At 33.6% G+C, this 115,343-nt stretch carries 106 protein-coding genes and 5 tRNA genes (1 of these 111 running past the window's edge); 73 read left to right on the forward strand and 38 right to left on the reverse strand.

Annotated features, from left to right (window positions below; translation table 11 throughout):
* Positions 1-584: IS3 family transposase (locus H3T96_RS01195; RefSeq protein ID WP_144091800.1), on the forward strand; the 584-nt coding region annotated here is incomplete at its 5' end.
* Positions 585-724: 140 nt separating this feature from the next.
* Here the strand turns inward: H3T96_RS01195 and H3T96_RS01200 are convergent.
* The 3 genes from H3T96_RS01200 to secG all read right to left on the reverse strand — a co-directional run bounded on the left by H3T96_RS01200 (position 725) and on the right by secG (position 2,626).
* Entirely contained in the window at positions 725-1,975 is a 1,251-nt protein-coding gene (locus tag H3T96_RS01200; RefSeq protein WP_144091801.1) for an integrase domain-containing protein, read from the reverse strand.
* 183 nt (positions 1,976-2,158) lie between these two features.
* Positions 2,159-2,244 (reverse strand) — tRNA-Leu (locus H3T96_RS01205).
* A 7-nt stretch (positions 2,245-2,251) separates the two neighbouring features.
* On the reverse strand, positions 2,252-2,626 hold the full coding sequence (secG, locus tag H3T96_RS01210) for a preprotein translocase subunit SecG (RefSeq protein WP_144091802.1): 375 nt from the start codon (positions 2,624-2,626) through the stop codon (positions 2,252-2,254).
* Between the two features lie 424 nt (positions 2,627-3,050).
* Between secG and thiI the strand changes: the two genes are divergently transcribed.
* The 4 genes from thiI (at position 3,051) to trmL (ending at position 7,276) form a co-directional block, all read left to right on the forward strand.
* On the forward strand, positions 3,051-4,502 hold the full coding sequence (gene thiI, locus H3T96_RS01215; RefSeq protein ID WP_086326977.1) for a tRNA uracil 4-sulfurtransferase ThiI: 1,452 nt from the start codon (positions 3,051-3,053) through the stop codon (positions 4,500-4,502).
* 131 nt (positions 4,503-4,633) lie between these two features.
* Entirely contained in the window at positions 4,634-5,347 is a 714-nt protein-coding gene (locus H3T96_RS01220) for a response regulator (protein WP_086326978.1), read from the forward strand.
* Positions 5,348-5,388: 41 nt separating this feature from the next.
* Positions 5,389-6,768, forward strand: a complete 1,380-nt coding sequence (cpxA, locus tag H3T96_RS01225) for an envelope stress sensor histidine kinase CpxA (protein ID WP_086326979.1) — start codon at positions 5,389-5,391, stop codon at positions 6,766-6,768.
* Between the two features lie 22 nt (positions 6,769-6,790).
* Positions 6,791-7,276: a tRNA (uridine(34)/cytosine(34)/5-carboxymethylaminomethyluridine(34)-2'-O)-methyltransferase TrmL gene (gene trmL / locus H3T96_RS01230; RefSeq protein ID WP_086326980.1), complete on the forward strand. Its 486-nt coding sequence runs from the start codon at positions 6,791-6,793 to the stop codon at positions 7,274-7,276.
* Positions 7,277-7,434: 158 nt separating this feature from the next.
* Here the strand turns inward: trmL and efp are convergent, their stop codons facing one another.
* The gene (efp, locus tag H3T96_RS01235; protein WP_034882790.1) at positions 7,435-8,001 is read right to left on the reverse strand and encodes an elongation factor P; all 567 of its coding nucleotides are present in this window, start codon (positions 7,999-8,001) and stop codon (positions 7,435-7,437) included.
* Between the two features lie 32 nt (positions 8,002-8,033).
* On the opposite strand from efp, the gene epmB reads away from it, so the two are divergent.
* From epmB to nudC, 6 genes are all read left to right on the forward strand, one after another.
* The gene (gene epmB, locus H3T96_RS01240) at positions 8,034-9,062 is read left to right on the forward strand and encodes an EF-P beta-lysylation protein EpmB (RefSeq protein ID WP_144091803.1); all 1,029 of its coding nucleotides are present in this window, start codon (positions 8,034-8,036) and stop codon (positions 9,060-9,062) included.
* 331 nt (positions 9,063-9,393) lie between these two features.
* Complete coding sequence (gene rpmH, locus H3T96_RS01245) at positions 9,394-9,534, forward strand: 50S ribosomal protein L34 (protein WP_025314679.1); 141 nt, start codon at positions 9,394-9,396, stop codon at positions 9,532-9,534.
* An 11-nt stretch (positions 9,535-9,545) separates the two neighbouring features.
* Positions 9,546-9,902, forward strand: coding sequence for a ribonuclease P protein component (gene rnpA, locus H3T96_RS01250; protein WP_086327145.1), 357 nt, complete (start codon positions 9,546-9,548; stop codon positions 9,900-9,902).
* A gap of 47 nt (positions 9,903-9,949) precedes the next feature.
* The gene (yidD, locus tag H3T96_RS01255; RefSeq protein WP_232356405.1) at positions 9,950-10,192 is read left to right on the forward strand and encodes a membrane protein insertion efficiency factor YidD; all 243 of its coding nucleotides are present in this window, start codon (positions 9,950-9,952) and stop codon (positions 10,190-10,192) included.
* Positions 10,192-11,808, forward strand: a complete 1,617-nt coding sequence (yidC, locus tag H3T96_RS01260; RefSeq protein ID WP_144091804.1) for a membrane protein insertase YidC — start codon at positions 10,192-10,194, stop codon at positions 11,806-11,808. The genes yidD and yidC overlap by 1 nt, the downstream gene beginning before the upstream one ends.
* 58 nt (positions 11,809-11,866) lie before the next feature.
* Positions 11,867-12,670 carry an NAD(+) diphosphatase gene (gene nudC / locus H3T96_RS01265; RefSeq protein WP_144091805.1) on the forward strand — a complete coding sequence of 268 codons (804 nt, stop codon included), beginning with the start codon at positions 11,867-11,869 and terminating at the stop codon, positions 12,668-12,670.
* A 32-nt stretch (positions 12,671-12,702) separates the two neighbouring features.
* Here nudC and H3T96_RS01270 read toward each other — a convergent pair whose 3' ends face one another.
* The 3 genes from H3T96_RS01270 to hemB all read right to left on the reverse strand — a co-directional run bounded on the left by H3T96_RS01270 (position 12,703) and on the right by hemB (position 15,758).
* Positions 12,703-13,503: a hypothetical protein gene (locus tag H3T96_RS01270; RefSeq protein WP_144091806.1), complete on the reverse strand. Its 801-nt coding sequence runs from the start codon at positions 13,501-13,503 to the stop codon at positions 12,703-12,705.
* 87 nt (positions 13,504-13,590) lie between these two features.
* Positions 13,591-14,361 (reverse strand): IS1 family transposase, encoded by a 771-nt coding sequence (locus H3T96_RS01275; protein WP_144091807.1) that lies wholly within the window; start codon positions 14,359-14,361, stop codon positions 13,591-13,593.
* Positions 14,362-14,744: 383 nt separating this feature from the next.
* Positions 14,745-15,758 carry a porphobilinogen synthase gene (gene hemB, locus H3T96_RS01280; protein ID WP_086327644.1) on the reverse strand — a complete coding sequence of 338 codons (1,014 nt, stop codon included), beginning with the start codon at positions 15,756-15,758 and terminating at the stop codon, positions 14,745-14,747.
* Between the two features lie 184 nt (positions 15,759-15,942).
* Here hemB and rpsU point away from each other — a divergent pair, with 184 nt between their 5' ends.
* From rpsU to H3T96_RS01350, 14 genes are all read left to right on the forward strand, one after another.
* Entirely contained in the window at positions 15,943-16,158 is a 216-nt protein-coding gene (gene rpsU / locus H3T96_RS01285; RefSeq protein WP_034882800.1) for a 30S ribosomal protein S21, read from the forward strand.
* A gap of 129 nt (positions 16,159-16,287) precedes the next feature.
* Entirely contained in the window at positions 16,288-18,069 is a 1,782-nt protein-coding gene (gene dnaG, locus H3T96_RS01290; RefSeq protein ID WP_086326792.1) for a DNA primase, read from the forward strand.
* Between the two features lie 84 nt (positions 18,070-18,153).
* Positions 18,154-19,995 carry an RNA polymerase sigma factor RpoD gene (gene rpoD / locus H3T96_RS01295; protein WP_065737728.1) on the forward strand — a complete coding sequence of 614 codons (1,842 nt, stop codon included), beginning with the start codon at positions 18,154-18,156 and terminating at the stop codon, positions 19,993-19,995.
* Between the two features lie 67 nt (positions 19,996-20,062).
* On the forward strand, positions 20,063-21,034 hold the full coding sequence (locus H3T96_RS01300; RefSeq protein ID WP_086326793.1) for a bile acid:sodium symporter family protein: 972 nt from the start codon (positions 20,063-20,065) through the stop codon (positions 21,032-21,034).
* 69 nt (positions 21,035-21,103) lie between these two features.
* Entirely contained in the window at positions 21,104-22,618 is a 1,515-nt protein-coding gene (gene pitA / locus H3T96_RS01305) for an inorganic phosphate transporter PitA (RefSeq protein ID WP_086326794.1), read from the forward strand.
* 65 nt (positions 22,619-22,683) lie between these two features.
* Positions 22,684-23,136 carry a universal stress protein UspA gene (uspA, locus tag H3T96_RS01310; RefSeq protein ID WP_039129723.1) on the forward strand — a complete coding sequence of 151 codons (453 nt, stop codon included), beginning with the start codon at positions 22,684-22,686 and terminating at the stop codon, positions 23,134-23,136.
* 190 nt (positions 23,137-23,326) lie between these two features.
* Positions 23,327-24,079 carry an SDR family oxidoreductase gene (locus H3T96_RS01315; RefSeq protein WP_065737725.1) on the forward strand — a complete coding sequence of 251 codons (753 nt, stop codon included), beginning with the start codon at positions 23,327-23,329 and terminating at the stop codon, positions 24,077-24,079.
* 139 nt (positions 24,080-24,218) lie between these two features.
* A complete protein-coding gene (locus H3T96_RS01320) occupies positions 24,219-24,548 on the forward strand; it encodes a hypothetical protein (RefSeq protein WP_025314694.1) in 330 nt (109 codons plus the stop codon).
* A gap of 359 nt (positions 24,549-24,907) precedes the next feature.
* Positions 24,908-27,364 (forward strand): bifunctional aspartate kinase/homoserine dehydrogenase I, encoded by a 2,457-nt coding sequence (thrA, locus tag H3T96_RS01325; protein WP_039128552.1) that lies wholly within the window; start codon positions 24,908-24,910, stop codon positions 27,362-27,364.
* The gene (thrB, locus tag H3T96_RS01330) at positions 27,365-28,303 is read left to right on the forward strand and encodes a homoserine kinase (protein ID WP_086326973.1); all 939 of its coding nucleotides are present in this window, start codon (positions 27,365-27,367) and stop codon (positions 28,301-28,303) included.
* Between the two features lie 109 nt (positions 28,304-28,412).
* Positions 28,413-29,702: a threonine synthase gene (thrC, locus tag H3T96_RS01335; RefSeq protein WP_144091808.1), complete on the forward strand. Its 1,290-nt coding sequence runs from the start codon at positions 28,413-28,415 to the stop codon at positions 29,700-29,702.
* Positions 29,703-30,318: 616 nt separating this feature from the next.
* Positions 30,319-30,771 (forward strand): transcriptional regulator NrdR, encoded by a 453-nt coding sequence (gene nrdR, locus H3T96_RS01340; RefSeq protein ID WP_039129891.1) that lies wholly within the window; start codon positions 30,319-30,321, stop codon positions 30,769-30,771.
* 9 nt (positions 30,772-30,780) lie between these two features.
* Positions 30,781-31,890 carry a bifunctional diaminohydroxyphosphoribosylaminopyrimidine deaminase/5-amino-6-(5-phosphoribosylamino)uracil reductase RibD gene (gene ribD / locus H3T96_RS01345; RefSeq protein WP_144091809.1) on the forward strand — a complete coding sequence of 370 codons (1,110 nt, stop codon included), beginning with the start codon at positions 30,781-30,783 and terminating at the stop codon, positions 31,888-31,890.
* A 105-nt stretch (positions 31,891-31,995) separates the two neighbouring features.
* Positions 31,996-32,451 (forward strand): hypothetical protein, encoded by a 456-nt coding sequence (locus H3T96_RS01350; RefSeq protein ID WP_144091810.1) that lies wholly within the window; start codon positions 31,996-31,998, stop codon positions 32,449-32,451.
* 33 nt (positions 32,452-32,484) lie between these two features.
* Here the strand turns inward: H3T96_RS01350 and H3T96_RS01355 are convergent, their stop codons facing one another.
* From H3T96_RS01355 to H3T96_RS01370, 4 genes are read right to left on the reverse strand one after another with little or no spacing between them, the layout of a single operon-like run.
* Positions 32,485-32,922, reverse strand: coding sequence for a PTS sugar transporter subunit IIA (locus tag H3T96_RS01355; RefSeq protein ID WP_086326905.1), 438 nt, complete (start codon positions 32,920-32,922; stop codon positions 32,485-32,487).
* A 57-nt stretch (positions 32,923-32,979) separates the two neighbouring features.
* Positions 32,980-34,395 carry a PTS fructose transporter subunit IIC gene (locus H3T96_RS01360; protein WP_144091811.1) on the reverse strand — a complete coding sequence of 472 codons (1,416 nt, stop codon included), beginning with the start codon at positions 34,393-34,395 and terminating at the stop codon, positions 32,980-32,982.
* Positions 34,396-34,407: 12 nt separating this feature from the next.
* Complete coding sequence (gene pfkB, locus H3T96_RS01365; protein ID WP_144091812.1) at positions 34,408-35,328, reverse strand: 1-phosphofructokinase; 921 nt, start codon at positions 35,326-35,328, stop codon at positions 34,408-34,410.
* Between the two features lie 11 nt (positions 35,329-35,339).
* Positions 35,340-36,194 carry a tagatose bisphosphate family class II aldolase gene (locus tag H3T96_RS01370; RefSeq protein WP_086326902.1) on the reverse strand — a complete coding sequence of 285 codons (855 nt, stop codon included), beginning with the start codon at positions 36,192-36,194 and terminating at the stop codon, positions 35,340-35,342.
* Between the two features lie 342 nt (positions 36,195-36,536).
* Between H3T96_RS01370 and H3T96_RS01375 the strand changes: the two genes are divergently transcribed.
* Both H3T96_RS01375 and H3T96_RS01380 read left to right on the forward strand, forming a co-directional pair.
* Positions 36,537-37,364: a DeoR/GlpR family DNA-binding transcription regulator gene (locus tag H3T96_RS01375; protein WP_086326901.1), complete on the forward strand. Its 828-nt coding sequence runs from the start codon at positions 36,537-36,539 to the stop codon at positions 37,362-37,364.
* Position 37,365: 1 nt separating this feature from the next.
* A complete protein-coding gene (locus tag H3T96_RS01380; RefSeq protein ID WP_065737714.1) occupies positions 37,366-38,331 on the forward strand; it encodes a sugar kinase in 966 nt (321 codons plus the stop codon).
* Between the two features lie 250 nt (positions 38,332-38,581).
* On the opposite strand, the gene hemW is transcribed toward H3T96_RS01380, so the two are convergent.
* The gene (gene hemW, locus H3T96_RS01385; RefSeq protein WP_144091813.1) at positions 38,582-39,715 is read right to left on the reverse strand and encodes a radical SAM family heme chaperone HemW; all 1,134 of its coding nucleotides are present in this window, start codon (positions 39,713-39,715) and stop codon (positions 38,582-38,584) included.
* Between the two features lie 196 nt (positions 39,716-39,911).
* Here hemW and H3T96_RS01390 point away from each other — a divergent pair, with 196 nt between their 5' ends.
* From H3T96_RS01390 to yfbR, 21 genes are all read left to right on the forward strand, one after another.
* Complete coding sequence (locus H3T96_RS01390) at positions 39,912-40,784, forward strand: D-hexose-6-phosphate mutarotase (protein ID WP_144091814.1); 873 nt, start codon at positions 39,912-39,914, stop codon at positions 40,782-40,784.
* A 181-nt stretch (positions 40,785-40,965) separates the two neighbouring features.
* Positions 40,966-41,250: a 50S ribosomal protein L25 gene (gene rplY / locus H3T96_RS01395; RefSeq protein ID WP_039128225.1), complete on the forward strand. Its 285-nt coding sequence runs from the start codon at positions 40,966-40,968 to the stop codon at positions 41,248-41,250.
* Between the two features lie 182 nt (positions 41,251-41,432).
* Entirely contained in the window at positions 41,433-42,893 is a 1,461-nt protein-coding gene (gene zwf / locus H3T96_RS01400) for a glucose-6-phosphate dehydrogenase (RefSeq protein ID WP_144091815.1), read from the forward strand.
* Positions 42,894-42,906: 13 nt separating this feature from the next.
* Positions 42,907-43,605 carry a 6-phosphogluconolactonase gene (gene pgl, locus H3T96_RS01405; RefSeq protein WP_144091816.1) on the forward strand — a complete coding sequence of 233 codons (699 nt, stop codon included), beginning with the start codon at positions 42,907-42,909 and terminating at the stop codon, positions 43,603-43,605.
* Positions 43,606-44,016: 411 nt separating this feature from the next.
* Positions 44,017-44,463, forward strand: coding sequence for a division/cell wall cluster transcriptional repressor MraZ (gene mraZ, locus H3T96_RS01410; protein ID WP_065737710.1), 447 nt, complete (start codon positions 44,017-44,019; stop codon positions 44,461-44,463).
* Between the two features lie 18 nt (positions 44,464-44,481).
* A complete protein-coding gene (gene rsmH / locus H3T96_RS01415) occupies positions 44,482-45,420 on the forward strand; it encodes a 16S rRNA (cytosine(1402)-N(4))-methyltransferase RsmH (RefSeq protein ID WP_144091817.1) in 939 nt (312 codons plus the stop codon).
* Positions 45,410-45,787 (forward strand): cell division protein FtsL, encoded by a 378-nt coding sequence (gene ftsL, locus H3T96_RS01420; protein ID WP_144091818.1) that lies wholly within the window; start codon positions 45,410-45,412, stop codon positions 45,785-45,787. Before rsmH ends, ftsL begins: the two co-directional genes overlap by 11 nt.
* Positions 45,787-47,565, forward strand: a complete 1,779-nt coding sequence (ftsI, locus tag H3T96_RS01425) for a peptidoglycan glycosyltransferase FtsI (RefSeq protein ID WP_144091819.1) — start codon at positions 45,787-45,789, stop codon at positions 47,563-47,565. Before ftsL ends, ftsI begins: the two co-directional genes overlap by 1 nt.
* 13 nt (positions 47,566-47,578) lie before the next feature.
* Positions 47,579-49,129 carry a UDP-N-acetylmuramoyl-L-alanyl-D-glutamate--2,6-diaminopimelate ligase gene (murE, locus tag H3T96_RS01430; RefSeq protein WP_198248569.1) on the forward strand — a complete coding sequence of 517 codons (1,551 nt, stop codon included), beginning with the start codon at positions 47,579-47,581 and terminating at the stop codon, positions 49,127-49,129.
* Positions 49,126-50,481, forward strand: a complete 1,356-nt coding sequence (gene murF, locus H3T96_RS01435; RefSeq protein WP_086327653.1) for a UDP-N-acetylmuramoyl-tripeptide--D-alanyl-D-alanine ligase — start codon at positions 49,126-49,128, stop codon at positions 50,479-50,481. Before murE ends, murF begins: the two co-directional genes overlap by 4 nt.
* A gap of 18 nt (positions 50,482-50,499) precedes the next feature.
* On the forward strand, positions 50,500-51,582 hold the full coding sequence (gene mraY / locus H3T96_RS01440) for a phospho-N-acetylmuramoyl-pentapeptide-transferase (protein WP_065737704.1): 1,083 nt from the start codon (positions 50,500-50,502) through the stop codon (positions 51,580-51,582).
* A gap of 21 nt (positions 51,583-51,603) precedes the next feature.
* Complete coding sequence (gene murD, locus H3T96_RS01445; RefSeq protein ID WP_086326483.1) at positions 51,604-52,938, forward strand: UDP-N-acetylmuramoyl-L-alanine--D-glutamate ligase; 1,335 nt, start codon at positions 51,604-51,606, stop codon at positions 52,936-52,938.
* Positions 52,935-54,086, forward strand: a complete 1,152-nt coding sequence (gene ftsW / locus H3T96_RS01450; RefSeq protein WP_086326482.1) for a cell division protein FtsW — start codon at positions 52,935-52,937, stop codon at positions 54,084-54,086. Before murD ends, ftsW begins: the two co-directional genes overlap by 4 nt.
* The gene (murG, locus tag H3T96_RS01455) at positions 54,086-55,138 is read left to right on the forward strand and encodes an undecaprenyldiphospho-muramoylpentapeptide beta-N-acetylglucosaminyltransferase (RefSeq protein ID WP_144091820.1); all 1,053 of its coding nucleotides are present in this window, start codon (positions 54,086-54,088) and stop codon (positions 55,136-55,138) included. Before ftsW ends, murG begins: the two co-directional genes overlap by 1 nt.
* Before the next feature lie 148 nt (positions 55,139-55,286).
* Positions 55,287-56,735: a UDP-N-acetylmuramate--L-alanine ligase gene (gene murC / locus H3T96_RS01460; protein WP_144091821.1), complete on the forward strand. Its 1,449-nt coding sequence runs from the start codon at positions 55,287-55,289 to the stop codon at positions 56,733-56,735.
* Complete coding sequence (locus tag H3T96_RS01465) at positions 56,736-57,644, forward strand: D-alanine--D-alanine ligase (protein ID WP_065737699.1); 909 nt, start codon at positions 56,736-56,738, stop codon at positions 57,642-57,644.
* A gap of 12 nt (positions 57,645-57,656) precedes the next feature.
* Positions 57,657-58,487, forward strand: coding sequence for an FtsQ-type POTRA domain-containing protein (locus H3T96_RS01470; protein ID WP_144091822.1), 831 nt, complete (start codon positions 57,657-57,659; stop codon positions 58,485-58,487).
* Positions 58,488-58,508: 21 nt separating this feature from the next.
* Positions 58,509-59,762 (forward strand): cell division protein FtsA, encoded by a 1,254-nt coding sequence (gene ftsA / locus H3T96_RS01475; RefSeq protein WP_065737697.1) that lies wholly within the window; start codon positions 58,509-58,511, stop codon positions 59,760-59,762.
* A gap of 81 nt (positions 59,763-59,843) precedes the next feature.
* The gene (gene ftsZ, locus H3T96_RS01480; RefSeq protein ID WP_065737696.1) at positions 59,844-60,983 is read left to right on the forward strand and encodes a cell division protein FtsZ; all 1,140 of its coding nucleotides are present in this window, start codon (positions 59,844-59,846) and stop codon (positions 60,981-60,983) included.
* Positions 60,984-61,050: 67 nt separating this feature from the next.
* Positions 61,051-61,965 (forward strand): UDP-3-O-acyl-N-acetylglucosamine deacetylase, encoded by a 915-nt coding sequence (lpxC, locus tag H3T96_RS01485; RefSeq protein WP_065737695.1) that lies wholly within the window; start codon positions 61,051-61,053, stop codon positions 61,963-61,965.
* An 83-nt stretch (positions 61,966-62,048) separates the two neighbouring features.
* Entirely contained in the window at positions 62,049-62,642 is a 594-nt protein-coding gene (yfbR, locus tag H3T96_RS01490) for a 5'-deoxynucleotidase (protein ID WP_144091823.1), read from the forward strand.
* Positions 62,643-62,732: 90 nt separating this feature from the next.
* On the opposite strand, the gene H3T96_RS01495 is transcribed toward yfbR, so the two are convergent.
* The 11 genes from H3T96_RS01495 to H3T96_RS01545 all read right to left on the reverse strand — a co-directional run bounded on the left by H3T96_RS01495 (position 62,733) and on the right by H3T96_RS01545 (position 74,477).
* A complete protein-coding gene (locus H3T96_RS01495; RefSeq protein WP_144091824.1) occupies positions 62,733-65,180 on the reverse strand; it encodes an autotransporter outer membrane beta-barrel domain-containing protein in 2,448 nt (815 codons plus the stop codon).
* 123 nt (positions 65,181-65,303) lie between these two features.
* The gene (locus H3T96_RS01500; RefSeq protein WP_086327349.1) at positions 65,304-65,975 is read right to left on the reverse strand and encodes a response regulator; all 672 of its coding nucleotides are present in this window, start codon (positions 65,973-65,975) and stop codon (positions 65,304-65,306) included.
* Positions 65,953-67,596, reverse strand: a complete 1,644-nt coding sequence (dcuS, locus tag H3T96_RS01505; protein WP_144091825.1) for a DcuS/MalK family sensor histidine kinase — start codon at positions 67,594-67,596, stop codon at positions 65,953-65,955. The genes H3T96_RS01500 and dcuS overlap by 23 nt, the downstream gene beginning before the upstream one ends.
* A gap of 112 nt (positions 67,597-67,708) precedes the next feature.
* Positions 67,709-68,866, reverse strand: coding sequence for an NADP-dependent malic enzyme (locus tag H3T96_RS01510; RefSeq protein WP_039126996.1), 1,158 nt, complete (start codon positions 68,864-68,866; stop codon positions 67,709-67,711).
* Positions 68,867-68,987: 121 nt separating this feature from the next.
* Positions 68,988-70,283, reverse strand: a complete 1,296-nt coding sequence (locus tag H3T96_RS01515; protein ID WP_086327477.1) for a 2-hydroxycarboxylate transporter family protein — start codon at positions 70,281-70,283, stop codon at positions 68,988-68,990.
* 159 nt (positions 70,284-70,442) lie between these two features.
* Entirely contained in the window at positions 70,443-70,670 is a 228-nt protein-coding gene (locus H3T96_RS14940) for a substrate-binding domain-containing protein (protein WP_143423827.1), read from the reverse strand.
* Between the two features lie 109 nt (positions 70,671-70,779).
* Positions 70,780-71,445: a DUF799 domain-containing protein gene (locus H3T96_RS01525; protein ID WP_086307996.1), complete on the reverse strand. Its 666-nt coding sequence runs from the start codon at positions 71,443-71,445 to the stop codon at positions 70,780-70,782.
* Between the two features lie 3 nt (positions 71,446-71,448).
* Positions 71,449-71,808, reverse strand: coding sequence for a DUF4810 domain-containing protein (locus H3T96_RS01530; RefSeq protein ID WP_039126998.1), 360 nt, complete (start codon positions 71,806-71,808; stop codon positions 71,449-71,451).
* A 34-nt stretch (positions 71,809-71,842) separates the two neighbouring features.
* Positions 71,843-72,514 (reverse strand): CsgG/HfaB family protein, encoded by a 672-nt coding sequence (locus H3T96_RS01535; protein WP_039127001.1) that lies wholly within the window; start codon positions 72,512-72,514, stop codon positions 71,843-71,845.
* A 486-nt stretch (positions 72,515-73,000) separates the two neighbouring features.
* Positions 73,001-73,588 carry a hypothetical protein gene (locus H3T96_RS01540; RefSeq protein WP_086327326.1) on the reverse strand — a complete coding sequence of 196 codons (588 nt, stop codon included), beginning with the start codon at positions 73,586-73,588 and terminating at the stop codon, positions 73,001-73,003.
* A gap of 184 nt (positions 73,589-73,772) precedes the next feature.
* Positions 73,773-74,477: a lipopolysaccharide core heptose(II) kinase RfaY gene (locus H3T96_RS01545; RefSeq protein ID WP_144091826.1), complete on the reverse strand. Its 705-nt coding sequence runs from the start codon at positions 74,475-74,477 to the stop codon at positions 73,773-73,775.
* Between the two features lie 565 nt (positions 74,478-75,042).
* On the opposite strand from H3T96_RS01545, the gene H3T96_RS01550 reads away from it, so the two are divergent.
* From H3T96_RS01550 to H3T96_RS01590, 9 genes are all read left to right on the forward strand, one after another.
* The gene (locus tag H3T96_RS01550) at positions 75,043-75,777 is read left to right on the forward strand and encodes a GntR family transcriptional regulator (protein ID WP_039127009.1); all 735 of its coding nucleotides are present in this window, start codon (positions 75,043-75,045) and stop codon (positions 75,775-75,777) included.
* Between the two features lie 9 nt (positions 75,778-75,786).
* Positions 75,787-76,635, forward strand: a complete 849-nt coding sequence (locus H3T96_RS01555; protein ID WP_025314740.1) for a class II aldolase — start codon at positions 75,787-75,789, stop codon at positions 76,633-76,635.
* A gap of 20 nt (positions 76,636-76,655) precedes the next feature.
* The gene (locus H3T96_RS01560) at positions 76,656-77,114 is read left to right on the forward strand and encodes a PTS sugar transporter subunit IIA (RefSeq protein ID WP_144091827.1); all 459 of its coding nucleotides are present in this window, start codon (positions 76,656-76,658) and stop codon (positions 77,112-77,114) included.
* An 11-nt stretch (positions 77,115-77,125) separates the two neighbouring features.
* The gene (locus H3T96_RS01565) at positions 77,126-77,413 is read left to right on the forward strand and encodes a PTS sugar transporter subunit IIB (protein WP_144091828.1); all 288 of its coding nucleotides are present in this window, start codon (positions 77,126-77,128) and stop codon (positions 77,411-77,413) included.
* A 2-nt stretch (positions 77,414-77,415) separates the two neighbouring features.
* Complete coding sequence (locus tag H3T96_RS01570; protein ID WP_144091829.1) at positions 77,416-78,762, forward strand: PTS galactitol transporter subunit IIC; 1,347 nt, start codon at positions 77,416-77,418, stop codon at positions 78,760-78,762.
* A 190-nt stretch (positions 78,763-78,952) separates the two neighbouring features.
* On the forward strand, positions 78,953-80,461 hold the full coding sequence (locus tag H3T96_RS01575; RefSeq protein ID WP_144091830.1) for an L-fuculokinase: 1,509 nt from the start codon (positions 78,953-78,955) through the stop codon (positions 80,459-80,461).
* A 1-nt stretch (position 80,462) separates the two neighbouring features.
* Complete coding sequence (locus H3T96_RS01580; RefSeq protein ID WP_144091831.1) at positions 80,463-81,497, forward strand: zinc-dependent dehydrogenase; 1,035 nt, start codon at positions 80,463-80,465, stop codon at positions 81,495-81,497.
* A 74-nt stretch (positions 81,498-81,571) separates the two neighbouring features.
* Positions 81,572-81,943 (forward strand): hypothetical protein, encoded by a 372-nt coding sequence (locus H3T96_RS01585; protein WP_025314746.1) that lies wholly within the window; start codon positions 81,572-81,574, stop codon positions 81,941-81,943.
* A 222-nt stretch (positions 81,944-82,165) separates the two neighbouring features.
* Positions 82,166-82,462, forward strand: a complete 297-nt coding sequence (locus H3T96_RS01590; protein WP_025314747.1) for a GIY-YIG nuclease family protein — start codon at positions 82,166-82,168, stop codon at positions 82,460-82,462.
* Between the two features lie 81 nt (positions 82,463-82,543).
* Here the strand turns inward: H3T96_RS01590 and H3T96_RS01595 are convergent, their stop codons facing one another.
* The 3 genes from H3T96_RS01595 to H3T96_RS01605 all read right to left on the reverse strand — a co-directional run bounded on the left by H3T96_RS01595 (position 82,544) and on the right by H3T96_RS01605 (position 85,440).
* The gene (locus H3T96_RS01595; protein ID WP_144091832.1) at positions 82,544-83,533 is read right to left on the reverse strand and encodes a serine/threonine protein kinase; all 990 of its coding nucleotides are present in this window, start codon (positions 83,531-83,533) and stop codon (positions 82,544-82,546) included.
* A gap of 16 nt (positions 83,534-83,549) precedes the next feature.
* Positions 83,550-84,161, reverse strand: coding sequence for a ribosome biogenesis GTP-binding protein YihA/YsxC (gene yihA / locus H3T96_RS01600; RefSeq protein ID WP_039127030.1), 612 nt, complete (start codon positions 84,159-84,161; stop codon positions 83,550-83,552).
* 67 nt (positions 84,162-84,228) lie between these two features.
* Entirely contained in the window at positions 84,229-85,440 is a 1,212-nt protein-coding gene (locus tag H3T96_RS01605; RefSeq protein WP_144091833.1) for an aspartate aminotransferase family protein, read from the reverse strand.
* A gap of 216 nt (positions 85,441-85,656) precedes the next feature.
* On the opposite strand from H3T96_RS01605, the gene H3T96_RS01610 reads away from it, so the two are divergent.
* The 5 genes from H3T96_RS01610 to pflA all read left to right on the forward strand — a co-directional run bounded on the left by H3T96_RS01610 (position 85,657) and on the right by pflA (position 91,437).
* Complete coding sequence (locus H3T96_RS01610) at positions 85,657-85,926, forward strand: oxidative damage protection protein (protein WP_039127035.1); 270 nt, start codon at positions 85,657-85,659, stop codon at positions 85,924-85,926.
* An 8-nt stretch (positions 85,927-85,934) separates the two neighbouring features.
* Positions 85,935-87,005 (forward strand): membrane-bound lytic murein transglycosylase MltC, encoded by a 1,071-nt coding sequence (gene mltC, locus H3T96_RS01615; protein WP_039127038.1) that lies wholly within the window; start codon positions 85,935-85,937, stop codon positions 87,003-87,005.
* Between the two features lie 198 nt (positions 87,006-87,203).
* Positions 87,204-88,052 (forward strand): formate transporter FocA, encoded by an 849-nt coding sequence (gene focA, locus H3T96_RS01620; protein WP_039127041.1) that lies wholly within the window; start codon positions 87,204-87,206, stop codon positions 88,050-88,052.
* Between the two features lie 68 nt (positions 88,053-88,120).
* Positions 88,121-90,403, forward strand: a complete 2,283-nt coding sequence (gene pflB / locus H3T96_RS01625; RefSeq protein ID WP_039127042.1) for a formate C-acetyltransferase — start codon at positions 88,121-88,123, stop codon at positions 90,401-90,403.
* A gap of 275 nt (positions 90,404-90,678) precedes the next feature.
* Positions 90,679-91,437, forward strand: coding sequence for a pyruvate formate lyase 1-activating protein (gene pflA, locus H3T96_RS01630; protein ID WP_039127059.1), 759 nt, complete (start codon positions 90,679-90,681; stop codon positions 91,435-91,437).
* A gap of 48 nt (positions 91,438-91,485) precedes the next feature.
* On the opposite strand, the gene rarD is transcribed toward pflA, so the two are convergent.
* The 10 genes from rarD to recA all read right to left on the reverse strand — a co-directional run bounded on the left by rarD (position 91,486) and on the right by recA (position 99,161).
* On the reverse strand, positions 91,486-92,382 hold the full coding sequence (rarD, locus tag H3T96_RS01635) for an EamA family transporter RarD (protein ID WP_144091834.1): 897 nt from the start codon (positions 92,380-92,382) through the stop codon (positions 91,486-91,488).
* A 79-nt stretch (positions 92,383-92,461) separates the two neighbouring features.
* Positions 92,462-93,754, reverse strand: coding sequence for a serine--tRNA ligase (serS, locus tag H3T96_RS01640; RefSeq protein ID WP_039127048.1), 1,293 nt, complete (start codon positions 93,752-93,754; stop codon positions 92,462-92,464).
* Between the two features lie 156 nt (positions 93,755-93,910).
* A tRNA-Arg gene (locus H3T96_RS01645) sits at positions 93,911-93,987 on the reverse strand.
* Between the two features lie 19 nt (positions 93,988-94,006).
* Positions 94,007-94,083: transfer RNA gene (locus tag H3T96_RS01650), tRNA-Arg, on the reverse strand.
* A gap of 18 nt (positions 94,084-94,101) precedes the next feature.
* Positions 94,102-94,178: transfer RNA gene (locus H3T96_RS01655), tRNA-Arg, on the reverse strand.
* 19 nt (positions 94,179-94,197) lie between these two features.
* Positions 94,198-94,290: transfer RNA gene (locus tag H3T96_RS01660), tRNA-Ser, on the reverse strand.
* A gap of 125 nt (positions 94,291-94,415) precedes the next feature.
* Positions 94,416-94,616, reverse strand: coding sequence for a carbon storage regulator CsrA (gene csrA / locus H3T96_RS01665; RefSeq protein WP_025314757.1), 201 nt, complete (start codon positions 94,614-94,616; stop codon positions 94,416-94,418).
* A gap of 152 nt (positions 94,617-94,768) precedes the next feature.
* Positions 94,769-97,402 carry an alanine--tRNA ligase gene (gene alaS / locus H3T96_RS01670; protein ID WP_039127051.1) on the reverse strand — a complete coding sequence of 878 codons (2,634 nt, stop codon included), beginning with the start codon at positions 97,400-97,402 and terminating at the stop codon, positions 94,769-94,771.
* Between the two features lie 212 nt (positions 97,403-97,614).
* Positions 97,615-98,115, reverse strand: coding sequence for a regulatory protein RecX (locus H3T96_RS01675; RefSeq protein ID WP_039127053.1), 501 nt, complete (start codon positions 98,113-98,115; stop codon positions 97,615-97,617).
* Entirely contained in the window at positions 98,115-99,161 is a 1,047-nt protein-coding gene (gene recA / locus H3T96_RS01680; RefSeq protein WP_025314760.1) for a recombinase RecA, read from the reverse strand. The genes H3T96_RS01675 and recA overlap by 1 nt, the downstream gene beginning before the upstream one ends.
* Positions 99,162-99,710: 549 nt before the next feature.
* Between recA and H3T96_RS01685 the strand changes: the two genes are divergently transcribed.
* From H3T96_RS01685 to H3T96_RS01695, 3 genes are read left to right on the forward strand one after another with little or no spacing between them, the layout of a single operon-like run.
* On the forward strand, positions 99,711-100,964 hold the full coding sequence (locus tag H3T96_RS01685) for a PqiA/YebS family transporter subunit (protein WP_144091835.1): 1,254 nt from the start codon (positions 99,711-99,713) through the stop codon (positions 100,962-100,964).
* Between the two features lie 7 nt (positions 100,965-100,971).
* A complete protein-coding gene (gene pqiB / locus H3T96_RS01690) occupies positions 100,972-102,609 on the forward strand; it encodes an intermembrane transport protein PqiB (RefSeq protein ID WP_144091836.1) in 1,638 nt (545 codons plus the stop codon).
* Positions 102,609-103,193 carry an ABC-type transport auxiliary lipoprotein family protein gene (locus H3T96_RS01695; RefSeq protein WP_144091837.1) on the forward strand — a complete coding sequence of 195 codons (585 nt, stop codon included), beginning with the start codon at positions 102,609-102,611 and terminating at the stop codon, positions 103,191-103,193. The genes pqiB and H3T96_RS01695 overlap by 1 nt, the downstream gene beginning before the upstream one ends.
* Positions 103,194-103,245: 52 nt before the next feature.
* Here H3T96_RS01695 and pabB read toward each other — a convergent pair whose 3' ends face one another.
* Complete coding sequence (pabB, locus tag H3T96_RS01700) at positions 103,246-104,985, reverse strand: aminodeoxychorismate synthase component I (RefSeq protein WP_186279240.1); 1,740 nt, start codon at positions 104,983-104,985, stop codon at positions 103,246-103,248.
* A 7-nt stretch (positions 104,986-104,992) separates the two neighbouring features.
* Positions 104,993-105,562, reverse strand: coding sequence for an aminodeoxychorismate/anthranilate synthase component II (locus H3T96_RS01705; RefSeq protein WP_144091839.1), 570 nt, complete (start codon positions 105,560-105,562; stop codon positions 104,993-104,995).
* A 495-nt stretch (positions 105,563-106,057) separates the two neighbouring features.
* Here H3T96_RS01705 and yiaK point away from each other — a divergent pair, with 495 nt between their 5' ends.
* From yiaK to yccX, 8 genes are all read left to right on the forward strand, one after another.
* Entirely contained in the window at positions 106,058-107,071 is a 1,014-nt protein-coding gene (gene yiaK, locus H3T96_RS01710; RefSeq protein ID WP_086326381.1) for a 3-dehydro-L-gulonate 2-dehydrogenase, read from the forward strand.
* A gap of 86 nt (positions 107,072-107,157) precedes the next feature.
* Positions 107,158-108,666: an MFS transporter gene (locus H3T96_RS01715; protein ID WP_144091840.1), complete on the forward strand. Its 1,509-nt coding sequence runs from the start codon at positions 107,158-107,160 to the stop codon at positions 108,664-108,666.
* 377 nt (positions 108,667-109,043) lie between these two features.
* Positions 109,044-110,258: a D-mannonate dehydratase ManD gene (gene manD / locus H3T96_RS01720; protein ID WP_144091841.1), complete on the forward strand. Its 1,215-nt coding sequence runs from the start codon at positions 109,044-109,046 to the stop codon at positions 110,256-110,258.
* A 15-nt stretch (positions 110,259-110,273) separates the two neighbouring features.
* Complete coding sequence (locus H3T96_RS01725) at positions 110,274-111,290, forward strand: Zn-dependent oxidoreductase (protein ID WP_144091842.1); 1,017 nt, start codon at positions 110,274-110,276, stop codon at positions 111,288-111,290.
* 52 nt (positions 111,291-111,342) lie between these two features.
* The gene (locus H3T96_RS01730) at positions 111,343-112,683 is read left to right on the forward strand and encodes an MFS transporter (protein WP_370528776.1); all 1,341 of its coding nucleotides are present in this window, start codon (positions 111,343-111,345) and stop codon (positions 112,681-112,683) included.
* Between the two features lie 16 nt (positions 112,684-112,699).
* Positions 112,700-114,181, forward strand: coding sequence for a mannitol dehydrogenase family protein (locus H3T96_RS01735; protein ID WP_144091843.1), 1,482 nt, complete (start codon positions 112,700-112,702; stop codon positions 114,179-114,181).
* A gap of 184 nt (positions 114,182-114,365) precedes the next feature.
* A complete protein-coding gene (locus tag H3T96_RS01740; protein WP_086327507.1) occupies positions 114,366-115,049 on the forward strand; it encodes a GntR family transcriptional regulator in 684 nt (227 codons plus the stop codon).
* Positions 115,050-115,211: 162 nt separating this feature from the next.
* On the forward strand, positions 115,212-115,343 hold the 5' end (the start) of the coding sequence (yccX, locus tag H3T96_RS01745; protein ID WP_086327708.1) for an acylphosphatase. The gene runs 147 nt beyond the window's last position; only the first 132 of its 279 coding nucleotides appear in the window; the start codon lies at positions 115,212-115,214; the stop codon falls past the right edge of the window.

Genomic DNA, 115,343 nt, shown 5'->3' on the forward strand with positions numbered 1-115,343 from the left:
AATCGACAGTAAGACCTAAAAAATATCGTTCTTATCGTGGAGAGACAGGTAAAACAGCCGATAATTATCTTAAAAGAGATTTTGAATCATCGAGACCGAATGAAAAATGGGTAACGGATGTCACAGAATTTAAGGTAAATGAACAGAAAATTTACCTATCGCCCATTATCGATTTATATAATCAAGAAGTAATCGCTTATAAAGTGGCTAAAAATGCACGTTTGACCTTGGTGACAGATATGCTTCAAAAAGGGATATCACGATTAAAACAGTATGAAAAACCGTTACTACATAGTGACCAAGGCTGGCAATATAGAAATCATCATTATCAGAAGCTACTAGCTAATAATGGCATCAAACAAAGTATGTCCAGAAAAGGAAATTGTTTAGATAATGCGGTAGCTGAAAACTTTTTTGGTCTATTAAAATCAGAAATGTATCATGGACAATGCTTTCAAGATGCAGATGAATTGATTGAAAAAATAGAAGAATATATAGAATACTACAACACCAAACGGATTAAAGCCAAATTAAAAGGCCTGACTCCGGTTGAATATCGAAATCAGGCCTTACAAGCCGCTTAATAAAAGTGTCCAACTTTATGGGGTCACTTCTGATATATGAGGAGGGTTTAATATGAAGTTATTGAAGTGAATAACTCAAATTTGAGTGATGGTTTTATCGTAACCCAAATATGGGGCACGGTATGAATAGCGTGATATGGTTAATGATTAACTAGCTTTAAATTGCGGTTACCTGATAGTGAGACATTTCCTTGGCTTGCTTGCTCGACAAAGTCACCCCACCAGTCAAGCATAATACGCTTTTGATGTTCATATTCTGCTTTGTTGTAGGCTCGCCTTACTGCGTTTTTATCTACATGCGATAATGCGCTTTCAATGACATCATAATTAAAGCCTTGTTCGTTTAAAGCGGTACTAGCTAAAGCTCTTAATCCATGCGCAACTAACTTATCTTTGTATCCCATGCGCTTTATTGCCATGTTAGCGGTTTGGCTACTCATTGGCTTGTTATAAGGCGGTCTTGCTGTTGGGAAAACAAACTCACTTTTATGATTAATAGATTTCATTATCTCAAGTATTTTTATTGCTTGCGGTGATAAGGGTATATTGTGTGGTCTATCCATTTTCATGCGTTCGGCAGGAATACTCCATAATTTTTTATCTAAATTAATTTCTTCCCACTTAGCCCCTACGGCTTCACTAGGTCGCGTTAATGTTAATAACTGCCATTCAATCACGCATCGAGTTTGTAGTTCAATATTTGCCATAGCCAGTGCTTGCATAAATTCGGGTAATTCAGTAGGGGGGATAGTTGGCTGATTTTTAACTTTTGGGCTATTAAAAACATCGGTAATTCTAGCGAGAGGGTTATTATCGATAATTCCCATATTGACAGCATAATACATTATTTCATTAATTCGCCGACAAACTCGCTTAACTGTTTCGTATTTATTGTTGTTATTTAATGGCTGTAGTGCATTAATTGCTTTAATAGCTGTTACTTGGTTAATGGGAATGTCTTTTATATATGGGAAAACATGATTCTCTAATGAGCGCCAAGCTTTTCTTAAGGTTTGTTCTTCTAATCCTTGTTCAGTTTTGAATTTAAACCATTTTTGAGCCATAGCATAAAAAGTATTATTGCTAGCTTCTTGTTGTAGTTGCTCTTGTTCTGCCTTATGTTCTTGAGGATCTATGCCTTGTTTAATTAATTCGCGTGCTTCGTCCCGTTGTTTTCGCGCTTGTTGTAGCGAAACTTCTGGATAACTTCCGAAGCTTATTAATGCCCCTTTTTTGGTATACGGGCGCGTATACTTAAAACGCCAAATCTTAGAGTTATTCGCTTTGATTAAAAGATACATACCGCCACCATCAAATAAAGAATAATCCTTATCTCTTGGTTTGGCTGCTTTTATTTGTGTGTCGGTTAATGGTAGAGTTTTTCTTGCCATAATGATTTTAGGTATACGGGTTTTAGGTATATTGTGTTCGTATACCTAAGCATATACCTAAAAATTCTGGCTGTAAATGTATCTTACTGGCGCTTAATGAATAACAAAATAGGTTTTAAGCCTTGTATTTGTTGGTTTTGATGTGTTTTAAAGGATTTAAAAGAATGTTAATGAATATTGAATTGGTGCCGTGGGCGGGACTTGAACCCGCATGCTCTTAGAGCACTACCCCCTCAAGATAGCGTGTCTACCAATTTCACCACCACGGCGCCGTTTTTATTCAGGAATATCTGATGTTGGATTTACTTGTCCAGGTTGAACAACGGGATCTGCTGTCGGAGTAATGCCACTTTCGCTTTGCTGAGTTGTTACCGGAGCAGTATCTTCGAGATTATCAAATTCACCAGTTGAGGTGATGTGAGCGCGACTACCTAAATTAGATAAAACAATACTTATCACAAAAAATAATATACCTAATAAAGTTGTTGTGCGAGTCAAAAAGTTCCCACTTCCGGATGAGCCAAATAAAGTTGCTGACGCACCCGCACCAAAAGAAGATCCCATATCGGCGCCTTTTCCTCGCTGAATTAAAACTAATACGATTATTGCTAGTGCAATGATCAAATAACTTATAATTAAAAGTCCGTACATTTCAACCTGTCAATTTTATGTTTTATACAACAGAATTTATTGAAGCGAAATATTAACGAAAGACAGAGCAACAAGCAAGTAAAATTTAAAGTATTGTTGGTATAATTTGAGTTTCGACGTTTTAAAACTATTATCAATATTAATTTTTATACAAAAAATTATATTCGTTTACTGTTTTTAATCGGTAGAGTAGTTGATTTATAGAAATTCTTTATTTTTAGATACAAAATAAAACTTTATTACACCAATTATGATCAAGTTACAGTAATAAATATCTTTTTAAATTAATATGTTCAAATGATTTGATTTAACAAATTGTTTTTCTAATCCATTTTAGATTCAATATTTGTTGGATTAAATTGTATGTTTTTTTAGAAAAACAGTATAATGACCGCTATTTTTATTTAGATCACACCTTAGTTTTATGAAATTTATTGTTAAACTCTTTCCTGAAATCACGATTAAAAGTGATTCCGTTCGTTTACGTTTTATCAAAATATTAACTAGTAATATTCGTAATATATTAAAACATCATATAGAAGATGTTGCTGTTATTCGTCATTGGGATTTTATTGAAGTTCGTCCAAAAATAGCAAATAGTGAAACCTTGATTCTAGAACTGCTAACCCGAATCCCTGGTATTCATCACATTCTAGCTGTCGATGAACTAACTTATGTCGATATGCATGATATTTTCGAAAAAGCTTTAAATTACTATGCCCCATTAATTGAAAATAAAACTTTTTGTGTAAGGGTTAAACGCAGAGGAAAGCATGATTTTACTTCAATTGATGTTGAACGTTACGTTGGTGGTGGACTTAATAAATATGTGCCTTCAGCTAAGGTAAAGCTAACACGCCCTGAGGTTACGGTTAATTTAGAAATTGACAATGATAAGTTATTACTTGTTAAAGGCCGACATGATGGTATTGGTGGTTTCCCGACAGGTACTCAAGAAGATGTTATCTCACTGATTTCTGGTGGATTTGACTCAGGGGTATCAAGTTATATGTTAATGCGACGAGGTAGCCGAGTTCATTATTGCTTTTTTAATCTTGGCGGAAAAACTCACGAAATTGGTGTAAAACAGATGGCTCACTATTTATGGGAACGTTTTGGAAGTTCACATAAAGTACGTTTTATTGCTATCAATTTTTCAGATGTCGTTGGTGAGATTTTGGAAAAAATTGATGATGGACAAATGGGTGTAGTCTTAAAAAGAATGATGATCCGTGCCGCATCTAAAATAGCTCAGCGTTATAATGTGCAAGCACTTGTGACAGGTGAAGCTCTTGGTCAAGTATCAAGTCAAACATTAACTAATTTACGCTTAATTGATAATGTTAGTGATACATTGATTTTACGCCCACTAATTACTCATGATAAAGAAACCATTATCAATCTTGCTCGACAAATCGGCACTGAAGATATTGCTAAAACCATGCCTGAATTTTGTGGTGTAATATCTAAAAGTCCTACTGTTAAAGCCATTAAAGAAAAAATTGAAGCAGAAGAGTTGAATTTTGATTTTTCAATACTTAATAAAGCTATAGAAGATGCAGAAAACATTGATATTCGTGAGATAGCTAAACAATCAGACACAACAATTCAACAGGTTGAGACTGTATCTATTCTTAATAACGATCATATTATTATTGATATTCGCCCTTCAGATGAACAAGAGGATGATCCTTTACTATTAGACGATAATGTTGAAATTAAATTAATTCCTTTTTATAAATTAGCTTCCCAGTTTGGTGATTTGGATCAAAGCAAGCAGTATTTGCTTTATTGCAACCGCGGAGTGATGAGTAAATTACAAGCTCTTTATCTTATTGATCAAGGATTTTCTAATGTTAAAGTATTAAAATTGTAGAACTTAACAATTATTTACTATATTGTTAGTATTGATAGTATTTTTTGCATATATAATAACTTGGTAAAGTGTGAAATCTTGATGTAATTCGATAAAAATAAATATGATAAATGAGTAAACAGAGGATTGTAATGAATAAATTACTTGTAGTGGATGATGATCCAGAAATTGCCTCGTTGTTATCCGAACTTCTTGAGCTAGAGGGATTTGAAGTTGAAACGGCGAATAATGGCGTGCAAGCTTTAGAAAAGTTTGATATGTCATTTGATTTGATTCTGCTCGATATAATGATGCCAGAAATGAATGGGTTAAATGTATTATCTCAACTTAGAAGCAAATTTACAGTCCCTGTTATTTTTTTGACGGCTAAAGATAATGAATATGATAAAATTATTGGGCTTGAACTTGGTGCTGATGATTATATTTTAAAGCCTTTCAATGATAGAGAACTCATAGCTAGAATCAACGCACTATTACGTAGAACCCGTTGGGATAATTTAGTTAACGAAACAGATGATCTTCCCCAACAGTATACAGTTGATAAGTTGGTATTAAATCGAAAACAGCAGTCAGTTTATTATGATAATAAATATATAGAATTAACGGGTACGGAATTTCAAGTATTACTTAAATTTCTCGAAAATGGTGGTAAAATCATATCTAGAGATACGTTGAGCGAAACAGTTTTAGGTAAGGAATTTATTCCACTTGCTCGTTCAATTGATGTACATGTATCTAATTTAAGAAAAAAACTACCTCCTCGTAGTGATGGTTTACCGTGGATTAAAACATTACGTTCTAAGGGTTATTTATTTGTTATTGATAGTAGTAATGATGATGTATAACAACATCAATATAGTTTTAAACTAGGTGTGATGATATGTGGATTTTTGATCGTTTAACTGTTCGAATTTTCACTATCTTCCTTCTAACGATAGCTTTTTTTTTGGCATTAATCATTTTATTACCAAATTTAGATTCTAGAAACTTAACTTACATTGCAAATAAAGAGCGCGAAACAGGCAATGAATTAGCTGAACAAATAGAAAAAGATCTATCTAATGTGCCTAAAGATAGCTTTAGGTGGTGGATGCGTTTTATTGTTGTAATGGATACTTACCAAAAATCGGGTCAATTTTTATTTATTGTAACTCCAAGTGGGCAATACATTACTGCCGATACCAAGAATATTGATTTAGTTAAAAACTTTAGCGAAATATCACATAACATTTCCGATCCTGCTAAAAAGATTTATGATTTTCAAGAGATTATAGGTCCATTCTTGGTTCATTATGCTGATGAACCGTATCAATTATATGTTTTACAACCAGCATCCGATGTTCAATCTCAATTTGTTAATTTACTTTTTGATCATCCTCTATTGTTATTAACATTAATGATGTTAATCAGTTCCCCTTTTTTATTATGGTTGTCATGGAGTATTGCTAAACCTGCGCGAAGATTAAAAAAAGCAGCAGATCAAGTTGCTAAAGGTAATTTACAAGAGTGGCCAGAGCTAGAAAAAATAGGTTCTACTGAATATAAAGCAACAGGCGCTAGCTTTAACCATATGTTAAGAGAACTTAAACGGATGCAAGAAGTACAACAACGCCTATTTTCCGATATTTCTCATGAATTACGTACTCCTTTAACACGTTTACAACTTGCTACTTCTTTATTACGACATAAACAAGGCGAAAGTAATGAAGTTATAAGGATCAATAATGAAGCATTAAAGCTTGATTCTATGATTGGTGATTTATTATCATTAGCAAGACAACAATATGATAATAATGAAATTCGTCAATTTAAGAAAATTAGTTCACTATTCAAACAAGTACTTGATAATGCGACATTTGAGGCAGAACAAATAGGGAAAAAGTTTTTAGTGACTAACCCTCCAACTAGTCATACTATTTTATGTTATCCTATGGCTTTATGTAGTGCTCTTGAAAATGTTATACGTAATGCATTCCGCTATTCTAATCATGAAATCGTTGTTAACTTTATTGCGCAGCAAAATCAGATAATAATCAGTATTGACGATGATGGAATTGGTGTCGCTGACAAGGAGCTTGAGCAAATTTTTAGACCATTTTATCGTACTAGTGAAGCGCGAGATCGTCAATCAGGAGGAACTGGTTTAGGGCTAGCTATTGTTGCTAATGCTATCATGCGAGATCATGGTAATGTTAAAGCAGAGAAAAGTCATCTTGGAGGACTTAGAATTGTGATAGTATTACCAATTCAAAAATATAAACAATAGAAGAGAAAGTATTGTGTCAAACATTGCGTTAAATATCGTTTTATTTGAGCCAGAAATTCCAGCTAATACAGGTAACATCATCCGTCTTTGTGCTAATACAGGTTTTAATTTGCATATTATAGAACCAATGGGGTTCTTTTGGGATGACAAAAAGCTGAGAAGAGCAGGTCTTGATTATCAAGAATTTGTCAACGTAACGCGTTATAAAAATCTTACTCATTTTTTAGAGGTAAACCAACTTGACCTAATTACGCAAGTTTATGCATTAACGACTAAAGGTCAAAAATCTCATAGTGAAGTGAATTTTAAATATAATGATTTTTTGATGTTTGGTCCCGAAACTAGAGGTTTACCAGCTTCAGTTCTTGATGCATTACCGCAAGATAAAAAGATTCGTATTCCTATGGTAGCTAATAGTCGAAGTATGAATTTATCTAACTCTGTTGCGGTTGTGGTTTATGAATCATGGCGCCAATTAAATTATTTTGGTGCAAAACAATTTAATTAATTCATTATTAACAATGAAGTGATCATAATTAATATAAATGATAAATTTGTTGTCATTGAATTAAATATAAGCCATTTGAAAACTAGTTTAAACAAAAAAAGAGGTTAATGTAACCTCTTTTTTTTGTTTAAAAATATAGCGGTATAAAACAACCATAATTATTTAACACGTGATACGTATTCACCTGAACGAGTATCCACTTTAAGCACTTCACCAATTTGCACGAATAATGGTACACGAACAACCGCACCAGTTGATAAAGTTGCTGGTTTTCCGCCTGTTCCTGCTGTATCACCTTTTAAGCCCGGATCGGTTTCAATAACTTCTAGTTCAACAAAATTTGGAGGTGTAACAGCGATAGGTTGACCATTCCACAATGTTAAGATACATTCAGCTTGATCAACTAACCATTTTGCATTATCACCAACGGCTTTAGCATCGGCAGATAGTTGTTCAAAAGTATCATTATTCATAAAATGCCAGAATTCACCATCTGTGTATAAATATGTTAAATTCATATCAACTACATCAGCGGCTTCAACTGATTCACCTGACTTAAAAGTTTTATCAACTGTTTTGCCTGAAAGTAGTTTTTTAATTTTTACTCGGTTAATTGCTTGTCCTTTACCAGGCTTATAAAATTCATTTTCAACAATTACACAAGGCTCGCCATCTTGCATTATTTTAAGACCAGCTTTAAACTCATTTGTACTATAAGATGCCATAAAAGCTCCAACTATCATTCTGAATTACAAAAATGAGTCATATTATACAGCAAAAAATTGAACTACCAAATAATAAAGATGAATGGATATTAGATCTAAACAATGTCGTGACAGATATCAAGGAACTTTATTCTTATTTAGAATTAGATCCTAATTCCATTTCAATCCCTATGTTACAAGCGAAAAAACAATTTCCGCTTCGTGTTCCTATGGCTTTTATAAATCGAATGAAAAAGGGCGATTATAAAGATCCATTGTTATTACAAGTTCTTTGCGATGATCATGAAATGATTCATGTAGATGGATACAGTAATGATCCTTTGGAGGAACAACAAAATACTATTCCAGGATTACTACATAAATATCATAATCGTGCTTTATTAATTACTAAAACGGCTTGTGCGATAAATTGTCGTTATTGTTTTAGACGACATTTTCCTTACCATGAAAACCAAGGAAATAAAAAGAATCTTAGTATTGCGCTTGATTATATCGCCAATCATCCAGAACTTGATGAAATTATCCTTTCTGGAGGAGATCCCTTAATGGCTAAAGATCATGAGATTGAATTTTTGATAAGAGAATTAGAAAAGATATCTTACATCAAACGGTTACGAATTCATACTCGTTTAGCTGTTGTTATACCATCAAGAATTACATCAGCAATTTGTCAGCTATTTGCTAAAAGCCGATTACAAATTATCATGGTTACTCATATCAATCATCCAAATGAAATTGATGAAAATGTAGCTAAAGCTATTTCACTATTAAAACATCAGGGTGTAACTGTGTTTAATCAAAGTGTTTTATTAAAAAATGTTAACGATAAAGCCGAAATATTAGCGCAACTAAGTAATAAGCTATTTGATATTGGCATTTTGCCTTATTATATCCATTTACTTGATAAGGTGCAGGGAGCTGCTCACTTTATGGTAAATGATGAAAAAGCCAAACAAATAATGAAACAACTAGCAGCTCAAGTTTCAGGATATTTAGTGCCTAAATTAGCTCGTGAAATAGGTGGTGAAAAAAGTAAGCGTGTCATTGCGTTTAGTGATTAAGAAATTTAATTTTCGTATCTCTTTTTTTGGAATTGTTTTTGATACACTATATCAATCTATAAAGAAGATAAATTAATCTAATAAACTATTATTTTGCCGATTATTTATCGATAATAAAGATTAAAATATACGCTTAAATTAATAGGGTATGTATCAGTTTTTTCTATAAATGTATCTTAATCAGATGTTAATGGATTTCTTAAAAATTTATCTGTTAAAATCTCATTGACGACAAAAGAAATAAACACTATAATTCCGACCTCTTTAATTAATGCTGTGGAGTTTACACTCTACAACCTTGTTGATAAATTAGATTTGGATATAAATCGTCATGAAACGCACATTTCAACCATCAGTATTAAAACGCAATAGAACTCACGGTTTCCGTGCTCGTATGGCAACAAAAAACGGTCGTCAAGTTCTTGCTCGCCGTCGTGCTAAAGGCCGTGTTCGTTTAACTGTTGCTAGCTGATTTAAAGTTGAGTGATTAAATTCACTTATCCTCGGGAGTTGCGATTGTTAACTCCCTTTGATTTCAGTTATGTTTTCCAAGAATCCATCAGAGCTGGATCTCCTTTTCTCACGCTTGTTTCACGTAGAAATAATTTAACGCATGCTCGTTTGGGATTTGCCATAGCTAAAAAGCAGGTAAAACGTGCCCATGAACGTAACCGTATCAAACGGCTTGTGAAAGAATATTTTCGTTATCATCAACATCAATTCCCTAATATTGATTTTATTCTGATGGCTAAATCTCCTGTTATTGACTTAAATAATCAACAAATAGTCGAGATATTCGATAAACTATGCCAACGAATCATAGCCAAACAAAAAATTTAAATAAAATAAAATTAATGATAAAAAGGCATGTTTGTGCATTTAATTTATTGATAATTAATATTTTTATTTTTTTTATTCGTATATATCAACGTATCCTTAGTCCTTTATTTGGTCCAAAGTGCCGTTTTACGCCGTCATGTTCACAATATGCTGTAATTGCATTAAGACGCTTTGGATTAATAAAAGGTGGTTGGCTAATGGTTAAACGTGTATTAAAATGTCACCCTTTACATGAAGGAGGAGAAGATTTTGTTCCTCCAAAAATTAAAACCAATAGAGAAAAACACTAATGGGATCTCAACGTAATATTTTAGTCATTGCTTTACTTTTTGTATCTTTTTTTATTTGGAAAGCATGGGAAGAAGATCATGCTCCTAAGCCGCCTGTGATTAACCAGTTAACACAACAGCTAGGTGAAGATAATACCGAGGTTGGTAAAACAATCACTGTAAAATCAGATGTATTATCACTTACTATCAATACTTATGGTGGCGATGTGCAATCTGCTCAATTATTAAAATATGATCAGACGCTTCATTCAGGTACGCCTTTCCAATTATTAACATCAACTCCTGATTTTGTTTATATTGCTGAAAGCGGTCTAACTGGTAAAGATGGCCCTGACAATGCAATTCAAGGATCAAAACGACCAGTATATCAAACAGAACAAACCGAATACGTATTAGCTGATGGACAAGATGAATTGCGTGTTCCATTGACTTATCAGGTTAATGGTGTTAGCTATACTAAATATTATATATTGCATCGCGGTAATTATGCTATTGATGTTCAATATGACATAAATAACCAAAGTGGAAGTCCTATTGATGTTTCGATGTATGGTCAATTAAAACAAACTATAGAGTTACCTAAAGGTACTGTGACTGAAGGTGGCGGAGGATTAGGCCTAAATGTTTTTCGTGGTGCAGCTTATTCTAGTTCTAAAACTAACTATAGCAAATATAGTTTTGATGATATAAAAGATAAAGCTTTAGATGTGAGTACCCAAACAGGTTGGGTTGCAATGCTACAACACTATTTTGTAACAGCATGGGTGCCAGCTCAGGATCAAAATAATTTATTTTATTCTCGAGCTACAGCTAATAAATCTCAAGCAACGATTGGTTTCAAAGGTGAATCAACTATTATTCAACCAGGTAATAGTCAAACTATTAGTGCAAAATTATGGTTGGGACCAGAAATTCAAAACCAATTGAAAGAGACTGCCAATCATCTTGATTTAACCGTAGATTATGGTTGGTTATGGTTCTTATCACAACCTCTATTTTATTTATTAAAATTTATTCATAGTTTTGTTGGTAACTGGGGCTTTGCAATTATTATTATTACTTTTATTGTCCGTGGTATTTTATTCCCATTAACACGTGCACAATATCGTTCAATGGCAAAAATGAAGCTATTACAACCTCGTATAGAAGCATTGAAAGAACGTTATGGTGATGATAAACAAAAAATGAGTGTGGAAACCATGGCGATTTATAAACAAGAAAAAGTAAATCCAATCGGTGGTTGTTTGCCAATATTTATCCAAATGCCAATTTTCTTATCATTATTCTATATGTTAAGTAATGCAGTTGAGTTACGTCATGCCCCATTTGCGTTTTGGATTTATGACTTATCCGCACAAGACCCTTATTATATTTTTCCTTTATTAATGGGTGGCACCATGTTCTTAATTCAGAAGATGTCTCCAACACCAGCAGTTGACCCATTACAGAAAAAATTAATGATTTATATGCCATTAATCTTTACAGTATTCTTCTTATGGTTTCCATCAGGTTTAGTTTTATACTATATCGTAAGTAACTTATTTACAATTGCCCAACAATACATCATTTATTGGGAACTTGAGAAAAAAGGACTTCACGAGAAGAAAAAGAAATAATATTGATAATAAAGGAGGTTAAGACCCTCCTTTTTCGTTGCTTTTGGTGTAAATTGATATGAATATACAACAACAAATAAATTTGAATGGTAATGAAACAGGTTATTGGTTTGTCAGTAAAAATGGACGACTATGGTTACCAAATGGTGAAGTTCCTGTTGGCGATGCCAGCCAATTAGGTTTTAAAAATCTAATTGCCCAACCTATTGGTGAGTGGAATGGGCAAACAGCTTGGCTTATTTGCCAAGAAATGAAAACAGCAATGAGTTCAATTCGCTCTTTGCTTGATAATAATGAACAATCATTATTTTATTTGGCTGGGCGAGCTGTTCAATTATCAGAGTTCTATCGTTCTCATAAATATTGTGGTTATTGTGGTCACGAAATGCATAATAGTACAACGGAATGGTGTTGTATGTGTCACAACTGTAATGAACGCTATTATCCACAAATTTCGCCATCTATTATTGTCGCTATCCGCAAACAAAATAAAATATTATTGGCAAAACATGTTAGACATAATCAAGATAGCTTATACACTGTTTTAGCTGGTTTTACTGAAATTGGTGAAACAATGGAAATGGCTGTTAAGAGAGAAGTATTTGAAGAAGCGAAAATAAAAATTAAAAATATTCGTTATATAGGATCGCAGCCTTGGCCGTTTCCTAATTCATTGATGATGGCTTATTTGGCAGATTATGAAAGTGGTGAAATTCAAGTAGATACTAGCGAATTAGTTGAAGCAAACTGGTACCATTATTCTCAGTTACCTAAGATTCCCGAATATGGGACCATTGCTCGGCGCTTAATTGAAGATACCATTATACTTTGCCGAGAATATGATGAATATGGTAATGATTAATCATATTCTCTTTAGTATTAAAAAAAATAAATCTATTGATATTCAATGGTTCTTATTAAATTAACGGTTTTTGACTCATTACCAGTCGTTACACAGATTGCTTTTGTCCAATCTCGGTTTTCATTATAATCAGAATAAGTACAAATTTCAGTTATTTCAATTTCTTGTTCGTTTTTGTTATTAATTATGATGTCACCATTCGATGATAGTTTAAATGATTTAGTGATAGTTTTTTCTAATTGATTATTATCATTGTAAATAATATCTTTTTCTTGTACTAACACAGGAAATTTGGTTTTTTCATTAACTGGAATATAAGCATTATATAAAATCATCTCAACTCGATCTTGTTCATAAATTATTTTGCTATTAAAAATAATATTATTTTCTGCAAAGTGAGATAAAGTTGTTTCTACTAAATGGCCTTGCTCATCAAATTCAGAAATAGCAACGATATCTCCATTACTATTTTTCATGCCAAGAATGTTTTTTGCATTGTCAAAGGTAATTCCATATTCATTTCTAGTTTCTTTCATCCCGTAAATGTATTTGGCTTTATCATAATTGATTTCACCATATAATCCATCTAAATTATAATTATCTACATAGCCTAGATTATTATAGTTAATTAATTTATTCGATGAACCTTCAATTTTTTGCTGTTTAAATAATTTGTTATCTGGTAATAATTCTGGTTCTGTATGAAAAAGATAACTGTTAATAACCGCAATTTGAGTTGGGTTTCTATTAGTTGTTTTTTTGTCATCACAACCACTAATTAATAATATACTGCTACATAAACTTATATTTAAAAGAGAAATATATTTTTTCATAACATTATCTTCCATTATTAGTATTATTGTTTAAAAATATTTAGAGTAGAACATCAAACTATAACTCATCATACTATGTTTACTGTTTTAATGACCTTTACACCAAATAGATAGTGCTTCACAATTCCAATTTATCATCATTTCACGCCATACAGCTCGCCATCGCCTTACGGTATTGTTCGTCAATTTTAGTTTTTTTTCTATTTGTGTATTGTCTTGCCCATCTATAAGTAAATCAATAAAGCTCAACCATAATTCAGATTTGGGTAAACGGTTTAGTTTAGTATTGCTTAAAAGATTAAAACTATGTCGACATCGTTTACACCGGTAACATGTTCGTTTGCCTATTTTGACCGTTTCTGTTGAGTTACAGTGTAAACAAGGGGGTGTTTGCGTATTAAGTAAAGTATTTATTTTTGATTTGATATAATTATGTTGTTCAATTAAGATTGGATTTAAGGTTGTCTGTTGTTTATTGATATACCATTTATATAATGATAAATAATGTAACTTTAAGTAATTAATTATAGCATGGTCACGGCGCATTATTTTCTCAGTTGAACAGTCAAATATATTTGCTATTGCCTGATAACTGTAATTTTTTATACGGCTAACAAAAATGGTTTCTAACCAATTAAAAGGCGTTAGACGGTTAAAAGGTGTATTCGTTGCTGCCGTAAAATATTTATAGCAAGCTTTACAACGGTAAGTGGTAGTTGGTTTTGAACGGATTAAATAAAATTCCTTTTTATCACAAAAAGGGCAAAACTCAACATGTTGTGAAGCTATTCTCTCTAAATCATTAAGAAAATCATTAAGCTCTTTATGTAATTCATTCGGTATGAGTTCATAAATCATTTTTCATTCCTTTGTTACTAATCTGATGAAATATTACCAAATTTTTACATAAACATATAGTTTTCCTGAAACTTTTTTACATGCTTTATGAAACACAGGTTGTTAATTTTATATTGGCATTAAATTATTTTAATTATTAATATTTCACAATTGATAGACAAAATAATTATGAAAAGAGTGATGCTATAAAATTCAAATCATGATAATAAAATTGAACTACCATTAGTCACTTGTGGAAACTTGAAAAAATTTTTATATTTAATAGCTAATTTTGTAAAAAAATAGAATGAATAAATCCAATAAAATAAATGAGGTCTTTTACTTTTTTAATAAATATCCCCACTATATAAATATGGGGATTTTTATTGTGAGTTCATTAAATCTTATTGTTTTTGAACTAACCATTCGGCTACTTGTTTAGCGAAATAAGTTAATATTCCATCTGCACCAGCACGTTTAAAGCAAAGTAAGGATTCCATGATTACGGATTGTTTATCTAACCAACCATTTTCAATTGCTGCGCACAGCATGGCATATTCGCCAGAAACTTGATAAGCAAATGTTGGAACGGCGAAGCTTTCTTTTACTCTTCTAACCATATCAAGATAAGGCATACCTGGTTTTACCATGACCATATCAGCCCCTTCGCTAAGATCTTGATAAATTTCTTGCAAAGCTTCATTACTGTTGGCGGGATCAAGTTGGTAAGTTTTTTTATTACCGCCTTTTATATTGGGAGCGGATCCAACGGCATCACGAAAAGGACCATAAAAACTTGAAGCATATTTAGCTGAATACGCCATGATTTGAGTGTTAACAAAATTATGCTTTTCTAACTCATCGCGAATTGCGCCGATGCGTCCATCCATCATATCACTTGGCGCGATAATATCTGCACCAGCTTGGGCTTGAATTAACGCTTGTTTAACAAGAATTTCGACAGATATATCATTTTGCACATAACCATGTTCATCAATAATACCATCTTGTCCGTGCGTTGTGTAAGGGTCAAGGGCTACGTCAGTTAGAATACCTAACTCAGGAATTTCTTTTTTTAATGCTCGAATCGCTTTGGGTACTAATCCATTTTCATTATAAGCTTCCTGTGCGAGTAATGATTTTTTTGCAGGTTCAATGGCTGGAAATAATGAAAGAACAGGGATACCTAGTTTAGCCACATATTCAGCTTCTTTTAATAGTATATCAATACTCATTCGATTAACGTTTGGCATGGATGAAACAGGTTCAGTGATATTGTTTCCTTCAACGATAAAAACAGGATAAATTAGATCATTAATCGTTAGCTGATTTTCTGCAACTAAACGGCGACTAAAATCATAAACACGATTGCGGCGTAAGCGGCGCTTGGGGTACTGACCGGTAATAAACGATGACATAAAAATACCTATCTATATTAATAAAAATGGTTTTATTATCTAATTGAGTAGGGAGATTAGCAAATTAATTTGTTATGATACAATAATTGGATATTTTACTTTACAACATATATCCATTAGAGGTAAAATTGCGCACTAATTTTTAGTCCTTTGTGATATTAAACAAATTTGAGGTGAGAGGCACATGCCAGTAATTAAAGTACGTGAAAATGAACCTTTCGATGTAGCATTACGTCGTTTTAAACGTTCTTGCGAAAAAGCAGGAGTTTTAGCTGAAGTTCGTAATCGTGAATTTTACGAAAAACCAACTACTATTCGTAAACGCGCAAAAGCAGCTGCTGTTAAACGTCATGCTAAAAAATTAGAAAGAGAAAACGCTCGTCGCACTCGTCTATATTAATATTTATACTAAAAGTTTAAATTGATATAAAATTCAATTTTATCTATTTTTATAAAAAATTTTTACAAGCCGTACATATATATACGGCTTGTTGTCTTTGCGTATAGTGCCAATATCGGTTGAATTATCATGAAAGGTCTTATTCCTCGCGATTTTATTTTAGACTTGATTGCTCGCACAAGTATACTTGATGTGATCAGCAAACGTGTCAAAATGAAAAAAAAGGGGAATAATTACTTTGGTTGTTGTCCTTTCCATGATGAGAAAACTGCCTCTTTTTCATTGAATGAAAAAAAACAGATCTATTATTGTTTTGGTTGTGGGGCATCTGGTTCGGTTGTAAATTTTTTAATGCAATATGAACGTTTGTCTTTTCCCGAAGCTATTGAAGAATTAGCTAGTATGCAAGGAATTCGAGTTCCTTATACGGATAATGAGAATAACCAAATAGATCAATCAAAACAGATTGAATCTCGAAATATTCGCCGTGATCTGTATACGTTAATGGCCAAAATAACCAATTTTTACCAACAGCAATTAGCATTATCAACCTCGATTGATGCACATAAATATCTAGAACAACGTGGGCTAAATACGGAAATTATAGCTAGGTATAAAATTGGTTACGCCCCTAATTCAAGCCAATTAGCTTTTCAAACTATTGTAAAGACAAAAAACGAAGCAGAGTTATATGATAAAGCAGGGATGTCAGTTAATAATGATAGAGGTAATCGATTCGATCGCTTTCGCGGGCGAATCATGTTCCCAATTCGTGATAGACAAGGTAATGTGATCGCCTTTGGGGGAAGAACTATCATTAATGACTCGGCAAAATATTTAAACTCACCAGAAACGCCTATTTTTCATAAAGGTTTTCAGTTATATGGACTTTATGAAGCTTTAGAAGCCAATCGTAATCCGAAACAATTAATAATTGTAGAGGGTTATATGGATGTTGTATCTCTGGCCCAATATGGTATTGATTATGCGGTAGCAGCTCTAGGGACAGCAACATCAGAAGAACATATTAAACTTCTATTTAGAGCTACAGATTCTGTTATCTTTTGTTATGATGGAGATAATGCAGGAAGGAATGCTGCTTGGCGAGCACTAAATGTTTTATTACCCTGCTTGATTGATGGTAAAGAGATAAGCTTTGCTTTTTTACCTCAAGATGAAGACCCAGATAGTTTTGTACGTAAAGTCGGTAAAACAGGTTTTGAAGATTACCTGAAAACCGCACCAAACCTGTCTAAATTTTTATTTGATGAATTATTAAAACAAGTTGATTTGAAAACACCGGAAGGGAAAGCTAAATTAAGTTCATTGGCGCTTCCTTTACTTGATCAAATAAAAGCAAAGGCTTTCCGATTAAATTTATTACAACAACTTGGGCGTTATTTAGGATTACTTGATTTGTCTCAAATAGAGCAATTGATGCAATCTAATCGCCAAAAATATGAAAGTAAGGTCCCAGAAACTGCACCAATAGCACAAATGAAGTTAACAACAATGCGTATTTTGATCGGTTTATTGCTTCAATGTCCTAATCTTGCGCAGCTTGTTTCCGATATTAATGCTATTGGTCAAGTGAAAATGGCTGGTATTGATATTTTTATTGAACTACTTGAATTATGCCAGCGCTATCCTAATATAACTACTGCACAAATATTAACTGAGTGTTTAGAAAGGCCGTTTTATAAGCAAATTAGTCGTTTATCAACCTGGGAGTTTCATTACCAAGATGATGATATAGAATCTATTTTTAAACATACTTTAAAAGAGTTATATGATAATATACTCGCCCAAAGACAAGATGAACTAATCGCAAAAGAGAGAGTCTCCGGCTTAAGTACCGCAGAGAAAAAAGAATTAGCGACATTAATACTTGTTTTATCAAAAAAAGACTAAATATATAGGGTATACGTAGATAACAGCTAATGTTCTACATATATAATATACACATGACCAAATAACTAAAAGTGGATACCTTTTATGGAGCAAAATTCTCAATCACAGCTAAAACTCCTAATTATTCGTGGTAAGGAGCTAGGATACCTAACCTATGCTGATGTCAACGATCACTTGCCTGAAGAGATTATTGATTCAGATCAGATTGAAGATATTATCCAAATGATTAATGATATGGGGATTCAAGTTCTTGAAGAAGCCCCTGATTCTGATGAGTTATTACTTTCAGATAATGTCCCTGATGAAGAAGCCGTTGAAGCAGCAACAGCATTAGTATTATCTAATGTTGAGTCAGAAATAGGTCGAACAACCGATCCTGTTCGTATGTATATGCGAGAAATGGGAGCGGTAGAACTTTTAACTCGTGAAGGTGAAATTGATATTGCCAAACGTATTGAAGATGGCATTAATCAGGTTCAAACTTCAGTGTCTGAATACCCAGAGGCGATTACTTATCTACTTGAGCAATATAACTTAGTCGAAAGTGGAGAAGTTCGTTTATCTGATTTAATTACCGGTTTTGTTGATCCAAATGCGGAAGAAGTAACAGAAGAATTACCTGAAGATTTGGAAGATAGTGAAACCGAGATCGAAATCGACGATAGTGACGATGAAAATGAAGATGAGGATGGTGATTCATCTGCAGATGAAGATGTTTCGATTGATCCTGAAGTAGCTAGAGCAAAATTTGCTGAATTACAAGAACAGCATAATAAAACTTCTGAAGCTATTAAAAAATATGGAAGAGGTCACAAAAAAGCACAAAAAGAGATCGAAAATTTATCAGAGATTTTCAAACAATTTCGTTTAGTTGCTAAACAGTTCGATATACTTGTCAACAATATGAGAAGTATGATGGATCGCGTAAGAGCACACGAACGTGTAATTATGAAGATCTGTGTTGAACAATGCAAAATGCCGAAAAAACAATTTATGAATTATTTCACTGGAAATGAAAATAACATGGATTGGTATAATAAAGCATTAACTTCGAAAAGTGCTTTTGCGGCTAATTTAAAAGATTTCGAGGAGCAAATTGCTGCACAAGTTAACTTGTTGCAACAAATTGAAACGGAAACTAATCTTTCTATTGAGCAAATTAAAGATATTAATCGTCGTATGTCTATTGGTGAAGCAAAAGCACGACGCGCTAAGAAAGAAATGGTTGAAGCAAACTTACGTTTAGTTATTTCTATAGCAAAAAAATACACTAACCGTGGATTACAGTTCTTAGATCTGATTCAAGAAGGCAATATAGGTCTAATGAAAGCTGTAGATAAGTTTGAATACCGTCGAGGTTATAAATTCTCAACTTATGCAACTTGGTGGATTAGACAAGCTATCACACGTTCAATTGCCGACCAAGCAAGAACAATTCGTATTCCAGTACATATGATTGAGACGATTAATAAGTTAAATCGTATTTCACGTCAAATGTTACAAGAAATTGGTCGCGAACCGACACCAGAAGAGTTATCCGAACGTATGCAAATGCCAGAAGATAAAATTCGTAAAGTGTTGAAGATTGCTAAAGAACCAATTTCAATGGAAACACCAGTTGGTGATGATGAAGATTCACATTTAGGTGACTTTATTGAAGATACCGCACTAGAGCAACCATTAGATGCAGCAACATCTGAAAGCTTGCGCAGTGCAACACGTGATATCTTATCTGGTTTAACACCACGCGAAGCAAAAGTATTACGTATGCGATTTGGTATTGATATGAATACCGATCATACGCTTGAAGAAGTTGGTAAACAATTTGATGTAACACGTGAACGTATTCGTCAAATTGAAGCTAAAGCGTTACGTAAATTACGTCATCCAAGTCGTTCGGATGTTCTTCGTAGCTTCTTAGAATAAGTATTCTTACACGTAAACTATATCGCCACTATTGTGGCGATTTTTTTAGCAAAAAAGATTGGTAACTATGAATATACTCCAACGTTTGAAGATTGATCCATTCTTATTGACTTTAATTTGTGTTGTTATTACTGCAAGTATTTTGCCTTGTAAGGGACAAACTAAAATATACTTTGAGCACCTTACAACTTTTGCCATTGGATTGTTATTTTTTATGCATGGCGCTAAACTTTCTTTTCAATCTATTATTATTGGCATAAAAAATTGGCGATTACATTTGTTAATATTTGCAACGACCTTTGTGGTTTTTCCTATCTTAGGCGTTATGATGCAATTTTTAGTGCCAACTTTTTTATCGCAAGAATTTTATTTAGGCTTTGTGTACCTTTGTGTTTTACCTGCAACAGTACAATCAGCAATAGCATTTACTTCGATAGCAAGAGGTAATGTAGCTGCTGCAATTTGTAGTGCCTCAGCATCAACATTATTGGGTGTTTTTATTACTCCTATTTTAGTTGGGTTACTAATGAATACTCAAGCTGTTGCTTCAATGGATATAGTCGATGCAATTACCTCAATAATGTTAAAATTGATGTTACCTTTTATTATTGGTCATTTATCGCGTCGCTTTATAATAAAATGGATAGAAAAATACAAAAATATCATTTCTAAAACTGATCGTTTATCAATTTTATTAGTGGTTTATGTTGCTTTTAGTGATGCAGTTATTAATGGCATTTGGGCACAAGTTGGCCTTTTATCGTTATTAAACATAATATTTTTCTCAATTGTATTATTAGTTATTGTTTTATTGATCACGACCTATAGTGCAAGACTATTTGGTTTTAGCAAAGAAGATGAAATTACAATCGTATTTTGTGGTTCAAAAAAAAGTTTAGCTAGTGGTATTCCCATGGCCGGTGTTATTTTTCCAATGTCAATTATGGGGATTATGATTTTACCTTTAATGATCTTTCATCAGATTCAATTAATGATCTGTGCTTTTTTAGCTGCCCGCTATGCTAAACGAAAAATGTAAAATTTGTTTTGCTCATTATCCTATTCTAAAGGATAATAGTATCGTTAATTAACAACAGAAAGATCTATTATGTTTCATCTATTTTCTGATTTAGAATTTTCAACTATTGTATTATTAGTCTTTGCATTGTTATTTGTACTTTTTTACGAGGCTATAAATGGATTTCATGATACAGCCAATGCTGTTGCAACGGTTATTTATACCAGAGCATTGAAAGAGCAACTTGCCGTTTTTATGGCAGGAGTGTTTAATTTCTTCGGTGTGTTGCTTGGTGGTCTTAGTGTTGCTTATGCGATTGTGCACTTATTACCAACCGATTTATTACTCAATGTAAGTTCTACACATGGGCTTGCAATGGTATTTTCTATTTTATTCGCAGCAATTATTTGGAATTTAGGAACTTGGTATGTTGGCATCCCTGCATCAAGTTCTCATACCTTAATTGGTTCCATTATTGGTGTAGCACTTGCTAATGCATTTATTATGGATACATCAATTATTGATGCGCTTAATATTCCAAAGATGATTCAAATCTTTTTATCATTAATTATTTCACCAGTAATTGGTCTTGTTGTTGCTGGTTTAATGATTTTTTTACTACGTAAATATTGGACACGTAAAAGTCAAAGCAAAAAAAGTAGTAAAAAAAGAGAACGTATTTTCATGACACCAGAGCAGCGTGAAAAACTCTATGGTAAGAAAAAACCTCCATTTTGGATTCGCATAATGCTTATTATATCAGCAGCCGGTGTTAGCTTTTCACATGGCGCTAACGATGGGCAAAAAGGAATTGGTTTATTAATGTTAGTGCTAATGGGCATTGCTCCCGCAGGTTTTATTGTTAATATGAGTGCTTCAACTTATGATATTACCAATACTCGCAATGCTATCCACAATATTGAAGACTATTTTGTTACTCATAATCAAGATTTAACGACTGTAATTGGCTCTCAATCTACAGTTGACTCTAACGTGTCTATCAGCGATTTAAATCAATATCATTGTGATTATTCGCGTTCTTTTATTACATTAAATATTGCTAATAATCTATTTAATAAAATGAATGATTATGAATCTCTTACTGTTGAGCAACGCTCACAAGCTAGGCGTATTCTACTTTGCTTGTCCGATACTGTTTCACATGTTGCTAAACAACCAAATGTTTCGTCAGAAGATAAACAATATTTAAATTCGGTCAATAAGGACTTACTTAAAACAATTGAATATGCACCTATTTGGATCATCATCTCAGTGGCTTCAGCGCTTGCTATTGGTACTATGATTGGATGGCGTCGAGTTGCTGTTACCATTGGTGAAAAAATTGGTAAAAAAGGGATGACTTATGCTCAAGGTGTTTCGGCGCAAATTACCACAGCACTTTCAATTGGTATTGCTAGCTATACGGGTATGCCAGTATCAACTACTCAAGTCCTTTCATCATCGGTGGCTGGAACAATGATTGTTGATGGTGGTGGTGTACAAAGCAAAACAATTAAAAATATTGCATTAACATGGATTTTGACATTGCCGATTTCAATTTTGTTATCTGGGTCACTTTTTTGGCTTGCTCAAAAATTAATTTAGTAGTAAAAAGAGAGTATAAATTCAAAATTTAACCTGAGCGTCAAAATAGGAAGGAGTAAAATATCATGGCTTATAAACATATATTAGTCGCAGTGGATTTATCACCTGAAAGTGAAGTTCTTGTCGAGAAAGCGGTCTCTATGGCAAGGCCATATAATGCTCAAATCTCTTTGATTCATGTTGGTATTAACTATTCTGATCTATATACAGGGTTGGTTGACATTAATATGAATGATATGAAAGACAAAATCACAGAAGATGCACACATTGCTTTGAATAAACTGGCTGATGATGCAGGATATCCTATTGCACACACACTTTCAGGAAATGGTGAATTTGGTCAAGTATTAATTGAAGCAATTCACGAATATGGCGCAGATCTTGTTGTATGTGGTCATCATCAGGATTTTTGGAGCAAGTTAATGTCTTCTGCTCGTCAATTAATCAATAATACTCATATTGATACACTGATTGTTCCATTAAAAGACGAAGAACCATCAGAAGAATCTGCTAAATGAAATTTAAATATTAGCCCGCTTTTTTAGCGGGTTTTTTATAAAAGTTATTTTGCATTATTGTCAAGAAGTTTCAGGTTAACTATACGTTTAAGTAAAATTATTTATTTACCACTTTTTGCATATTTATCATATTGATTATGAGAATATACTCGTATCTATATTGTCTTTAAGCCTATAAGGAGTTTTTACTATGAATATTGCTTTAGTTACTGGCGCTTCCTCTGGATTTGGACAAGCTATTTGCTGCAAGCTAATAGCAGATGGCTATAAAGTTATTGGTGTCGCTAGGCGAACCGATAAACTACAAAAGATAGCTGATGAATTAGGTTCAAACTTCTTACCATTGTCTTTAGATGTAACAAAAAAAGATGCGGTGGAATCAATTTTGTTACAACTTCCTAAAGAGTTCCAACCAATTGATATTTTAATTAATAATGCTGGATTAGCTTTAGGATTAGAGCCAGCATACCAAGCAGACTATAATGATTGGGAAACCATGATTGAAACCAATATAATAGGCTTAGTACATTTAACTCACCAAATTTTGCCAGGAATGGTCGAACGTAATTTTGGATATATTATTAACCTTGGTTCAGTAGCTGGTAGTTATGCTTATAAAGGTGGTAATGTTTATGGTGCATCGAAAGCATTTGTTAAGCAGTTTAGTGCAAATTTACGAACAGATCTTTTAGGAAAAAAAATTAGAGTTACCAATATTGAGCCAGGTTTGTGTGGTGGTACAGAATTTTCAAATGTACGGTTTCATGGAAATGATGAACAAGCGGCGGAAGTATATAAAGGTGTAGATTATATCACGCCCGAAGATATAGCAAATACCGTATCTTGGTTAGTTAATACACCAACGCACTTTAATGTTAACTCAATTGAGATAATGCCTGTTGCACAAGCTTCAGCCGGATTATCTGTTTGCAAGGATTTATAATAATAAACTTATTAGCTATTAATTGGTATATGCTGTTTATTAAAAGTAAAAAACTATGTTTAATAAACAAAATACACTTGCACTTCTGCTGACGGGTTGCTATTCTTTCATCTTGTGATTTTGATTGGGGTTTATTGCAATGACATTTTCTGAAGTAACGAAAACATTTGCGACAAGTTTGCCGGGTACGGATAGTTATGTAAAACTACGCAAGGCAATGAGAGCATTAATTCAAGAAGATCCGAAAAATGCATCGGTCTATTTTTTGATCTTTGGGTTTGCCCGTACTTATGTCATGTTATATGAAGATCAGGAAGTATCACCGCAGTTTGCCGAAGACAATCAAAAATTAATGTTGTCGTACCTCAATATTCTTGATGAAGCGTTAAATAAACAAGATGCGCAAAGTATATATCAAGCTTTGAATAAAGTTGTTAATGAGTACGAAAACAGCAAAAAAGTTTTTTAGAATTACAGCCTGACATGAAAATGTCGGGCTGTTTTGTTTAGAGTTTAAGTGAAAAAGTTTTAGGAAAAATAATGATTATTTCAATCCGTATGACAGGCATTATTGGCACCTTAGGTACTATTACGCGATCTAGGGCGGGTTGATTTTTCCCAAAAAATATAAAAAACCCGCCCCTAAAAGGCGGGTTTTTTTATTGTGTAATAAATATTTTTATTAAAATTTAACTATAGTTTGAAAATAAAATTATAACTAATGTTATAACACTAAAGGGTTTTCATAATACCTATCGATGTAAAAAAGTCGAATAATTGTATTTTGAATCGTAATGGCATAAATAAAAAAGATAAGTAAGGTGTGATATGAAAGTTTTAAAATTTGGAGGAACATCTGTTGCTAACGCAGAACGTTTTTTGCGAGTAGCGGAGATAATTGAAAATAATGCTAAACAAGAACAAACAGCGACTGTTTTATCAGCACCTGCTAAAATCACTAATCATTTAGTTGCAATGGTTGAAAAAACAGTTGCCGGACAAGAAATCAAAAACAATATTTATGATGCGGAAAAAATTTTTGCTGATTTATTAGCGGGGCTTGCAAAAGTACAACCTAATTTTGCTTATGAAGAAATGAAACGTTTTGCGTTAAATGAATTAAATCATATTAAGCAATTGCTGGAAGGAATTCGCTTATTAGGTCAATGCCCAGATAGTATTAATGCATCAATTATTTGTCGTGGTGAAAAACTGTCAATTACTATTATGCAAGAGCTGCTTAAGGCGAAAGGTCACACCATTACCGTAATCGATCCTGTTGCAATGCTTATTGCTGAAGGTGGCTACTTAGAATCTACGGTTGATATTCCCGAATCAAGTCATCGAATTGCACAGATGTGCATTCCACAGCAAAATATTATTTTAATGCCTGGATTTACAGCGGGTAATGACAAAGGGGAGTTGGTTGTACTTGGTCGTAATGGTTCTGATTATTCGGCTGCAGTTCTTGCAGCTTGTTTAAGAGCAAATAGCTGTGAAATTTGGACCGATGTTGATGGTGTTTACACTTGTGATCCTCGCACTGTTCCTGATGCCAAATTACTAAAAACTATGTCATATCAAGAAGCGATGGAACTTTCTTATTTTGGCGCTAAAGTTCTTCATCCTAGAACCATTTTACCTATTGCACAGTTCCAAATTCCATGTTTAATAAAAAATACCAATAACCCTGATGCACCAGGTACACTTATTGGCGCCAATGTTGTTGATTCAACCACTCCTGTAAAAGGGATTACTAATTTAAATAATATGGCGATGATTAACGTTTCTGGTCCTGGTCTAAAAGGCATGGTTGGTATGTCGGCTCGGGTTTTTTCGGCGATGTCTTACGCAGGTATATCTGTTGTTCTTATTACACAATCATCATCTGAATACAGTATCAGTTTTTGTGTACCACAATCTGAACTTTATCGTGCAGAAGAAGCTTTAAGTGATGAATTCTTCTTAGAATTAAAAGATGGATTACTTGAACCAATTGAAATTATTGAAAGACTGGCTATTATCTCAGTTGTGGGCGATGGTATGCGCACATTACGTGGATTATCAGCCAATTTCTTTACTGCATTAGCTAGAGCAAATATTAACATTGTCGCTATTGCACAAGGATCATCTGAACGTTCAATTTCAGTTGTGGTTGATAATGATGTTGCGGTAATGGGCGTACGAGTTGCTCATCAAATGCTATTTGGAACAGATAAAATGCTTGATGTTTTTGTAATTGGTGTTGGTGGTGTGGGTGGCGCACTTGTCGATCAAATTGGTCGCCAACAAAAATGGCTTAAAAACAAACAGATTGATTTACGGGTATGCGGTTTATTTAATTCAAAACATAGCGTGCTTAATCGAGATGGTATTATTCTTGATAATTGGCGTGAACAAATCAAACAGAGTGAAATGAAATACACATTAGATAGTATTATTGAATTTGCCAAAAATAACCGACTGCTTAACCCAATTCTAGTCGATTGTACTTCAAGTAGCGAAGTATCCGACAAATATGCTGACTTTTTAGCTAATGGTTTCCATGTGGTTACTCCAAATAAAAAAGCAAATACCAGCTCTATGGCCTATTATTTACGCTTACGCCAAGAAGCTGCAAAAAGTAAACGCAAATTCCTATATGATACCAATGTAGGTGCAGGCTTACCGGTAATTGAAAACTTACAAAATTTACTAAATGCGGGTGATGAGCTTATTAAATTTTCAGGGATATTATCAGGTTCGCTTTCTTTCATTTTCGGTAAGCTTGATGAAGGAATGTCATTGTCTGAAGCAACTAAACTAGCTAAAGAGAAAGGTTTTACTGAGCCAGATCCTCGGGATGATTTATCTGGAACAGATGTTGCTAGAAAATTACTTATTTTAGCGCGAGAAGCTGGATTACAACTTGAGCTCGATCAAATTAATGTTGAATCTGTTTTACCCGCTGAATATTCCCAAGGCAATATTGATGAGTTTATGACCAAATTACCGCAATTAGATGCTGAATTTAAAGCAAAATCTGAACAAGCAGCCAAAAACGGAAAAGTATTACGATATGTTGGTAGTATCGAAAATAATCAATGTAGTGTTAAAATTGAAGCAGTTGATAGTGAAGACCCTCTTTATAAAGTTAAGAATGGCGAAAATGCTTTAGCATTTTATACTCGTTATTATCAACCAATTCCATTAGTACTACGTGGTTATGGGGCGGGTAATGACGTGACTGCAGCGGGTGTTTTTGCTGATATTTTACGCACTACATCAGGTAAAATCGGAGGTTAAATGAGTCATAAATCTTTAACAGTATATGCGCCAGCATCAATGGCGAATATCAGTGTTGGTTTTGATATTTTAGGTGCTGCCATTAATCCGATTAGTGGTGTGATGTTGGGTGATCTGATCACAGTTGAAACCGCAACAGAATTCTCTCTTACTTGTAAAGGAATATTTGTTCAAAAGTTACCACGCGATCCTAAATACAATATTGTATATCAATGCTGGCAGCGTTTTTGTGAAGCGATGGGTAAAACGCTCCCAGTTAGTATGACACTTGAAAAAAATATGCCTATTGGTTCAGGATTAGGATCCAGTGCATGTTCAGTAGTAGGGGCATTGGTTGCTTTAAATGAATTTTTTGATAAGCCATTTAGTGAGTTTGAAATGCTTTCTATGATGGGAGAACTTGAAGGTCGGATTTCTGGAAGCGTTCATTACGATAATGTTGCACCCTGTTATTTGGGAGGAATGCAACTTATCCTTGATGAAATGGGGATTATTAGTGAATCCATTCCACATTTTGACAATTGGTATTGGGTGATGGCCTATCCAGGTATAAAGGTATCGACAGCTCAAGCACGAGCTATTTTGCCTGCACAATATCAAAAAGCGGATTGCGTCGCTCATGGTCGATATGTTGGTGGTTTTATTCACGCTTGTTACACAAATCAACCAAAACTTGCTGCAACAATGCTGCGCGATAATATTGCAGAACCTTATCGTAAACAACTATTACCTAACTTTGATGAAACGCAAAATCGGGTAAAACAACTTGGTGCTTTAGCATCGGGTATTTCTGGATCAGGACCGACCATGTTTGTCATTGCTGACAAACTTGAAACAGCGCAGCAAATTGAATTGCTACTGAAAAATTGCTACTTACAAAATGAGGAAGGTTTTACGCATATTTGTAAGATAGATAACCAAGGCGCAAGAGTTATATAACTCTATCTACGATATAAAGCATGAAAGTTTCCAGAGCGTTATCGATAGGTCAATAAATGACTAACAGATAAAGTAAACAATATAAGCATAAAGATAATCGGAAAATATTATGAAATTGTACAACTTAAAAGATCACACACAGCAAGTTAGCTTTGCACAAGCAGTACAACAAGGATTAGGAAGAGGACAAGGTCTATTTTTTCCTCAAGATTTACCAAAATTTTCGCTAAATGAAATTGATGCATTATTAAAACTAGATTTTGTAAGTCGTAGTGCCAAGATTTTATCCGCTTTTATTGGTGATGAAATTGGTGATACTGATATGCATAGATTGGTAAAAAATGCATTTCAGTTTCCTGCTCCAGTCAAATCAGTAGAAAAAGATATAGGTTCATTAGAGTTATACCATGGCCCAACATTAGCCTTTAAAGATTTTGGTGGTCGCTTTATGGCCCAGGCTTTGGTGCAAGTTGCGGCTGATAAAAAAATTACGATTCTAACTGCGACATCCGGCGATACTGGAGCAGCGGTTGCTCATGCATTTTATCATTTACCGAATATTCGAGTAGTGATTTTATATCCAGAAGGAAAAATTAGTCCATTACAAGAAAAGCTATTTTGTACGCTTGGCGATAATATTCATACTATTGCGATACAAAGTGATTTTGATGCTTGCCAAGCGTTAGTTAAAAAAGCATTTGATGATGAAGATTTAAAAACAGCCATTGGCTTAAATTCAGCTAATTCTATTAATATAAGTCGATTATTAGCACAAATTTGTTACTATTTTGAAGCTTTCGCTCAGTTAACCCCAGCACAACGTGAGCAATTAGTGATTTCGGTACCAAGTGGCAATTTTGGTGACTTAACAGCAGGTCTACTTGCTAAGACAATGGGATTACCAATTAAACGTTTCATTGCTGCAACCAACGCCAATGATACTGTGCCACGCTATTTGGAAACAGGTAAGTGGGAACCTCATGCAACGGTAGCAACGCTATCCAATGCTATGGATGTTAGCCAACCTAATAATTGGCCTCGTATTGAGGAGATTTATAAAAGAGAAGGGTGGGCGCTTAAATCACTTGGTCATGCTGCAGTCTCTGATGAAGTATCCAAACAGACGGTACAGGAACTTGACAAAAAAGGTTACCTTTCTGAACCTCATGGTGCAATTGCTTATCGTGCACTGCGTGATCAGTTACAAGAAGGGGAATATGGACTATTTTTAGGTACTGCACATCCAGCTAAATTTAAAGAAGTGGTAGAAGACATTCTTGGTAAATCAATTCCTTTACCGAAAGCACTCGCAGAACGTGCAGATATGACATTGCTTTCCCATTATATGCCAGATGATTTTGCTAAATTGCGTGATTTTTTAATCAAATTAGATTGGTAAATCTTTATTTCCGTCGTTAATTTGGCGACGGAATTTTTGTTTTATTATTTTTTTATTAACTTAATCTATTGGATTATTGTTTAGTTTTCTTATAATTGGTGAGTCCTTAATACCTTTCTAATATTAATATTGAAGCTAAAAATTTTTCCTTAATAGTTTAGATTAGGTAATGCCAATTTCGACTTACCACGAGTTTTTTATTTTAAGAAAATTATGATTTAATGTGTCTGCGTATTTTTTGTTTCTGTTGATGTGTTTACCGTCAATTATTATTGTTGATCTAGATTATAATTATTTGATTTCTTATTCTTTCTAGCTTTTCTTGTTATGCGACCTTAAAACTATAACTAAAAAACGTTAGAATTTTTAAACATTTATCAATGTTATAGCATAGTGGCAATAAATGTAATGAAATGATAAGAATAATAATGTATATATTCATTAATTTAATAGTTTTTTTTATAAATTAATGAGGATTATTTCTTAATTTTAGTTATGTTTAAAATGAATAGAATCATAAATTTATTAATGTAACAACCATTCATTATTGAAACCTTGTTTTAATTGATATTTTCAGCTATTGTAGTGTTAGTTGTGACATTATTAGGATAATTTTATGCACTGTCCGTTTTGTAATGCTGATGATACCAAGGTGATTGATTCACGTCTTGTTGGTGAGGGTTTTCAAGTTCGTCGCCGTCGACAATGTGTAGAATGCAATGAACGTTTTACTACATTTGAAGTTGCTGAATTAATTATGCCTAATGTTATCAAAAGTAATAAAGTTCGTGAGCCGTTCAATGAAGATAAATTACGCAATGGTATAAAACGCGCATTAGAAAAGCGCCCAGTTGGTCTTGATGCAATTGAAGACGCAATTACGCGTATAAAATCAAAAATTAGAGCAACCGGTGAACGTGAAATACCAGCTAAACTTATCGGTAATTATGTTATTGAAGAACTAAAAGATCTAGATAAAGTTGCCTATATCCGTTTTGCTTCAGTCTATTTTAGTTTTCATGATATTGAGCAGTTTAGTAATGAAATTGCTAAACTACAACAAAAATAATTACGTGATATGATTAGCGATAAAGATCAATTTTATATGCAGCAAGCAATTGAGCTTGCTAAACTCGGACGCTTTACTACCCCTCCCAATCCTAATGTCGGTTGTGTTATTGTTAGAGATGATCAGATAATCGGCAAAGGTTATCATCAAAAAGCTGGTGAATCTCATGCAGAGGTTTATGCGCTAAAAATGGCTGGCAATAAGGCACAAGGAGCAACCGCTTATGTGACATTAGAACCATGTAGTCATTTTGGTCGAACTCCTCCCTGTGCTGATGCATTGATAAAAGCAGGTATAACTCGTGTTGTTGTTGCTATGCAAGACCCTAATCCCAATGTTGCGGGTAACGGTATTAAACGATTAAAAGATGCTGGAATTGAAGTTGTTGTTGGTGTTTTATATGAACAAGCTGAAGCCATTAATAAAGGTTTTTTAAAATGTATGCGTACAGGCATACCTTATGTCCAACTTAAACTCGCTTCTTCGTTAGATGGTAAAATTGCTATGGCATCAGGCGAAAGTAAATGGATCACTTCAAGTACAGCAAGACAAGATGTACAACAATATCGAGCTCAAGCCAGTTGTATTTTAAGTACTCGAGCAACGGTTCAGGCTGATAAGGCAAGTTTAACGGTTAGATATGACGAATTACCTAATGAGATTAGAAAAATCTATCCAGCAGAAAATATTCGACAACCGATTCGCATTATCATAGACAGTCAAAATCGATTAACAGGGGATGAAAATATTTTCAGACAATCAGGTGAGACATGGATCGTGCGCAAACAAAATATCCCAATTATTAAACCCAATACCAAGTTAATTATTGAATCTTCACCTCAAAATTACATAGATCTAGTCCAATTATTAAAGGAATTAGGTAAAAATCAGATTAATTCTGTTTGGGTTGAAGCGGGGGCACATCTTGCTGGTGCGTTGATTGAACAAGATTTAGTTGATGAACTCATTATTTATTATGCGCCTAAATTGCTAGGTCATAATGCAAAAGATTTATGTGTATTACCTAATCTTAAAAAATTATCCTTAGCACCCCAATTTCAATTTGAATCCGTAAAAGCAATAGGTGATGATTTAAGGATTATTTTAAAAAGAAAGTAAACTGCTTTGGTCATGATTCAATAAGTTAAATAAGTTAAATAAGTTAAATAAGTTAAATAAGTTAAATAAGATGAAAACTGGAAATAGAAAAGCGATTTAATTGATATGTATGATAAAACAAAATTTAGTATGCTCAATATTGATGATTTTTTTTGTTCAAATCAATATCAAACTTTTGAAGATTTTAGTTACGCTGATGTCCAAGGCATAGGAAAAGGTGGTTATCAAATTCTATTTTTTTATATTTTAGATCGTGTTGAGGCATTATCAATTGAAGAAGTTACAGATAACGCTTTTTTAATTGATAAAGCTAATCAAATTTTAAGTTACCTTGGTTTTGATTTTAAGATTGGTCACCCGTTTGAGTTAACTGATGAATTTAATCATAACTATAGATTTAAAGATAGTATTATTGAAGATCAGATACGTTATTATTATGATTTTGAAGGAATGTTAATTGTTCTAGGTATTACTTGGGAAGGCATTTTGGACTCATTTGAAATGGTTAACAATGAAACAATTATCAATAATCGTCAATCAGATGGAGATAACCTCCCATGAGTTCACATCATTTCTTCTCATGGGATGATTATATTAGTTTCCTTGAAGGATTGTTAATAGTTCTTCTGGTTTTTTAACTGATTGAATTCGCTCTATTGTATTTTCAGCAATAACCGCTCGCGTTAATTGCCGTAAAATATCTAAATGTTCATTATTTTTAGCTGCTATACCGACTACCACATAAGCAATATTGTTATCTTCATCCCATTTTATGCCTTGCGGATAATATATTACTTTCAAACCAGTTTCAATGACACTACTTCGTTTATCTGTAGTGCCATGTGGAATGGCAATACCGTTACCCAAAAATGTGGAAATTTGTGCATCACGGTCAAACATGGCTTGAGTATAGTCATCTTTGACTAAACCAGATTTAATCATGTTTTCTGCTACAGCTTGAATTGCCTCTGATTTAGAATAATATCCATTAATGATTGAAATATCATCGGCTGTTAATTTTAAATTGCTCATTTTATTTCCTTGTTGATTTAGATAAATAGAATATTAAATGATATATCAAAGGGTTAATTATTTAATTGTTTTAGTCGCTATTTGTCGGTTTTGATGAATACGCAATAAACCTAACAATATTGCTCCAACTAATGCCCCAGTAAAAATACAACCGACCCATAAAAATGGTTTATTGACTAACGGAAGTACTAAGAAACCACCATGAGGTGCAGGTACTTGTATTTGACTAATAAATGTTAATACTGATGCGATAGCTGAAGATAACATCATAATAGGAATTACGCGTAGTGGATCTTTTGCTGCGAATGGAATGGCTCCTTCGGTGATATGGGTTGCTCCTAAAATATAATTTACTAAACCTGCGGCACGTTCTTCTTCAGTAAAAGCCTTACCTCGAAAAATAGTAGTGGAAAAAGAGATAACAAAAGGAGGAACAATACAAGCAGCTGAAACACCCGCCATAAAGTAGAAGTTGCCCTCACCTAATAACATCGTACCTGTTACATAGGCAGCTTTATTAACAGGCCCACCAAAGTCGAATGAACACATTGCTCCAATAACCATACCAAGTAAAACAGGATTAGCAGATTGTAATGACTCGAGGAATGATTTCATTGCATTGTTAATATCTGCTATTGGACCACCCAGTAAGAACATCCCTGCGCCGATTACAAATACACCAATTAATGGCATAATAAATATGGATTTAAGGCCTTCAAATGAACGAGGTAGTCCATCAAGTAATTTTTTGACAAAAAGCATCAAGTAACCAGCAGCAAAGCCAGCTATAATGCCCCCTAAGAATCCTGCACCAGTGACATTGGCTATTAATCCGCCAACAAACCCAGCAACCATCGCAGGCCTTCCGCCTATTGAGTAAGCAATAAAACCAGTAAAGATTGGTACCATTATGCCAAATGCTTGTCCTCCTATTTTCATTAATAACGCTGCAAACTCATTGTATTGAGCATTATTGGGATCGGCAGAATAGATTCCCCATAAAAATGATAAAGCAATCAAGACTCCACCAGCTACCACAAAAGGCAACATGTTTGATACACCACTCATTAAATGTTTATAGATTTGACGTCCAATCGACTCTTTTACTACCACTTGATTTGATGATGTCGTGTTAGTAGTACTATTTTGCGTCCCTTTACGAATAGGAATCGTTCCAGAAGTAATTTGTTCAATTAATGTTGCGGCTTTATGAATACCATCTTTAACGGGAACTTCAATAACAGGTAATCCATTAAATCGATCGGGATTGACGTCTTTATCTGCTGCGATAATTACGCCAATGGCATTTGCAATATCAGCATCAGTAATAGCATTATCAACACCTCCAGCACCATTTGTTTCAACTTTTATTTCTATTCCTGCTTTTTGGGCTGCAGTTTTCAACGCTTCTTCTGCCATATAAGTATGGGCAATGCCTGTTGGGCATCCTGTAACGGCTAATATTTTCTTCATAACATTCCCCTTTTATTTAATTTTGGTTACTGCTAGTTTGTCCATATAGACGTTGATTTTATCAAGTAAACCTAAGCCATCTGATTCGGCAACATTAGCGCCCGTTGCGGAAGCCTTTTTCATTGCATTCTCAATATTTCCTTGTTCTGGTAACCACTCGCTTAAAAAAGCTGCCAGTGATGCATCACCCGCACAAGCAGAGCTAACCAATTTGATTGTAACGGCATTGCAAAACCAAATGTGTTGCCTATTTGAAAAATAGAGACCTTTAGATCCCATCGTTAATAAAATATTTTGAGCACCGAATGAGTGCACTGTTTCTATAGCTGTAATGACTTGTTCAATTGTTTGGGTTTTTAATCCAAAAATATCATTTAATTCATCATCATTTGGTTTAATTAACAAAGGATGATAAGTGAGTAATTGTTTTAATTTTGGATGGCTGATGTCTAAAATAACTTGTATATTCTGTTTATGACATAACTCTATGATAGATTGGTAATAATCAGATTCAATATTATTTGGTAAACTACCACTAATGACCAAATAACTATTTTTTTCAAGATTACAGATAATATTTAGCATTTCTGCCTTTTTGTTATCTGGAACAAAGGGGCCTTTACCAACTAATTTATATTCTTTCTGTCCATCATTAATAAAAACATTAATACGTGTGATATCGTCAATAAAGCAAGGCATTGTTTGAATTTGCATCTTAGTTAATTCTTCAACGATATATTTACCGGTAAATCCTCCAAAAAATCCTAATGCACACGTTGGTTTGTTAAATTTATGCAACACTATTGAAACATTGACTGCTTTGCCATTTGGACTGTATTCAGTATGTGATGTACGATTGACAGAATATGGAATTAATCCTTGGCAATGTATATTCATATCAATCGCAGTATTAAGTGTTAATGTATAGATCATTATATTGGCCTCTACAATTTACCTGCACATCCACAAGTAGTGATAATTTTTTTAACAATCTCTTTCATTGCCGCTTTTGCGGGTTTCATATAATGACGAGGATCATTAGCATCTGGATGCTCAATAAAATATTCTTTTAATGCATCAGAAAAAGCTATTTTCAATTCTGTTGCTACATTGACTTTACATATACCCCGTTTAATACATTCACGAACATCTTTATCAGGAACACCTGAAGCGCCATGTAGTACCAGTGGAATATCTACCATAGAACGGATCTCTGATAAACGCTCAAAGTCAAGTTTTGGTTCAGATTTATAAAGCCCATGAGCTGTGCCTATTGCAATTGCAAGTGAATCAATACCTGTCTTTTCAATAAAATCTACCGCTTGTTTGGGATTTGTATATAAGGCATCTTTAGCATCGACCATGAGATCATCTTCTATTCCGCCAAGGCGTCCTAGTTCTGCTTCAACACTGACATCATAACGGTGAGCATATTCAACAACTTGTTTTACGATGGCAATATTCTCTTCATATGGAAAATGTGAACCATCGATCATTACCGATCTTATGCCAGCGTTAATTTTGTAAGCGATATCGTTATATTCTTCATGGTGATCTAGATGCACAGCTAAAGGAATGTTGTGTTTTTTCGATAACTCTTCAGCAATGGCGATGATATTTTCCGTACCAGCATAACTATAGGTACCGGGTGTTCCAGCTAAGATAACTGGAGACTGTAATTCAGAAACTGTTTCAACAACAACTTGTATCGTTTCTAAATTATGGATATTAAAGGCAGGAACAGCATAATGTTCTTTTTGTGCTTTTTTTAACATGTTATGACTGGAAATGATAGACATGTGTTTTCTCCTTAAATTTCTAAAAATTGTAAAAAATTATAACTTTCAATTCGAAACTTATAATTTAAAATTATGCTTACAAAACGAAAGTTGTGCTAGTGTTAATCGCGTGAGGAAGATCACAAAAATGGATTTTAATATTCAAAAAATAATAAATTTGTTGCCAAAATTTAGTTTTGGCGGTTAACTATTTATTACCTAGATTAGGTTGTAAGAACAATATAATTATTCTTGATTTTTTTAAAGAATTAAGTAATTATTCGATCAATTGATATTGACCACTAGTATGATAAATTTTATTATCTTTGTTTTAATAATTATCAGTTATATAGGAAGTAAAATTTGGCTAGAGCGTCTTCAGCCCTACTAAAACGACGATTAGATATTGCCGAAATCGTACGCAAACAAGGTGAAGTAAAAGTGGATAAGTTATCTGACATGCTTCGAGTCTCGAATGTTACGATTCGACAAGATTTAACTTATTTGGAACAACAAGGATATCTAAAACGTTCTTTTGGGGGAGCGATTTATATTTCACCTGAGAATTTGATTAATCATACAACTATTGAACCACTAAATTACACTAATATAGGTATGGAAAGAGGTGAAATAGATTTAGTAAAAAATTGTTTAAACTATATTAATGATGGCGATACTCTTTTTTTAAGTCATGGCAATTTGATTCGAAAACTTATTCCTTTTTTGCATAACAAAAAGTCATTAAGATTGATTATGAATGACATTAATAATGCTCAATTAGTTAAAGAATTTTCTGATGCAGAAGTTATTCTTGTTGGAGGTGTTTTACAAGATGGAAATACTCTTCAAAATAGTAATACATTAACTCCTATCCTTAATCAATTTCATATTTCGCATTTCATTTTTGAACTAGCAGCTATTAATGATAATAATCATTTGATTATAGAAAATAGTGAACAACAAAATACGTATCAACAGATATTTAAAAATGCTGATCACACCATCGGTGTTTTGCCTCAACGATTTTTATTACCTGATAACTATAGTATTGGAAAATTGAAACATATGGATGTCGTAATATTATCAAAAGCAGCTGTTACTGAATATCATCAACAATTAATAGATTCAGATTTTAAGCAACGTGCTATAAACAAATACTGCATAACTTATCACAATTCAAAGGTAACTTAATATGCAATTTAAAATTTGTACTATTGGAGAATTACTTGTTGAGTTTTTAGCAAAAAAGCAAAATCAACGTTTTGATCAAACTGGTGAATTTATTGGACCTTTCCCAAGTGGCGCACCTGCAATATTTGCCGATCAAGTAGCAAAATTAGGTTTTCCTGTCATTTTTTTTAGCTGTATAGGTAAAGATCCCTTTGGCAATATGTGTATTAAGCGACTTAAGCAAGATGGGGTTATTATTGATGGTATTACTACTCATAATAAGGCGAATACCGGTAGTGCTTTTGTAACTTATAAAGGTTCAAATGATAGAGACTTTATTTTCAATATTCCTAATAGTGCGTGCGGCTTACTTTCGTTCAATCATATCAATGAGAACTTATTAAAAGACTGTAATCATTTACATGTTATGGGCTCATCACTATATTCTTTTCGGGCAATTGATGCGATGCGTAAGGCACTTGACATCATTAAAAGTAAGGGTGGTACAATTTCATTCGATCCTAATTTACGCAAGGAGATGTTTAATATTCAAGAGATGGAGCAATCTTTTGACTATATTATGGAATATACTGATATATTTTTACCAAGTGAGAGTGAAGTCAGTTATTTCGCTAGTAGTAACGATGAAAGTGAAGATCAAACAATGTTTGCATTGCTCAATAAGGGTATTAAACACATTGTGGTAAAAAAAGGTAGTAAAGGTGCTAATTATTATGGTCGAGACGATAACAATAATTTATTAACATTGCATGTTGACGGCTTTATTACAACACCGGTTGATCCAACTGGAGCGGGGGATTGTTTTGGTGCGACATTTATCAGTCTGATGTTGGCAGGGTATTCAGTTGAGCAGGCATTGCAATATGCTAATGCAAGTGGTGCGTTAGCGGTATCGAAAACAGGCCCAATGGAAGGAACTTCTACATTTGCTGAATTAAAACAATTTATAGCTAAATATGAGCAATAAATGAAAGTATTGTATTATTATTCAAAAAAAAATTTAGGTAAAAAAAATCCCAATAACAAAGTTATTGGGAAAACATAAGGAATAGGAAAACAATGAAATAAATGCATTGTCGAACGTTAGTATGCACTTTTTTTCCAAAAATGTATGTAAAAATAACTAAATTATTAATTAAATGGTTAGTATTTATATTGTTAATTAAATGTAAAACACAAAAGGCTTTCTAATAAATTCAAATTTATTAAATAATTATTCATAAAAATATTTCTAATAACGAATTTAAAAATAGTTTACCTCGTTCAGTTAGTTGCCAACCCAGTTCATTTTCAATTAAATAATTCTGTTCAATAGCAAAATTAATTTGTTTGTTTACAGTCTGTATAGGTAAAAAAGTTCGTTGCTCAAATTCATGTTTAGGTACAATTTCAAATAACCGAAAACGATTCATAAAAAATTCAAATGGTAATTCTTCTTTTGCAACAATATAAGATCTATCTAAATAACGTCCTTCCAAATAACCTCTAGGATGACGTGTTTTTATTGTACGAATAATCTCACCATTCGATCGCGTAATCTTGCCATGAGCTCCACAACCAATACCTAAATAATCGCCGAAACGCCAATAATTTAAATTATGTTGACATTGAAAATCTGGTTTAGCATAAGCTGAAGTTTCATATTGTTGGTATCCATGATCTGTTAACAATTGGTGACCTTGTTGATAAATTTCCCATAGATTATCGTCATCTGGTAATACAGGTGGTTTAGAACCAAATAATGTATTGGGCTCTATCGTTAATTGATACCATGATAAATGGGGAGGAGCAATCTCAATTGCTTGTTTCAAATCATATAAAGCATCATCCACACTTTGATTAGGTAAACCGTGCATTAAATCTAAATTAAAGCTATGTAAATTTAGGTTATGAGCAAGGGTACCTGCATTTATGGCTTCCTCTGGATTATGTATACGCCCTAAGTTTTTAAGTTTATTGGCTTGAAAACTTTGAACACCAATTGAAATTCGATTAATTCCTGCTTGTTGATAACCATTAAATCTATCCACATCAACAGAATTGGGGTTAGCTTCAATTGTGATTTCTGCATCCTTGTTTATCGGAATGATTTGGTTAACCTTTGTCAAAAGTTTAGCAATTAGTTCAGCAGAAAACAGGCTTGGTGTACCGCCACCAATGAAAATTGAGTGAATTGAACGATCAGAGCACAGAACAACATCTTGTTGCAGATCTTTAATCAAATTATCAATATATGCTTCATAATCAGGGATTTTTTTCACAGTATGTGAATTAAAATCACAATAAGGACATTTTTGCACACACCATGGCATATGAATATATAGGCTTATTGGGATTTTATACTGAAACATATACATTTCCTGAAACTTTTTGACAAATAATAAATGATGATTTAATGAGTGCGGGGTATATTACTCTAATTAACTAAAAAAAGCTTATTTACGTTATATCGTTTTTATAATGCGCTCAAAAAGCGTAAAATCAATACCAGTATTTAAATTAATTTTTAGACATTGATCGTCGATCAAGTTAAATATAGGAGTCAATATGAATATTTATAAACAAATTTTAGATAGTACTACAGAATCAAAATTATTAAGCTCATCTGTAAAACAGACAAAATTTGGTGAATTACCTATTTTAGTTATTCAGCATAAAAGTTGCTATGCTGCTGTTAGTTTGCAAGGTGCACATTTATTATTCTGGCAACCTTCAACTGAGCAGACACCTGTTATTTGGTTAAGTAAACAATCAAAATTTGAAAAAGGTACTGCAATTCGTGGCGGTGTGCCAGTTTGTTGGCCTTGGTTTGGACCTTTAGGAACACCTTCTCATGGCTTTGCTCGTATTGTTGAATGGACTTTAGACTCATGTAACGAAGATGATAACGGTGTCGATATTGCATTGGTACTCTCTAATAATCAACAAACAAAACCTTATTTTGACAAACCGTTTAATGTATCTTTAAAGATCCATTTAGGTAAAACTTGCGAGGTGACTTTGAGCTGCTCAGGCGACTTTGAAGCAACCAGTGCGCTGCATACTTATTTTGGCATTGACAATATTAGTCATGTTGTTGTTAGTGGATTAGGTGATACTTATCAAGACCGACTTACTGTTGAAAATAAACCAGTTACTGTTGGTCAAATGACTTTTAATCAAGAAGTTGATCGTATTTATACAAATGCCAATACTGAAATGACTATTAATGATAATGTTCGAACTATTAAGCTTACCACTACTAATGCAAGTGATGTAGTTACTTGGAATCCATGGATAGATAAAGCTAAAGCAATGGCTGATTTTGGTGATGATGAATATCAATCTATGGTTTGCGTTGAAGCAGGACGCATCAATAAACCGTTAAAATTGTCACTAAATGAACAATCAACTTATGGTTTCAAGATAGAATTGATTTAATTATTTTTTGATTATAGTTGTACACGCAATCAATATGATACAAAGTCGATAGTATTATTTGATTGCGTTTAATCGGATTAAACTTTATAATCGCTAGCGCTTTTTAAAGCACCTATTTTATAGCCAACTACTGGGTCGCCTGTAATTGGTTTTTATTTTAAAATAATTAAGAGAAATGAAAATGTTTAAACTTAAAGCAGAAGTTAGAAAAGAGCATGGTAAGGGTGCGAGCCGCCGCCTGCGTCACGCTGGTAAATTCCCAGCTATTATTTATGGTGGAACTGAACCTGCAATCTCTGTTGTGCTTGATCACAACCAAGTCTTCAATATGCAAGAAAAACCAGAATTTTATTCTGAAGTTTTAACTATTGAAGTTGACGGTAAAGCCGTTAAAGCGAAAGTGCAGGCGGTACAACGTCACCCGTTCAAGCCAAAACTAGTTCATATGGATTTTGTTCGCGTATAATTATATTTTAATTGGATATTATCCAATCAAAGATTTAAGATAAAGGTCACCTACATGGTGACCTTTTATTTTAGAAAAAATAAGGCAAATGCCTATTATTATGATTTACCCCATTAACTAGGTATACATAGGTAATACAACAGAATAGAATAAAGTATATTCTACCACCTTAGGAGAGAACCATGTCTGATATCCCAGCTTGCAATTTAGTTATTTTCGGTGCTAAAGGGGATTTGACAAGACGCAAATTATTACCGTCTTTATATCAATTAGAAAAATATGGAAAATTGCCAACACAAACCAAAATTTTAGGTGTCGGACGTGCAGATTGGGATCATGCCGCTTATGTTGAAGTTGCGAAAGATGCATTAACCACTTTTATGTCAGAACCATTGGATGAAAATATTTGGCAAAGATTTAGCCAAAGGCTTAACTTCCATAAATTGGATGTTAATAATATTTCAGGTTTTAATGCACTCAAAAATGAGCTTGATCAAACTCGACCAACTATTTTTTATTTTGCGATGCATCCAGGGGCTTTTGGTACTATTTGCCAAGGTCTAGCTGAAGCTGGATTAAATCAAGATCAGAATCGAATCGTCATGGAAAAACCGCTGGGTACTGATTTACAATCATCGCGTGAAATCAATGATTCAGTGGCAAAATATTTCAGTGAATCACAAGTGTATCGTATTGACCATTATTTAGGTAAAGAATCCGTTCTAAATCTATTAGCATTACGTTTTGCTAATCCACTGTTTGCCTCATTTTGGGATAGAAATTCGATCGATCATGTGGAAATAACGGTAGCCGAACAAGTTGGTATTGAGGGTCGATGGGGATATTTTGATAAAGCTGGCCAAATGCGTGATATGGTGCAAAATCATTTATTACAAATTTTAACTATGATTGCTATGTCGCCTCCTGCTAACCTAGAAGATAATAGCTTACGTAATGAAAAAATAGCAGTACTTGATGCACTTAGACCAATAAATAAAACGAATATTCGTGAGAAAGTTGTACGGGGTCAATATACTGCAGGATTTGTAAATGGTATTAATGTCCCTGGTTATTTAGAAGAAGATGGAGCAAATAAAGAGAGTAATACCGAAACATTTGTAGCCATTCGTGTTGATATCGATAACTGGCGCTGGGCTGGAGTACCTTTTTATTTGCGAACAGGTAAACGTTTACCAAGCAAATGCTCCGAAGTCGTTGTTTATTTTAAACCATTACCACTTAATTTATTTAATGAATCTTATCCAGAGTTACCACAAAATAAATTAACCATTCGGTTGCAACCGGATGAGGGAATGGATATTGAAATTTTAAATAAAGTCCCAGGATTAGATAGTACGCATACGTTACAAACAACTAAGCTTGATCTCAGTTTTAATGAGGCTTTTCATCAACATCGTGCTGATGCTTATGAACGATTATTACTTGAGGTTATGCGAGGAAGACAAGCTCTATTCGTCCATCGTGATGAAGTCGAAGCCGCATGGAAATGGGTTGATTCGATTATTAACGCTTGGGAATCAGACAAAGAGTCACCAAAAACTTATCAGGCAGGTACATGGGGTCCGGTTGCATCGGTTGCCTTAATCACTAAAGATGGGTATTCATGGCATGAATTTGAATAAAGGAAAATTAAATATGTTTACGTTAAACAAATATGAAAATAGTCAGTTGTTGATTAAAGATTTAACCTCACATATTGTTAATGCTTTAAAACTAGCAATTGAAAAAAAAGGTCATGCTTCTATTGCTGTTTCTGGAGGTAAAACACCTATTCCATTATTTACCTTACTAAGTCAACAAGATCTAGAATGGAATCGAGTTTTTATCACATTAGTTGATGATAGATGGGTTGATGATACTGATGATGCTAGTAATGAAAAATTAGTAATGACATACTTGTTACAAAATAAAGCAAAATTAGCTAATTTTATAGGACTAAAAAATAGTTATGACAATCCATTTGATGGAGCAGAACTTACTGACAAAATTTTAGATAAAGTACCAATGCCATTTGATGTGGTCATTTTAGGTATGGGAGAAGATGGTCATACAGCTTCATTATTCCCTGGAGCAGCTAATTTGCAAGCGGGCTTAGATATGAAATCAGGCCGTAAGGTTGTTGGCATGACGCCGTTGACCGCTCCTCTTGATCGTATTACCTTGACTTTACCAACTATTTTGAATAGTACAAATATCTATTTGCATTTAGTTGGAGAAAGTAAAATGGCTGTATTAGAGCAAGCAGAAAATGGTGATGACGTTAATGAAATGCCAATTCGAGCCATTTTGCAGCAAAATAAAGTTAAAGTAACTGGATTTTGGTCAGCTTCCTAAATTACATATATTAGCCGACAAATGTCGGCTAATTATTTTCAGAAAAATTAATCCTTTGTAATATTTTGTTAATTCTTATCATTACTAAAGCAAATATTTCTACTCACTTAGCCCCATATTGTTAATCAGTTTGTGTGGTTTTTATACTCAAAAGTAGCATAATCATTCGAATATTATCTTTAACACTTTGTTATTATTTAAAATAAAAACGTTGGTGATTTTTAGTTTATTCTTAAAAAATAAAATAGAACTGTATTGTTAAACAATGAGAAATTAATTAATTAAATGCCTATTAATTTTGTGACTTTTGTGGTAAAAAGTGGGGTTAAGTGGCAAGAAAGCCATAATTATTTAAATAATTGATTATTAACAAATAAAAAATACTAAAAATTTATAACTAACGGTGCTTTTATGTTCAGCGGTGCAACTTCAGTCACTTTAGATAGTAAAGGGCGGATGGCTATTCCTACTCGCTACCGTGAATTTTTGTCTGAAGGTATGGTTTGTACTATTGGATTATATCATCCTTGTCTTACTCTTTATTCCATGTCTGAATGGAAAAGAATTGAGCAACAACTTTCGACACTTTCCACTGTGGTTGAGGCTGAACGTAGAGTTAAACGATTATTATTAGGTTATGCAATTGAGTGTCCAATGGATAATTCAGGCAGAATTTTGTTACCGCCAACGTTACGCACATATGCCAAACTAGAAAAACATATCATGTTTGTTGGACAATCTAATAAATTCGAGATTTGGGATGAAGTAATATGGTATCAACAAATTAGTGATGATATTGCAGCATTATCAACCGATATTGCAAATTTATCAGATAATTTGAAAAGTTTAACTATTTAACAAAGAGTAAAAAAATTAATGAGCTATCAACATACTACAGTTTTATTAAATGAAGCCGTAACAGCATTGAATATAAAAAAAAACGGCATTTATGTTGATGGGACTTTCGGTCGAGGTGGGCATTCTCGTCTGATACTAGAACAACTTGGAGAGCAAGGAAAGTTAATTGCTATTGATCGTGACGCGTTAGCACAACAAGCCGCAGCTGAAATAAAAGATCCTAGATTTACCTTTATTCGTGGAGAATTTTCTCATGTTTATCAATATATTGATAATTTAGGATTACTCGGTAAAGTTGATGGTTTTTTATTAGATCTTGGTGTCTCATCACCACAATTAGATGATCCTCAAAGGGGATTTTCATTTATGCGTGATGGTCCTCTTGATATGCGGATGAATAGTCATAAAGGTATGACTGCAAGTGAGTGGTTATTAACTAGCAATGAAGCTGATATTGCTTGGGTGCTAAAAACATTTGGCGAAGAAAAATTTGCTAAACGTATTGCTCGGGCAATAGTTGAACAAAATAGACTTGCGCCAATAACTCGAACCTTAGAATTGGCGAATTTAATTGAACAAGCCACACCTAAAAAAGATAAATATAAGCATCCTGCAACTCGGAGTTTTCAAGCGATTCGTATTTATATCAATAGTGAATTGGAAGAAGTTGAACAGGCATTAAATAGTAGTTTGTCAGTACTGGCCGATAAAGGTAGATTGGCAATAATTAGTTTTCATTCTTTGGAAGATAGAATAGTTAAACAATTTATTAGTAAAAATAGCAAAGGACCAGAACTTCCTGCTGGATTACCACTAACAGAACAACAAATTAAACAATATGGTGGGGCTAAATTAAAAACACTCGGTAAAGTTAAACCAAGTGCTGATGAGATTAACCACAACCCTCGTTCACGAAGTGCAATATTAAGGGTAGCTGAAAGGAAAAATGAATCGTAATCAAAGTAATGATTTTGATAACTTATATGCTGAAATCGATAGCCAAAAAAGGCCAAGAAAGAGTCTATTTGGTCTAATTATTGGTGATCTGATTAAGAATCAAAAATTTTCATTACTATTACTAGTTCTTATAATTTTGTCGGCTGGTGCTGTATTAATCACAACTCAACAGGTTCGTAAACAGCTATTTGAACGTGAACAACTTTTATTAGAACAGGATGTTTTAGAGAGCGAATGGCGTAATTTAGTCATCGAAGAAAATGTACTTGCAGATCCGAAACGTGTTGAATATAGAGCAAAAAATCAATTAGGTATGTCTTATGTGACATCAGAAAATGAAACCGTTATTGTGATAAAGAGTAAATAATGAAACCTGTAAAAAAAAATAATAAAGATAAATCTAAAAAGGTTTTAAAGACTACTAAAGTAAATAAACTGAATAACAAAAAACAGTTTTTTACACCTAATCGTTTTTATGTTGTATATGGTTTTATCATCTTTGCTATTGTTTGTTTGATTATCCGAATGGCAATTTTGCAGATCATAGAACCTGATAAACTTATTGCAGAAGGTAATAAACGATCAATTCGACACCAAGAAATGGATGCGCCAAGAGCTATGATTACTGATCGTAATGGGCGAGCCTTAGCTGTGAGTGTACCAATGTTCGATGTGTGGGCTGATCCAAAAATTGTTGTACAAAAAGGCGGTGTAAAAGCTGATGATATAAGGTGGCAAGGGTTAGCAAAAACTCTGAATATTCCAATGTCAACGCTTGAGCAAAAACTGAGTAATCCGTCTATGCGTTTTGTTTATTTATCTAAACAAATAACACCGACAATCTCGAATTATTTAAAACAGTTAAAATTGCCAGGGATTTCCTTTGCAAAAACGTCAAAACGCTACTATCCAGCAGCAGAGAACATTGCTCAGCTTATTGGTTTAACGGATATTGATGAAAATGGTACAGAAAAAGGTGCTGAGGGTATCGAGAAAAGTTTTAATAAATGGTTAACGGGTGAATCAGGACAAAGAGTTATTAGACGTGATCGAGTAGGACGCGTCATTGAAGAAATAGAACGAACAGAGAGTGAAACAGCTGAAGATTTAATATTAAGTATTGATGAACGGTTACAATCATTAGTTTATAGCGAGCTTAGTCAGGCTGTTGCATTTAATAAAGCGGATAGCGGTACTGCCGTTTTAATTGATGTGCATACCGGTGAGATTTTAGCAATGGCAACTAGCCCATCTTATAATCCTAATAATCGATCATCAATTGATTATAATTTGCTACGTAATCGTGCTGTAACGGATGCATTTGAACCTGGTTCTACAGTAAAACCTTTGGTTGTAATGGCTGCGTTAGAGAAGAAAATCGCAGATTTGAATACTGTTATTGATACTAGACCTTTTTTAGTAAATCGTTACGAGATTAAAGATGTGTCATATCAAAAATCATTAAATTTAGCAGGTATTTTGGAAAAATCGAGTAACGTAGGTGTGAGTAAATTGGCTTTGCAAATGCAATCTGGCGAACTTGTTGAGTATTATAGTCGTTTCGGTTTAGGACAGCCAACAGGACTCGGACTAGGTGGGGAAGTCAATGGATCAATAGCTGCAGATAGAACCAGAAAATGGGCTGATATTGAAAGAGCAACATTTGCATTTGGATATGGATTAAGAGTGACACCGCTACAATTAGCAAGAGCCTATGCAACGATTGGTAGTTATGGAATTTATCGACCTGTTTCTATTTTAAAAGTTAACGAACCTATCGAAGGTCAGCGAGTTGTACCAGAAAAAATAGCGAAAATAGTTGTTCAATTAATGGAAGCTGTAGCTGTTTCAGGTGGTGGGGCAAAAGCATCAGTGCCTGGTTATAGTGTCGGGGTTAAAACCGGTACTGCTAAAAAATTATCAAGTGGGCGCTATGTCAATCAATATTTGGCGTACACAGCAGGGATTGCACCAGCAACAAGGCCAAAATATTCGTTGGTCGTAATTATTGATAATCCGAAAGCTGGTCAATATTACGGAGGTTCTGTTTCCGCACCAGTTTTTAGCCGTATTATGGGGGGAGTACTTAGAACTATGAATGTTAAACCAGATCGGCAAGTAGACGGTCAAACGATTATTTATTAATAGGTGGTAAAAGGTGGCTACAAGCACATTTAAAACATTATTTAAATTATTAGGGGGGGATGAAATTCTAAAATTAAAAGATTTCCCGCTTAATAATTTGCGAATTGATAGTCGCAAAGTGAAAGAAAATGATGTATTTGTTGCTATTAAAGGTTATTCAGTTGATGGGCGAAAATTTATTTCTGAAGCTATTTCAGCGGGCGCTGTTGTTATTTTAATTGAAAGCCATAGAAAATCGAATGATTTAAAAATTGATTATTTGAAAAAAGATGATCAATCAGTTATACCACAAATCAGTGTTTTTCAACTTTCACAGCGCTTATCTGTTATTGCAAATGATTTTTATCATTCTCCATCAAAAAAATTATCGGTTATTGGCGTAACAGGTACGAATGGAAAAACTACGATTACGCAACTTATTGCTCAATGTACAACATTGCTTAATGATAAAACAGCTATATTAGGTACTATTGGAAACGGAATTTATAATCATCTAGAACCATCAATTAATACAACGGCATCCGCTATAGATGTTCAATCATTATTAGCTGATTTTGTGAAAAAACATGTTAAAGTTGTGGCGATGGAGATCTCATCTCATGGACTTGCGATGAATCGAGTAAAAGGCTTAAATTGTGCTGCAACGGTATTTACTAATTTAAGTCGTGATCATCTTGATTACCATAAAACCATGAGTAAATATGCTAAAGCAAAGTGGTCGTTATTTAATCCTGATGAAAAAGAAAAACACGTTTCAAACTCGGGTAAGTCAATTATTAACTATGATGACAAATATGGTAAACGTTGGATTGAAAAGCTGTCACAAGTGACGGCTGTATCTTGTCAACCTAAATCTTTAAGACGATTAAAAGCGTTAAATACTCCTTATGTTGGCGTATCTATGATTGAATATCATGATAAAGGTGCCAAAATTCATATGGAGTCTACTTGGGGTAATGCCATTATCAACAGTCGATTATTAGGTGAATTCAATGTGTCTAACATATTGTTAGCTATAGCAACATTATTAACGCTTGATTATCCATTTTTTGCTGTAATTAATATGGCATCTTTTCTTAAACCAATTTGTGGACGAATGGAAGTCATACATTCAAACAATAATCCAACAGTCATTGTTGATTATGCCCATACGCCTGATGCATTACAAAAAGCGTTACAAGCAAGTCGAATTCATTGTAAAGGATCTTTATGGGTAGTTTTTGGTTGTGGTGGAGATAGAGATACAGGCAAAAGACCTTTAATGGCTGAAATAGCTGAGCAATTTGCTGACAAAGTAGTATTAACTAATGACAATCCTCGTACAGAAGATGAAATGAATATTATTCATGATATACAGCAAGGTTTCCATAATAATAAAGAGATACAAGTGATCACAGATAGAGCGCAAGCTATTACACAAACACTTGCACAAGCAAAGCCAAGTGATGTGATATTAATTTCAGGAAAAGGCCATGAGGATTATCAAATTATTGGCAAAACAAAATATCACTATTCAGATCAGGAAACAGTCAGACAGCTTTTAGGAATTGAGAGTCAATTATGATCCCATTAAGTATTGAAAAAATTAAGCAACTGATAAATGGAAAATCTTATCATATTGATAATGAAAATTGGGTAGTTGAAGCTATTAGTACCGATTCGCGAAAAATTTCTAATAAATCACTATTTATAGCGCTTATTGGTGATAATTTTGATGGACATGAATTTGCCGAGCAAGCGATAAAAAATGGCGCTATAGCGGTGATTGTTAATCATAAAATTGATCATGAAATACCACAAATTATTGTAAACGATACTCATCAGGCTTTAGGCAAAATAGCTGCATTTATTCGTCAACAAAGTAAAGCAAAAATTGTAGCGCTTACTGGTTCTTCGGGTAAGACATCAGTTAAAGAAATGACCGCTTCGATTTTACAAAATTGCGGACAGACACTTTATACACAAGGTAATTTCAATAATGATATTGGTGTACCATTAACGCTATTTCGGTTAACACAACAAGATGAGTTTGCTGTAATAGAATTAGGCGCTAATCATATCGGTGAAATTGCCTATACAACCAATATGGTTAAACCTCAAACAGCTTTAATTAATAATATTTCTGAGGCACATCTTGAAGGTTTTGGTTCACTTGAAGGTGTGGCAATAGCTAAAGGTGAGATTTTTCAAGGGTTACCTAAAAATGGTATTGCAATAATTAATTTGGATAGTTGCAGTGATAAATGGTTTACTCAATTAACGAATAAAACTGTCTGGACTTTTTCATTGAATAATTCATCGGCAGACTTTTATGCTAGTAATATTCATATTTCAGAACATACTCGATTTATTTTACATTCCCCTCATGGCGAATGCGAAATTATATTACCATTAATTGGACAGCATAATGTTACTAATGCTATTGCAGCTTCAGCTTTAGCTATTTCGGTAGGCGCTAATTTTGAACAAGTGGTTAAAGGTTTATCTACTTTAAACCCTGTAAAGGGGCGATTATTTCCAATAAAATTAAATGGAACACAATTAATTTTAGATGATACTTATAATGCCAATGTTGGATCGATGTCTGCTGCGATTAAAGTTTTAGCAAGCCAACAAGGGTATCGAGTATTTGTCGTTGGTGATATGGCTGAACTTGGATACGAAGCAGAAAAATATCATCAAAAAATAGGTGAAATAGCTAAACAAGAGCAAATTGATTGTGTAGTAAGTGTTGGAAAACTCAGTCAGAGTATTAGTGAGTTTAGTGGTGTAGGTCACCATTTTACTAATAAACAAGATGCGGTTAGTTATTTACTAACTTTACTTCGTCAGTATCCAAAATTAACTATGCTTGTTAAAGGTTCGCGTAGTGCAAAAATGGAAGAACTCATCGAAAAAATACAATTTAAACAATAGTGAGTCAGGATAAAAATTATGTTGGTTTTATTATCAGAATATTTAGTTAAATATTTTACATTTTTTAATGTTATCTCTTATTTAACGGTAAGAGCTATTCTAGGTTTATTAACTTCATTAGCCATTTCGTTAATTATGGGACAAAAAGTCATTGATTGGTTGCAAAAATTACAAATCGGTCAAGTCATTCGTAATGATGGCCCAGAATCTCATTTAAGTAAAAAAGGCACTCCAACTATGGGTGGGATTTTAATTTTGGCATCTATTTCGTTATCGGTATTTCTATGGGCTGATCTTCGTAATCCTTATGTTTGGATAACACTATTTGTATTAATTGGTTATGGAATAGTTGGCTTTGCTGATGATTATTTAAAAGTAATTCGTAAAAATAGCGCAGGACTGATTGCAAGATGGAAGTATTTTTGGCAATCGGTTATTGCTTTAATTGTAGCGTTTGTTCTTTATGCTTATGGTAAAGATAGTTCAGTCACAGTGCTCGTAGTACCATTTTTTAAAGATGTCATGCCACAATTAGGTATATGTTTTATTTTACTTACTTATTTTGTCATTGTAGGGGCAGGTAACGCCGTTAATTTAACTGATGGTCTTGACGGACTTGCGATTATGCCAACTGTTTTTGTTGCCGCAGGTTTTGCACTGGTTTCTTGGGCGACAGGTAATGTCAATTTTGCCGCTTATCTGCATATTCCGTATATAAAATTTAGTGGTGAATTAATGATTATTTGTACCGCTATTATTGGAGCAGGGCTAGGTTTCTTATGGTTTAACACCTATCCTGCCATGGTATTTATGGGTGATGTTGGTTCATTAGCTTTAGGTGGAGTATTTGGCATTATCTCTGTGTTATTACGGCAAGAATTTTTATTACTGATAATGGGTGGTATTTTTGTTATTGAAACATTATCGGTCATATTGCAAGTAGGCTCCTTTAAATTACGGGGAAAAAGAATATTTCGCATGGCACCTATTCATCATCACTATGAATTAAAAGGTTGGCCAGAGCCTCGAGTTATTGTGCGTTTTTGGATAATCTCATTAATGTTAGTTGTAATTGGTTTATTAACTTTGAAATTACGCTAATCAAAATATCAGGATTGAATCATGGTTAACTATCAGGGCAAAAATGTTGTTATTATTGGATTAGGCATCACAGGTTTATCTTGTGTTGATTATTTCCTTGCTCAAAATGTTATTCCCAAAGTCATTGATACGCGTCTACAACCACAAGGATTAGAACAATTAGATGAGCGTGTTGATTACCATTTAGGGGAATTAAAAATTGATTGGCTATTAGCTGCTGATTTAATTATTGCCAGTCCTGGTATTGCGCTATTCACACCAGAATTGAAACAAGCTGCTGACAAAGGCATTGAGATTATTGGTGATATTGAGTTATTTTGTCGTGAAGTGAATCTACAAAATAATAAAAAGATTGTCGCGATTACTGGCGCGAATGGAAAAACAACAGTGACGACTTTAGTCGGTGAAATTGTTAAGTCTGCAGGTATTAAAGTAGGGGTTGGGGGTAATATTGGTCAGCCGGCATTAGCTTTATTGAATCAAGATTGTGACGTATATGTACTTGAGCTCTCAAGTTTTCAGTTAGAAACAACAAGCAGTCTAAAAGCCACTGTAGCAACAATTTTAAATATATCCGAAGATCACATGGATCGTTATCCATTAGGTCTAAAACAATATACAGCGGCTAAACAACGAATTTATCATAATGCAAAATATTGCATAATTAACCATGATGATCAATTAACCTTTCCAATATCTAAACATCATTATACTGTTTCATTTGGATTAAAAGAAGGTGATTACCATTTAGATGAACAATGTGAATATTTAATTGCTCAAAATCACGCCGTATTATCAACTAAAGATATGAAACTGACAGGTAGTCATAACTATCTTAATGCTTTGGCTGCATTAGCTATTACTGATAAATTAAATATAGATAGGCAATCCAGCTTAGCTACAATCATGAACTTTCAAGGTTTACCGCATCGCTTTGAGTTAGTTTTAGAGCAAAACGGTGTGAAATGGATTAATGATTCTAAAGCAACAAATGTTGGTAGTACAGAAGCCGCATTGAAAAGTGTTGTCTGTCATGGAAAATTATATTTGTTATTAGGTGGAGATGGTAAATCAGCTGATTTTTCACCTTTAATTCCTTATTTACAAAATAAAAATCTCGAAATTTTCTGTTTTGGTCGAGACCGTGATTTACTCGCTAAATTAGCGCCTAATTTAACTACTGTTACAGAAACAATGGCAGAAGCTATACAAATTATTGTTCAGAAAGTATTATCAAATGATGTAGTCTTGCTTTCCCCGGCTTGTGCGAGTTTAGATCAGTTTAAAAATTATATTGAACGAGGAAATCAATTTGCCAATGTAGCCAAACAGTATGTTCTAAGGAGTGAAAAATGACACTTTTTGGAATAAGAAAACAAGTTAATCCAAATATACCATTTGATAACTCATTACTTTGGACTGTGATTAGTTTAATGGTATTTGGTTTGATAATGGTAACATCTGCATCAATGTCATTTAGTGAAAACGATCCTTTTTTTTACACGCAACGTGAATTGATTCAAATAACAATTTCATTGTTATTAATGATTATTACTTTATATATTCCTATGCAGCGCTGGCAACAATTTGGATCAGCATTATTAATTGTTGCCATTATAATGTTAATTGTAGTTTTAGGTATAGGTGCTTCAATTAATGGCGCTTCAAGGTGGATTCCATTAGGTGTTTTTAATTTTCAACCAGCCGAGTTAGCTAAATTATCACTGTTTATCTTTTTAGCAGGATATTTATCAAGAAAGTCAGATGAAGTGCAAAATCGATTTTGGGGATTTTTTAAACCTATGGTCGTAATGACTGTTCTTTCTATTTTGTTGCTTAAACAGCCTGATTTAGGGACAGTTATTGTATTATTCATGGTAACAATCGGCATACTATTTATTGCTGGAGCCCAATTATGGCAATTTATTGCTATCTTACTAACTGGTGTAGGTGCGGTAATTTGCTTGATATTGTTTGAGGCTTATCGTTTAACTCGTTTACTAACTTTTCTTGACCCTTGGCAAGATGCTACAGGTTCCGGGTATCAATTAGTTGCATCATTAATGGCAATCGGTAGTGGCGGTATCACCGGTCAAGGAATGGGTAATTCAATTCTTAAATTAGGTTATTTACCAGAGTGTCATACTGATTTTATTTTTTCAATTATTTCGGAAGAATTTGGTTATATTGGTGTAATTACTTTATTAATTTTACTTTTCTTTTTGACATTTAAAGCATTGGCCATTGGATACCGAGCGTTAAATGATGGTTCTTTGTTTTCAGGATATTTAGCTTGTGAAATAGGTATATGGTTTGGTTTTCAAACTTTCGTCAACATTGGCGTTACATCAGGTATGTTACCAACTAAAGGATTAACATTACCATTTATTAGTTATGGTGGTTCAAGTCTTATTGTAATGAGTATTGCTGTAGCAATATTATTGAGAATTGATTTTGAATTTAGACAAAAACAGGCGCAAGCAAGAATAAGGATTATAAAGTAATGAAGAAATTGTTAGTTATGGCAGGCGGTACAGGTGGCCATGTTTTTCCTGGTATTGCCGTTGCGCATTATTTGATGCAACAAGGTTGGCAAGTGAAATGGTTAGGTACTGCAGATAGAATGGAAGCACTCCTTGTACCTGAAAATGGTATTGATATTGATTTTATCGAGATTTCAGGACTACGTGGTAAAGGGGGAATGGCATTATTAAAAGCGCCTTATAAAATTTTAAAAGCAGTGTTACAAGCTAGAAAAATCTTAAAAACTTATCGTCCTGATGTTGTTCTAGGTATGGGCGGATATGTTTCAGGTCCAGGTGGTATAGCGGCTAAAACTCTTGGTATACCTGTGGTATTGCATGAACAAAATGGCATAGCAGGTTTAACAAATAGATACCTTGCAAAAATTGCAACAAGAGTGTTACAAGCATTTCCAACAGCATTCCCTAATGCTCAAGTAGTTGGCAATCCAGTAAGAAGTGATTTGTTAACTATTGCTAAACCTGAGGACAGATTTAAAGATCGAAATGGACCTATTAGAATATTAGTGATGGGAGGCAGTCAGGGAGCAAAAGTTATTAATGATATAGTACCCCAAGTGATAACAAAACTATCTGATACCTTTGAGGTATGGCATCAAACGGGTAAAGGTATGTTGAATTCAGTCATTCAATCTTATCAAAATTGTGATATGACAAAGATTAAGGTTACTGAATTCATTTCTGATGTAGCCGAAGCTTACAGTTGGGCAGATATCGTAATTTGTCGTAGCGGAGCATTAACTGTGAGTGAAATTGAAGTTGTAGGTATTGGCGCAATATTTATTCCATTTATGCATAAAGATCGTCAACAATATTGGAATGCAAAATCCTTAGCTGATGTCGGTGCGGCGCACATTATAGAACAACCAAATTTTAATGTTGAAGCGTTATCAAATTTATTATTAAATTTCAATCGTGATAAGTTAATAGATATGGCCGTTAAAGCAAAAAGTTTATCTATTGTCGATTCTACAGAAAAAGTGGCTGAAACTATTTGTTCAGTGGTAAAATAATAGTTTTTACATAATGTTATGTAATGGTTTTGGTTAATTTAAAGTGTTGGGATAAATGTTTAATTGAATTTAAAAATTAGTATTATGATTTCAATTTTCAATAAAGATTTGACGATAGACACTAAATAAAATGATTAGGAGTTAAATTGTGAATACTAAGGAATTAGCTGAATTAAGAGCAATTATTCCCCAAATGAAACGTGTCAAGCATATCCATTTTGTTGGAATTGGTGGCGCAGGAATGGGTGGCATTGCTGAGGTTCTAGCTAATGAAGGGTACCAAATTAGTGGTTCAGACATTGCTGAAAATGCGGTTACTCAACACTTAGAGACATTAGGTGCAAAAATTGTTATTGGGCATGCAGCTGAAAATGTTCTTAATTCAAGTGTTGTCGTTATTTCTTCAGCCATTTCACAAGATAATATTGAAGTAATCGCAGCTCGTGAAGCTCGTATACCTGTTATTCAAAGAGCAGAAATGTTAGCTGAATTGATGCGTTTTCGATATGGTATAGCAATCGCTGGTACTCATGGTAAAACCACAACAACAGCAATGGTGACAGCCATTTATGCAGAGGCAAAACTTGATCCCACATTTGTTAATGGTGGTTTAGTTAAAGCTGCTGGAACACATGCAAGATTAGGTAGTAGCCGATATTTTATTGCAGAAGCAGATGAGAGTGATGCCTCATTTCTTCATCTACAACCGATGGTATCTATAGTAACAAATATAGAGCCTGACCATATGGATACTTATAACGGTAGCGTTGATAATCTTAAACAGACATTTATTTCGTTTTTGCGTAATCTTCCGTTTTATGGTTTAGCTGTTATGTGTTATGACGATCCCATTAATCGTGAATTATTGCCGATTGTTGGACGTAAAATCATTACTTATGGATTCAATGAAGAGGCAGATGTCGTTATTAAAAATTATCGTCAGGAAAGAGGTGTAAGTTATTACACCGTTTGTCGTCCTGACCGTGAAGATTTACAAATTGAGTTAAATGCACCAGGAAAACATAATGCCCTAAATTCAGCGGCCGCTATTATTGCTGCAACTGAAGATGGTATTGATGATGAATCGATTGTAAAAGCATTAGCTAAATTTGCAGGTACTAGCCGACGTTTTGATTTATTAGGTATTTTCCCTAATTCGGATGGAGGCGATATCATGATGGTTGATGATTATGGTCATCATCCAAGTGAAGTTAATGCAACAATTCAAGCAGCAAGAAATGGTTGGCCTGATCGTAGATTAGTAATGTTATTCCAACCACATCGATATACACGTACTCGAGATTTATTTGATGATTTTGCACAAGTATTATCACAAGTTGATGCACTTGTCATGTTAGATGTCTATTCTGCTGGTGAGCAACCAATTGCTGGTGCTGATAGTCGTTCATTATGTCGTACTATTCGCAATCGAGGTAAAGTTGATCCAATTTATGTGTCTGATTTAAATTTATTACCTGAAATTATGCAAGAAATATTGAAAGGTGGTGATCTTTTATTGACACAAGGTGCAGGTAGTGTTGGTCGAGTAGCACGTCAGTTGGCCAATACTCAATTATTTACAAAAGAGGAATTATAAATGGTTGATAAAGTTGCCATATTATATGGTGGTACCTCTGCAGAGCGAGAAGTATCGCTTAAATCAGGTAATGCGGTACTAAATGGTCTATTAGCAAATGGTATTGATGCACATCTTGTTGATACTAAAGATCACTCTATTACTAATTTAAAACAAGAAGGATACACAAAGGCTTTTGTTATTTTGCATGGGCGTGGTGGTGAAGATGGTATTGTTCAAGCAATACTGACTTATCAAAATATTCCTTATACGGGTAGTGACGTATTGGCTTCAGCATTAACGATGGATAAATTAAAAACTAAATTAGTTTGGAAATCATTAGGTTTACCTGTTGCTGATTATGTAATGGTGGAAAAAACACAATCTTTTGATATTGACGCTATTGTTAAACAATTGGGCTTGCCATTATTTGTCAAACCAAGTCATGAAGGTTCTAGTGTAGGTATGACTAGGGTTAATCAAGCATCAGAATTAAAAGCTGCCCTTGAGGTTGCCTTTAAATATGATAGTGTTGTGATGGTTGAATCATTTTTAGCAGGGCCAGAATTTACGGTAGCAATTGTCGGAGATGAAGTTTTACCTTCAATTTACATTAAGCCATCTACCCAATTTTATGATTATGATGCAAAGTATTTATCAGACACAACTCAATACTTTTGTCCAAGCGGATTATCCGATGAAAAAGAACAAGAGATTCGTAAATTAGCTTTAGATGCTTATAAAGCTGTCGGTTGCAGAGGTTGGGGGCGAGTCGATATTATGTTTGATGATAATCAAAAACCATATTTACTTGAAGTTAATACTGCTCCGGGCATGACAGATCATAGCTTAGTGCCAATGGCCGCTAAACAACATGGTTGGTCATTTAATCAACTAGTTAGCCAAATATTACAACTAGCAGCAGTTTAACTGGCTAATTTTATGAAACAAGTTAGACAAGCAGCACATAGAAGAGATGAAACTAGAAGAAAGCTGCTTATTTTTCGTAGTAAGGAACAATTGATAGGATTTTTGTTCTTTATTACGATTATTCTAATAAGTGCTTGGATTGTACAAAGTGTTAAAAACTGGATGGATGATCCCGAACAAATGGTACTGTCACAGTTAACATTAAGTGGTGAACACATTTTTACAACAGAAGATGATCTTCGGGAAGCCATTTTAGGATTAGGATTGCCTAATACTTATGTTGGGCAAGATGTTGTTGATATTCAGCAAGAAATAATGAGATTTCCATGGGTTAAGCAAGCAAGTGTGCGAAAACAGTGGCCAGATAGGTTAATTGTTTATGTAGAAGACTATAAGCCAGCATATTATTGGAATGACTTGTTTTTTCTTGATGAAGAAGGGAATGTTTTTAGTGTGCCATCGGATCGGATTACTGATTTGAAGTTATCAAGGCTTTATGGTCCTGAAGGTAAAGCTAAATCAGTACTTGAAAATTATTCTAAATTAGAAAATCTTTCTAAAAAATTAGCTAATAATCAGTTGGCATTACAGATTAACGCTACAATATCAGATGAGCGTAATTCTTTACAACTGATGGTAACACGATGTATAGCGGGTGTATGCGATGAAAATCAGGAAATAAAATTAGTGTTGGGAAATAAACACATTGAAGAACGTTATGAACAATTTATTAAATTGTTTCCTGAAATTCAGTCAAGAACACCGGTGGATGAAAGAATAACGGTCGCTGATTTACGTTATGAAAATGGTATTTCAGTACAAACAGAGAAAATAGCGCAGTAAGGAATCAATAAAGGCTGAAATATGAAAGCAACAGAAAAAAAATTGGTTGTTGGATTAGAAGTTGGTACCTCTAAAGTACTTGCTCTCGTTGGTGAAGTTCTTCCCGATGGTATTATTAATATTATCGGTGTAGGTCATTGTCCATCAAAAGGTGTTGATAAAGGTGGTGTTAACGATCTAGAGTCGGTAGTGAAATCAATCCAACGAGCAGTTGATCAAGCAGAGCTAATGGCTGACTGCCAGATATCTTCCGTTTATTTAAGCCTTTCAGGAAAACATATTCGTTGTCAAAACGAGATTGGTATGGTGCCAATAGCAGAAGAAGAAGTGACAGCAGAAGATGTTGAAAATGTTGTGCATACAGCGAAATCAGTTCGAATTTTAGATGAACACCGTATATTACATGTGATTGCCCAAGAGTATTCTATTGATTTACAGGAAGGAATTAAAAATCCAATTGGTTTATCCGGTGTACGAATGAAAGCAAAAGTACACTTAGTTACTTGTCATAACGATATGGCAAGAAATATTGTAAAAGCCGTTGAACGCTGTGGATTAAAAGTTGATCAACTTATTTTTTCTGGTTTAGCTTCTAGCTATGCTGTATTGACTGATGATGAAAAAGAACTTGGTGTCTGCGTCATTGATATGGGCGGAGGTACAATGGATGTGACTGTCTATACAGGTGGTGCATTACGACATTCCGTTGTTATACCTTATGCAGGAAATGTAGTTACTAGTGATATTGCTTATGCATTTGGTGCGCCGCCGATGGATGCTGAAAATATTAAAATCCGTTATGGGTGTGCCGTCGGTTCGTTAATTGGTAAAGATGAAGTGATTGATGTGCCAAGTGTTGGTGGAAGACCATCACGGTCTTTGCAAAGACAAACCCTTGCTGATGTAATTGAGCCTCGATATTCAGAGCTACTTTCATTAGTACAAAAAGAGTTGCTTACTTTACAAGATGAACTGAAGAAACAAAATGTCAAATATCAATTAGCCGCAGGGATTGTATTAACAGGTGGTGCAGCACAAATTAAGGGAATGGTTGAATGTGCTGAAAGAGTTTTTCAAAATCAAGTGCGTATAGGTCAACCTTTAAATATTTCGGGGTTAACTGATTATGTACAAAAACCTTATTGTTCAACGGCAGTAGGGCTATTGCATTATGGAAAACAAAGTTTATTAAATGATGATTCGAAAGATAGTGATAAATCATCATTAAAAGGGATAGCTAAACGTTTGACCGGTTGGTTTAAAAAAGAATTTTAGCTAATATATTACAAGAACTTCGTGGACATTGCAGGCGGTTATCTGTACAATGTTCATAGAGCGTAAATTTGGAGATAAGTTATGTTTGAGCCTATGGTTGCAGATGATGAACCAGCAGCAGTCATTAAAGTTATTGGTGTAGGTGGTGGCGGCGGTAACGCTGTCGAACATATGATTGCTGAACATATCGAAGGTGTAGAGTTTTTTGCGGCAAATACAGATGCACAAGCATTGCGAAGAATTAAGGTAGGTCAAACTATCCAAATCGGTACCAATGTTACTAAGGGACTTGGTGCTGGAGCTAATCCAGAAGTGGGTAGAAACTCTGCTGAGGAAGATCGTGAAGTAATTCGTAGTGCTATTGAAGGTGCTGACATGGTGTTTATCGCAGCTGGAATGGGTGGAGGCACTGGAACAGGTGCCGCGCCAGTAGTTGCCGAAATAGCTAAAGAGTTAGGTATTTTGACTGTAGCTGTCGTGACTAAACCTTTCGGTTTTGAAGGGAAAAAGCGCATGGCTTTTGCTGAGCAAGGTATAGCTGAATTAGCAAAACATGTTGATTCGCTTATTACTATACCAAATGATAAATTATTAAAAGTGTTAGGTCGTGGTGTTAAACTACTTGATGCTTTTGCCGCGGCTAATGGTGTGTTAAAAGGTGCGGTACAAGGTATTGCTGAACTGATTACTAAACCAGGTCATATCAACGTAGACTTTGCTGACGTTAGGACTGTTATGTCTGAAATGGGATATGCCATGATGGGTTCAGGCTGTGCTAGTGGTGATAATCGCGCTGAGGAAGCAGCTGAAATGGCAATTTCTAGTCCATTACTAGAAGATATTGATTTATCTGGAGCCCGTGGTGTTCTTGTCAATGTAACAGCTGGTTTAGATCTTGGATTAGAAGAATTTGAAACAGTGGGTAGTACAGTTAGAGCTTTTGCTTCTGACAATGCGACTGTTGTAGTTGGTACAACTTTTGATCCAGACATGTCCGATGAAATTCGTGTTACAGTTGTAGCAACAGGTATTGGTATGGACAAACGTCCAGAAGTAAAAATAGCTAAACCAATGACCCAAAATCCATTATTTGGTCAAACAAGTAACTTAGGACAACAAGAAGAGAGATTAGCTAAAGTTGTGAATGAACAAGGTATTTCTCCTCTTGAAGAAAATAAAATTTTAGATATTCCTGCTTTTATCCGTAAGCAGGCAAATTAGTATTGAACTTAGTTGAGTTTTTATTGTCTAATAATGCAGTAAAAACAAATAGAATAGTAGGTGCAAAGTGAAACAAAGAACATTAAAAAAGACAATACAAGCGACAGGTGTAGGTTTGCATACTGGCAAAAAAGTTACTTTGACCTTACGTCCCGCACCTGAAAATACAGGGATTATTTATCGTCGTACTGATTTAAATCCGTATGTAGATTTCCCTGTTGATGCTAAATCTGTGCGTGATACTATGCTTTGTACGTGTCTAGTGAATGAAGATAATGTTCGCATTTCAACTGTTGAGCATATTAATTCAGCACTAGCCGGTCTTGGTATTGATAATCTTATTATTGAAGTTAATGCGCCAGAAATTCCAATTATGGATGGTAGTGCAAGTCCATTTGTTTATTTATTGCTTGATGCAGGTATTACCGAGCAAAATGCATTAAAAAGATTTTTACGAGTTAAAGAAACCGTTCGAGTTGAAAATGGTGATAAGTGGGCTGAATTGAGACCGTATAATGGTTTCAAATTAGATTTTACTATCGATTTCCAACATCCGGCTATTGATAGTAGCTCACAGCGTTATCAATTAGATTTTTCTTCTGAATCTTTTATTCGCCAGATTAGCCGTGCTAGAACATTTGGTTTTATGCGTGATATTGAAGCGTTACAATCAAAAGGTTTGTGCTTAGGTGGTAGTTTGGATTGTGCTATTGTTGTTGATGACTACAAAGTACTTAATGAAGATGGTTTACGTTTTGAAGATGAGTTTGTTCGTCATAAAATGCTTGATACTATCGGTGATTTGTACATGAGCGGTCATAACATGATTGGTGAAGTTGTTTGTTATAAATCAGGCCATGCTTTAAATAACCAATTATTACAAGCGTTATTGGCAAAACAAGAAGCATGGGAATACGTGACATTTACTGAAGAGCAAAGCGTTCCACTTGCTTTAGGTACGCAACAACTTGTTTTAGCATAAAACTCTAAATCAATATAATTTTAATCAATTGAACGCTTCCATTTAATGGAGGCGTTTTTATTTTCTAAAAAAGAGAATTTTATATGAACGGCAGCCATTTTTTTGCTCACTTATCACGATTAAAATTAATTAATCGTTGGCCATTAATGCGTAATGTAAGAACTGAAAATGTATCTGAACATAGTTTGCAAGTTGCCTTTATTGCACATGCCTTAGCGATTATCAAAAATAAAAAATTTAATGGCAATGTTAATCCTGAACGAATTGCATTATTAGCTATGTATCATGATGTTTCTGAAGTGATAACTGGGGATTTACCAACACCAACAAAATATTACAACCCACAAATTACAGTTGAATATAAAAAGATTGAAAAAATAGCACAACATAAACTTATTAATATGCTTCCTGAAGAGTTACGGGATGATTTTAAATTATTGATCGATGATGACTATTACGATGAAGCAGAAAAAAGTATAGTAAAACAAGCTGATGCCTTATGTGCGTATTTAAAGACGATTGAGGAACTGAGTGCTGGTAATAACGAATTTAGATTAGCTAAACAGCGTTTAAAAAAGACTTTATCAGAACGTAATAGTCCTGAAATGGACTATTTTTTAGAAGTCTTTGTTCCTAGTTTCAAATTATCTTTAGATGAGATCACCATGGATAATTAATACATTATTAATATCTAAAAATTTAATATTGAGATCTATGATGCTCATAAATAATATATATATGTAGCATCATATTTTTATTTTAAATTATTAAAAACCGAATTTAGCAAGTGCGGTAATATAGTTTGAGTTTTTCTTGCTTTCACCATAATATTGATAGTCAATATTAAAATCAAAAAGATTATAGTGATAGGTTAGTCCAAGACCTAGATTGTATTGATTTTTGGAGCGATTGGCGGTATGGGTACTCATTTTTTCTAATCCATTCACTCCATTGATAGTGATATCACTATCAAACTCATTATGGCTTAAATTTACTATATATCCTGTTTTAGCTCTTAATGATATTTGATTATCCATATCTTTGAAAATTGAATAATCAATTGTCATATCCATTGGTATTAAGAATGCCGAATTTGACGCTTTACCATATTTAACCAGATCAATTTTATTATATCTAGCATTATGTGAGCTGTTTTCAGTATAGAGGTAATTTAAACTAATACTCGGTATTAAAGTTAACTTTTCTTGGACTTGCCAATTATATCCAATAGTACTTCCCACATTCCAAGTATTACTGTGGAATTTTTCATTAATTGAATAATAATTATCATGGGAATCTAGGTGATTTTTTCCATAAGTATAGCCAACATAAGCAGAAGTAGTAATATTATTAGAAAAACGGTAACCAGAATATAATTGGATTTGATAATTGTTTATATCAGAATCATTTGAGGATGCTGCTTTATCTTTATATTTACCCGAAGTATAACTAAATGTTGTGCCAACTAAAAAATTATCTATTATTTGTTTATCATATCCCACGATGAAACCATTAGAAGTATATTTGTATCCTGAGATACCTTGGTAATTATTTGCACTTTGATGATGATTAATTAAATTTATCCAAAGATTATCATCCATTCCTTTGTTAGTTTGATCAAATTGTTCAATACGTTTATTTAATGTATTTCGAGTATAATTAAATGAACTCAGTGCGATTTCTGTTAAATGCAACCCATGATTATTATTATATAATCCTGCTAAATTCCGATTGAAATATAATGGAGTATTTTTATTTTCAATAGCCAAATTTCCTCTTCCTATGGCAGCTAGAATATCCCAATTTAAATCACCAGCTAAAGATTTATCAGAACTTACATTGCCATTTGTGGATGTATTGTAAAGTGATTGGTAGGATACTTTTGCTAAATTTTGTGCAAAACCTTTGGCAATATTTTTAACTTTTGTTCCAACTTGCTCGTAGTAACGAGAAATTTGTCGTTCTGCTGCCGATTTGGCATGTTGTACATTACTAAAGTCGGTGACATTACTTGCATTAACAAATTTGAGTTCATTTCCAATTTTTTTAAAGTTTAGGTCACCATAAATATTCTGAATTAGCGCTTTAGTTTCGCCATCTTTAATATTAGAAATATTTAAGGAATTATTTGCAGATAATACGGTGGCATTTATTTCAGAGGAAATGTATTTAAGACTGTTTTTAATAAAATCATCGGTTGCAGAGATTTTAGCGGAAGATAGAATATTAACATTATCTCCACGAATAGTATTATATTGTTTGGTATCTGATATACCAAAATTAACGGTTCCAGCAATATTCAGATGAGAGGTATTATTATGTTGATCACTTATATATAGCGAACCTTTAGTTGACTCAATTGTGGCTTTTTTATCAATATTAAGTTGTCCATTAGATGAAAGTTTAACAAAACCATCCCCTCTACTAGCAGTTAATATACCTTTATCAATAACATCAAAGTTACCACCATGACTTAAATCAACAGCACCTCCGCGCATAATGATCATTTTTCCGGTTTTACCTATTACAACAGAAGATTTTTGAATATCATTATTAGTTGTTTCTAAAACTGTTTTAGCGCCGATAATTTCTATATCGCCACCCGTTATATTAAAACTACGTGTAATTAGTTTTGCTGGCGATGATGATGTTCCCGCTAAATGGTTATCACCACTACGGATATTGGTATCACCATCTACTTTCACTGTTGTTTTTCCAGTAGTTATAGGGCCTGTTCCCATGACATTACCAGATAAAATCATGAGTCCGCCTCTTTTTTTGTCAGCGCCTAATTCGACATTAATGTCTCCAGTTACATGCAAATCAATATTATGATCAACAGGATCATATGGAAAATCAGCATGTAACCCTAAATACTCAGTGAAAAACTTTGTATCGAATTTGCCAATCCAAGTATCATTATAAATATGAAAATTACCGTTAACTTTCATATTTATATCACCGTTAGCAATCGAAGCAGGTTCTGTTGCGGTTTTACCGGTAAAACCGAGATGAAATGATCCTTCACTATTAACGGTCAAGTCATCAGATGTCGTAATATTGATAGGTAGATTACTGCTGTTTTTGAGAAAATAGCGTTCATTGATCTGGTTGAAAGGCAACTTTATATCTGTTGATGCATCATAATTATATGCTTGAGCATAACTTGCGCCAAATACCGTTGTTATTAGAAAAGAAATAAGTTTGATTTTCATTGTTTTATTTAAAAATTATTATAAGGAAATAAAATAATAAACTATTGAGAATGATAATCAATGAGTTTCAAGTTGTACGTTTATTGGTTCAGCTTAATATCTACTTATTTGATAACAAAAAACTTACTTTTGATAGATATAACGTTTTACAGGTCGGCCAATTGATAAATAAGTTAAATAACTTTCAAGTTCGCCTAGTTCTTCCAAATAATCAAGATATTTTTTTAATGATATTCTTGATAAACTAATTAATTCAACAATATCACTCATTGAGAATTCATTATTATAGCTAATGATTACCTCTCTAACCTTTTTTAATGTTTGACTATCGATACCTTTAGGTAGATTTTTATAATGAATAGTTGGTTTTGCAAAGATACGATCGTCTAGCTGATGTTGGTTAAGTATTTTTGATGATGATAATAAACGAATTCGTTCTTGGTATGAAATAAGTGCTGTTCTTAATCGTTCAAAAGTAAAAGGTTTAACAATGTAATCAATCACACCTAACCGTAATGCTGTTTGGATATCGCCAGTATTACATGCGGCTGTAACCATAATTATATCGATTTGTGGATAACTAATACGTATATGTTGTAAAAGTTCAAGACCATTTAATTTTGGCATAAAGACATCAAGTAAAATAAGATCAATATGGTTATCATGGATAAAATGTAATGCTTGTTCTCCATTATTGACATTGGCAATTAAATTGAAACCTGAGATCATTTGTAAATATTTTTTGTTTAATTCAGCAACCATAGGATCATCTTCAACTATTAAAACTTCTATCATGAATTTCTTTCTCCCTGTAGATCTCTTTTAGAGGCAATAATACTTTAAAACAGGCGCCTTTTTTATTATCTACATCACATAATTGAATATGACCATTTAACTCATCGATGCTTGCTAAAACTAAATAAAGTCCAATACCTCGATTATCTCCTTTAGTTGAATATCCTTTTTGAAAAATGTATTGTGTATCTTCTTCTGAAATACCATTTCCATTATCAATAATCTCTATTTGAAAGGTATTATTGGATATAACTAAATTTACATTTATCTGTTTCTCATCCAAAAATTGCACAGCATCTAAACCATTATCAATAAGATTACCAAGGATTGTTATTAAACTATGAGTCACGGAGGTATTGGGAATAAGTTTTAATTCACCATCAACATTTAAAGATAGACAAACACCTAATTCTCTCGCTCTGCTAAATTTGCTATTTAAAAAACCAGCAATAATAGGATCTTTTATTGTTTGACTAATCACATTTGATTCGGCTTGTTTATTTCCTATTATTTCTTCTAAATAATCAATTAGTTCTTGCTTATTATTGTTGAATGCTAAACCATAAATTACATGCAATTTATTGTTGAACTCATGGGATTGAGAACGTAATGCATCAGCATATCGATTCACTCCGGTAAGATTTTCGGCCAATTGTCGAACCTCAGTCATATCCCGAAACGAAGCAATGGCTCCAACTAAAGATTCTTTTACAAACAAGGGGGTTCTATTGGTAAGAATCACGACACCATTGATATTTTGCTCACAATCATATTGAGCAACACCCGTCATCATGACTTCATATAATCGAGTATTGGGAATGATGTCGTCAATCTGTTGTCCAATGATATCCTCTTTACTATTACTAATACGTAATATGCGCCTTGCTTCATTATTTATTTGGGTAATAAAGCCTTGACGATTAACCACAACAATCCCTTCTTTAACCGTTCTGATGATTGCATTTCTTTCTTCAAAAAGCTGCGCTATTTCTAATGGCTCAAGTCCATATAGGATTTTTTTTATATTACGGGATAATAATGAGGCTAAAATGATGGCAATGACTAGGGATGCAACTAATGATAACCAAATAGGTTGACTGGTCCTTGCTGCTAAATGGTCAATTTTTTTTAAGGTTTGACCTACTAGTACTCCGCCAATTTGCTGATGATGCTCATTAAAAATAGGGCTAAATGCACGAACAGAATCACCTAATGTTCCTTTAGCGATTGATGTATAAGACTCACCTTTTAATGCTCTTTGCTCATCCCCCCCAACAACGAATCGACCTATTTTATTTTTATCAGGATGAGAATAACGAACACCTTGCATATTGAAAATGACAACAAAATCAACTTGCGTCAACTTTCGGACTTGCTCAGTATTTGTTTGAATAAAATCTAGATTTTGTGGGATCGGGTTTTGTATTTTATCAATAAAATCATTTGAAGTTGAAATTATATTAGCTATATTTTCAACTTGTTGGTGCGAATGGGTTAAATACTCATCGTTTACAACATGGATAATATAAATATTTTGAGCAATAACTGAAAGTATAAATACTAAACAAATTAAGCTAATGAGTTTAACTTTTAGTGTTAATCGATTAAAGAGATACTTCATTTTTATTATTCAATTTATTAATACCATCATTGTCCTAATGTATTAAATACCTACTAATAAAAAATTATTAGTAGGTATATTTGAAATAAATTAGATAATTTCAGAATGATCATTAATATTTAGCTGCATTTTTTACACTTTCTGCAACTATTTTTGCCACATTTGGTTCAAAGGCATTTGGTAAAATACAATCTACTGATAATTTATCATTCGATACAATGCTTGCTAAACCTTTGGCTGCGGCTAATTGCATTTCTAACGTAATGTTTTTGGCTCTTGCATCTAAAGCCCCTCTAAAAATACCCGGAAATGCTAGAACATTATTAATTTGGTTAGGATAATCACTACGCCCTGTACCAACAATATAAGCTCCAGCCGCTTTGGCTTCTTCTGGAAAGATTTCAGGTGTTGGATTAGCCATAGCAAAAATAATCGATTTTTCTGCCATTGTAGAAACCCATTCAGGTTTTAACACACCTGGTGCTGAAACACCGATAAATACATCGGCATTTTTTACTGCATCTTGTAAGGTTCCTCGTTGTTTTGAACGATTAGTTCTTTTTGCCATTGCCATATGATGAGAAGGTAAAGAACTATCATCTTCAGATAAAATTCCTATTTTATCGACTACTTTCAGATCTGTTACCCCAGCAGCTAATAGCATATCTGCAATAGCAATACCCGCTGCACCCCCACCGTTTATTACCACTTTGGCTGATTCAAGTTTTTTATTTGCAACTTTCAGGGCATTATATAATGCAGCCAAAACAACAATTGCAGTGCCATGTTGGTCATCGTGGAAAACAGGAATATCTAAAATTTCTTGTAAACGTTTTTCAATTTCAAAACAGCGTGGAGCACTGATGTCTTCAAGATTAATGCCGCCAAAGGATGGTGCAAGCGCAGCAATATGTTTAACAAGTTCATCTGGGTCTTGAGTATTTAACGATAAAGGAATTGCATCTACATTGGCAAATTGTTTAAACAATATCGCTTTACCTTCCATAACCGGAATAGCTGCTTCTGGTCCAATATTACCAAGTCCTAATACCGCAGAACCATCGGTAATCACTGCCACTAAATTACGTTTACTTGTATATTCATAAACAGATTCAGGATGTTGTGCGATCTCTGTGCAAACCGCTGCCACTCCAGGCGTATAAGCAACACTAAGATCCGACATTGAATTAACGGGTACTTTTGAGTTGATTTCAAATTTACCATGCATTTGTTTACTAATGGCTAAAGCTTTTTCTTGAACTGTTGTCATGATTATTCCTTTCTGATTACACTTAAAAACTATTAAATTAATAACTAATATTTTTGTTGTTTATGTTGTATTAATTACTTTTAAAATCATATATCTTCATTACTTTTATAAACTTGTGCAACTACATATGTAAGTATCTTAATAATGCTGTGGTACATATCACCATTAAAGCCCCTCCTAATCTTGTTGCAACTTGTGCAAATGGCATTAAGTTCATTCTATTTGCCGTTGACAGTATCGCTACATCACCCGTTCCACCCATACCACTTTGACATGATGAGATGATTGAAGCTTCAACAGGATACATTTTTAGGAAAAAACTACAGACAAAACCTGTCATTGATACGGTAAATACTACAGAGATAATGGTTATAAAATAAGGAATAGTTAAAACATTTACAACACTACCTAAATCAATATATAGCAGACCTAAACCAGCCATTAAAGGAAAAGTAAAATTACCCGAGATAAATTTATACCATTGTTGACTACCACGTTCGACACTTTCAGGTAATAAACGGAAATATTTAACAAATGCAGTGGCAATAATCATTAATACGGGACCAGGGAAATGAGTTATCTTTTCCAAAATCATACCAAATATGAACAATGTGGCTAAAATCATCACCGCCCCACTCATTGCTCTGGCATCTAATGGAGTTTTATCTTCTTTTAATGCATCTGCTAATCCATCAAACTCAATTTTTACCAGTTGACCATGACCACTTAAATGAGGTTTGACTTCGCCAATTCGACTCATTATGGCGGTAAAGGTAATTGCAAAAAAGTTACCTACTACGGTTGCAGGAATTAATGCGCTTACAAATTTATCATAATCTTGCTCAAGGATATTACTATAAGCGTTAGACAGTTGTAATACGCCTTCACCAATTCCTCCTGCCATAACCGGCGAAACAGTGTAGAAAAAAGCATGTTCCCAACTATCACCAAAAGCAACAGCAACACAGACACCGACAAAAGCAGCTAGGCACATACCAAGTAACATCGGAATCATCATACGAATAAAGCCTTGTATTAAAATGACTCTATGCATTCCTAGAATACTACCACACACTAAGCTTGCAATATAAAAGAGTAGAAAATTAGAGTCTTTCATTAACATTTTGGCTGCTGTTAAAGTATTTTCATCAAAAACACCGCAGTAAACTAATAGTGACGGTACAATTAACGATAAAATTGCGGGAGCCCCAAATTTTTTAAAAAACGGTATATTTTGACCTACGGTTCCTAAAAACCAACCTAATGGTAAAATAACAGCAAATCCCCCGATCAGTGTTTTTGGCAACATATTCAATTGGGCAGCAATAATCACAATAATTGAACAAATCGCAAAAATGGGTAAGGGTAGCGATCCTATGTAGATTTTATTAATTTGGAAATCCTTCGTCATGCTCATAACTCAACCTTTTTATTGTTTAACTTCGCTTTGGAATCTTAAACAGTATAGTTGTTGATGAAAAATTCAGAAGAATAAGAAAGTTATATAACTAATTATGTAATTAATGTAAGTCATTTAATTATCTTTCAAAACATTAAATTTTTAAATAATAGTCATTTAGGAAAAACCGTATCTAAGTAAGCACTCTTGCGCTTGCTTATTTTGTGAAAAATCGATAAATAATTTTGCGTCAATATTTGTTGGATTGAGTAGAGCTATACTATATTCAATAGTAGGAAGAAGGTGATTAGGTATTTCAATAACCGTTAATTGGGCATTTTGTTGTATTAAGGGAGCATAATTAGCATAACCAATATAAACATTTATCGTATTATTTAAAAGTATTGAATAAAAATAAAGTACAAAATTACTTTCTTAATAAAAAAGCGGTAATTAATACCGCCTTGAGTTTACTATAAATAAATTAATTTATATGGAGTTAGATTAAATTAATCTATTTTTCTACTTTAGTCGTTGCATAAGGTCCATATAATATTCCATTTGCTTTTATTGGATTTGGTGTAAATAATCGTGCCGTAGCAACTCCAGAAATTGCAATACTGTGATCTCTGACAGTATCGGTGATTTGTGTAATTGCAGCAGAAATTAAACTCGATATTAGACTATTGCTAGATTGTTGATTTTCTAAACTTGAAGCAGATGCAAAGCCAGTCCAAAGAATCTTTTCAGAGCGGGCATCGACTAGTTTTGCGTCTAATGTTACCCGTGTGTCACTTTGAATGACTTGATAATTCGTTCCATAATTTTGGATATTGATATATAAAACAGCATCAGGATTAAAGATTTGTCGTATTTTTGCTAGGCTAACCGATTGAATCTCATCAGCAACGGTAAATCCATTTTGTTTAAATACTTCATTAGTTAAGTTAACTGGAAAAACATAGTATCCAGCTTCTGATAGTGGCAATGTTACTTGTGAAAAAACCCCAAAGCTGGCATTAATTTCGTTTGACTGATTGGTTGGTAATAAGACCAATATAGAAGCGGGTTTGCTTTCTTTAAATGCGGTGTAATCGTAGTTTTCTTTTTGTGTTGAACAACCAACTAGCATAAAGAGTGCGAATAAAGTTCCTAATAGAGCAATAAATTTATTATTCATTAATTAACGTCCTTGATATTTGCGTTCAACAAACTCAATAAAGTTTTTGGATTCTGGAAAAAGTGTTTTTTCCAATTCAAATTGTTCGATAGCTTTATTGTTGTTTCCTTGAGTTGTATATAATAATCCCAAGTGAGCATGTAACCCCGGGGGAATAGGTTTATTGGCTGATTTTGCTTTTTCAATGGATTTTTCTAAAGCTACGATTTGTTCAGAATAGCTTGATTTATCAGGTTGATTATAGTTATAAAGATTTTCTTGATAACCATCCCAATAATAGATTGTCTTTGAAGATTGGCAGCCACTTAATAACAACAAAACTCCTGAAAACAATAAATAGGTCATATATTGTTTTTTTAACATTATGATAATCCTTTAATAATTGATTTTTAATTTTTTATTTTGTTGCAGGTTTCCATGCACCATTATTTAATCCATTAACTAGATTATTAATCGCTTCTCGAATAGCGAGATCCAATACTTTTCCGTTGAGAGTTGAATCGTAACTAGCTGTGCCACCAAAACCTATAACTTCACGGTTGGATAAACTGTATTCACCCGCACCTTGCACGCTATAAACTACTTGAGATGTATTAATATCTATGATGTTCAAATTAACTTTAGCATAAGCAATCTGCTGTTTACCCTTTCCAAGAATTCCCCATAACTGATGATCCCCAACTTCTTTGCGTCCAAACTCAGTGATATCACCAGAAATAATATAATTGGCGCCGATTATGTTTTGTTTTTGCTTTTTATAACTTGCTTCAGCAGCCAGTTCCCCCATATTTGTTCTATCTAATACATTGAAATGATTAGTTTGCTGTAAATGACTAATGAGCAATGTTTTTGATTGATTACCTAACCTATCAACTCCATCTGAAAATATACCATTTTGATAATTAGAACGGTTTTCAAATTTACCTACAGCAATACTGGTTTTCACACCGTTATATTGTGAATTATAACTATTGACTGTTGGGGAAACGATGGTTTGTGATGACTCTTTAGCACAACCAATTAATAAACTACTAAAAATAATAATTCCAACTAATTTTTTTGTATCCATGTCTATCTTGTCCTTTTTTATTAAATGATGAATATTTAGCCATAAATAATATAATAATAATGACCATTATCAATAATAATTTAGTCATTATCATTAAATTTTAATAATTCGACTGTTAGATTAATTATTGTAATATTCAAGTCGGCGATGAATTTGTTAAACAGTTATATTATTTAAATGATGGCATTACTATAAACTACATTCTTAATGTTATTTAAATTCGCAATAGCATAACAAAAATCATGATGCTAAAGATTCCTTAAATAAAGTAACAAGAACTTTAATAAGAGGGAGGGATTGATATTGGTGTCATCTGATTTACAATGGAAAGTAAGTATAATCTACAATAATAATAATTATACTAACAATATATTGTATTGAATGATTTTATTTTTTACTAAAAACAATTACATAATTAAATAAAATATACTCAAACGTATGCTTAACCTCAAACTTTTTTACAGAATTTTATACATTACGGCAATCTTATTGGCGTACTAAACACTCCTGAATTTTATCTACTTCTTTATTTAGAGCCTCAATAACCAAGTCTGGATGAGCTCTTTCAACCGTTTTGATATACTCAAATCCATCATTTATTGATGAGCCAGTATATTGCTGAGCTTGCTTAATATTACTAAATAGGTAATTGATACCATTTTTATTACGAGTAGTCGTTAAAGTATAACTTATAAAATATTTTGAGTAATATTGATAATCCGTTACAGCATTAGCAACAACATTATTACCTTCAACAAGTTTTATTGTGTCACCACCACTGACAGTAATTGATTGATGATTATTCATATTGTAATAAGACCACCAATTTGAACCATAATAATTTTCATTAGTAAGTACTACAGGACTATTATCAAGTTCTTGAGCGATGCAGAGTGATAATGAAGAGCGAAGTATGGTGATAGGTCTTGATGTACTATATTTCTTCAATATATCTATGCCTGACGAGTTTTGACCAATTTCTACTCCTTCAGTTTGATAAATTGACATCATTTTTTGAGATGTACAGCCAGTTAGCAAAGCAAATATTGTAAAAATTCCAAGTAACTTTTTCATGTAACGCCCTTTTTAGGATAAGCTAATTAATTCTAGCTGTTTACGTATTGATTTGCTAGTGTTTGCATAAGGAATAAGACTATTAATCAAAAATAGAACGTTTATTGATATTAATTCAATAAGATATACTGTTAAAGTGCAAATTAGAAATGTGAGAGAAATAAAATTTCTCTCATTTGTTATATTAGACTTCTTTACCTCGTAATTTACGAGATAATTTTTTAAATCCATGAGTAAATTTTTTAATTGCCATTGCCATAACGGGTACTTTAATTTTGATATTGAAACGTTCTTTTAGCTCGATAGCATCATTGGCCTTAGTTAACCAAATAAAGCCCGAATTGGTCAAATCAATTGCTTTAATCTTTCCTTCTGGCGTTAAAATAAAATTACCACCATGTACGTCATTCGAAACCAAATTATAACTATGTAATTTTTCAATACAATCCTTTACTTGATCGCCATATTTATTCATTTCTTCCCATTTCAAGGAACGACCTTCAACAAAATTGAATATCATATAGTGACGTTTGGTTTTTTTATCAAATGCGACCAAATACAGCTCATAAGCGATGTCGCATTTATCAAGTGAAATTTTTGCTAACTTATGAATTAAATTGAAATAAAAATCACCTGTAATTTTAGCAATAATTCGACGCTCTAAACGTTCTTCTACTCCACCATCAATTTTAAAAATAAATTTGCTTTGATTATGATTAATTAGATAAGTATATCGTTCTAATTTATCGCTGGGATCAAGTAACTCATGATGTCCTTCTTCCACTAAAAACTGATCAAAAAGTTCTAAATAATTTATTTCATTATTTTCTACATAAGCGAACTTCATATCGCCGCGTTCAATTTCAATAATGTTTGCAAAGTTATTCAAATTTTAAGTCCCAAGATACATCAAAAAATTGGTTTATCTTAAACACTATCAAGCTTAAAGTAAATGAAACTGTCAATTTTTAAGAAGATACGAATTAGGACAAACAATAGAGATCAATGAGTAATTTTCAATTCTACTCCTTAAAGTTAATAGAAAAAGATATATAAATTGACAAAATAAAGAACCAATTATTAATAGTCTATTGGTCTAGTCTGATACCCAATCATCTAAATCTTCTAAATGGAGATATGAGTCATTGATTTTTGCATAAACTTAAAAGTGTTGGCTTTGTTAATGATTCATAATAAATTTGTTTTTAATTTTTGTCAAAATTGATACTTTTCATTTGCAAAAAAAAGATATTTCTTCAACAATTCTATATTGTTATTTAGTTACAAATTATTTTTTATTAGATGGATAGCTAAATGCTATCCATGTTCTGAATATTATCAATTAACAATAAAATGTGATTAAGTTCACATTTTGTTTAAAAACAGGTTGTACATAGTTGTACATAGTTGTCTATGGATGTATATTTAACTTAGCCAATATTTTGGGGTAACCAATGAATATAAACAAATTTTCTAGCACACCACTTTACGTACAAGTGAAAGAGTGGATAAGAAATCAGATATATCGTAATGATTTGAAAGCTGGAGATAGAATTCCTTCAGAAAATGAGATTATGAGCATACTTTCTGTTAGTCGAGGCACAGTTAGAAAAGCGGTTGAATTATTGATTAATGAATCTGTTTTAGAACAAATTCAAGGAAAAGGAACTTATGTAAAAGCTGAAAATATCTCTTATCAATTAGGCTATGGTTTACAGTCATTTGCAGAATCGTTAGAGATGCAACATGTTAAGTTCACTACCGAAGTTATTACTAAAAGAGTTGAAAGAGCAAACGAATATATTAGTGGAAAATTACAAGTTCCAGTTAATTCGAACATTTTTTATATGGAACGGGTAAGAAGCGTTAATGGCGAAAAAATTATGTTTATAGAAAATAGAATCAATTTGTCTTTATGTCCAGAAATAGAGCATGTGGATTTTACAAAATATAGTTTATTTAGTGAATTAGAGCGGATTAGTCATAAAAAGATAGATCACTCGGATTGTCGATATTCAGCCCGAGTGGTAGGAAAAGAACGCGCAGATATATTAAATATTAGCGATATATCTCCAGTTCTTCATTTAGAACAATTAGTTTACTTTGATGATGGTCAGCCAATTGAATTTGGTAATGTATGGTTAAAGTCAAATGTTAACTACTTGGGGACAACACTTAGACGAAAGTAGGAGTAAATTATGGCATTAGTCAATGGGTATACTTTAATAGGTGAAGCTAAAAAACAGAAAACTTTAGCTGGCGCATTTAATACAACAAATTTGGAAACAACATTAGCCATATTAGATGCAATTGAGGAAAGTAATATTCCAAGTATGGTTCAAATTGCACCAACAAACATTGTGTTATCTGGTTACAAATATATTGTAGATATGGTACGTAATCGAGCTAGTACGATGAAAACACCCTTTTGTTTACATTTAGATCATGGAAAAACTTTTGAGGATGTAAGGCAAGCCGTTGAAGCTGGGTTTACCTCAATTATGATTGATGGTTCTCATTTACCTTTTGAAGAAAATATTCAATTGACGAAAAAAGTTGTCGACTTTTGTGGTGGATATAATATCCCTGTAGAAGCTGAATTAGGTGCTATTACTGGAAAAGAAGATGATGAGGTTAATGAAGCGGACCGTAAAACAGATCCTAATCAAGTCCTTGAGTTCGTGAAAAGAACTGGCTGTGCAACACTTGCCGTATCAGTTGGTAATGTTCATGGATTTGAACAACAACCGAAAATTGATTTTGATTTACTGGGTAAATTATCTGATATATCGCCAGTCTCACTAGTTATTCATGGAGGTTCAGGAATTGATGATCAAACTTTACAAAAAATTAGTCAATATAATGTAGTCAAACTTAATATTGGTGGTGATTTGCGTAGAGCTTATATTAGTTCAATTGGTAAACAATATGTTGCTAATAATAATGAATACAATCTTATTAAAGTTCTACTTAAAGCAAAAGGTGATGTTCAGCAAGTAGTTTACAACAAAATATTATCTATGAATTTATTAAACATCCATCATTAAAATAAAAATAGGTGGTCATTATGGAATTAGAACAATTGGATGACAATATTATATTTTTAAACAAAAACTTTTCAAGTCGAGAAGATATGTTTAAATCTATAAGTCATGAATTATTAGATAACAATTATGTGACTGAACAATATTTAGAAAAAGTTATTCAAAGGGAAAATGAACATCCTACAGGATTTAAGTTGAAAACACTAAATGTTGCTATGCCTCATGTAGACTGCGAATTTGTTAAAAAAGATGGCATGTTTGTTGTAACCAGTAAAGAAGGCATTATGTTTAAAAATGCAGAGACTGATGAGGATCTACCCGTCAATATTATATTTGGATTGTTACTTAAACAATCCGATACACATTTAACTTTTTTAATGAAATTAGCATCATCGTTCAGCAATGACATGATTTTGCAAAAGATAGTTGAAAGTAATAACAAATTTGAAATTAAAAATATTTTAAAAGATATTTTGAAATAAGGAGCATCATTATGAAAAAAAGAATTATTTTTGCCTGTACTAGCGGTATTGCTACTTCAACTATTGCAACGGAAAAAGTCAAAAATTATTGTGTTGAACACGGAATTGAAGTCGAAAACATTCAGTCAGATGTGGCAACGGTTCAATCTCAAGATGGTATGGCTGACTTAATTATTGTGACTTCTAAAGTATCCTATAAGTTAGAAAAAACACCAATTATCAATGGAGTACCTTTAATCACTACAATAGGTGAAGAAGATGTCCTAGCCGAAATCGTTAGGATTTTGAAAGGGGATTGATTATGGCTGACAAACTACTGGAAGTTGTTCAATACATATTACGATTTGGTCCGACCGTCATGTTGCCTGTTGTGATCTTTATTATGGCACTTTGTTTAGGTGTAAAGATAGGTCGGGCAATTCGTTCATCATTAACCATTGGTATGGGTTTTGTTGGTATTTTTGTTATCTTCGACCTATTGGGTACGAGCCTAGGCAGTGCCACCTCGGACTTAGTTGAACATGCAGGAATTCATTTACCAGTAATCGATTTGGGATGGCCTCCATTGGCAGCAATTGCTTGGGCATCTCCGATTGCACCTTTTGTAATACCAATGACCATTATTATTAATATTGTAATGTTAACCCTAAATTGGACTAAAACAGTTGATATTGATTTGTGGAATTTTTGGCATTTTACCTTTGTTGGTGCATTAGTTTACAGCAGTACTGGTAGTTTTATGTATGGGTTAATTATAGCAGGCATAACTGCAGTAATAACCTTTATTCTTGCTGATTGGTGTGCCCCTATGATTCAAAAATATTTTGAATTACCGGGTATATCATTACCGACACTTTCTTCTGTCATTTTCTTTCCTATCGGTGTATTAGGCAATCTAATATTAGATAAAATACCGGGATTGCAAAAATTACATGCTGATCCCGAAACTATTCAAAAAAGATTTGGTATATTTGGCGAGCCGATGATGATTGGATTTGTGATAGGAGGGGCAATAGGAATTGCAGCAGGTTATGATGTTAAAGGTATTTTAAATTTAGCTATCAATCTTGGTGCTGTAATGTTAATTATGCCGAGAATGGTTAAATTGTTAATGGAAGGATTATTGCCATTGTCTGATGCGGTAAAACAATTTTTGAATAAAAAGTTTCCTAACAGAAAAAACTTATACATCGGCTTGGATATTGCTGTTGCTGTTGGTCATCCGTCCGTACTTTCCACTGCATTATTATTAATTCCTGTCGGCTTGATTTTATCAATTATTTTACCTGGCAACCGACTATTACCATTAGGTGATTTAACAAATATTTGGGTGCCTATATCAATGGTGGTATTAGCTTGTCGTGGTAATATCGTCAGATCATTTATCATAGGTATACCTTGTTTAATTGCTAATCTTTATGTTGCTTCATCTGTAGCACCAATTATTACCAATATTGCAAAAAGTATTAATTTTCCAGTAAAAACCGACGGTGAATTTTCAAGTCTATTAGATGGTGGCAATCCTTATCGTTTTTGGGCAGTCAAAGTATTTGAAGGAAATTATATTGCTCTAGCTTTAATTCCAATAATATTTGTGACTTGTTTCATATTGTATCGTCATACAAAGAAATCTTGGGATATAGCCTAAAAAATAACGTACACCCATATTATTAATTAATGTATTAAATCAGATAAGTTAACTTATCTGAATAGGGAAAGCTACAATTTTTTTAAAGATAAGTTGTTTCAAATATATAAATAAATTGAATTTTTTATTTTGGGTGTACATTTGATTTGCTTGAAAATAATAGACAAAAAGAGTAAATAAGGAGGTTGATATGTATTCAATTGGCGTTGATATTGGGACGACAAATTGTAAATTGTGTGTTTTTGAATTGCCATCTTTAAAACTAGTAAATAGCTTTTCTTTTGTTACACCAAAAGTAATCACAAAATATGGTTCTGATTTTGATATTACAGAGTTATACAATCAATTAGAAAAAGGGATAATTGAGATAATTGGCTCACTTTCTGATCCTGAACAAGTAAAAAATATTGCGATTGCTAGTGTGGGTGAGTCTGGTGTTCTTATTGATGAAAAAGGAGATGTTGTAGGTCCTGCTATCACATGGTATGACACAAGGACAAAAAATAATCTCGCGGATATTAATACAAAATTTAGTGATGACGAACTTTATACCATTACAGGTATTCCTATTCATAGTAATTATAGTTTAACTAAAATTTTATGGATAAAAGAAAACTGTGATATTAACCTAAATAAAGTTAAATGGTTATGCATAGCCGAATATATTGCATATAAATTAACTGATGTTAAAAAAGCTGAACCTTCATTAGCATCAAGAACCTTGGTTTATGATTTAAAAAACCATTGTTGGTCAGAAAAAATTTCGTCAATTTTTAAAATTAATAACTTATTTTCTGATTTTGTTCAATCAGGTAAAAATATTGAGAAATTAAAGTCATCATTAGCAAGTAAACTTAATTGTAGTCAGCCTATTTATGTATCAATTGGTGGTCATGATCATATGTGTGGTTCTATAGCCGCTAGACTTAAATCAGGAGAAATACTTAATTCGACGGGTACTACTGAAGGATTGTTGCTTTTACTTAAACAAGCTAATTTTGATAAAAGCTTTTTAGACAGTCATTTGTCAAACGGTCAATATGTAATTGATGATTTATATACTCTTTATGCATCTCTTCCTTCGGCTGGATATAGTATTGAATGGTTTAAACGGACTTATTGTGTAAGTAATGAAGATTTTGATCTACTTATCGAATCACTATTTAATAAACTCTCCGATATTAACTATATAAAGCAGAAGTTAAATATTTTCATTCCACATTTACGTGGTAGTGGCCCTCCGAAACGTAATATTGATTCTAAAGGCTTATGGTATGGTTTTGCTGAAAACAGTTCTTTACAAGACACATTGTTGGCTATTTTTCAGGGATTATGTTTTGAACTAAAAAATATACTTATAACTATTGAGAAACTAACTTCTACTCATCATCCAATAATAAAAGTGATAGGAGCAGCTGCAAAAAATCCAGTTTGGTTGCAGTTAAAGGCCGATATTCTTGGAAGAGAAATAGTATCTTGTAATATCAAAGAAGCCGTATGTAAAGGGGCAGTTATGTTAGCGGGGTATCAAAATCATTATTTAGATAAAGATATTGATAATCAATTTGAAAATCAAATAGTCAGATATATGCCTAATCAACAAATAACGCAATATTATGACCAAGTATTTAATAACTATTATCAACCATTTTATGATTTAAAAACTCAATTAGAATTCCATCGAAAAAAGGGTAATTAAAATGAAAGCGTCAGTGTGTTATAAGCAAAATGATTTAAGAACAGAAGATCTTCCTATTCCTGAAATTTCCGATAATGAAGTATTAATAAAAATGCTTGCATGTGGTTTATGCGGTACTGATATTCAAAAGATTCGTGGTGATTCAGTCAATAAACCTACAGTTTTAGGACATGAAGTTGTCGGTGAAATTGTCAAAAAAGGTAAAAATGTTAGCAAGTTTGAGATAGGGGATAGAGTGATCACTGCTATACATGTCCCTTGTTTTACTTGTCACTATTGTAATAAAGGACACTATACGATTTGTGAACAATTTAGAACCAATAATATCGATCCCGGTGGATTTGCTGAGTTTATTCGTATCCCTAAATTACATTTGAACCATTTAACTCATAAAGTTTCAAATAATGTAACCGATGAAGAAGCTACATTAATCGAACCTATTGCCTGTTGTTTACATGGATTAAAGCAAGCAGATATTAGACCAAATGATAGTATTTTAATCATGGGAGCAGGAACAATTGGGATATTACATGCTCAATTAGCCAAGATTAAAGGCGCCAATAAAGTGATTGTCAGTGATATGTCAGAATTTAAATTACAAAAAGCACTAAACGTTGGTTGTGATTATGCAATAAATATTAAGGAAAAAAATATTATAGATGAGGTGAATAAAATCACTGATGGTCAAGGTGTCGATGTAATAGTTATTGCTGCTGGTGTTTCCTCTTTAGTTGCAGATGCCGTTAATATGGTAAGAAGAGCTGGTAAAATAATCGTATTTTCAGGATTTGATAAAAATAAATTAGTCACACTTGATGTCAGTCGTTTTTTCAAAGATGAGATATCCATTATTGGAACCTATTCCGTTACACCGTATGAGTTTCCTGAGGCGTTAGATCTACTTGAAAAAAGGAAACTCAACACAAAAGAGATGATAACCCATGTTTATCCATTAAATAAATTAAGCGAAGCTATTGATATATCAACGAACCCAGAACAGCCAGTATTAAAAGTTATTATTAAAGCTGAAGTTTAGAACAGTATTATTATTTATATTTACTAGACTTTTGAAATTATGAAATGAGTAAAATTTAAAGAAAGGTAGCACCGATGAAAAAGATACCGATTATTCTGATTTTAACAGTATTATTGTTTAACTTTTTTTCTATTAGTTATGCCTTATATTTAAATTTTACTGAATATCAATTTGATATTTTGTCAACGTTACTCTATTTAGTGATATTGTCTTCTATCGTATTTTTAATCAATTTAATCATTAAAAAAAATACTAAAGCACCGATTTTTCTATCTTATTATTTTGTTCTTTGCTTAATTACCACTATGGCAGAAATTACTTATCTGTCTTACCAAGAAATAGGAACTAGTAATAACATGATCTACTTTCTAATCTATTTTTCACTTTTTATTTATGTCACTAAATCAATTAGTCTAAAAAAATATTTTTCTACTAAAAACAATTAATAATGATTTTTCTAGACTGAAAAATATCAATTTTTGCTTTATCAGCCATGGTTCAACAGATTTGAATCAACTACAATAATTTTAATAATGTTTGTAAACTTCTCGACTTCTTTTAAAAGAAATACATCGGATTAAGTTAATAACTAAAGCATATAAAAATATATTTATACACAATCAGTGTTATCATACCCAATTTGTATCTTAGTTATAAAAAATATTATTATGCAAAATAACGCTGTAACATGGTTTTTATATATTATTAGAACATCTAACCAATCATTGTATACTGGAATCACAACAGATGTATCTAGGCGGTTACAGCAGCATCAAAATGGTCGTGGCGCTAAATATCTAAAAGGTCATAAAGATATTTATGTTGTTTATCAAATAAAAGTTGGCGACAGGTCTACCGCTTTAAAATTAGAGTATCGTATAAAGCAACTTTCCAAGCTGAAAAAAGAACAATTGGTTGCAAACTCTCCAGACTTAACTAATTTATTAACATTACTCAATCAATAATCGACTAATTAATTTTATGCAAAGTTTTGGATTTATAACCGCAATCTATTTGGATTTATTATTTACTTTATCAGTTAATATTTAGAATATCGACATCAATTGTAATGGTGGCGCTTTAAGGGCATTTATCTGTTGGTTGAATTCAGATAGTTGTCGTTTCCAAAAATCAATATCAGTTATCCATGGAAAGGCAATAGGAAAGGCTGGATCTTGCCAACGCTCAATAATCCATGCCAGATGATGAATTATTCGCATTGCTCGTAAAGGCTCAATCAATTTAAGTTGTTCTTTATCGAAATCATAAAACTCTTGATACAATTCAAGCAGTTCATCTAACTGTAGGCGTTGTTCTTGTTGATTACCATAGAGCAACATCCAAAGATCTTGAATTGCTGGGCCATTACGAGAATCATCAAAATCTAAGAATATAGCATTATCATCACGCCACAAAATATTACCAGCATGGCAATCAGCATGTAATCGTATTGGTTGCCAATCATTATGCCAATATTGTTCAATCGTTTTGATCAGCTTGCTCAATACTGTTTTGAGATCGAGTTGAATGCTATTGGGAATATAGGTTGAGGATAATAAGATCTCTTGCGGGCGATAAACATATTCCTCAAGTCCAATAGTTGGGCGGTATGAAAAAGTTTCAGTTGCACCAATTTGATGTATACGACCAATCATCGTACCTACCGATTCCATTTGATTTGGATTATCCATTTCATAGGGTCTACCACCCAAACTAGGAAATAAAGCGAATAGATAGCCTTGATATTCATGTAATGTCTTATTATTGATTACGAGTGGCGACACTACAGGAATATCAGCACGGTATAATTGTTCAGTAAATTGGTGTTCTTCAAGTATTTGTTCTCGACTCCAACGATGAGGACGATAAAATTTTGCAACATAACGTTTATGTTCTTCATCGTGAAATTGATAGACGCGATTTTCATAACTATTTAAAGCCGTTAAACCCGAATCTATATATATGCCAATTGAAGCCAAACTCTCGACAATAAGATCGGGTGATAATAATTGAAATGAAAATGCTGAACTATCCATTGAATGATTCCTCTAGTTACTGTTGATTAAACCATTCATCTAGTTTTTGTTTTAATGCTTCAAGTCCAACTCGTTTAGGTGATGAAAATGGTGCAACAGTAATATCACCTTGGAAAGGTAAAATGGCTTCTTTTACCATATTAACTTGCTTCTTAACAGCACCAGAGGCAAGTTTATCCGCTTTAGTCAGTAACAACATGACTGGAATTTCAACCGAAACTGCCCATTGAATCATCTGTTGATCTAAATCTTTTAAAGGATGTCTTATGTCCATTAAAACAACTAGCCCCAATAAACTTTCGCGTTTTTGTAAATATTCTCCTAGCGATTTTTGCCATTGGCGTTTTATCGCTTCAGGAACTTGGGCATAGCCATAACCCGGTAAATCCACTAAACGGCAATTTTTTTCTACCTCAAAAAGATTGATTAATTGGGTTCGCCCAGGTGTTTTACTCGTACGAGCTAAAGACTTCTGGTTAGTTAATGTGTTGAGTGCGCTGGATTTACCTGCATTAGATCGACCAGCAAATGCTACCTCTACACCACTATCACTGGGTAAATGAGAAATATCTGGAGCACTTAAAATAAAATGTGTTTTTGCATAATTTAATGGACGAATATCAGTCATAAAAAGTATCCTTTAAATGCTTTAACGGCACTTAATTGATTTAAATGCCGCTACTGTATAGAAAAACTCAAGCATTGACAACTTTTTCGACTGCTTTTGTTAATCGCATCATGCCTTCTCGAATCTCTTCTTCCGAAATAATTAACGATGGCGTGAAACGCAACACATTTGGCCCTGCATTTAATATCATCACTTTAAATTCTGTTGCAACATTTAAAAAATCACGGGCTTTATGGTGGAATTCTGGTTGTAACTCTGCCCCTAATAATAGACCTTTACCCCGATATTCTCGAAATACTCTAAATTTATCATTAATGTTTTCAAGATGCTCAATGAAGATTGCACGACGTTTTTGTACCCCCTCTAAAACCTCTGCGGTGTTAATGATATCGAATGCTTCACAACCAACTGCACAGGCCAAAGGATTACCGCCATAAGTTGTACCATGGACGCCGGGATGCATTACTGTAGCAATGTCTTCTGTTGTTAACATAGCACTAATTGGAAATCCACCCCCAAGCGCTTTGGCAGAAGTCAAAATATCAGGTGTTACACCATATTGTTGATAAGTATATAAGCTTCCAGTTCGGCCCATTCCACATTGAACCTCGTCAAAAATGAGTAAGGCATGATATTTATCACAAAGCTCGCGAACACCTTGTAAAAACTCAAGTGATGCGCAGGTTAATCCCCCTTCACCTTGTACAGGTTCTAGCACAACGGCACAGGTATGATCGTCTATCACTGCTTTTACTGCATCCAGATTATTAAATGGAACATGGATAATGTCAGCAGGTTTTGGACCAAAACCATCTGAATATTTAGCTTGACCACCGACAGAGACTGTAAAAAATGTTCGTCCATGAAAAGATTGATGAAAGGCGATAATTTTAGTTTTATAAGGATTGTATTTTTCAATAGCATAATAGCGAGCCAATTTGAAAGCCGCCTCATTTGCTTCTGCTCCAGAATTGGCAAAAAAGATGCGATCAGCAAAAGTATTATCAATAAGTTTTTGTGCTAAATTTAAGGCTGGCTCATTGGTAAAAACATTACTAACATGCCATATTTTTTCACTTTGTTCATGCAATGCTTTAACTAGTCTAGGATGGCAATGACCAAGGGCATTGACTGCAATACCACCAGCAAAATCAATATATTCTTCACCATTTTGATCCCATACTCGGCTACCTTTCCCTTTAACTGGTATAAATTGGGCTGGCGCATAAACGGGTAAAATGATCTTATCAAATAGTTGGCGTGTGATCTTTGGCTGCATTGTTAAATCCTTATCTGTTTTTATTGAATGAATTACCATTTATTTTATGCTAATTAATAGCAGAGTAAAGTAAATAATTATTCAAATATAATGAATTAATATTCATCTGTAAAAAAATTTTAAATTCAAAACATATTCAATAATTTACTTCTTTTCTTTAATTATTTTCAGGTATAATCGAATTCTGTTGGTTAATTGCATCTAAAAGAGTTAAAAATGAGTCGTATTATTTATTGCCATTATTTAAAAAAAGAAGCAGACGGTTTAGATTTTCAGCTTTATCCTGGTGAACTTGGTAAACGAATTTTCAATGAAATATCAAAGCCTGCATGGCAAGAATGGCTCAAAAAGCAAACCATGTTAATTAACGAAAATAAACTTAATATGATGAATCCAGAGCATCGTAAACAGATTGAAGCAGAAATGATTAAATTTTTATTTGAAGGTGAAGAAGTTGTTATTGATGGATATAAACCCCAAAACTGAGGTATAACATGAAAAACAATAAAAAGATCATTACGTTGTTTATAGCAATGAGCCTTTTAAATGGATGTTCAGGTGGTAATTCATCTAAGAATAATGAAGATTTTTATATTAAAGACACCAATGCTTTCAATATTTTAATTGGTCAATATGCGAATAATATAGAAGAAATTTGGGGGCCTCAGGAAGTCCTTATCGCTGGCCCAAAAGATTATGTTCAGTATGAGGATAATTTACAAACTCGAGTTCATATCAACTTTGTTTCTGGTGTGATAACAATTGAAACTTTGTCTGATTCTCCCATAGAATCGTTAAAAGAAGCGATAGTTTCAACATTACTAATGCCCGAACCTGTCGATATCATACGTCATGATAAAATTAGTCAAGATTTATCACAAGAGCCTTTCTTATACAATCAAGTATTAGACCAAGAACGGCAACCTATTCGTTGGAGTGGTCGAGCGAATAATTTTGCTGATTATGTGCTGGCTAATAACTTGAAAATTCGCCCATCGGGCATGCACAGCATTACTTATGTGGAAATTAAATTGGTTCCGAATCACATTAATGAACGAGCAAGAAAATTCTTACCATTGGTGACGGAAGCTTCAAACCGCTATTTCATTGATGAGCGTTTAATTTTAGCAATTATGGAAGTCGAGTCTGCTTTTAACCCTTATGCGGTAAGTCGCTCGGACGCGCTTGGGTTAATGCAAGTTCAGCAGCATACTGCAGGACGTGATATTTTCCAATTACGTGGTAAATCCGGAGAACCAACTAGGAAATATTTACTTGATCCTCGTAATAATGTCGATATGGGTACCGCTTATTTATCATTATTAAAAACGAAATATTTGGCAGGTATTAATAATCCTGTATCTTTAAGGTATGCAATGATTACTTCTTATAATGGTGGGGCAGGTAGTGTATTGCGTACGTTTTCTAATGATCGTGATCGCGCAATTGATATTATAAATTCAATGACACCACAACAAGTTTTTCGAAAATTAGTCACATCACATGTTTCTCAAGAATCACGTAACTATTTGATAAAAGTAAGTAATATATTAGATAACAGATAACATTATGTTATCTAATAATAGCTATCACTGATAAGATAAGGAACTAAGAATGAAATTATAATTTTATCGGCAGTAATATCTTTAAAAAAATAAGATTTTTGTGGTTTAAAAATTTTTTAATAAAAAAAACGTGATCTACTTCAAATTTTGAGTATACTATGCGTCTCATAAAACCCTAGTTTTTTTGAGGATGTTAGTTTGAGTACCGATAAACTTGTGGATTCATATTCCCCCGCACAAATGACACAAATTGCCGAAGACCTTGGCAACTACAAATTAAGTAAACACCCATGTAGTACGATTTTATCTGCTATTATTGCAGGTGTGTTTATCTCTATTGCTTTCGTATTTTATATTACCGTAACAACTGGCACCGCAACTGTTGCTTTTGGTTTAGCCAAACTAGTTGGTGGCATCTGTTTCTCATTAGGATTAATGTTGGTTGTTTGTTGTGGTGCTGATCTGTTTACTTCAACGGTATTAACGATATTACCTAAAATGACTCATAAAGTTACGTGGAAGAAAATGATCCGTAATTGGATTTTAGTCTATGTTGGTAACTTTATTGGTGCTATACTGTTTGTAACAGTTATTTGGTTTTCTGGTCAATATATGGTTGCTAATGGATTGTGGGGATTAAATGTCCTGCAAACAGCGGATCATAAGTTACACCATACTTTTATTGAAGCCGTCTTTCTTGGTTTATTGGCTAATTTGATGGTTTGTTTGGCAGCTTGGTTAAGTTATGCTGGACGTAGCTTACTTGATAAAATGTTAATTATGGTTTTACCTGTAGCAATGTTTGTTGCTAGCGGTTTTGAACATAGCATTGCAAATATGTTTATGATCCCTATGGGAATTGTGATTAATAATTTTGCATCTCCTGAGTTTTGGACTGCAGTAGGGGTATCACCAGATACATTTAAAGATCTAACTGTAGAGCATTTTATTCTAAATAATCTAATTCCTGTAACAATTGGGAATATTTTAGGTGGGTTAGCTGTTGCGCTACCATATTGGGCTTTATATTTACGTAAACCACATTGATTTTAAGATATTTATCCTCATATTGGAGAGGATAAATAGGTATTTTTGTAAACCTGAGGTTAATAATTATGAGTAATTTAAACGAAGTACAAGCAAAGGCTTGGAAAGGATTTAAAGAAGGTGATTGGCAAAATAATGTCAATGTTCGTGATTTCATTCAAACAAATTACACACCTTATGAGGGTGATGAATCTTTCTTAGCTGGCGCTACCGATGCTACCACTAAATTGTGGGACAAAGTGATGGAAGGCATCAAATTTGAAAACTCCACTCATACACCAGTTGATTTTGATACAAGTGTAATCTCTACTATCACTGCTCATGATGCGGGTTATATCGAAAAGGATTTAGAGAAGATTGTTGGTTTACAAACTGAAAAACCATTAAAACGAGCTATTATCCCGTTTGGTGGTATCAAGATGATTGAAAACTCTTGTAAAGCTTACGATAGAACTTTAGATCCATTAGTCAAAAAAATCTTTACTGAATATCGTAAAACCCACAACCAAGGTGTGTTTGATATTTATACTCCAGATATCCTTCGTTGTCGTAAATCAGGTGTTATTACTGGTCTTCCTGATGCGTACGGCCGTGGTCGTATCATTGGTGACTACCGTCGTGTGGCACTTTACGGTATTGATTACTTAATGCAAGATAAATTTGCTCAATTCACTTCTTTACAAGCTGACTTTGAAAATGGTGTTGATTTACCAATGACCATGCAACGTCGTGAAGAAATTGCTGAGCAACATCGTGCACTTGGTCAAATTAAAGAAATGGCTGCAAAATATGGTTTTGATATTTCAGCTCCAGCTACAACGGCACAAGAAGCTGTTCAATGGACCTATTTTGGTTACTTAGCTGCAGTTAAATCTCAAAATGGTGCAGCAATGTCATTAGGTCGTACTTCGACTTTCTTTGATATTTATTTCCAACGTGATTTAGAAGCAGGTCTAATCACTGAGCAAGAAGCACAAGAAATTGTTGACCATTTCGTGATGAAATTACGTATGGTTCGTTTCTTACGTACACCTGAATATGATGAATTATTCTCTGGTGATCCAATTTGGGCAACTGAATCTATCGCTGGTATGGGTATTGATGGCCGTACATTAGTAACTAAGACTTCTTTCCGTTTCTTAAATACTTTATATACAATGGGTCCATCACCAGAACCAAACATGACTATCCTTTGGTCAGAACACTTACCAAGTGGATTTAAAGAATTCGCATCTAAAGTATCAATTGATACTTCATCATTACAATATGAAAATGATGATTTAATGCGTCCAGACTTTAACAACGATGACTATGCAATTGCGTGTTGTGTAAGCCCAATGATTGTCGGTAAACAAATGCAATTCTTCGGTGCTCGTGCTAACCTTGCAAAAACTCTTCTATACGCAATCAACGGCGGTGTGGATGAAAAATTAAAAATGCAAGTTGGTCCTAAAGAAGATCCAATCACTGACGAATATCTTGATTTTGATAAAGTGTTCGCTCGTTTAGATCACTTTATGGATTGGTTAGCAAAACAATACGTGACAGCTTTAAATGCTATTCACTATATGCACGACAAATATAGCTATGAAGCATCATTAATGGCGTTACATGACCGTGATGTTATTCGTACTATGGCTTGTGGTATTGCTGGTCTATCTGTTGCAGCTGACTCATTATCTGCAATTAAATATGCGAAAGTGAAAACGATCCGTGATGAAGATGGTTTAGCAACTGATTTTGAAATCGAAGGTGAATATCCACAATTCGGTAACAATGATCCGCGTGTAGATGATATTGCTGTTGATTTAGTTGAACGTTTCATGAAGAAAATTCAAAAACTTAAAACTTATCGTAATGCAATTCCTACTCAATCAGTATTAACCATTACTTCAAACGTTGTATATGGTAAGAAAACTGGTAATACTCCAGATGGTCGTCGCGCTGGTGCTCCATTCGGACCAGGTGCTAACCCAATGCACGGACGTGACCAAAAAGGTGCGGTTGCTTCATTAACATCTGTTGCTAAACTTCCGTTTGCTTACGCTAAAGATGGTATTTCATATACTTTCTCTATCGTTCCAAATGCTTTAGGTAAAGATGATGATGCACGTAAACGTAACCTAGCAGGTTTAATGGATGGTTATTTCCATCATGAAGCTACTGTAGAAGGTGGTCAGCATTTAAATGTTAACGTATTAAACCGTGAAACATTATTAGATGCGATGGAACACCCTGAAAAATATCCACAATTAACAATTCGTGTATCTGGATATGCAGTGCGTTTCAATTCATTAACTAAAGAGCAACAAAAAGACGTTATTACACGTACTTTCACTCAATCAATGTAATTTGGTTAACTGAAAAACTAAACTTAAATAGCGCCTTTAAGGCGCTATTTTTTTATTAAGTAGCAAAAATTGCTGTTTTAAAGTTAACAAAATTGTAGTACAGCAAGCATTATTAAATATGGTTGTTTTTTGTATAATTTAGTCAAAAACAAAACATATCAATTAATGCAATTGGTGTATGCAAAGTATTATCTGAGTTAGAATAAGAATTAAAATATAAAGCAAAAAGCAATGTGAGTAATTATTAGAGAATATTTATGGAACAAAACATTATTATGACAACGAAACTACCTATAAAAGGTCGTATTCATTCTTTTGAATCCTTTGGTACTGTTGATGGTCCTGGAATTCGCTTCATTGTTTTTTTTCAAGGCTGTTTAATGCGCTGTTTGTACTGCCATAATCGTGACACTTGGGATTTAAAAGCTGGGCGAGAAGTCACTGTTGAAGAACTGATGAAAGAAATTGTTTCTTATAAAAGTTTTATCATGCCTAATGGCGGTGGTGTTACAGCATCAGGTGGCGAAGCTACCTTACAATCTGAATTTATCACTGAATGGTTTAAAGCCTGCCATGAAGAAGGCATCAGTACGTGTTTAGATACTAATGGTTATGCTAGACAGTTAGACCAAACGGTTGATGATCTTTTAGATGTCACAGACTTAGTGATGCTTGACTTGAAACAAGTCAATGATGAAATCCATCAAAAACTTGTCGGAGTACCTAATAAACGTGTTCTTGAATTTGCCAAACATCTACAAAAAATTAATAAACGGACTTGGATCCGCTACGTAGTGGTTCCTGGATGGACGGACGACGACGACTCAGCACATTTACTGGGTAAGTTTATTGAAGGTATGGATAATATTGAACGAGTGGAACTACTTCCTTATCATAAGATGGGCGCTTATAAATGGGATACCATGGGGGATGAATACAAATTACAAGGAGTAGAAGCGCCTCCTCGTGAAACACTTGATAGAATCCAAGCGATTATAGAAAGTTATGGTCAACCAGTAACATTCAGTAAGTAATAAGCTATCGACACTTAATAGGCACCTATAATGGTGCCTTATTTGTATTTATTTTAATTTTTTGCGCTTTACCGCACGTAATAGATAAATACCACCTTCTAAAGCCAAAACACAAACGGATAACCAAATAAGCCCATATGGAACGATGTGCTCTTTAGATACCGATTCATGCAAAAATAACACCGAAACAAGAGTTAGCAGTACTGGCTCTACGTATCCCAGTAATCCAAATAAACCAAGTGGTAATAACCGTCTCGCAACAAAATACATGGCAAAAGCAATGGCAGTAATGATACCGAGCATTGGAATAAAAATATGAAAGTGAGATAGGTCACTTATAACCTGATTAAAAGAGTAGTGTAAAATAAAATAAATAAGGCAGCCTACAAAGATAAAAAAGAAATCGGAAAATGTCCCTGAAATGCCCTCTATTTGCAATTTACGGCGTGTCATAAAGTAAATTGGGTAACCCAATGCAATAACGGCTGTTTCCCACGAAAACGCGCCAGTTATATAAATTTCCAAAACAACACCTATGCTGGCGAGCACGACTGCTATTTTTTGAAAAATACTTAGCTTTTCTTTATAAAATATTTGCCCGAAAATGACCATCGTTAATGGCAGTAAAAAGTAGCCTAATGAAGCTGATAATCCATGTCCATTGATCGGAGCCCAAATAAAAATTAACATTTGGATGGTCAACAGAAATGAAGAAAATATTAGACCAATTAAAATCAGTGGCTGTTGTTTAATTCGCATAAATAAATTGATAATAGCTGACCACTGTTTTTCGACAATAATTAGTATAATTATTGCGGGAAAGGAGGTTAATAATCGCCAACAAAAAATATCAACAACTGACAATGGTTGTAATAGAACAGGGTAGTAATATAGTAAACCAAAAAGACATGATGCAAATATTGAAAGCGCAACGCCCTTTATCATTCTTTCACCTTTGTTAATAAAAAATAGCGCTAATGATTAGCGCTATTATCTATATGTAATGAAGTGGAATAAATTTTATTTATCCAATTACCTCAACACCATTCATATAAGGTACTAATACGGATGGAATTCTAATTGTTCCATCTGCTTGCTGATAGTTTTCCATAATTGCAACTAACGTGCGTCCTACAGCTAAACCAGAGCCATTTAACGTATGTACTAAATAAGTTTTATTATCAGCTTTATTGCGATAACGCGCTTGCATACGGCGTGCTTGGAAATCCCACATATTAGAGCAAGAAGAAATTTCACGGTAAGTATTTTGAGCCGGTACCCACACTTCAAGATCATATGTTTTACAGGAACCAAAGCCCATATCACCTGTACATAATACAATTTTACGATACGGTAATTCTAGTAATTGTAATACTTTTTCTGCATGTGCGGTTAACTCTTCTAAAGCTTTCATAGATTCTTCTGGTTTAACAATTTGCACCAGTTCTACTTTGTCAAATTGATGCATACGGATTAAACCGCGAGTATCTTTACCATAAGAACCCGCTTCAGAACGGAAACATGGAGTATGTGCAGTCATTTTCATAGGTAACGCGCTTTCATCAAGAATCTCGTCACGAACCAAATTGGTTACTGGTACTTCAGCAGTTGGAATAAGCGCGTAATTACTGCTTTCTGATTCTTCATCTAGTGGTTTTGTGTGAAATAAGTCACCTGCAAATTTTGGTAATTGTCCTGTACCGAATAAAGTGGCTTGATTGACAAGATAGGGCACATAAATTTCAGCATAACCATGCTGTTCTGTGTGAAGATCTAACATAAATTGTGTGATAGCACGATGTAGGCGGGCTATCTGTGACTTCATAACAACAAAACGTGCGCCAGTTAGTTTTACACCTGCAGCAAAGTCTAATCCTCCAAAACGTTCGCCTAATGCAACATGATCTTGGATTGGAAAGTCAAATGTTCTTGGGGTTCCAAAGCGAGAAACTTCGACATTGTCGTTTTCGTCTTTACCATCAGGTACAGAGTCATCAGGAATATTCGGAATAGTAGAGGTGATATCTTTAATTTTAGTTAGTAAGATTTCAAGCTCAGCTTTAGCATTATTCAGTTTTTCACCGAGTTTATTAACTTCTTCACGTACGGCTGTAATGTCTTCGCCTCGAGCTTTAGCTTCACCAATAGCTTTAGAACGAGCATTACGCTGTGCTTGTAAGCTTTCAGTTTCAACTTGCAGTACTTTGCGTTTTTCTTCTAGTTGACTAATAGTATCAACATCTAATTTAAATCCACGACGAGCTAACTTTTTAGCGACAACATTTAATTCATTTCGGAGTAAATTCGGATCCAACATAAATAACGTCCATTCTCATTAATAAGGAAATATCTTTCTACTTTAACAGTTATTCTAATATAGTTAACAAAACATATAAATCAAAAAGTAGATTGATTATAGATATTAAATTTTGTGAGCTTAGTATACTAGAATTATATCGGGATTCAACCGCAATGGCGCACCCGAAGGGATTCGAACCCCTGACCGCTCGGTTCGAAGCCGAGTGCTCTATCCAGCTGAGCTACGGATGCGTGTAAGTTCGTAAAAAAATGGTGCATCCGAAGGGATTCGAACCCCTGACCGCCCGGTTCGTAGCCGGGTACTCTATCCAGCTGAGCTACGGATGCATTTTGAATTTGTTAAAATGGTGCATCCGAAGGGATTCGAACCCCTGACCGCCCGGTTCGTAGCCGGGTACTCTATCCAGCTGAGCTACGGATGCATATTTTAATTTTTTAAAATGGCGGTGAGAGAGGGATTCGAACCCTCGATGCAGCTTTTGACCGCATACTCCCTTAGCAGGGGAGCGCCTTCAGCCTCTCGGCCATCTCACCAAAAACATTATGACTTTGCTTGAACAACAAAATCATAATGTCGTGGCGCACATATTACGTTTTACAAAAAATAAGTCAAACATTTTTTTGCTTACGCGTGCTAGTTGTTTATTTCGTGCCCAAAATTACTCTTTGGGCTCGGGTAATTCATCATTTTTGTTCTGAGATTGATGAATTCTATTGTATATCTCTTCTCGATGAATTGAGACTTCTTTAGGTGCATTAATACCGATTCTGACTTGATTACCCTTCACGCCAAGAATAGTAATAACAACATCATCACCAATAATTAGTGTTTCACCTACTCTCCTAGTTAAAATTAACATTAGATCTCCTAATATCAGTTAAGTATACATCACAATTTTAAGATATAGCTTCGTCAGCCCCCCATCAATAGGACAGAAAGACGGAATTTTACAGAAATATTCAAATATTCGATTAATAAATATCTTATTAACCAATATTAGAATATAACTGGCTAACTTGCTTGTAATTTATTACTGATTTCCTTTTTCATTGAAGACAATGCTTCTGGTAATGCTGACAGATCCATTCCACCTGCTTGGGCGAAATCAGGCCGCCCACCGCCTTTACCACCTACTTTTAATGCTAATTGGGAAACTAATTCACCAGCTTTGACAACATTGATTAAATCATTTGTTACGCCAGCGGCTAAATTGATTTTGTCATCATTAACAGCAGCCAAAATAATTACGCCTGTTTTTAATTGATTTTTAAGATCATCAATCATAGTACGTAATACTTTTGCCTCGACATTATCAAGTTTAGCAATTAGTAAATTTTTATTATTGATTTTTTCACATTGATTAATTAATTGTGCGCTTTGTTGGCTAGCTTTTTGCGCCTTTAATTGCTCGATGTTTTTTTCAAGTAGTTTAGTTTGTTCGAGCAACTGCTCTACACGAACTAAAACTGCTGATTTATCGCTTTTAACCAATTGTGCAATTTGGCTTAATAAATTTGCTTCATGGTGTATAAAATCCATCGCATTTTGCCCAGAGGTTGCCTCAATACGGCGAACTCCAGAAGCGATGCTTGATTCAGATATTATTTTAAATAAACCTATATCGCCCGTTCTATTTACATGAGTACCACCACATAATTCAATTGAGAAATCGCCCATAGTTAGAACACGAACAATATCTTCGTATTTTTCACCAAATAGTGCCATTGCCCCTTTATTTCTAGCTTCATCTATTGGCATCAGTTCAACGTCAACAGGTAGATTACAACGAATTTGCTGGTTAACTAGATTTTCAATTTCAACAATTTGTTCTTGTGTGATGCTTTGATTATGCGAAAAATCAAAACGCAGATAGCTGTCATTCACTAAAGAACCTTTTTGATGAACATGGTTACCTAAAATTCGTTGTAATGCAGCTTGTAATAAATGGGTTGCTGAATGATTGCGTCTAATACGTTCTCTTAACTCAACATCAATTGCCGCTGTTACTAAATCACCAACTTTAAGGGAACCTTTAACAAGGTTACCGATATGACCAATACTTTTGCCATATTTTTGGCTATCTAAAACAGTAAATTCGGCGTTTGCAGAAGTTAATAAACCTTTATCACCAATTTGTCCACCTGATTCTCCATAAAATGGTGTCTTATCTAAGATGATAATCGCTTCATCACCAGCATTGACATTTTCTACTTTTTGACCATTTTGGAAAATGGCAATTACTTTCCCTGATGCTTCGGTAGCTTGATAACCTAAAAATTCGGTTTTATCATCAAGTTTAATCACATTGCTATAGTCAACACTAAAAGTACTTGATTCACGAGCACGTTTACGTTGTTCTTCCATGCATTGATTAAATCCATCTTCATCAATGGTGATATTTTTTTCGCGACATACATCTGCGGTTAAATCTAATGGAAAACCAAACGTATCGTAAAGTTTAAATGCAACATCACCAGGCAATACCGAATCGGTAATTTTAACCAATTCTTGATCAAGTAAAAATAATCCTCGTTCCAATGTTTTTAAGAATTGCTCTTCTTCAAGTTTAAGTGCGTCTTCAACTATTTTTTGATTTTTCGCTAATTCAACTGCTGCACTACCCATTACATCAATGAGAGGTTTAACTAATTTGTAGAAGAATATTTCTTTAGCACCTAACATATGTCCATGACGCACAGCCCGTCGAATAATGCGACGTAAAACATAGCCACGACCTTCATTAGAAGGCAATACACCATCAGAAATTAAAAATGCACAAGAACGAATATGGTCAGCAATAACACGTAAAGATTTACTTTCTAAATCTTTCGTTTGAATTACTTGTGCTGCATCATGAATTAATTTCTTAAATAAATCAATTTCATAATTGGAATCAACATGTTGTAAAACAGCTGCAATTCTTTCTAAGCCCATACCCGTATCGACTGATGGCTTAGGTAATGGTTCCATTGTGCCATCAGGATGACGATTAAACTGCATAAAGACAATGTTCCAAATTTCAATGAATCGGTCACCGTCTTCTTCTGCGCTGCCTGGAGGTCCTCCCCAAATATGATCACCATGATCATAAAAAATTTCTGTACACGGTCCACATGGCCCTGTATCACCCATTTGCCAGAAGTTGTCTGAAGCATAGGGAGCACCTTTGTTGTCACCAATACGCACAATACGTTCTTTGGGTATACCAATTTCTTTTTCCCAAATTTCATATGCTTCATCATCTGTTTCATAAACAGTGACAGTTAATTTCTCTTTAGGAAGATTAAACCACTCTTTACTGGTTAATAATTCCCAAGCAAAATGGATCGCATCATGTTTAAAATAGTCACCGAAACTAAAGTTTCCTAACATTTCAAAAAAAGTATGATGTCGAGCAGTATAACCCACATTATCCAAATCATTGTGTTTACCACCAGCGCGAACACAGCGTTGTGCTGTTGTTGCTCTAGTATAAGGGCGTTTTTCTATCCCTAGAAATACATCCTTGAACTGATTCATTCCAGCGTTAGTAAATAATAGCGTTGGGTCATTATGAGGAACAAGGGAACTACTTGCTACAATTTCATGTCCTTTGCTATTGAAAAAGTCAAGAAAAGTTTGACGAATTTCTGCAGTGCTTTTCATTTAGGCATCCATATAAACGATAAATTTTTAAACATAGTAATATACCTGTTACAACTAAAGTTGAAAAGTAAAGAAAGGTAAAATATTCTTTATAATACAGTTGGTCTAGCTAATATTACATGCAAATAAAAGGAAAAATAAATTGACTTAGTGAGCTTAACTAATGGGTATTGAATAATTTAATTCTCGTGTATTTTAGATATTATCAAAATTTAAGTCAATAAATTATACACATCTTTTATATCGTCTTGAGTATAACCTCGGGTAACTAAAAATTGCGTTACTTTCTGTTTTTCCGAGATATTTTTCACATTAACTTGTTTAAATTTTTTTAATAATTGCTTATGGGCATTATACACCCAATTTATATCTAATATACGTAAAAGTTCATGGATTAAGTCAGTGGATAGACCGCGTTGTTTTAATTCCATGGCAATTTTATATCTTCCATAACCTTTATTAGCGCGCATAACAATATATTTTTCAATATATTGTGTGTCGTTCATCCAATTCTGATTAGTACAATATTGAATGACATCAGCGGTTTCTATTTTAAGTTGATTTAATTGCTCATAGTATTCATCCTCTGAACATTTTATTTTTTTTGTAAAAAATTGGATAATTTTATTCGTTAGTTCGTAGGATGAATGATCGCGCTGTGCAAGTAATTGCACAGCTTTATTTAAAATTAATTTATTGAGTTTTTTGTCCATTATTCAAAGCTTTCATCTTCCGATGTAGTATCTACGTCATCCGCAGCAAAAACGGCAGGGCTATTTAATAATAAATCACGTAGTTTTGTTTCAAGCTCTTTGGCTATTTCTGGATGTTCTTGTAAAAATTTGATTGAATTCGCTTTGCCTTGACCCACTTTTTCGCCATTGTAGCTATACCAAGCACCTGCTTTATCAACTAATTTATGTTTAACACCTAGATCAATCAATTCACCTTCTTTAGAAATACCACAACCGTAAAGAATTTGGAATTCAGCTTGTCTAAATGGTGCAGCAACTTTATTTTTCACCACTTTTACACGTGTATCACTACCAATGACATCTTCACCTTCTTTTACTGCACCAATGCGTCGAATATCTAAACGAACAGATGCATAGAATTTAAGTGCATTACCACCAGTAGTTGTCTCTGGATTACCAAACATTACACCAATTTTCATACGAATTTGGTTGATAAATACCACTAAACAGTTAGCATTTTTGATATTTGCAGTTAATTTACGTAAAGCTTGTGACATTAAACGAGCTTGTAATCCCATATGAGAATCGCCCATTTCGCCTTCAATTTCTGCTTTAGGTGTTAATGCTGCTACTGAGTCAACAATAATAACATCAACAGCACCAGAACGAACTAAGGCATCACAAATTTCAAGTGCCTGTTCACCAGTATCAGGCTGAGAAACTAATAAATCATCAACTTGCACACCTAATTTAGCCGCATAAATTGGATCTAAAGCATGTTCAGCATCAATAAATGCGCATGTTTTACCTTCTTTTTGCGCTTGGGCGATAACTGATAAAGTTAATGTTGTCTTACCTGATGATTCTGGTCCAAAAATTTCAACGATTCGACCCATTGGTAAGCCGCCAATACCTAATGCAATATCGAGTCCTAAAGATCCAGTAGAGACAGAATCAACATCTAACGTTTGGGTATCCCCTAAACGCATAATAGAACCTTTACCAAATTGTTTTTCTATTTGACTTAATGCAGCTGAAAGTGCTCGTTGTTTGTTTTCGTTCATATTATAAAATTCCAATGAGTTAGTATATTGACATACATTATACTGTATTGTTATACAGTATCAAGTTTTTTTTATATCCAATAATCATTTAATTAATAATGGGAAATGTTTCACAATTTTTTTCAAAATATTACTGGTTATCGTCTATTTGATTGTAACAAATGGTGACGAAACGATAATATTCAAGATTAAATGTAACCCGATAAATGGATTTGATGGCGATATAACTTTGTATAAAGTTATTATGAGATTTTATGTATTTTGTCTTTGAGATGAGATTTTAGATTCAGCGTGTAAAAAATATTGTTTAACCAACTGAAATACTCAAAATCAAGTAATCAAATTATGCTAATAGGAGTAGGTAATACTTTCATAAAAAAATGGCATTTGATATGATGAGCAAAGAAGAAGTTTTAGTCATTGTTGTATATTAAAAGTAGTTATCCCACTAGAAATTGAGTAAAAGTAATTTATCAATTATTTACTTAAAGGTTATGCTAATCTGAAACATCTTTACATTTAAAATAATTATCAAATGAAAGGGAAATAATGACTGTTGATAAGCAACAATATGTTTTATGTTCGCACTGCGATTTGGTCATAGAATTATCCGATATAACAATAGGGCATAAAGCTATATGTCCTCGTTGTAATACCACATTAGCCAAAAAAAGCATTAATATGAAATTTCGAGCCGCAATGTATGCTGTTTGTTCACTCATTATGATTATTGTTGCTTGTGGTTTTATTTTTATTGATATTCGCCTAGTTGGTAATTTAAATGGTGTAAGTGTTTTAGATATACCCAAAACTCTTTTTTTTGATAAATATAGTTATATTTCAGCGCTATTTATTTTATTTGTTTTAATTTTCCCCATAATAAATCTATTAATTATTAGTTTGCTTTGTTCAAAGTTTACAGTGTCAAAATATCGCAAAAGAGATTTATTAATTATTTATGAAAAATTTAAACATTGGTGTATGCCTGAAATATTTATAACAGGCATTTTGGTTAGCTTTGTAAAACTAATGAGCTATGGCAGTATAGGTGTTACAAGTACCTTTTGGGCGTTTTGTTTATTTGTATTTTTTTATATAAAAGCACAAGTAATTTTTTCACCTGAAACAATTTGGGAAGAGATTAATACCAATAATTTTGCTCAAGCACCATTAAAAGTCGGTAAGACGGCAATTAGTCAAAATTTGAAGCTGTGTGGTTGTTGTCATGCCATGATGCCAATAGCTTATGTCAAATGCCCAAGATGTAAACAGAAAAGTGCCGTAAGAAATCGTGACAAAATACAGTGGACAATAGCATTATTGGTCACTTCATTAATTATTTATATTCCTGCAAATGTATTTGGGATTATGATAACGGTCGTTTTTGGTTCACCGTCAACGTCGACAATTATGGATGGTGTTATTTATATGTGGCAAGCGGGTGATGTACCTGTGGCATTAGTTATTTTTATTGCCAGTATAGTTATTCCAATTTTGAAAATAATTTCATTAAGTTGGCTTTGCTATTTTGCAATAGCTGTGAAAAAGAAAAATAAACATAATTGTTTAAAAATGAAAAAACTATATGGCGCGGTAGAATTTATTGGTAAATGGTCAATGATTGATATATTTGTTGTATCAGTTGTTTGTTCACTAGTTAGAAATCAACAAATGATGGGGGTTTATCCTGATATAGGCGTTACATTTTTCGCAACTGTTGTGATTATCACTATGATTGCATCGCAAAAATTTGATCCGCGTTTAATTTGGGATCATTCTCCAAATAAAAGTTATAATAAATAGGAACACTATGGCAACATCAAGTAAATTAGCGAAAATCATCAAAATTAGAGCCATCTCGGCGATATGGATTATTCCAATTGTTACTGCAATTGTAGGTCTTTGGATCATCTATTCTCATTATACTGATAGAGGGACTTCTTTTACCTTACTTGCCAAAGATGCAAGTGGTATTGTAGCAGGTAAAACCGTTATTAAAAACCGCAGTGTTGATATCGGTATTGTCGATGAAGTAACGTTATCAGAAGACTTTGAAAAAGTGGTTATTAAAGGTCGAATCTATAATGATATGGAACCACTGCTTAAAAATGACTCTATTTTTTGGGTTGTCAAACCAGAGATTGGTCGTGATGGTGTAACAGGATTAGGGACTATTTTATCTGGTGTTTACATTGAGTTAGCATCCGGAAACGATACACATAGTTTCAAAAATAATCCATTTATACTATCGGATAACCCACCATTATCAGATCCAAGTATTAAGGGCATTCGAGTTAATCTTGAAAGTGATCAAAACGGTGTGATTCCGCGTGGGGCATCCGTGATGTTTCATGGTTATCGTGTAGGTAATGTTGAAACTTCTGAATTTGATATTGATTCACGTAAAATGAAATATCAAGTTTTTATCACCAAACCTTATGATGCTTTAGTCACTCAAAATGTTCGTTTTTGGAAAGAAGGAGGCATTGATTTAGCATTTTCTTCAGCGGGTGCAAGTCTTAACGTGCCTTCTTTAGATATATTAATGTCGGGTGGTATTAGTTTTGATTTGCCTGATGGTTCTAAATTAGGCGCACCCGCAGAGCAACATGCCGTATATAAATTATATGAAGATAAAAAATCAATTCAAGATTCACAATATACAGAATATAAAGAATTTCTGATTATGCTTTCTGAATCCATATCTGGATTGGTTGAAGGTGCGCCTGTTGAGTATCATGGTATTCGGCTAGGTACGGTATCTAAAGTACCATTTTATACAGCTGAAATGTTAAATAAAACATTTATCTTAAATCAAAAAGTACCCGTATTAATTAGGATCGAGCCCGATCGCTTATCTGAGTTGGTTGATGAAAAGATCGATATTGCGACCTTAATTATGGATGAGCAAAAAAATGGTTTAAGAGCCTCGTTAAAAACTTCAAATATGTTTACAGGTGCGCTTTTTATTGATCTTGATTTTTATCCTGAATTAAAAAATAAATATAACTCCAAATCAAGTAATCTCTACGGTTATAACACTATAGAAACAACATCAACAGGTATTGCACAGATTCAAGCCAAAGTGATGCAGTTATTAGATAATTTCAATAATTTACCACTGAATAATACCATGACGGAATTTAATAAATCGTTAGCTTCAACTCAGCGCTTAATGAATTCATTAAATCAAATTATGGCAAGTAATGAAATGCAAAATATGCCTGGCGATTTACAAGAAACGTTAAGAACGTTAAACGAAACTCTGAAAGGTATACAACCAGGTTCAGAACTTAATAAGCAAATGAATGAAAGTCTGCAAAAAGTTCAGCAAATGATGGATGAATTAACACCATTACTTAATACACTTAATGATAAAAGTAATGCGTTGATTTTCTCTGCTCCAAATAAGAAAGACCAAGAACCGAAAGCGAAAGGTAAAAAGTAATGAATAAAATGATGCGAAATTTCCTTATAACATTTTGTGGAACTGCATTTATGTTACTCGTTGGCTGTTCAGCAAACACGGAAAATAAAAGTTATTTCCAATTAGCTAGTAATTTGCCTGTTCAAACACCAAAAACAATGAAATCAACTAATCGTTTTATAAAGATCGATTCCATTGATGTAGCCAGTTTCTTAAATAAATCTGGTATTGTTTTGCAAACAGAAGATATCAAATATGTTACAGCTATAAATAATCTATGGGTTTCGACGCTTTCTCAACAGCTTGAAGAACGATTAGTACAAGATTTAAGTTTGTTACTGCCAGATTATTTGATTTCGAGTAAGTCGCTAGCAACTCCAACATTAACCGTTAAACTTTTTATTGATGGTTTTCATGGTGGTTACAATGGAGATGCAATTATAAAGGGGCGTTGGATTGTTACAAACAATAAAAATCATATCGAAACAAAACCATTTGAACGTCATATTCCATTAGCCAAAAATGGTTATGATGCTTTAGTTAAAGCGTTGTCAAAAGGATGGCAAGAAGAAGAGCAAGATTTTGCTAATTCTATAAGATATTAAATTAATAAAACATTCCGCCACCATTCTGGCGGAATGTTTCAATAATAGTAGATCACAACATCTGCTTGAACCGATCAAATACCTTATCATCAATTTCAACCCATTTGCGAACACTATTAATAAAAGCAATTTTATCAGCCTTTAATAATTCATCGATTAAAATTGTTTTTTCAATTATTTGTTTTTGATCCAAATAAAATTGTCGCATAGTACCAGCCAATAATCCCGATTTAATTTTAGGTGTAACCCATTGATTATTAATTAACAGCACAAGATTACCGTTTACAAATTCAGTTATTTCATTGTTTTGATTAAAATTAACATATTCTTTACCTATCGTTAGTTGCGGAAAATGTTCACGGTTTGATGTTTTGTGATACAAATAGATATTTTTATTATTCACACATTGTGGTGCGAGTGTGATTTCATTGATTTCCATTGGTACGTTAATAATGTCTTTGCTAATATCACATCGACCATCTTGTTGTAGTAAAATTCTGACCTTACAAATACTTTCACATTCTGTATTGGCTAATTTAATCAATTGCAATTTGATGGAATCAATATCACATTTAAAATCAAAATAGCATGCAGAATTAGCAAGTCTAGTTAAATGTTCATCAAGTAATAAAAATTGCCCTTTTTCTAACAGTAATGATTCAATAAGATATTGGGGGATCCTTGCTGTGCGGTTTAATATAGCGGTTTTTGCTAAGATTTCACTATATTCATCGTTTGATGTTGAATCCCAAGTTATTCCACCGCCAACACCATAATGCATCTGCTGATTGTGAATTGTTAATGTACGAATGGGTATATTAAATATTGCAGTTTTCATATAGGGAGTAATGTAACCTATGGTTCCACAATATACGCCTCTAGGTGAATTTTCAGTGTCTGCAATGATTTGCATTGTGCTTGTTTTAGGTGCTCCAGTAATTGAACCACAAGGAAACAATGCTTGAAAAATTTGATATAAACTGACCTGTTCAGCCAACTCGGCTTGAATGGTTGAGGTCAACTGCCAAACGGTAGGGTATTTTTCGGCAGAAAATAATTTTGGGACAACGACCGAGCCAGCTTTAGCAATTCGGCTTAAATCATTACGTAGTAAATCAACAATCATCATATTTTCAGCCTGATTTTTCTCAGAAAATAATGTCTCTAACTGTTGTTTATCATGGTGAATATTTAAACCTCGAGCGGCAGTTCCTTTCATCGGTTTTGTTGTGATAGTTTGATTATCTAACTTAAAAAATAGTTCAGGAGAAATCGATAAAATCTGATAATTTTCAAATTCAAGATAAGCACAATAACTCGCTTGGTTATTTTCTTGTAAAAATTTGTAATACTCATAGGCATTATCATTAAATGGTGCACTAAATTGAATCGTGTAGTTGGTTTGATACGTATTTCCCGATTCAATCTGCCCACGAATATAGTCAATTTTTTGGTTATATTCTTCGATTGAAGTGTCACATTTTAAATCGAAATGACAAGGTTTGTAATCACTTTTTGTTAATGATTCAACTGTTGAATAATCTTGATAAATTCCAAATAATAGTACAGGTAGTGCATCATCTGATTTTTGGATATTCTTGGTTTTATTTACTTGATTAAATCCCATTGCACTTTCATAAGCAAGATAACCAACCGCATAAAAACCTTGCTGTGTGAACTTTTCGATTGCATCTAATTGTTGTTTAACCGTGGTGTAATCGTTGGATCTCAAAATCGTAATAGGATCAGAAAAACATTTCTGTTGACCTTCAAAATCAATATAAACTTTCATATTAATATTACTCATAAATAAAATTATGAATCATTTGTAAACCTGATTCTGTTTTAATTGCTTCTGGATGAAATTGCACGGATTCAATGGGTAATGTTTTATGTCGTAATCCCATAATTAATCCTTGTTTGTTACGAGCGGTAACCATGAGAGGTGACTTTGTATGAGATAAATTATCGTCAGCAATTAAAGAGTGATAGCGAACTACAGAAAGAGGGTTTTTAATGCCTCTAAATAATCCTTGACCATCATGAATAATTTCATCGATTTTACCGTGCATAGGCATAGGTGCTTTGCAAATGGAATAGCCATAATACTGTGCAATTGTTTGATGACCTAAACAGATACCTAATATTGGACAACAGTTGGCAAATTCGGCAATCACTGTTAGTGATATTCCAGCATTATCGGGCGTTCCTGGACCAGGAGAAATAATTATTTTAGAAAAGGTTAGCTCTTTTATTTGTTCAACGGTCATTTCATCATTTTTTATCACTTGGACTTTTGCACCCAATCGGCATAAATAATCGTAAATATTGAACGTAAAAGAATCATAGTTATCTATTAATAGTATCAAAATATCTTCCATTAATTAAAAAAAGAATTTTTTGTCAACTTGGTGATTATGGAAATCATCATTATAAATGACAAGTCACCATTGCCGGCATTATGATTAAAAATTTCATTTCATTGTTTGATTAATCAAGCTAGGTTTAGTTTAAATCTAACTATTATTGACGCCATTATACAAGCAAGAAGAACTAATAAGAGATGATTACTAACTTAATATTACTTTATTCCTATTTTTTTACTTAAACGTACCCATAACCTGAAATTTTTTGACAAAAATACCTTCTTTTTGTGATGACCCTCACAAAAGCCTACAGCTATTCTTGTATGGTAGTATATTTTATTATATTTTCCCTAAATTCAATCAACATAGGCTTTATTTAATAAAAACAACAAATAAATTAGATGTTTTTATGACTCCTTTTTTGATTGAATTATTAAACTCACCAAAACTAAACATTAATAAAAGTTTCGACAGGTCTATTTATGTGAGGATACAAATATGCAAAAAATAACATTTGAAGAAATGAAAACGACTATAAAAAAAGCATTTCTTAATGCTGGATTATCTGAATCACAAGCAGAAATATGTGCACATATACATACCGAATCTACTTCTGACGGGGTTTATTCCCATGGGTTAAATCGTGTCGCTCGATTTGTTGATTATGTCAATAAAGGTTGGGTAGATATTAACGCTAAACCTAGTTTAGTTAAATCACTGGGTGCGCTTGAAGTTTATGATGGAAATCAAGGGATCGGAATAACAAATGCACTTTTTGCTTTAGATAAAGCAATTGAATTAGCTAAAAAACATGCTGTTGGCATTATTGGATTACGTAATACAACTCATTGGATGCGAGGCGGAACTTACGGTTGGAAAGCTGTAGAAAAGGGATTTGCGGCAATGTGTTGGACAAATACCGAATCGTGTATGCCTGCGTGGGGAGCAAAAAATACACGTTTAGGCAATAATCCATTCGTGATGGCAGTGCCGAGTTCAGATGGTTCAATCGTTGTTGATATGGCGATGTCACAATATGCATATGGTAAGCTTCAAGTCACTCGCTTAAAAGGTGAGAAACTTCCGTTTCCAGGTGGGTATGACAAAGATGGAAAATTAACTGATGATCCAGGATCAATAGAAGAATCAATGCGAATTCTACCAACTGGATATTGGAAAGGGTCAAGTATGGCTATCGTATTAGATGCAATGGCTGCACTTTTATCGATGGGCAATCCAACTAATGAAATTGATAAGATTCAAAAAGGAAGCTGTACTGGTGCTAGTCAGATTTTTATGGTATTTGACCCATCTCAATTAGGTGGCAAAGAATTTAACGAACAGATGGTTAATAGTATTACTCAATATGTTAATACATCAACACCGGCTGAAGGACAAAAAGCAGTTTTTTATCCAGGTGAATTATCAATAAAAACACGTAAAGATCATCTAACCAATGGTATTCCTGTTGATACTGAAGTGTGGCGTGAAGTGGTTTCATTAGCAAATTAGCTGAAATCAAAATTAATAATTAAAAAATATATAGCGAATCATTAATTTTTACGCCAAACGACGAATTGATTAAAAAGGAATAGAATATGAATAATGCGGTTAGTGACAAGAAAAAAGTGACGATTCCAATCGCTATCGGTTATGGTTTAACGGATATTATGGGGGGTGGCGCCTTTACCATCATTGGAGCATGGTTACTCTTTTTTTATACCACCTTTGTAGGATTAACGCCTATTGAGGCAGCATCTATTGTGGCAATTGCACGAATTGTTGATGCAATCGTTAGTTTATTTATGGGTAGTTTTACCGATAATTTTTACAAATACAAATTAGGACAAAAATTTGGTAGAAGACGGTTTTTCTTACTAATTGGTTCTCCTCTTATGTTGATTTATGTTTTACTTTGGATAACAGGGATGAATTATTGGTTTTATTTAACCGTATATCTAGTATTTGAAATTGTTGCAGCTATTGTATTGATTCCTTGGGAAACATTACCCTCAGAAATGACTAAAGATTATAATGATCGAACCAAATTATCTACAGGTCGGATGTTTTTATCTGCGAGTGGAACTTTCTTAGCAACTTTAGTGCCGGGTATTTTAATTCATAATTTTGGTGAAAATAATGCTTACGCTTATTTTATTAATGGACTTTTCTTTGCGATTATTTTTGCTGTTTGTGTATTTATTTCATATAAAGTTACGTGGGAACGAGAGCTGACTCCAGAGATGTTGAAGCATCAAGAAAAAGGTGTGAACAAAAAGAGTTTTTCTGAAAAAGTAAGTGCTGTTAAACAACTAGTTAAGGATTATGTATCTACATTTCATATTAAAGCTTTTCGTCGTCATTTAGCTATCTATTTATTTTCATTTACAGCAAAAGATATTTTTAATACGGTTTTTGTCTTCTTTTGTGTCTATTGTTTATGTGTCTCTTCGTCATTTGCTGGTGGATTATTATCGTTAAGTATTATAGGGTTACCAATAACATTATTGGCTGGTGTTGCAATGGTAAAATACGGTCCAGGAAAGCTGTATGTTTTCTCTTATACAACTATGATCATCTGCATTCTTGGTTTTTATGCAGTATATATAGTCGATCCGTCATCCAAAATCTGGTGGTTGTATATTGTAGCGATTTGTTATCAAGCTGGTCGTTGTATTTTAGAATTTACCCCATGGAATGTGTTCCCATTTATTCCTGATATTGACGAAATGCTCACCAGACAACGTCGAGAAGGTTTATTTGCTGCTGTAATGACATTTGGTCGCAAAACAACGGTTGCTATTGCAACGTTTATTGTGGGATTAATTCTACAAAAGGGTGGCTTTGTGCAAGGAAGTACTCAACAAAGTGCTGAAGCAATAAATACCATAAGTATTTTATTTGTTGGTGGTACAGTTGGTTTATTATTAATTGCGTTAATTTATGCTTTAACCTTTAAGTTAAATAAACAAACTCACACAATTTTGGTCGCAGAAATAGAACGTTTAAAAAATAATGGTTCAAAAAATGATGTTTCAGAACAGACACGTAAAGTTGTTGAAAATCTTACTGGTCATAAATATGAACATTTATGGCGAGATAAATAATGCAACTATGAGGAGATACATCTTCGCTCATGATAAATATTGTTATCTATAAGATCCTCTATCAAATCTGATATTTATAAATATTTTTATAAAAAAATGTAATATTGATTCAATACTACATTTTTTTATCTATCCCAAATATATCAATATTAATTTTGATAATCTTGTTTAAAATCAAATTAATAATTTGATGATAATTATCTAATTCACTATTTTTTCAGCATTCCAATCTATAGTTAAAACATTTGCTAAACCTCAATTTCTTTACGATCTCTCCTCCTTAATGTGATCTTTCTCACAAAAACATTCTAATCTACTTGTATGGTAGTATTGGATCGATTAATTTGGTGCTGCACAAATTATTAACGAGGTATTCAATGAAAATTGTAAAAGCAGAAGTTTTTGTATGCAGTCCGGGTCGAAACTTTGTCACATTAAAAATAACCACCGATGAAGGCGTTTATGGTGTTGGTGATGCAACGCTTAATGGGCGAGAACTATCAGTAGCATCTTATCTTAAAGATCATCTTTGCCCTCAACTTATTGGGCGTGATCCTCATCAAATTGAAGATATTTTCCAATATTTTTATAAAGGCGCTTATTGGCGTCGTGGTCCAGTGACAATGTCAGCGATATCGGCAATTGATATGGCGTTATGGGATATCAAAGGTAAAGTTGCCAATATGCCACTTTATCAATTATTGGGCGGTGCTTCACGTACAGGCGTAATGGTGTATTGCCATACCACTGGTAAAGATATCGAAGAAGCGTTAGATGATTATGCTAAACATAAAGAGATGGGTTTCAAAGCAATCCGAGTGCAATGTGGTATACCTGGAATGAAAACGACTTATGGTCAAAGTAAAGGGAAAAATCTTGCATACGAACCCGCTACGCGTGGCAATTATCCTGAAGAACAGTTTTGGGCAACGGATAAATATTTAGACTTTACGCCAAAATTATTTGAAGCAGTGCGAAACAAATTCGGTTTTAACGAACATCTATTGCATGACATGCACCATCGCTTAACTCCAATTGAAGCTGCGCGTTTTGGTAAAAGTATTGAAGATTATCGTCTATTTTGGATGGAAGATCCTACACCGGCTGAAAATCAAGAATGCTTCCGTTTAATTCGTCAACACACTATAACACCCATTGCTGTTGGTGAAGTATTTAACAGCATTTGGGACTGTAAACAACTGATTGAAGAACAGCTCATCGATTACATTCGAACCACAATAACTCATGCTGGTGGTATCACTCACATGCGTCGAATAGCTGATTTTGCTGCGCTTTATCAAGTTAGAACTGGCTCTCATGGACCATCTGATTTATCACCAATCTGTCATGCCGCAGCACTACATTTTGATATGTGGGTGCCTAACTTTGGTGTTCAAGAATTTATGGGTTACTCAGAACAGATGTTAGAAGTCTTTTCTCCAAATTGGACTTTCAATGATGGTTATATGCATCCAAGTGACAAACCAGGTTTAGGTATCGACTTTGATGAAAAACTAGCCGCTAAATATCCATACAACCCCGCTTATTTGCCAATTGCTCGTTTAGAAGATGGCACTTTGTGGAATTGGTAAGTTAAAGGAGTTTATATGAAAAGTATTGCAATAAAACAACCCAATGAATTAGTAATCGAGGAACGTGAAGTTCCTCAACCTAAATCAGGTGAAGTTAGAGTAAAAGTAAAATTAGCCGGCATTTGTGGATCAGATAGTCATATTTATCGCGGTCATAATCCTTTTGCTAAATATCCAAGAGTAATTGGGCATGAATTTTTTGGGGTGATTGATGCTGTTGGAGAGGGGGTTGATCAATCTAGAATCGGTGAGCGTGTTTCTGTTGATCCTGTAATTAGCTGTGGATGTTGTTACCCTTGTTCTGTTGGTCGTCCTAATGTTTGTTCCTCTTTAACTGTTTTGGGTGTTCATCGTGATGGCGGATTCAGTCAATATGCTGTTGTACCAAGTAAAAATGCTTATGTGATACCAAATGAAATCAATGATGAATTTGCTGTAATGATAGAGCCTTTCACAATAGCTGCTAATGCAACTGCACAACTAAAACCGACCCAAAATGATGTTGCATTAATTTATGGTGCAGGCCCAATGGGATTAACTTCAGTGCAAGCCCTGAAAGGTGTGTATAACGTTAAAGAAGTTATTGTTGTCGATCGTATTGATGAACGTTTAGCGATGGCAAAAAGTAGTGGTGCTGATCGGACTATTAATAACACATCATTATCATTAAAAGATGAATTAGATAAATTGAATATCAAACCAACGGTAATCATTGATGCCGCTTGTCATCCTTCAATTTTGCAAGAAGCAATTACAATTGCATCGCCAGCTGCAAGAATTCTCATTATGGGTTTTTCAAGCGATCCATGTCAAATAACACAACAAGGTATTACCAGTAAAGAGCTTTCTATTTTCTCTTCACGACTCAATGCAAACAAATTCCCAATCGTCATTGATTGGTTAAATAAAAAATTAATTGATCCTAACAAACTGATTACTCATCGATTTGATTATACGGATGTGGTTCAGGCAATCCAAACTTTCGAAAAAGATCAGAAACAGTGTTGCAAGGTTTTATTGACTTTTAGTTAGGTCAATTTTTATAAACTAAATGATAAGTGAGAGCGAGTAAAATATGAATAAGATAGGAAATAATAAAAGTGAAAGAAATACTTCAGATTTAGTTAAAGCTGCTGTTTCTGGTTGGCTTGGAACCGCATTAGAGTTTATGGATTTCCAATTATATTCTTTAGGTGCTGCACTTGTATTTCATGAAATATTTTTCCCTGAACAATCAGCGATTATGGCATTGATATTAGCGATGGGAACTTATGGCGCTGGATACGTTGCACGTATTGTTGGCGCTTTTGTTTTTGGCCGCATGGGTGATGCAATTGGTAGAAAGAAAGTATTATTTATCACTATCACTATGATGGGTATTTGTACCACATTGATAGGTTTTTTACCCACCTATGCTCAAGTCGGTATTTTAGCGCCATTAATGTTAGTTGTTTTGCGTATTATTCAAGGATTAGGTGCTGGTGCAGAAATTTCTGGTGCTGGCACTATGCTCGCAGAGTATGCGCCAAAAGGAAAACGAGGAATTGTTTCTTCACTTGTCGCGATGGGTACTAACTGTGGGACTTTAAGTGCGACAGCAATTTGGGCAATTATGTTTTTTATACTAGATAAAGATCAACTCATATCTTGGGGGTGGCGAGTACCATTTATTGCCAGTGTCATTGTTATGATCTTTGCCATTTGGCTCCGAATGAATTTAAAAGAGAGTCCTGTTTTTGATGATGTAAATGATGCAACAGCAAAAACAAGTAATGAAAAACCAGCAATTAAACATATTTCATTATTGGAGATGTGTAAAAGTAAATCTTTTTGGTTAGCAACGGGGTTACGCTTTGGTCAAGCTGGGAATTCTGGTTTAATTCAAACTTTTTTAGCCGGTTACTTAGTACAAGCATTGTTATTTGAGAAAAGCATACCAACTGATGCTTTAATGATCAGTTCAATTGTTGGTTTTTTCACAATTCCTTTCTTAGGTTGGTTATCCGATAAGATTGGGCGTCGCGTACCTTATATAATTATGACTTTATCAGCAATTATTCTTGCTTATCCAATGTTATCTATTATTGTTGATAAAAATCATTCAGTGAGTACCATTATGTTATGTTTGATTGTTATTCATAACGTTGCGGTATTGGGACTGTTTGCATTAGAAAACATCACAATGGCAGAAATGTTTGGCGCGCGTAATCGATTTACTCAAATGGCGATATCTAAAGAAGCAGGTGGACTTATTGCGGTAGGATTTGGTCCAATATTAGCGGGAATTTTCTGTAAAATGGTTAACGATTGGTGGCCAATTGTTGTTATGATTATTATCTATTCTTGTATTGGTTTAGTTTCTGCGATTTTTATGCCTGAGGTAAAAGATCGTAATTTAGCTGATTTAAAAGATGCAGCAGAATAAAAAAATGGGAAAAATAATGAAATTATCAAATCAAACTTTATCACAACTACTTGAAGCGGTAGTTGTACCAAATTATGATAGAAATCAGCTTAAAACTAAAATCGTTCATCTTGGTTTTGGTGCTTTTCATCGTGCTCATCAAGCTGTATTTGCCGATATTTTAGCTGCCGAACATGGTAGTGATTGGGGATACTGTGAAGTCAATTTAATTGGTGGTGAAAAACAAATCGCTGATCTTAAAGAACAAAATTATCTATTTAGTGTTTGTGAAATGTCCTATGATAACTGGTCTACTCGAGTGGTGGGGGTCGCCAAAGAAGCATTACATGCAGATATAGATGGTATAGCAAAAATTTTAGAGGTTATGACGCGTCCAGAAATCGCAATTATATCAATAACTGTCACTGAAAAAGGTTATTGCTATTTACCCGCGACAGCATCAATTGATATCAATAATGTCCTTATTCAACACGACATTGACAATCCAACTCATCCTAAAAGTGTGCCGGGGGTCATTGTTGAAGCTTTACGTATTCGTAAAGAAAAAGGCTTGAAACCTTTTTCGGTCATGTCTTGTGACAATATGCCAGAAAATGGTCATGTAACACGTAATGTAGTTTTGGCTTTAGCAAAAATAAGGGATGCAAACTTATCCCAATGGATTGAAAAAAATGTCAGCTTTCCATCTACTATGGTTGACCGTATTGTGCCAGCAGTAACGCCAGATACAATAACAAAAATACAAAAGCAATTGGGGGGCATTGACGATCCTGCAGGTGTTGCTGGTGAGCCATTCAAGCAATGGGTAATTGAAGATAATTTTGTCGCAGGTCGTCCAGAATGGCAAAAATCGGGTGCAGAGTTAGTCAATGATGTTTTACCGTATGAAGAAATGAAATTACGCATGCTAAATGGCAGTCACTCCTTTTTTGCCTATTTAGGGTATTTGGCAGGATATTTACACATAGATGAATGTATGCAAGATCCCCATTATGTAAAAGCGGCTCGTCACCTTATGTTACAAGAACAAGCAACGACCTTACGCGTAAAAGGGGTTGATTTATCTGCTTACGCAGATTCGTTACTGGATCGTTATCGTAACACTGGTCTTAAACATCGTACTTGGCAAATTGCCATGGATGGTACATTAAAATTACCACAACGTATGCTTGATTCAGTTCGTTATCATTTAACCAATAATACACCATTTGATTGTTTAGCTTTAGGCATTGCTGCTTGGATGCGATACGTTAGTGGTATCGATGATAATGGTAAAAATATTGAAATTAGTGATCCAGCCGCAGAGCAACTAAAAGAGTTGGTATCAAACAGTCCCGATAATGAAGAGCGAGTCAAAGCATTATTATCATTGACGCATGTTTTTGGAAATGATTTATCTAATAATCAACATTTTATAGTTCAGGTTACCAACGCTTATTTATCTTTAAGAGATAAAGGTGCTAAACAAACCGTTCAACAATTAGCACAAAGTTTTTAACACAACTAACAATAATTAATAAAACACAAAGTGTAATAACCAGTAATGGTATTACACTTTTCTAACTGTCTAAATATGAAGCAGCGCCTAATTTATTATTATGGGTATTTATCAAAAAAACTTTTCTTATGCTTAAAAATCACCTACTATTCTTAATTATTTATTCTTTTAAATAAGATGGTATATGTTTAAATCTATCGACTTAAATATTTCTGAACCCGTTAATCAACAAATTTATCGTACATTACGAAAAGCTATTATTACCTGTTATGTTTTACCAGGTGTTTTACTTTCAGAAAAAGAAATTTCCAGTCAATTCAATGTTTCTCGCCAACCTGTTCGTGAAGCATTTATTAAACTAGCTGAAGCAGGTCTTGTACAAATTCTTCCCCAACGTGGCACATTTGTAACGAAAATTTCTATCAAGAAAGTGATGGATGGGCAATTTATCCGTGAAGCAGTTGAATGCGCCATCATCAAACGTGCCGCTGTAGAGATCAGTCAATCAGATATTTTATTATTGCAAAAAAATCTAGCGGAACAAAAACAAGCTAATGAACGTAAAGACATAAGCTATTTTTTGGAAAAAGATGACGAGTTTCATCAAATATTAATGAATGTAATTGATTGTCCGATGGCATGGCAAACAGTTGAAAATATCAAAGCTATGATGGATAGAGTAAGATATTTAACATTAGAAGATGTCTCTCCACCGGAAGATCTAGTGAAACAACATGAAAAAATCTTAATTGCATTGGAAAATCATGATCCAGAGCTTGCAGTACAGGCTTTACATGAACATTTGTCAGCGATTCTACAAACTATAACAATTGTATCGCGGCAAAAAAATGAATGGTTTGTTGATTAATACCGATATTATCTTATCTTTTTTGATTGTAAAACCTGATCATTTATTAATTTTTGTATTCATATCTTTTGTTTATTTAGTTAAAAAAATTAATAAAATTACTGGTTATAATTATCACGCTATAATGTTTTTTGATTTGAGAAACCTAGATAAGGTCGTAATATGATTAAACAAGTAAAAATTCAAGTGAGTGGACGGGTACAAGGGGTTGGATTTCGTTTTTTTACTCATCAACAAGCAAAAAAACAGGGTTTATTTGGCTACGTTAAAAATTTGGATAATGGTGATGTTGAA

It is taken from the genome of Gilliamella sp. W8136 (assembly GCF_016101285.1).
Lineage (GTDB): Bacteria > Pseudomonadota > Gammaproteobacteria > Enterobacterales > Orbaceae > Gilliamella > Gilliamella apicola_N.

Excerpts from the sequence above, each read along its gene's own strand:
- pabB (WP_186279240.1), bottom strand. The coding sequence starts at position 104,985 with ATGAAAGTTTATATTGATTTTGAAGGTCAACAGAAATGTTTTTCTGAT.
- alaS (WP_039127051.1), bottom strand. The coding sequence starts at position 97,402 with ATGAAAAGCACTGCAGAAATTCGTCAAACTTTTCTTGACTTTTTCAAT.
- H3T96_RS01605 (WP_144091833.1), bottom strand. The coding sequence starts at position 85,440 with ATGCAGCCAAAGATCACACGCCAACTATTTGATAAGATCATTTTACCC.
- ftsL (WP_144091818.1), top strand. The coding sequence starts at position 45,410 with ATGAATCGTAATCAAAGTAATGATTTTGATAACTTATATGCTGAAATC.
- H3T96_RS01495 (WP_144091824.1), bottom strand. The coding sequence starts at position 65,180 with ATGAAAATCAAACTTATTTCTTTTCTAATAACAACGGTATTTGGCGCA.
- H3T96_RS01530 (WP_039126998.1), bottom strand. The coding sequence starts at position 71,808 with ATGTTAAAAAAACAATATATGACCTATTTATTGTTTTCAGGAGTTTTG.
- yfbR (WP_144091823.1), top strand. The coding sequence starts at position 62,049 with ATGAACGGCAGCCATTTTTTTGCTCACTTATCACGATTAAAATTAATT.
- H3T96_RS01370 (WP_086326902.1), bottom strand. The coding sequence starts at position 36,194 with ATGTCTATCATTTCCAGTCATAACATGTTAAAAAAAGCACAAAAAGAA.
- H3T96_RS01590 (WP_025314747.1), top strand. The coding sequence starts at position 82,166 with ATGCAAAATAACGCTGTAACATGGTTTTTATATATTATTAGAACATCT.
- H3T96_RS01470 (WP_144091822.1), top strand. The coding sequence starts at position 57,657 with ATGAAACAAGTTAGACAAGCAGCACATAGAAGAGATGAAACTAGAAGA.
- pgl (WP_144091816.1), top strand. The coding sequence starts at position 42,907 with ATGTTTACGTTAAACAAATATGAAAATAGTCAGTTGTTGATTAAAGAT.
- H3T96_RS01735 (WP_144091843.1), top strand. The coding sequence starts at position 112,700 with ATGAAATTATCAAATCAAACTTTATCACAACTACTTGAAGCGGTAGTT.
- mltC (WP_039127038.1), top strand. The coding sequence starts at position 85,935 with ATGAAAAACAATAAAAAGATCATTACGTTGTTTATAGCAATGAGCCTT.
- rpmH (WP_025314679.1), top strand. The coding sequence starts at position 9,394 with ATGAAACGCACATTTCAACCATCAGTATTAAAACGCAATAGAACTCAC.
- H3T96_RS01350 (WP_144091810.1), top strand. The coding sequence starts at position 31,996 with ATGTATGATAAAACAAAATTTAGTATGCTCAATATTGATGATTTTTTT.
- pflB (WP_039127042.1), top strand. The coding sequence starts at position 88,121 with ATGAGTAATTTAAACGAAGTACAAGCAAAGGCTTGGAAAGGATTTAAA.
- H3T96_RS01675 (WP_039127053.1), bottom strand. The coding sequence starts at position 98,115 with ATGGACAAAAAACTCAATAAATTAATTTTAAATAAAGCTGTGCAATTA.
- thrA (WP_039128552.1), top strand. The coding sequence starts at position 24,908 with ATGAAAGTTTTAAAATTTGGAGGAACATCTGTTGCTAACGCAGAACGT.
- H3T96_RS01595 (WP_144091832.1), bottom strand. The coding sequence starts at position 83,533 with ATGGATAGTTCAGCATTTTCATTTCAATTATTATCACCCGATCTTATT.
- hemW (WP_144091813.1), bottom strand. The coding sequence starts at position 39,715 with ATGTTTCAGTATAAAATCCCAATAAGCCTATATATTCATATGCCATGG.
- H3T96_RS01380 (WP_065737714.1), top strand. The coding sequence starts at position 37,366 with ATGCAATTTAAAATTTGTACTATTGGAGAATTACTTGTTGAGTTTTTA.
- H3T96_RS01510 (WP_039126996.1), bottom strand. The coding sequence starts at position 68,866 with ATGACAACAGTTCAAGAAAAAGCTTTAGCCATTAGTAAACAAATGCAT.
- dnaG (WP_086326792.1), top strand. The coding sequence starts at position 16,288 with ATGAAAGGTCTTATTCCTCGCGATTTTATTTTAGACTTGATTGCTCGC.
- pflA (WP_039127059.1), top strand. The coding sequence starts at position 90,679 with ATGACAACGAAACTACCTATAAAAGGTCGTATTCATTCTTTTGAATCC.
- H3T96_RS01740 (WP_086327507.1), top strand. The coding sequence starts at position 114,366 with ATGTTTAAATCTATCGACTTAAATATTTCTGAACCCGTTAATCAACAA.
- H3T96_RS01355 (WP_086326905.1), bottom strand. The coding sequence starts at position 32,922 with ATGAGCAATTTAAAATTAACAGCCGATGATATTTCAATCATTAATGGA.
- murD (WP_086326483.1), top strand. The coding sequence starts at position 51,604 with ATGGTTAACTATCAGGGCAAAAATGTTGTTATTATTGGATTAGGCATC.
- ftsW (WP_086326482.1), top strand. The coding sequence starts at position 52,935 with ATGACACTTTTTGGAATAAGAAAACAAGTTAATCCAAATATACCATTT.
- H3T96_RS01685 (WP_144091835.1), top strand. The coding sequence starts at position 99,711 with ATGACTGTTGATAAGCAACAATATGTTTTATGTTCGCACTGCGATTTG.
- H3T96_RS01565 (WP_144091828.1), top strand. The coding sequence starts at position 77,126 with ATGAAAAAAAGAATTATTTTTGCCTGTACTAGCGGTATTGCTACTTCA.
- yihA (WP_039127030.1), bottom strand. The coding sequence starts at position 84,161 with ATGACTGATATTCGTCCATTAAATTATGCAAAAACACATTTTATTTTA.
- rpoD (WP_065737728.1), top strand. The coding sequence starts at position 18,154 with ATGGAGCAAAATTCTCAATCACAGCTAAAACTCCTAATTATTCGTGGT.
- H3T96_RS01465 (WP_065737699.1), top strand. The coding sequence starts at position 56,736 with ATGGTTGATAAAGTTGCCATATTATATGGTGGTACCTCTGCAGAGCGA.
- H3T96_RS01535 (WP_039127001.1), bottom strand. The coding sequence starts at position 72,514 with ATGGATACAAAAAAATTAGTTGGAATTATTATTTTTAGTAGTTTATTA.
- dcuS (WP_144091825.1), bottom strand. The coding sequence starts at position 67,596 with ATGAAGTATCTCTTTAATCGATTAACACTAAAAGTTAAACTCATTAGC.
- H3T96_RS01540 (WP_086327326.1), bottom strand. The coding sequence starts at position 73,588 with ATGAAAAAGTTACTTGGAATTTTTACAATATTTGCTTTGCTAACTGGC.
- uspA (WP_039129723.1), top strand. The coding sequence starts at position 22,684 with ATGGCTTATAAACATATATTAGTCGCAGTGGATTTATCACCTGAAAGT.
- H3T96_RS01390 (WP_144091814.1), top strand. The coding sequence starts at position 39,912 with ATGAATATTTATAAACAAATTTTAGATAGTACTACAGAATCAAAATTA.
- ftsI (WP_144091819.1), top strand. The coding sequence starts at position 45,787 with ATGAAACCTGTAAAAAAAAATAATAAAGATAAATCTAAAAAGGTTTTA.
- efp (WP_034882790.1), bottom strand. The coding sequence starts at position 8,001 with ATGGCATCTTATAGTACAAATGAGTTTAAAGCTGGTCTTAAAATAATG.
- manD (WP_144091841.1), top strand. The coding sequence starts at position 109,044 with ATGAAAATTGTAAAAGCAGAAGTTTTTGTATGCAGTCCGGGTCGAAAC.
- H3T96_RS01610 (WP_039127035.1), top strand. The coding sequence starts at position 85,657 with ATGAGTCGTATTATTTATTGCCATTATTTAAAAAAAGAAGCAGACGGT.
- serS (WP_039127048.1), bottom strand. The coding sequence starts at position 93,754 with ATGTTGGATCCGAATTTACTCCGAAATGAATTAAATGTTGTCGCTAAA.
- rsmH (WP_144091817.1), top strand. The coding sequence starts at position 44,482 with ATGAGCTATCAACATACTACAGTTTTATTAAATGAAGCCGTAACAGCA.
- mraY (WP_065737704.1), top strand. The coding sequence starts at position 50,500 with ATGTTGGTTTTATTATCAGAATATTTAGTTAAATATTTTACATTTTTT.
- thrC (WP_144091808.1), top strand. The coding sequence starts at position 28,413 with ATGAAATTGTACAACTTAAAAGATCACACACAGCAAGTTAGCTTTGCA.
- nrdR (WP_039129891.1), top strand. The coding sequence starts at position 30,319 with ATGCACTGTCCGTTTTGTAATGCTGATGATACCAAGGTGATTGATTCA.
- thrB (WP_086326973.1), top strand. The coding sequence starts at position 27,365 with ATGAGTCATAAATCTTTAACAGTATATGCGCCAGCATCAATGGCGAAT.
- H3T96_RS01560 (WP_144091827.1), top strand. The coding sequence starts at position 76,656 with ATGGAATTAGAACAATTGGATGACAATATTATATTTTTAAACAAAAAC.
- H3T96_RS01585 (WP_025314746.1), top strand. The coding sequence starts at position 81,572 with ATGAAAAAGATACCGATTATTCTGATTTTAACAGTATTATTGTTTAAC.
- H3T96_RS01270 (WP_144091806.1), bottom strand. The coding sequence starts at position 13,503 with ATGAAAAAATATATTTCTCTTTTAAATATAAGTTTATGTAGCAGTATA.
- H3T96_RS01500 (WP_086327349.1), bottom strand. The coding sequence starts at position 65,975 with ATGATAGAAGTTTTAATAGTTGAAGATGATCCTATGGTTGCTGAATTA.
- yiaK (WP_086326381.1), top strand. The coding sequence starts at position 106,058 with ATGCAAAAAATAACATTTGAAGAAATGAAAACGACTATAAAAAAAGCA.
- H3T96_RS01580 (WP_144091831.1), top strand. The coding sequence starts at position 80,463 with ATGAAAGCGTCAGTGTGTTATAAGCAAAATGATTTAAGAACAGAAGAT.
- H3T96_RS01220 (WP_086326978.1), top strand. The coding sequence starts at position 4,634 with ATGAATAAATTACTTGTAGTGGATGATGATCCAGAAATTGCCTCGTTG.
- pfkB (WP_144091812.1), bottom strand. The coding sequence starts at position 35,328 with ATGATCTATACATTAACACTTAATACTGCGATTGATATGAATATACAT.
- secG (WP_144091802.1), bottom strand. The coding sequence starts at position 2,626 with ATGTACGGACTTTTAATTATAAGTTATTTGATCATTGCACTAGCAATA.
- rarD (WP_144091834.1), bottom strand. The coding sequence starts at position 92,382 with ATGATAAAGGGCGTTGCGCTTTCAATATTTGCATCATGTCTTTTTGGT.
- H3T96_RS01725 (WP_144091842.1), top strand. The coding sequence starts at position 110,274 with ATGAAAAGTATTGCAATAAAACAACCCAATGAATTAGTAATCGAGGAA.
- zwf (WP_144091815.1), top strand. The coding sequence starts at position 41,433 with ATGTCTGATATCCCAGCTTGCAATTTAGTTATTTTCGGTGCTAAAGGG.
- csrA (WP_025314757.1), bottom strand. The coding sequence starts at position 94,616 with ATGTTAATTTTAACTAGGAGAGTAGGTGAAACACTAATTATTGGTGAT.
- murF (WP_086327653.1), top strand. The coding sequence starts at position 49,126 with ATGATCCCATTAAGTATTGAAAAAATTAAGCAACTGATAAATGGAAAA.
- rpsU (WP_034882800.1), top strand. The coding sequence starts at position 15,943 with ATGCCAGTAATTAAAGTACGTGAAAATGAACCTTTCGATGTAGCATTA.
- H3T96_RS01570 (WP_144091829.1), top strand. The coding sequence starts at position 77,416 with ATGGCTGACAAACTACTGGAAGTTGTTCAATACATATTACGATTTGGT.
- murG (WP_144091820.1), top strand. The coding sequence starts at position 54,086 with ATGAAGAAATTGTTAGTTATGGCAGGCGGTACAGGTGGCCATGTTTTT.
- H3T96_RS01200 (WP_144091801.1), bottom strand. The coding sequence starts at position 1,975 with ATGGCAAGAAAAACTCTACCATTAACCGACACACAAATAAAAGCAGCC.
- H3T96_RS01525 (WP_086307996.1), bottom strand. The coding sequence starts at position 71,445 with ATGAATAATAAATTTATTGCTCTATTAGGAACTTTATTCGCACTCTTT.
- ftsZ (WP_065737696.1), top strand. The coding sequence starts at position 59,844 with ATGTTTGAGCCTATGGTTGCAGATGATGAACCAGCAGCAGTCATTAAA.
- pqiB (WP_144091836.1), top strand. The coding sequence starts at position 100,972 with ATGGCAACATCAAGTAAATTAGCGAAAATCATCAAAATTAGAGCCATC.
- ftsA (WP_065737697.1), top strand. The coding sequence starts at position 58,509 with ATGAAAGCAACAGAAAAAAAATTGGTTGTTGGATTAGAAGTTGGTACC.
- nudC (WP_144091805.1), top strand. The coding sequence starts at position 11,867 with ATGAATATACAACAACAAATAAATTTGAATGGTAATGAAACAGGTTAT.
- H3T96_RS01300 (WP_086326793.1), top strand. The coding sequence starts at position 20,063 with ATGAATATACTCCAACGTTTGAAGATTGATCCATTCTTATTGACTTTA.
- recA (WP_025314760.1), bottom strand. The coding sequence starts at position 99,161 with ATGAACGAAAACAAACAACGAGCACTTTCAGCTGCATTAAGTCAAATA.
- H3T96_RS01320 (WP_025314694.1), top strand. The coding sequence starts at position 24,219 with ATGACATTTTCTGAAGTAACGAAAACATTTGCGACAAGTTTGCCGGGT.
- epmB (WP_144091803.1), top strand. The coding sequence starts at position 8,034 with ATGAGTCATATTATACAGCAAAAAATTGAACTACCAAATAATAAAGAT.
- H3T96_RS01550 (WP_039127009.1), top strand. The coding sequence starts at position 75,043 with ATGAATATAAACAAATTTTCTAGCACACCACTTTACGTACAAGTGAAA.
- mraZ (WP_065737710.1), top strand. The coding sequence starts at position 44,017 with ATGTTCAGCGGTGCAACTTCAGTCACTTTAGATAGTAAAGGGCGGATG.
- H3T96_RS01315 (WP_065737725.1), top strand. The coding sequence starts at position 23,327 with ATGAATATTGCTTTAGTTACTGGCGCTTCCTCTGGATTTGGACAAGCT.
- H3T96_RS01695 (WP_144091837.1), top strand. The coding sequence starts at position 102,609 with ATGAATAAAATGATGCGAAATTTCCTTATAACATTTTGTGGAACTGCA.
- H3T96_RS01275 (WP_144091807.1), bottom strand. The coding sequence starts at position 14,361 with ATGATTTATGAACTCATACCGAATGAATTACATAAAGAGCTTAATGAT.
- ribD (WP_144091809.1), top strand. The coding sequence starts at position 30,781 with ATGATTAGCGATAAAGATCAATTTTATATGCAGCAAGCAATTGAGCTT.
- pitA (WP_086326794.1), top strand. The coding sequence starts at position 21,104 with ATGTTTCATCTATTTTCTGATTTAGAATTTTCAACTATTGTATTATTA.
- yidC (WP_144091804.1), top strand. The coding sequence starts at position 10,192 with ATGGGATCTCAACGTAATATTTTAGTCATTGCTTTACTTTTTGTATCT.
- H3T96_RS01555 (WP_025314740.1), top strand. The coding sequence starts at position 75,787 with ATGGCATTAGTCAATGGGTATACTTTAATAGGTGAAGCTAAAAAACAG.
- thiI (WP_086326977.1), top strand. The coding sequence starts at position 3,051 with ATGAAATTTATTGTTAAACTCTTTCCTGAAATCACGATTAAAAGTGAT.
- hemB (WP_086327644.1), bottom strand. The coding sequence starts at position 15,758 with ATGTCATCGTTTATTACCGGTCAGTACCCCAAGCGCCGCTTACGCCGC.
- H3T96_RS01515 (WP_086327477.1), bottom strand. The coding sequence starts at position 70,283 with ATGAGCATGACGAAGGATTTCCAAATTAATAAAATCTACATAGGATCG.
- H3T96_RS01715 (WP_144091840.1), top strand. The coding sequence starts at position 107,158 with ATGAATAATGCGGTTAGTGACAAGAAAAAAGTGACGATTCCAATCGCT.
- rplY (WP_039128225.1), top strand. The coding sequence starts at position 40,966 with ATGTTTAAACTTAAAGCAGAAGTTAGAAAAGAGCATGGTAAGGGTGCG.
- H3T96_RS01360 (WP_144091811.1), bottom strand. The coding sequence starts at position 34,395 with ATGAAGAAAATATTAGCCGTTACAGGATGCCCAACAGGCATTGCCCAT.
- H3T96_RS01575 (WP_144091830.1), top strand. The coding sequence starts at position 78,953 with ATGTATTCAATTGGCGTTGATATTGGGACGACAAATTGTAAATTGTGT.